The following is a 113,312-nucleotide window of genomic DNA, read 5'->3' as shown; positions in this document are numbered from 1 at the left end:
GTCGACGGCGAAAGGTCTGCCGAGCCGCCGATGAGCCACGGGATCTGCTCGGCAAAGGCATTCAGCACCTTGCCACCGGAAGCGCGCGAGGCGATGCCTTTGGCGTCCGCTTCAAAATTCATCTGCTTGTCTTGCCAGCCTTCGGGCATCTCACCGGCCCGCATGCGCTTGAGCTGATCGGCGAGCTCGGGCTGGTCCTTTTCGAACTGCTTAAGGGTCTCGAGCCAGGCGTCGTAATCGCTGCCGCTACGTTCCAGCAGTGCGTCACGCAGGCAGTGACGGGCATCTTCCGGCACCAGGAAGGAGCTGTTTTCATCCCAGCCGTAGGCTTTTTTGGTCAGCTTGATTTCGTCATCGCCCAGCGGTTCGCCGTGGGCGGCAGACGTATTGTGTTTGTTGGGCGAGCCGAAGCCGATGACGCTGTCGACCACGATCAGGGTCGGCGCATCGCTCGTTTGCTGAAAGGTCTGCAGCGCCTTGGCCAGCGCACTGGCGTCGTTGGCGTCTTTGACGTGCAGGGTTTTCCAGCCGTAGCCTTCGAAACGCTTCTGCACATCATCGCTGTAAGCCAGTTCGGTGTGGCCCTCAATACTGATGGTGTTGTTGTCGTAGATCCAGCACAGGTTCGACAGCTTGAGGTGCCCGGCGATTGAAGCCGCTTCGGCGGTCACGCCCTCCATCATGTCGCCGTCGCCGCACAGCACGTACACGTTGTAATCAAACAGCGTGGCGCCCGGCTTGTTGAAGTGCTCACCCAGCCAGCGCTCACCCATCGCCATGCCTACGCTATTGGCGCAACCCTGACCCAGCGGACCGGTCGTGGTCTCCACGCCGGTGGTCATGCGGTACTCAGGATGGCCCGGGGTTTTGGAGTCCATCTGGCGAAACTGCTTGATGTCCTCGAGGCTCACCGCAGGTTTGCCCGATGGCTTGCCGTGCTCATCGATCTCGATCACACCGGCCAGGTGCAGCAGCGAATACAGCAGCATCGAAGCATGGCCGACCGATAGCACGAAACGGTCGCGGTTTGGCCAGTCAGGGTGTTCCGGGTGATAGCGCAGGAAATCTTTCCACAGTGTGTAGCCGACAGGTGCCAGCGCCATCGGCGTACCGGGGTGCCCGGAATTGGCTTTCTGCACAGCATCCATGGCCAGGGTGCGGATGGTATTGATGGTCAGTTGGTCGCGGTCAGTATGCGGCGTAAACGTGCGCACTGCGCCTGATCGTTCGGTGGAGTGAGAGTTGGCAGACGAGCTCATTAACGTTCTCCTCGTGACGGGTAGCGGAAGCATCCAGATAGTTGTTGAGCGCGGCGAGGGCGTTATCGTTCCATGAACAATCTGTCAGCCAGTCTTTTGGAGAAGCGATTCAGCTTCCATTGAGTATTTGGTTACATATAGCCTGTGAGCGTAACGAACGAAGTTGCCCAGACGTATTCGAAGCCTTGGGTCGAGCCCTTGCCGACTGATTCAACGTATTGCGCCGGAGGTGGCCCTTGCAGGAAATGATCGTCAAGAAGTACCGCGCCATGATCAGGACATTTACCTACATCGGCTGGTCCTTGTTCTGGCTACTGATATGGGACGTCGTCGTTACCGTCGACTTCATGCTGTTTCTGGATCGCAAGATCACTCTGCCATCGATGCCCCTGACCCTGTTGGGTTCTGCGCTGGTTGTGCTGACCAGCTTCCGCAACACCAGCGCGTATAACCGCTGGTGGGAGGCGCGCACGCTGTGGGGTGCGCTGGTCAATAACTCCCGCAGCTTTGCCCGGCAGGTGTTGACGTTTATTGATGACGAGGACGGGCTGAACCCGGTCAAGGCCACGCTGTTGCGCCGTCATGTGGCCTACGTTGAATGCCTGTCTGCCCATTTGAAGGGCAGCGATTGCGGCGAGCAGGTAACGGCGATGATTTCCCGGGAAGAATTCGAGCGCCGCACGCGCACCAACAACTTCCCTAACGCGATCCTCAATGAGTCCGCCGCGATCATCACTCAGGAATACAAAGCCGGTCGGCTGGACAGCATTCGTCTTGAGCGGCTTGAAGCGACGCTGGTGGAAATCTCCAATAACCAGGGCGGCATGGAGCGCATCGCCAACACCCCGTTGCCTTACCCGTACGTGACGTTCCCGCGCCTGTTCATCACGCTGTTCTGCATCATCGTGCCGATCGGTCTGGTCGAAACACTGGGCTGGTTCACGCCACTGGCGTCGACTGTCGTGGGTTTCATGCTGCTGGCAATCGAGAAAATCGGCACCGACCTGCAAAGCCCGTTCAAGGCCTCCGAGCACGAGATTCAGATGAAAGCGCTGTGCGAAAACATCTCCGGCAATCTGAACTCGATGCTGCAGGACGCGATGGACAAGCGGCCGGTTGAGGTTGCTTATTCGTGATGAGGTCATGCCCTTGCTTGATGAGGGCATGATTGACGCCAGACGCATCCGGACGAAGAGGACGGTCCATCCGCGAGATACCCGTCGATGAAGAGGCCGCTTTCGCGAGCAAGCTTGCTCTCATCAAATACGAAACCACGCCGCCGATACACCAATTGTGGGAGCGACCGGGGTGGCGTTCCACCTTGCTCGCGAAGGGGTAGGACGTGCGCTGAATCTTCAGCGGCTGAAATGCCGTCTTCGTGAGCAAGCTCACTCCCACAGGATTGTGTTTGCTGCGCGAGTATAGCGTCTGGACACCGGGCAGTTTGCGGCCAGTTGTGGGTTATCGACCTTGCGAAATGTCTGGGCTCATCGCCGGTAAAGGCGTGCAGACAACTATCTGAGTGACGCTACTCGCTCAGCGCAACTCGCCACACACATCCAGCTCAACCAACCGCCGCACCTCATCCCCATCCAGTCCAGCCCCCAGCAGCGCATGCAGCTTGCCGAACGCGGCTTCGCGGGTCATGCCGCCGCCTGACAGCACGCCGACGCCTCGCAGACGACTGCCGGCCTCGTACACATCCAGCTCGACCCCGCCTTCATGGCATTGGGTAATCGCCACCACAGCCACGCCTTGCTGGTGAGCACGCTGCAGGCTGGTGAGGAAGTCGGCGTTATCGCTGGGCCCTGTGCCGCTGCCGAAGCATTCCAGCACAAGACCTTGAATACCGCTGTCGATCAAACCGTCCAGCTGAGCAGCGCCAATGCCGGGGAACAGGGGCAACACCGCAACATTCGCCAAATGCTTGGGCTGGCGGTAATCCAGCGCCGCCGGCAACGCCGGTGCGGCCTCACCACCCCGAGCGCGATTAAGCGCAGCGAAAGGGTTGCGGCCAAAGCTGCGAATCTTCGCGCAACGCGTCGGTTCCAGCAGCTCGCCGTGAAAGTACAGATGCACTCCCGCGGCAAGCCCTTGATCCAATGCCTGCAAGGCGCCGTTGACGTTTTCCCAGGCGTCGCTGTCGGGAACGCCCGCTGGCAACATCGAGCCGGTGAACAGCACAGGGGCGTTCAGGCCCAACAGTTGAAAGCTCATGGCCGCTGCGCTGTAGGCCAGGGTGTCGGTGCCATGCAGGATGAGTACGGCATCGCAATGCTGAACCTCAATCGCGTCGACAACCGCTTCACGCAGGCGCTGCCAGTAGGCGGGCGTCATGTTGGCGCTGTCGATCAGGGGAGACATTTCGCGGAACGACCACTGCGGCACGACCACTTCGGGCAGTGCAGCCAGCTGCTCAGCCATGCGCGCTTCAAAGCCGGAAGCGGGTGCCAGCCCGTTTTCGCTGGCCTGCATGCCGATGGTTCCACCGGTATACAACACCATCACCTGGCGGGCGGGTGCGTGGTTTATGCGGTTCATGCCTGTCTCCCTGGATTGAGGTTCAAATGATCAACGCGCGTCCGCGACCGGTTTGCCGCTGACCGCTGCCATGTGCGCCGCAGGCTGAGCGGCATCAGGCTTTGGCCAGGCTCTCAGATCCAGGTCCAGATCGGGGAACTGGCTGGAGTCGAAGACTGGCGTCTTGATCCCGGCTTTACGCTGGGCATCGTAGTCTTTCAGCACCCGCAGCGCGATTTTGAACAGCATCGCCAGTGCGATCAGGTTGACGAAGGCCAGCATCGTCATAGTGATGTCGGCGAACGCAAACACCGTGCCCAGATCCTCGACCGCGCCCCACAGAATCAACGCGAGGACCAGCACGCGGTAACCGAAGATCGCCTTGCGGTTCTCACCCAGCAGGAAGCGCAGGCTGTTTTCGCCCAAGTAGTAGTTGTAGAGAATCGAAGTGAACACGAACAGCGCCAGCGCCACACTGATGAACAGCTTGCCCCAGTCACCGACGACGGCGGCGAGGGAGTTCTGCGTCAGGGCAATGCCATCGCCTTCGAAGCCCGGGGTGTAGAAACCGGACAGCAGGATCAGCAACGCGGTGCAGGTGCAGATGACGAACGTATCAAGGAATACGCTGAACGCCTGAACCACACCTTGTGCAACCGGGTGCTCGACCTGAGCCACCGCCGCTACGTTCGGCGCGCTGCCCAGGCCGGCTTCGTTGGCGAAGACGCCCCGTTTGACGCCCATGACAATGGCGCTGCCGATCAGGCCACCAAACACTTCATCCATGCCGAACGCGCTTTTGACGATGGTCATCAGCATGTGCGGAACGTGTTCGAACTGCACGCCGATGACATACAGCGTGACGGCGATGTAGACCAGTGTCTTGATCGGCACCAGCAGGTCGGCGACCTTGGCGATGCGCTTGATCCCGCCGACGAACACCAGGCCCAGCAGAATCGCCAGACCGACGCCGGCGTAGCTTGGCGAGATCTTGAAGGCGTCGTTGAGCGAGTGGGTCACGGCGTGGGATTGCAGGCCATTGAAGGCAAAGCCGAAGGTCACCAGCAGCAACACCGCCATGATCATGCCCAGCCAGCGTTTGCCCAGGCCGTGCTGAATGTAATACGACGGACCGCCGCGGTATTGACCTTCGGCGTCGCAGCGTTTGTACAGCTGACCAAGGGAGCATTCGAAAAAGCTGCTCGCCATGCCGACCAGCGCAGTGACCCACATCCAGAACACCGCGCCCGGTCCGCCGAGGGTGACGGCGATGCCAACGCCGGCGATGTTACCGGCGCCGACGCGGCCGGCGAGGCTCAGCATCAGGGCCTGGAATGAACTCAACTGGCCGGCGCTGCTGCGCAAACTGTCGCGAAACACCGCGAACATGTGAAAGAAATGACGGAACTGAACGAAACGCGAGCGAATCGTGAAATATCCACCGAGCCCAACAATGAGCACGATCAGTACTTTTCCCGAGAGGAAGTCGTTGATGACTTCAAGCATTGGTGTTTCCTCGCTTTCTTAGAGGGTGCGCACTATACCGGTGCGCGTTATTGGAGTCTTTTATTCGGTTTGCTGCAAGCCGGCATAAAGCAGGCAAAAAAAAGGGCCTGGAAGCTTGTGCTTCCGGCCCTCAAAAGGGTGAGGGGTGTCTAAACCCTCAGCCTGGTGATCGTGTTGCAAGTGCTGGAGAGCCGGACGATCAAGCCTTCAAAGGCACGAGCCGCGGCGCAATCATGTTCTCTGGGCGCAGGATGTCTGCCAGCATGACGTCATCGAGCAAGCCCTCTTCACGCACCAGCTCCAGCACGCCACGGCCCGTTTCCAGTGCAACGCGGGCAATGCGGGTGGCGTTTTCGTAACCGATGTAAGGGTTCAGCGCAGTGACCAGGCCGATCGAGTGCTCGACCAGTTCGCGGCAGCGCACTTCGTTGGCGGTGATGCCGACGATGCAGTGCTCGCGCAGCATGTCCATGGCGCGCTGCAGCAGGCGAATCGAGTCGAAGATCTTGTAGGCGATCAAGGGCTCCATCACGTTCAGCTGCAATTGACCGCCTTCGGCCGCGATGGTCAGCGCCAGGTCGTTGCCCATGATTTCAAAGGCGCACATGTTCACCGCCTCTGGAATCACTGGATTCACCTTGCCCGGCATGATCGAGCTGCCTGGCTGACGGGCAGGGAGGTTGATTTCGTTGATGCCGGTGCGCGGGCCGCTGGAGAGCAGGCGCAGGTCGTTGCAGATCTTCGACAACTTGACCGCGGTGCGCTTGAGCATGCCGGAGAACAACACGAAAGCACCCATGTCGGAGGTCGCTTCAATCAGGTCCGCCGCCGGCACCAGCGGCTGGCCGCTGATGGTCGCCAGACGCTGAACGGCCAGGTGCTGATAACCAGGGTCGGCGTTGATGCCGGTGCCGATGGCGGTGCCGCCGAGATTGACTTCGGTCAGCAGCTCAGGCGCCAGGCTGCGCAGGCGGTTGAGGTCTTCAGTCAAGGTGGTGGCGAAGGCGCGGAATTCCTGACCCAGGGTCATCGGCACCGCGTCTTGCAGTTGGGTACGGCCCATTTTCAACACGTGGTTGAACTCGTGACCTTTGGCCGCGAATGCCTGAATCAGGCTGTCGAGACTGGCGAGCAGTGAGTCGTGGCCCAACAGCAAACCCAGACGAATGGCCGTCGGGTACGCATCGTTGGTGGACTGCGCCATGTTCACGTCGTTGTTCGGGTGCAGAAACGTGTATTCGCCCTTGGCATGGCCCATCGCTTCAAGCGCGATGTTGGCGATGACTTCGTTGGCGTTCATGTTGGTGGAGGTGCCGGCGCCGCCCTGGATCATGTCGACGACGAACTGATCGTGGAAATCACCGCGGATCAGTCGTGCGCAAGCTTCGCTGATGCCCGCATGCTTCTCGGTGCTCAGGTGACCCAGCTGGTGGTTCGCATCCGCTGCAGCTTGTTTGACCATCGCCAGCGCTACAACCAGCTTCGGGTAATGCGAAAGCGGAACACCCGAGAGGCGGAAGTTGTGCACAGCGCGCAGGGTCTGAATGCCGTAATACGCTTCAGCGGGTACTTCGAGAACGCCAAGCAAGTCTTTTTCGATGCGAAATGATGCAGCGGAGGACATGATAGAGAAAGTCTCAAGATGGGCACGGACTAAGCCGGAACGCCGCTGATACTAGGCTTGCAGGCGATTCGGGACCAATGCTGTAAAACGCTGCCCTATGCACAATCGGCATAATGGCGCTGTGACGCAGGGATTGTTGCGAACGTGTGAATCAGTGTATGACGCTCCGTCCGCACCTGCGAATGCGCCATTTCTAACGCTGGAGAAACGATGAACCTGGAAAGCAAGTGGTTGGAAGATTTCAGTGCGCTGGCCGCGACCCGCAGTTTTTCCCAGGCAGCGGAGCGTCGATTTGTCACGCAACCGGCTTTCAGTCGGCGCATTCGCAGCCTTGAAGCGGCGCTTGGGCTGACGCTGGTCAATCGCTCGCGCACGCCGATCGAGCTGACGGCGGCAGGGCAATTATTCCTCGTCACCGCGAGGACGGTGGTCGACCAGCTCGGCGAAGTGCTGCGTCATTTGCATCACTTGGAGAGCGGGCAGGGTGAGGTCATGCAGATCGCTGCCGCTCACTCGCTGGCGCTGAGCTTCTTTCCGCGCTGGATCGCGCAGTTACGCAATGAAGGGCTGAACATTGCCACGCGCCTGGTCGCCACCAACGTCGGCGACGCGGTACACGCGCTGCGTGAAGGCGGTTGTGATCTGATGCTGGCGTTCTACGACCCCGATGCCGCGTTGCAGATGGACGCCGAGATCTTCCCGTCGCTGCACCTGGGCATGACCGAAATGCTGCCAGTCTGCTCTACGGACGAAGAGGGGCGGCCGCTGTTCGACCTGGAAGGGGAGCAAAGCGTGCCACTGCTGGCGTACAGCGCCGGTGCATTTCTGGGGCGCTCGGTGAACCTGCTACTTCGCCAACGCAGCGTGCGCTTCACGACGATTTACGAGACGGCGATGGCCGACAGCCTCAAAGGCATGGCGCTACAGGGGCTGGGCATCGCGTGGGTGCCGCGGCTGAGTGTGAAAGCGGAGCTCGAACGAGGCGAACTGGTGATTTGCGGCGGCCCTCAGTGGCACGTCCCGCTGGAGATTCGGTTGTACCGCTGCGCGCTGGTTCGCAAGGCCAATGTGCGACTGTTATGGCGCAAGCTGGAAGCGGGCGGTAGCTCGCCAGCCGCCTGACCTCGGAGTCAATAAATCCGGGCGTCTATGGTCCGATTTTGTTGGCTGACAGGAGATCGCCGGCAGTCTGTCAAACGAGACGCTTTGCGGTATACTCCGCGGCCTTCGGCCGGTTCGACTGGTCATCATTTGTACGACAAGCCACGCCGGTTTTCCCGCGTGGCTTGTTGTTTTTAGCCGCGCCTGCGGGCGCCCGATGAGAGGCACGACGATGAGCGCACTGGTTGGCGTGATCATGGGCTCCAAGTCCGATTGGTCCACCCTTAGCCACACCGCCGACATGCTTGAAAAGCTCGGCATCCCGTACGAAGTCAAAGTGGTTTCGGCGCACCGCACGCCCGATCTGCTGTTCAAGTACGCCGAAGAAGCCGAAGGCCGTGGCATCGAGGTGATCATCGCCGGCGCTGGTGGCGCTGCTCATCTGCCTGGCATGTGCGCTGCCAAGACGCATCTGCCCGTTCTGGGTGTCCCGGTTCAGTCTTCCATGCTGTCGGGCGTTGATTCATTACTCTCCATCGTGCAGATGCCCGCCGGCATTCCGGTCGCGACCCTGGCCATCGGTAAAGCAGGCGCGATCAACGCCGCGCTGTTGTCGGCCAGTATCCTGGGCGCCAAGCATCCACACTTCCACACAGTGCTGAAGACATTCCGCGCTGAGCAGACAGACAGCGTTCTGGACAATCCAGACCCACGCGAGGCCTGAGGTTTTCATGAAGATCGGCGTAATCGGTGGCGGCCAGTTGGGTCGCATGTTGGCACTGGCGGGCACCCCGCTGGGGATGAACTTCGCCTTCCTTGATCCCGCACCTGACGCCTGCGCCGCTGCGCTTGGCGAGCACCTGCTCGCTGATTACGGTGATCAGGAACACCTGCGCCAGTTGGCGAACGATGTTGATCTGGTTACCTTCGAGTTTGAGAGCGTACCGGCTGAAACCGTTGCCTTCCTGTCGCAGTTCGTGCCGGTTTACCCGAGCGCCGAAGCACTGCGCATCGCCCGCGATCGCTGGTTTGAAAAAAGCATGTTCAAGGACCTCGGCATCCCGACGCCGGCGTTCGCCGACATCCAGTCCCAGGCGGATCTGGACGCTGCGGTGGCCAGCATTGGTCTGCCGGCCGTGCTGAAAACCCGCACGCTGGGTTATGACGGCAAGGGCCAGAAAGTCCTGCGCACCCCTGAAGACGTGAGCGACACCTTCGCCGAACTGGGCAGCGTGCCGTGCCTGCTGGAAGGCTTTGTGCCGTTCACCGGCGAGGTTTCGTTGATCGCCGTGCGTGCCCGTGATGGCGAGACCCGCTTCTATCCGTTGGTCCACAACACTCACGACAGCGGCATTCTGCGCCTGTCCATCGCCAGCACCGATCACCCGCTGCAGGCGCTGGCTGAAGATTACGCCGGGCGTGTGCTCAAGCAGCTGGATTACGTAGGCGTGCTGGCCTTTGAATTCTTCGAAGTCGATGGCGGCCTGAAAGCCAACGAGATCGCCCCGCGTGTCCACAACTCGGGCCACTGGACCACCGAAGGTGCCGAGTGCAGTCAGTTCGAGAACCATCTGCGCGCCGTTGCCGGGCTGCCGCTGGGTTCGACGGCCAAGGTTGGTGAGAGCGCGATGCTCAACTTCATCGGTGATGTGCCGGCTGTGAGCGACGTGATCGCCATCGAAGACTGTCATCTGCATCACTACGGCAAGGCCTTCAAGGCCGGGCGCAAGGTCGGCCACGCCACGGTGCGCAGCAAAGACCGCAAGACGCTGGATCGTCAGGTGAAGCAGGTCGAGGCATTGATCAAAAACTGATCACAGCGTGGTCGGTCTTGACGGCCTCTGTGGGAGTGAGCTTGCTCGCGATGGGATTTTGTCCGCGACCTCATTGCTGTCGGACCCAGCGAGATCGCGAGCCAGCTCGCTCCTACAGTGTCCTTCATATCCTGTTGAACCATTTCGCCGGGCCGCCCCTCTCATAGCGTGTTGCCAATAGCTAGCTAGGCTATTGGCATATTCATTCAAACAGAGGGACATGGCATGGGAATCATCGGAACCATCTTCATCGGCTTGATCGTAGGTCTGCTGGCGCGCTTCCTGAAGCCAGGCGACGACAGCATGGGCTGGATCATGACCATCCTGCTCGGCATCTGCGGCTCGCTGGCTGCCACTTATGGTGGTCAGGCGCTGGGTATCTACCGCGCAGGCGAGGGTGCAGGTTTCCTCGGTGCACTTGTCGGCGCGATCATCCTGCTGGTGATCTACGGCATGATTAAAAAGCGTTAAGCACGCCTGGCCCTCTGCGCTATTGCTGCGCAGAGGGCTAGAATGCCCGGCATTCAACTCCTCCCGCCGAGCATCTCCAATGCGTCATCTCCTCTTCGTTTCACTGCTGCTGGTCTGCGGACTGGCACGCGCCGCTGAATTACCTGAAACCGACTGGCTCGAGCTGATGCCGAAGTCGGATCAGAAAGCCCTCGAAGCCATGCCCGAAATCGACCACAACTCGCCGGAAGGCCAGGGAACGTTCGACAGCAAAGGCGGTTTGAAGCAGAGCAAGGGCTTGCCTGCCGTCATGTACTCCACCAAAACCGTCGCGTCGATGAACGACAAAACCATCCGCCTGGGTGGCTATCCGGTACCGCTAGAGACTGACGCGAAAGGCCACAGTACGCTGTTCTTCCTCGTCCCGTACCCGGGCGCCTGCATCCACGTGCCGCCGCCGCCGCCGAATCAGCTGGTGCTGGTGCGTTATCCGAAAGGCCTGAAGATCTCCGACATTTACACACCGTTGTGGGTCATCGGCACGTTGAAGGTCGAGAAGGTGAACAATGATCTCGCCGACGCCGCCTATGCGCTGGATGCGTCGAAAGTGCGTGTGGTTGTTGAGGCGGATTTGTAGTTCGCTGACATAGCGTGCAGATTCGATGGATCCGGCTCGATGCAGTGTAGTACTGGCTTTAACCGGGAAGGCGTCGGGTGTCACACCACAAAATCGAAGGTGCGCACGCAGGCCTCTTCCCGGCTGAAGCCGGTCCTACAAAATAGCGCAGTATCGTCAGGCTTCTGCCAATGGCTCGGCCCAGATGCTGACGCTCAGCGCATGCATATCGCCCGGCTTAAGCGTCACGACATCTGTCATGACGTTTGCCGTTTCAACGCACACCATGCTCTTCCAGCCATCAGCCTTCATGTCGTCGAAGGTTTTGGTCTTGTCGATCCACGGGTTCCAGACGATGGCCGATTGCGAACCCGTCGTCTGAATCTGAATCCGGCGCTTCCACTCCGGGTCGACCACTGAAATCAGGTCGGGCGTGTCCTGGTATATACGGTCGGTCTCGCCGGTGAAGGTGATATCGCCCACCTGCACGTTCTGGGTGTCCCAGCTTTCCAGTGTGTTCAGGTACTCCACGCCGTCCAGCCCTTCGATGCTGATCTGGCCGACGTCACTGACTGCGAAATAACTGTGCAGCGCCTGACTGAGCGTGACGTCTTCAGTGCCAGCGTTGAAGCTCACCAGGCTGACATTCAGCGCGGTATCCAGGCGGATGTGTAGCTTTAAGCCAACAGTGTGCGGCCACCCCGGCAGATGTCCTTCAGCCTGGGGCTGGATGAATTCGACAATCAACGCGTCGCCATCCTCACCGACGCCCATCAATTCCCAGTCGATCGCCCGGACTTCGCCGTGAGCCTTTGCCGGCTCGTTGCTCTCGCGCATGGCCTGCACGCTCGACGGGTTACGCTGAAAATTGCCAAACCACGGCCAGCAGATCGGCATCCCGCCGCGAATAGGCTTGCCCGATTTGAACAGCGCGCCCGGGTTGGACCAGATCAGCGGCTCATCGCCGTCCACCTGGTAACTGATGATGTGCGCGCCTTGCTGGGCAATCACCAGTTCGGCCTGACCGTGGCGAATGCGCCAGCAATTAAGCTCACCGAGCTGGAAAGATTCGACGTTTGACGTAGGCATAGGGGTTCTCACTCGAAGGACAGTGACTGACTCAGACTGCGCCAAGCTTGATGAGTTTGTTGCGCAAAGCCAAGGGCGGGCACATCGGCCCCCCTTGGCTTACTGATCAGCGACGAGCCGGCACCGAGCGGGTACGGCCGCTGCCGTCGATGGCGACGAAAACGAATACGGCTTCGGTCACCTTGCGCCATTCGCTGGACAAGGGATCATCGCTCCACACCTCGACCATCATTTGAATCGAGCTGCGGCCGATTTCCAGGGTTTGGGTATAGAACGACAACTGCGCCCCCACCGCGACCGGCACCAGGAACGCCATGCGGTCGATAGCAACCGTCGCCACACGTCCACCGGCCACCTTGCTCGCCATGGCAGTACCCGCAAGGTCCATCTGGGAAACCAGCCAGCCGCCGAAAATATCGCCGAAGCCGTTGGTTTCGCGGGGTAGGGCGGTAATCTGCAGAGCAAGATCGCCCTGCGGTATCGGATCTTCTTGTTCGAGCTCAATCATTATCGGGTCCCTCTGACCCATGACTCTACTAAGTCTTCATTTTGTTTAAAGGGAAACTCTGCGAAAACGACTTGGGCAAATGGTTTCGCACAACTTCCCTGAAGAGCCCGGTCGAGTCGCGGCCGGCGAGTATATCTGGCGCGCCGTCACGACACGACCGCCGCTTTTTCATGATGCCTTCGCGTCATTGCAATCCATGTGCATTTGTACGCAATTTGCTATCGTGCCGGACCGACCTGGCGCACTACGCCATTTTTGGCACGCAATTTTGATGCCCGATTAACTTTTCGAGTCGAGAAATCGCGTGTGAAGCCGTTACCCACGGTTGAGTCACCGTTGATTTTTCGCCCAAAGAGAGCCTCAAAAGAGAAGCCATTGTCATGTCCTCTGTGCCTTTAAGTGCTACGCAGCCTTCGCGCCCGCTGAACCGCAACGATTACAAAACCCTTTCACTGTCTGCCTTGGGCGGAGCGTTGGAGTTCTACGACTTCATCATCTTCGTGTTCTTCGCAGCAGTAGTAGGCAAGCTGTTTTTCCCCGTAGACATGCCCGAATGGCTGCGTTTGATGCAAACGTTTGGCATTTTTGCCGCCGGTTATCTGGCTCGGCCCCTTGGCGGCATCGTCATGGCGCACTTCGGCGATCTGCTGGGCCGCAAGAAAATGTTCACCCTGAGCATTTTCCTGATGGCCGTTCCGACGCTGATCATGGGCCTGCTGCCCACCTACGCGCAGATCGGCATCTGGGCTCCCATGTTGTTGCTGCTGATGCGCGTCATTCAGGGTGCTGCAATCGGTGGCGAAGTGCCTGGCGCGTGGGTATTCGTTTCCGAACACGTTCCCGCCCGTAACGTCGGTTACGCCTGCGGTACCCTCACGTCCGGTCTGACGGCCGGGATTCTGCTTGGCTCGCTGGTCGCAACCTGGATCAACAGCGTGTACTCGCCCGTTGAGGTATCGGACTACGCTTGGCGGATTCCTTTCCTGCTTGGTGGCGTTTTCGGTCTGATGTCGGTTTACCTGCGCCGCTGGCTGCACGAAACCCCGGTGTTCGCCGAGCTGCAACTGCGCAAGCAACTGGCTGACGAAGTGCCGCTCAAAGCGGTATTGCGTGATCACCGTGGCGCGGTTGTGCTGTCGATGCTTCTGACCTGGTTGCTCTCCGCCGGTGTGGTGGTTGTCATTCTGATGACGCCGACCCTGCTGCAAAAGGCCTACGGTTTCGCACCCGCCGACACCCTGAAAGCCAACAGCCTCGCCATTGTTTTGCTGAGTCTGGGCTGTATCGGGGCGGGCGCGCTGGCGGATCGAGTCGGCGCGGGGCTGGTCTTCCTGTTCGGCTCGCTGGGCCTGCTGGTGAGTTCGTGGACCTTCTACCACATGATCGGCACGCACCCGGATCTGCTGTATCCGCTGTACGCGATTACCGGTTTGTTCGTTGGCACCATCGGCGCAGTGCCCTTTGTGATGGTCAAGGCCTTCCCGCCGGTTGTTCGCTTCTCCGGGCTGTCGTTCTCCTACAACCTGGCGTACGCCATCTTCGGCGGTTTAACGCCAATGGTCGTCAGCCTGATGTTCGCCGCCAACCCGATGGGGCCTTCCTGGTACGTGGCGATTCTTTGCGCCATGGGCATGGGGATCGGTATTTTCCTGATGAGAGGAAAGCCGGTCGAGTCCTGATCCAGCCTGTGACGAATCCTCCCGCTGAAAAATCAAAGCCGCCAGTCATGATGACTGGCGGCTTTCATTTGATTGTCATATTCCGGTCATAGAGTAGTCACATGGCCATCATCGATGGCGGTACTCTTCACCTCGCCAGGAGCAAGGCATGACCTTCAAACGTTTGATGACGGCGCTGACTTTCGTGGCGGCTGGCGTGGCGGTCGACAATGCGAGTGCCGCCGTCGACCCGGCGATCAAGCCCTACGTCAAAACCAGTGGTGTATCCGGAAATCTGTCCAGCGTAGGCTCCGACACGCTCGCCAACCTGATGACGATGTGGGCCGAGGCCTACAAAAAAGAATACCCAAGCGTGAACATCCAGATTCAGGCCGCTGGCTCCTCGACAGCGCCACCTGCACTGACCGAGGGCACTGCGACGCTCGGGCCCATGAGCCGCAAGATGAAAGACGGCGAGTTGTCGGCCTTTGAGCAGAAGCGTGGCTACAAGCCTACGGCGATTCCGGTGGCGGTGGATGCGCTGGCGGTGTTCGTCCACAAGGACAACCCGATCAAGGGCCTCACACTGCAGCAGGTTGACGCAATCTTCTCCGCAACCCGGCTGTGCGGCGCCAAGACCGATGCAAAAACCTGGGGCGATGTGGGCGTGACGGGTGATCTGGCGGGCAAGGCCATCCAGCTGTTCGGGCGTAATTCGGTTTCCGGCACTTACGGTTTCTTCAAGGAAGAGGCGCTGTGCAAGGGCGACTTCAAGCCCAACGTCAATGAACAGCCCGGCTCTGCGTCGGTGGTCAGCTCCATCAGCAACTCGCTGAACGGCATTGGGTACTCGGGCATTGGTTATAAAACGTCCAGTGTTCGCACTGTTCCCCTCGCAAAAAAGGAGGGCGGCGAGTATGTCGAGGACAACGAAGCCAACGCATTGAATGGCACCTACCCGCTGGCACGCTTCCTTTATGTGTACGTCAACAAGGCGCCGAACCAACCGTTGAATCCGCTCGAAGCCGAGTTCGTCAGATTGATCCTGTCAAAACAAGGTCAGGAAGTTGTCATGAAAGACGGGTACATTCCGTTACCAGCCAAGGTCGTCAGCAAAGCCTTGGCTGATCTGGGGCTACAAGAACGGTAGCGAGCACGCTGCCCAGACAACCCTGAAGCGGGGTGACAGGTTCGTCCCGCCACAAACGACAAAGGCCTTATGGAACGAGGCTCGCAGAACACTGGACAGTCCGTTGCCCCGATTCAGGAGCGGCGGGCTTTTTTGCGTCACCTCGCTGTCATGTATTTGTCATACAGAGTGGCTACGGTGTGCGCATGAATGATTTGGCCAATTCATCAATGACCGACAAACCCCGTCCCGAGCGCATCGATTTCAATGCGCCCGAGCTGCAGCGCAAGCGCAGGATCCGTGCGCTCAAAGATCGCCTGACGCGTTGGTACGTGTTAGTGGGCGGTCTTGCCGTGTTGGCCGCCATTACCTTGATCTTCTTCTACCTGGCTTACGTCGTCGCGCCGTTGTTCCAGGGTGCGAAGCTGACGCGCAGCGATGCTCAAACGCCTGCCTGGCTCCAAGATGCCGGCAAGCCCATGGTGCTGGTCATCGAAGAGCAGAATCAGGTCGCCATGCGCGTGTCCGACAAGGGCGAAGCGCTGTTTTTCCGTCTCAAGGACGGCGGCGAAATCTCCCGCGTGGCCTTGCCGATCCCCGCAGGCGCGAAGGTCACGTCGGTGGCACAGGATCAGCCCGGCAAGCCCCTGATCGCGGTTGGCCTGTCCAACGGCAGCGTAATAGTGTTCAAGCACGCGTACCCGATCAGCTATCCCGACAACAAAAAGACCATCACCCCCACGATTACCTATCCCTACGGCGAGACGCCGCTGGTGCTGGACGAAGGAGGGCGGGCCGTCGAGCACGTCAATCTGAACGCCAGTGACACGACCCTGATTCTGTCCGGTGCAACCGGTACCCAATTGCACGTACTGTCGCTGACCCAATCCGAAAACCTGATGACGGGCGACACCGATCGCGAGCAGAACCGCATTGATCTGCCGCAGCTGTCAGCAGCGGTCAAAGCCATTTATGTCGACCCGCGCCAGCAGTGGCTGTACGTGATCAATGGTCGCGCGCTGGTCGACGTGTTCGACCTGCGCGATCGCACACTGAACGGTCGTTACAAACTGCTTGAAGATGCCAATGCCGAAACCACTGCCAGCACGCAACTGGTCGGTGGCGTCTCTCTGGTGATCGGCAGCTCAAGAGGCAACATCGCGCAGTGGTTCATGGCGCGGGACGTCGATGGCGAGATGCGCCTGCAGCACATTCGTGATTTCAAAATGAGTGGCGCGCCGATCTCCCAGATCACCGCCGAGCAACGCCGCAAAGGCTTCATTGCCATGGACACCTCCGGCAAGCTCGGCGTGTTCCACAGCACCGCCCACCGCACGCTGCTGATCGACCCGATAGCCAGCGGCCCGGCCGTCATGGGGCTGTCGCCGCGGGCGGATCGGATCATCGTTGAAGACAGCGGCAAGCTGCTGCCCTTGAGCCTGAACAATCCGCACCCGGAGATCTCATGGAGCGCGTTGTGGGACAAGGTCTGGTACGAAAACTACGACGAACCCAAATACGTTTGGCAATCCACCGCGTCCAGCAGTGATTTCGAGCCCAAGCTCAGCCTCGCGCCACTCACTTACGGCACGCTCAAAGCCGCCTTCTACGCCATGCTGCTGGCGGCGCCGATCGCCGTCGCCGCTGCTATCTACACGGCTTACTTCATGGCGCCGCGCATGCGTCGCAAGGTCAAGCCGATCATCGAACTGATGGAAGCGATGCCGACGGTGATTCTCGGATTCTTCGCCGGGCTGTTCCTGGCGCCGTACCTGGAAGGGCACCTGCCGGGCATCTTCAGCCTGCTGATCTTCACCCCCATCGGCATCTTGCTGGCAGGGTTTGGCTGGACGCGCTTGCCTGACTCGATTCGCCTGCGGGTACCCGACGGCTGGGAAAGCGCGATTCTGATTCCGGTCATTCTGCTGATTGGCTGGGTCTCACTGAGCATGAGCCCGCACCTGGAGAACTGGTTCTTCGGCGGCGACATGCGCGCGTGGATCACCAACGATATGGGCATCACCTACGACCAGCGCAACGCAATGGTGGTCGGAATCGCGATGGGTTTTGCGGTCATCCCCAACATTTATTCGATTGCCGAGGACGCTGTGTTCAGCGTGCCGCGTGGCCTGACGCTTGGCTCACTGGCCCTCGGCGCCACGCCGTGGCAGACACTGGTTCGCGTGGTGATTCTCACGGCCAGCCCGGGGATTTTTTCTGCGTTGATGATCGGCATGGGCCGCGCTGTGGGCGAGACCATGATCGTGCTCATGGCCACCGGTAACACGCCGATCATGGACATGAACCTGTTCGAAGGCATGCGCACCCTGGCCGCCAACGTGGCGGTGGAGATGCCCGAGTCGGAAGTGGGGGGCAGTCATTATCGCGTGCTGTTCCTCGCCGCCCTGGTGCTGCTGATGTTCACATTTGTCATGAATACCTTGGCAGAGCTGATTCGTCAGCGCCTGCGCAAGCAGTATTCGTCTCTCTAGGGCAGGTTGAAACCGATGAAGCAGACCTCCCTCAAGCGATGGTTCAACAGTGGCGGCCCCGGCGTCTGGTTAAGCGCGGGTGCGGTCTCTATCGCCGTGATCATGACCATCGGTTTGCTCGCGGTGATCGCCGTGCGCGGGCTAGGGCATTTCTGGCCGGCCGATGTGATTTCCGCCCAGTACGACGTTCCCGGGCAGGAAAGCCACGTGCTGGTGGGCGAGCTGGTTCAGTCTGAACAAGTGCCGCGCGCCAGGCTCAAGGCCGCCGGGTTGCCAGTCCCTGATCAGGGGCCCGAATTCATGACCCGCGATCTGTTCAAGGTCGGCAACCGGGACATCAGCCCCAGCGATTTCAACTGGGTCATTGGCGAGTGGCTCAAGGATCTGCGCAAGCCAGCGGAGCTGATGACGCTGGAGCGCCGCGAGTGGGGAAACTTCTACGGCTATCTGGTCAACGTCAAGGAAGACGGCAAAATCGTCGCCGAAGGTGAAGCCGCATGGCCGCAACTGCAGGCGCGTATCGAGCGTGTGCAGGGTATTTCCGATCAGCTGGACGACCTGGAGAAGGGCGAGATCGGCGCGATCAACCACGGCATCGAGCGGCTGCGTCTGCAGGCACGCAAGCTTGAGCTCAATGGCGAACTTGATGCAGCGGCACAGGCCGACATGGCCACTGAGCGCGCTGAATATGACGCGCGTTACAAGGAAGTCGAATCGCGGCTGGGCGCGCTACACGCCGAATACAATCGTGACAGCCTGACGGCGCGTGACGCCAACGGCAAAGAAATCGAGATCAGCATCGGCAAGGTGGTTCACGCGTATCAACCCAACGCGATGGGCACGATGACCAAGTTGGGGTTTTACTTCCAGAAGCTCTGGGAGTTCCTCAGCGACGACCCGCGCGAGGCCAACACCGAGGGCGGGATTTTTCCTGCGATCTTCGGCACCGTGATGATGACGCTGATCATGGCCGTGATCGTGACACCCTTTGGCGTGCTCGCGGCTGTGTATCTGCGTGAGTACGCGCGCCAGGGCATGATGACGCGCCTGATCCGCATCGCGGTGAACAACCTTGCGGGCGTCCCTGCCATTGTCTACGGCGTGTTCGGGCTGGGCTTTTTCGTTTATGTACTGGGTGGCTCGCTGGATCAGCTGTTCTTCCCCGAAGCCTTGCCGGCGCCGACGTTCGGCACGCCGGGCTTGCTGTGGGCGTCGTTGACTCTGGCACTACTCGCCGTCCCGGTGGTGATCGTCGCCACCGAAGAAGGCCTGGCGCGCATCCCGTTGACGCTGCGTGAGGGTTCGCTGGCCCTGGGTGCGACCAAGGCCGAAACGCTGTGGAAGATCGTTTTGCCGATGGCGAGCCCGGCCATGATGACCGGGCTGATTCTGGCCGTGGCCCGGGCGGCCGGTGAAGTGGCGCCGCTGATGCTGGTGGGTGTGGTCAAGATGGCGCCGTCGCTGCCGGTGGACGGCAATTACCCGTACCTGCACCTCGACCAGAAGATCATGCACCTGGGTTTTCATATCTACGACGTCGGTTTTCAAAGCCCGAACGTCGAGGCGGCGCGCCCGCTGGTGTACGCCACGGCGCTGCTGCTGGTGCTGGTGATCGCGCTGCTGAACCTGTCGGCGGTGACGATTCGCAACCGCCTGCGCGACAAGTACAAGGCGTTTGAAGACTGAGTCAGCTACAAGCGGCAAGCTGAGAGCCGCATACCGTATCAGCACCACACTTGCAGCTTGCGGCTTAAGGCTTGCAGCTACGATCGGAGTGAGACCATGCAACACGAACCCCACGCCCACGGCATCAACATGTCGGCCCTGGGTCGCAAGCGCCAAGTGCTGGATCTGGCGAACGAAGCCGTTGCGCTGGAAGTGCCGGGGCTGGATCTCTTCTATGGCGAGAAGCAGGCGCTGTTCGACATCCGCATGAACATCCCGAAACAGCGCGTCACCTCGTTCATCGGGCCGTCCGGGTGCGGCAAATCCACCTTGCTGCGCACCTTTAACCGCATGAACGATCTGGTGGACGGCTGTCGCGTACAGGGCCAGATCAAGCTCTATGGTCACGACATCTACACCAAGGGCGAAGACGTTGCCGAATTGCGTCGCCGGGTTGGCATGGTGTTCCAGAAGCCTAATCCGTTCCCCAAAACCGTTTACGAGAACGTGGTCTACGGGCTGCGTATTCAAGGCGTGCACAAGAAGCGCGTGCTGGATGAAGCCGTCGAGTGGGCCTTGCGTGGCGCCGCCCTGTGGGACGAGGTCAAGGACCGCCTGCATGAGTCGGCGCTCGGACTTTCCGGTGGTCAGCAGCAGCGTCTGGTGATCGCCCGCACTATCGCCGTCGAACCCGAGGTGCTGCTGCTCGATGAGCCGTGCTCCGCGCTCGACCCGATTTCGACGCTGAAAGTCGAAGAGTTGATCTACGAACTGAAATCCAAATACACCATTGTGATCGTTACCCACAACATGCAGCAGGCGGCGCGTGTGTCGGATTACACCGCGTTTCTGCACATGGGCAAGGTGGTCGAATACGGGGACACCGATACGTTGTTCACCAATCCGACCAAAAAGCAGACTGAAGACTACATAACCGGTCGTTACGGCTAGCACGTGTTTCGTCAGCCTTGAACCACCGCGCAATCAATCGGACGGACACTCATGATCAAAGACAGCCATACACATCACATCTCCCAGCAGTTCAACGCTGAACTGGAAGAAGTTCGCAGCCACCTGCTGGAAATGGGTGGTCTGGTCGAGAAGCAGGTCAACGACGCGGTCACCGCGTTGATCGAAGCCGACTCGGGCCTGGCCCAGCGAGTGCGCGAGGTGGACGACCGGATCAACCAGATGGAGCGCAATATCGACGAAGAGTGCCTGCGCATTCTGGCCCGTCGTCAGCCTGCCGCCTCCGACCTGCGTCTGATCATCAGCATCTCCAAGTCGGTCATCGACCTTGAGCGTATTGGCGATGAGTCCACCAAGATCGCCCGCCGTGCGATTCAGTTGTGCGAAGAGGGTGAGTCGCCGCGCGGTTACGTCGAAGTGCGCCACATCAGCGATCAGGTCAGCAAGATGGTGCGCGATGCTCTGGACTCGTTCGCCCGCTTCGATGCCGATCTGGCGTTGTCGGTGGCGCAGTACGACAAAAACATCGACCGTGAGTACAAGACCGCATTGCGTGAGCTGGTCACCTACATGATGGAAGATCCGCGCTCGATCTCTCGCGTGCTGAATGTGATCTGGGTCCTGCGTTCGCTGGAGCGCATCGGTGATCATGCGCGCAACATCTCCGAACTGGTGATCTACCTCGTGCGCGGTACCGATGTTCGCCACTTGGGCCTCAAGCGCATGCAGGAAGAAGTCAAAGGCCTGACCGCCGAAAGGATTAATGTTCTGGACAAGCCTGACGATAAATAAGATTGCCTGAGAAAAAACGCCTGGCGACCGCCGGGCGTTTTTGTTTCTCCGGTCTGCCCATATTTTTCAAGTCACCCGCGAATAAAAGTCCCGGTGTCGTCAAACAGTTTGGCAGCTGGCCACCCGCCAGCAAATGCTCGCCATTTACGGTGAACACGCCATCAGGAGCGTCGATGAGTAAAGTCAGTGTATTGGTGGTGGATGACGCACCGTTCATCCGCGATCTGGTCAAGAAAGGCCTGCGCAACGCCTTCCCGGGTATCGCTCTGGAAGACGCGGTCAACGGTCGCAAGGCGCAAGTGCTGCTCAGCCGTGAAGTGTTCGATCTGGTGCTGTGCGATTGGGAAATGCCTGAAATGTCCGGGCTTGAATTGCTGACCTGGTGCCGCCAGCAGGACAACCTGAAGACCATGCCTTTCATCATGGTCACCAGCCGTGGCGATAAGGAAAACGTGATTCAGGCGATCCAGGCTGGCGTATCGGACTTCATCGGCAAGCCGTTTACCAACGAGCAACTGCTGACCAAGGTCAAGAAGGCGCTGCACAAGGTCGGCAAGCTTGACGCGTTGATGTCCAGTGGCCCGGCCCGCGTCAATGCAGCGTTTGCCAATGACTCGCTCAGTGCCTTGACGGGTAACCGTCCCGAGGTCGTCAACACGGCACCTGCGGCTTCAACTGCATCGCAAACTGCTCAGTCTATGGTCCCGCCTGTGGCAAAAGCGGCTCCTTCCGCCGCACCTACCGGTCGTGGTCAGGGTCAGTTGCGTCTTCCAGGCGGAAACCAGCCCTGCGTGATCAAGGCGTTGACGCTCAAGGAAGCGTCGCTGCTGGTCCGCCGTGGCGAAGTCCTGCCGCAGATCCTTGAAAGCGCCGTGCTCGATCTGGAGCAGGGCGAAAACGCTGAAGTGGCGCGTCTCAATGGCTATCTGCACGCGATTGCCGCGTTCGAGCAGAAGCCGGACAGTGAGTGGCTGCAGGTCACTTTCCGCTTCGTCGACAAGGACACCCAGAAGCTTGATTACCTTTCGCGTCTGATTGCCCGTGGTACGGCGCAGAAGCACTTCGTGCCGGGTGCCTGATTCGCTGCGCACTCATGTGTGGGAGCGAGCGGGTGGCGTTCCACCTTGCTCGCGATGAGACCGGTATCTCCGCTAAATGTGCAGCGGCCGGGCGTCCATCTTCGCGAGCAAGCTTGCTCCCGCGTTACCTAGCATAGAAATTGCAATTCCGATCGCGCCCTGTGCTGACGCGATTTCCTTGACGCTTCGTCTATTACCGATTGATTCGGATGAGTCCAATTGCGTCGGCATCGCTGTTAGGCTGGGCGCCAATCGTCCACTCACCAGGTCTTCCCGATGTTAGAGCGCATGCTGGTTGTCTGTGCCCTGCTGCTGGCCACGCAGACCGCCGGGGCAGTCACGATCTATCGGTTCACCGATGCCAATGGCGTGGTGTCGTTTACCGACCAGCCCGTGCGCGGCGCGCAGGTGATGAAGCTTCGCGAGCGCATGGTCGAGCGCATCGACAGCCAGGTGCGCCTGAGCGTCAAGAAAGCCAATGGCAGCGACAGCCTGTATGTTCGCAATGATCTGTACGCGCCCGTGGAAGTCGAACTGCGTCTGGCCGGGGTGAAGAATGTGGTCGGCGTGTCGGATCAGGTCATTCGTCGTACGATTCCAGCGCGCAGCAACGAACGCCTCATCGCCCTCAGCCCGCAAGTCGCCAGCAAGGCCATGACCTATAAGCCCAGTCTGCGATCAATCGTGGGCGACCCGGAGCGCGGTGTCTCAGCGAATGGATTTGCCTATCGCTATCCATTGCCGTGGGTGGGCGGGCCGTTTCGCATCAGTCAGGGTGCCAACGGGTCCTACAGCCACGTTGGCGCCAAGAGCCGCTATGCGATCGACATCGCCATGCCCGAAGGCACGCAGATCATTGCTGCGCGGGGCGGTACCGTGATCAAGACCGAAAATGCCCAGTCGGGCCGTGGCGCCAATCCGTCAGGCAACTTCGTGCGCATCCTGCACGACGACGGCACGATGGGCGTTTATCTGCATCTGCAGCAGGGATCGGTGAGCGTCAAGGAAGGCCAGCATGTGGCAGTGGGCGCGCCGCTCGGGCGGTCCGGCAACACCGGCAACAGCACCGGCCCGCATTTGCACTTCGTGGTGCAGCGCAATGTCGGGCTGGCGCTGGAGTCGATTCCGTACGAATTCTCGCAACCGGTCCAGAGCCTGCCCAACTTCGCGATTGGCGGGAATTGATCATCTGCTCTGACGGGCAGGTCAATCCAGCTTCAGCACCTTCGCCAGCACGATCTTCGGGCCTTTCATCTTCTTGATGATGATGCGCAGGCCTTCGACTTCCATGACTTCCTCTTCCTCAGGCACGCGCTTGAGGCTGTCGTAGATCAGGCCTGCCAGGGTTTCAGCTTCAACGTGGTCCAGATCAATGCCCAGCAGGCGCTCGACCTTGAACAGCGGGGTGTCCCCGCGAACCAGCAGCTTGCCCGGCTGATAGGCCAGAATCCCGCGCTCGGCCTTGCGGTGTTCGTCCTGAATGTCGCCCACCAGCACTTCCAGCACGTCCTCCATCGTCAGGTAGCCGATGATCTTGCCGTCGGCTTCTTCAACCAGCGCAAAGTGCGCGCCGCCTTGACGGAACTGCTCCAGCAGACGCGACAGTGGCATGTGCTTGGACACCCGCTCCAGCGGCCGCGTGAGCTCGGCGAGGTTGAAGGACTCGGGAAGATGGTCCAGCGCCGCCAGCTCCAGCAGCAGGTCCTTGATGTGCAACAGACCCACAAACTCGTTGCGGTCCGAGTCGTACACCGGGTACCGGCTGAACTTGTGCCGACGGAACATCGCGAGGATTTCTTTGAGCGGGGCGTTGAATTCCAGCGAGACCATGTCTTCGCGGGAGTTCGCCCAGTCCACTACTTCCAGCTCGCCCATCTCCACAGCGGAGGCCAGCACGCGCATGCCCTGGTCGCTCGGGTCCTGACCGCGGCTTGAGTGCAGGATCAGCTTGAGCTCTTCACGGCTGTAATGATGCTCGTGATGCGGGCCGGGCTCACCTTGGCCTGCGATGCGCAGAATGCCGTTGGCACTGGCGTTGAGGAGATAAATGGCCGGGTACATCGCCCAGTAGAAGAGGTACAGCGGCACCGCCGTCCACAGCGACAACAGTTCGGGTTTGCGAATGGCCCAGGATTTCGGCGCCAGTTCACCCACCACGATGTGCAGGTACGAAATCATGAAAAAGGCGCTGAAGAACGACACGCCTTTGACGACTTCCGGCGATTCCACGCCTACGGTCTCGAGCAACGGCGCCAGCAGGTGAGCAAATGCCGGCTCGCCAACCCAGCCCAGGCCCAGCGACGCCAGCGTAATACCCAGCTGGCAGGCCGACAGATAAGCATCGAGCTGACTGTGAACGGTGCGCAGGATGCGCCCGCGCCAGCCGTTTTTCTCGGCGATGGACTCGACGCGGGTCGAGCGCAGTTTGACCATGGCGAACTCGGCCGCAACGAAAAATCCGTTGAGCAGAACCAACACCATTGCGAAAAGAATCATGCCGAAATCGGCGAAGAGTGAAGCCAGGCTGATACCAGGGGAAGGGTCCATGATGGGGTTTTGCAGGTTCCGTTTTGAAGTGTGGAATGAAACAAGCCCTCACAATTGGAGGGCACAAGGGACGCAATTTAGCGGCTATCTACAGGCTTGCCTAGGCTTTGGTCATCTGCGCCGGGGCAAAGTTGCAGATAAACACACTGCCCTTGCCCGGGACGCTGTTGATTTCCAATGCCGCTCGGTGGCGCAACAGCACGTGCTTGACGATTGCCAGGCCCAGGCCTGTGCCGCCGGTATTTGATGCGCGGCTGGAATCAACCCGGTAGAAGCGCTCGGTGAGGCGTGGAATGTGCTTGCTGTCGATGCCGATGCCGGAGTCCTGCACGCTTAAGTGTGCGCCACGGCCGTCACTCCACCAGCGGATGCGGATCTTGCCCTCGGCCGGCGTGTATTTGACGGCGTTGAAGATCAGATTGGAGAACGCGCTGCGCAGTTCGGCCTCGCTGCCCTTGAGTCTGTCGTCGCTTTCCAGATCCAGAGTGATCTGTTGATTCTTGCTCCCCGATAGCGCCTGAGCATCATTGGTAATGCTTTGCAGCAGCGACGACACGGCCACGGGCTGGTTGTCCGACGGATAATCGGTGGCTTCCAGCTTGGCCAGCAGCAGCAGGTCGTTGAGCAGCGTCTGCATGCGCCCGCCTTGCTGATGCATTTGCTGCAACGCCCGGACCCAGCGCGGATTCACTTCCTCGACGTTATCCAGCAGCGTCTCGAGATAGCCGCAGATAACCGTCAACGGCGTGCGCAGTTCATGGGACACGTTGGCGACGAAGTCTTTGCGCATTTGCTCAAGCTGGTGCATGCGCGTCACGTCGCGCACCAGCATCAAATGCTCGTTGTTGCCGTATCGGGTGATCAGCATCTGAATGCGCAGGCGGTCATTGACCGGCGAAGGGATCTCCAGCGGCTCGGCGTAATTGGCGTGCTCGAAGTACTCTTTGAAGCGCGGATGGCGCACCAGATTGGTCACCGGCTGACCGCTGTCCTGGGGCGTCTTCAAGCCCAGCAAGGTTTCGGCAGCGCGGTTCCACCATTCCAGGTTGCCGTCGCTGTCGAGCATGATCACGGCATCTTTCAGTGCGGCAGTGGATTCCTGCACACGGTCGATAACCGCTTGCAGGCGGCCACGCACGCGCTGGTCGCGTCGTTGCAGATGATAAATGCTGTCGAAGACTTCACCCCATAAGCCATAGCCATCGGGCGGCGGCTCGTCGGGTTTGTGATGGCGAAGCCAGTCATGCAGGCGCAGCAGCTGTTTGAGGGTCCAGGCCAGATAAAGCCCCAGACCGATTGCCAGACACCCGCCGTAATGCCCGCTGATCAAACCGGCCAGCAGCGAGGCTGTGACCAACATCAGCAAGTGGCGGATCAGGGTGCCATGCCAGTTGTGATTCAATTAACGCGTCCTTGTCTTCAGCGGTCTGAATCGCTGCCAAAGGCTTCTTCAGCTTTTGGTGGAGAAACGGTAGCCAGTACCGCGGACGGTTTGTACCAGATTTTCGTAAGCCTCGCCGAGGGCTTTGCGCAGACGCCGGATGTGGACATCCACGGTGCGCTCTTCCACGTAGACGTTTCCGCCCCAGACCTGATCGAGCAACTGCCCGCGGGTATAGGCGCGTTCCTGATGGGTCATGAAGAATTGCAGCAGGCGGTATTCGGTCGGGCCCATCTCGGCAGGTGTGCCGTCGATGGTCACACGGTGGCTGATCGGGTCGAGCAGCAGACCGCCTACTTCGATCGGTGATTCGCCATCGTTCGGGGCTGCGCGACGCAGCACGGCCTTGAGCCGGGCGACCAGCTCGCGAGGAGAGAATGGTTTGGTGATGTAGTCGTCGGCGCCGACTTCGAGGCCCTGGATCTTGTTGTCCTCTTCGCCTTTGGCCGTGAGCATGATGATCGGGATGTCGCCGGTCAGTTCGTCACGCTTGAGGCGGCGCGCCAGCTCGATGCCGGATGTGCCGGGCAGCATCCAGTCCAGCAGGATGAGGTCCGGCTTGCGGTCGACGATAACGGCGTGGGCCTGTTGCGAATTCTCAGCCTCAATGCAGTCATAGCCAGCCATTTCCAGTGCGACGGCAATCATTTCGCGTATGGGCGCTTCGTCGTCGACGATCAGAATGCTCCTGCCAACCATGCCTCGAACCTCATGTCATTTAACTGTCTTGGGGCGCATTAGATAACGGAATTATTGCAGTCGTGTGACAGGTTAGTTCGAGCTAGGCGTATTCGCCGGTCTAGCGCTAAGCTGGCGACTTGTCCTACAAGAAACGTCCATACATAGACAAACAAGAAGAGGATTCATCCATGGCTAAAATTTCTTCCGCTCTGATGCGCCTTTTGGCGGCAGCCGCACTGGCGTCCTCCGGCATGGCATTCGCTGCCGCGCCTGCAATGACCAGCGACGGCATGCTCACCGACCACAAGGGCATGACGCTTTATACCTTTGACAAAGACACCTCTGCAGGCAAGTCCGTCTGCAACGATCAATGCGCAACCAACTGGCCGCCGCTGACCGCCACCGCCAGTGATAAGCCTGAAGGCGACTGGACCATCATCAAGCGCGATGACGGCGCCTCGCAGTGGGTTTACAAGGGCAAGCCGCTGTACTTTTTCAAAAGCGATAAGGCCGCTGGCGACAAAACCGGCGACGGCAAAGGCGACGTTTGGCACATCGCCAAGCCTTGATCTGAACCTTCGCGCTGCGTCGGCCCGAATCGGTCAGCGCAGCGCGTAGTCCACTACGATACCGACGAAAATCGCCAGCCCCGCCCAGTGGTTATGCAGAAAGGCTCTGAAGCAGGCTTGCGGGTCTTTGTCCCGGGTCGACCAGAACTCCCAGGCGAAGCATCCCGCCGCCACCAGCAGGCCGATAAAGAAGTACAGGCCCAGCTCAAAGCGTGTACCCGCCAGCATCAGGCAGAACAATGCCAGGCATTGCAGCGTCAGGATGATCACCCGATCCGCGTCGCCGAACAGCACGGCCGTGGATTTTACGCCGATCTTCAAGTCGTCCTCGCGATCCGTCATCGCGTAATACGTGTCATATCCCACCGTCCACAGCAGATTGGCGATGTACAGCAGCCACGCGGCAGCCGGCAGCTCGCCGGTCTCGGCGGTGAACGCCATCGGCATGCCCCACGAGAACGCCGCACCCAGCACCACTTGCGGGTAGTAGGTATAGCGCTTCATGAAGGGGTAAGTCGCTGCGAGGGCCAGCCCGCCGAATGACAGCCAGATCGTCGTCGCGTTGGTGAACAACACCAGCACAAAGCTCAGCGTCACCAGCACGGCGAACAGAATCAGCGCTTCTTTTGACGTCACCCTGCCGCTGACCAAGGGCCGCTGCTCGGTGCGTTTGACGTGGCCGTCCACCTTGCGGTCGGCGAAGTCGTTGATCACGCAGCCCGCCGCACGCATCAGGAACACTCCGACGACGAAAATCAGCAGCGTGCCAAGGGAGGGCGAACCTTTGCCGGCAATCCACACGGCCCACAAGGTGGGCCACAGCAACAGATAGATGCCGATGGGTTTGTCGACGCGCGTGAGCTGGACGAAGTCCCAGGCACGCGGGTGCAAACGGTTCAGAGATTTGAGCAGCGACAGGTACATCAGCGGCCCTCTTGGGCGTGCAGTGGAAGGTGGGCTTCGATCGCGCGCCATGCGGTGGGCAAAAACACTTCCGCCACCAGAATGCTTAAAGCCCCACGGCTGAAACAGGAGCGGCGGCCCCACAAGCCTTGCTGTGAATCCGTCGCAGGCAGCCATTTTGCAGGATAGCGGCAGACCTGCAGGGGGCCGCGGACGAAGGCTTTATCGCTGAACAGTAACTCCCCCAGCGATCGGGTACCGAGTTCGTCCATGTGCAGGCCGGCATGCTCCAGCGCTCCTCTCCCGGCAACACTGCGGGCAAACACCCAATTTTCATCATGGCCCAGCAGATAGACTTCCCGTACCCAGCCCTCGCTGCCTTCAGGTAAGTTCAGTGCAGCGCATTCATCATCACGTAGACGCTGCCAGCCTTCGAACTGCGGACTGACAGAGAAGCGATTGTCAGAGAGGCGGGTCAGGCGTCGGGTCAGGGAATCTTCGTGGAACAGCCACTCAAGAACGATCGGCGAAGGCGCTTCGATCAACTGATCGCGCGAAAGCCATTCAGGCGTTGGAAATGCTGGGGTTTGCTGGATCACGGGGGACAAACACAGGCGGCAATCGGGGCGGCGAGCTTAGCATGATTGCGATTTTGACCGACGACCGGAGCGCCCTTCCATGGTCGCAGTGAAGCTACTGACGCCTTCCCGGCTAAAGCCAGTCCTACTGGCGACATGCGGTGTTAGTAGGACCGGCTTCAGCCGGGAAGAGGCCGGTGTGTGCGCAATCAATTTTGCGGTGCGGCCGCTAACGTCTTGCCGGCTAAAGCCAGTCCTGCTGGCGATATGCGGTGTTTTTGTAGGACCGGCTTCTGCCGGGAAGAGGCCGGTGTGTGCGCAATCAATTTTGCGGTGCGGCCGCTAACGCCTTCCCGGCTAAAGCCAGTCCTACTGGCGACATGCGGTGTATTTGTAGGACCGGCTTCAGCCGGGAAGAGGCCGGTTTGGACGCTATCAATCTTGCGACATGAAGACCGACGCCATCGCAGCCAGAGCCAATCCTCCGAAAAGCGCGCGCGTTGTACATCAATGAAACTTGCGTCATGACGCTGTGATCAGTAAAAGGCCTGACCCATTCGATAAACTTCGCGACCACAGCGGAACGTCTGGGACGTCTAGCCTGAAACCAAGAGAACCGAGCGATGAAAAAGTGGCAATGCATAGTCTGTGGCCTTATCTACAACGAAGCCGACGGTTGGCCGGATGACGGCATCGCGCCGGGCACGCTCTGGCAGGATGTGCCGGAAGACTGGCTGTGCCCCGACTGCGGCGTCGGCAAAATGGATTTTGAAATGATCGAAATCGGCTGATCCGCCGACTTCCATGACCCTCTGGAGAAATGAATGAACGCACCTGTCGTGATCATCGGCACCGGGCTGGCCGGCTACAACCTTGCCCGCGAATTTCGCAAGCTGGATGGCGAAACCCCGCTCTTGCTGATCACCGCCGATGACGGCCGTTCATACTCAAAACCCATGCTCTCCACCGGCTTTGGCAAAAACAAGGAAGCCGATGGACTGAGCATGGCCGAGCCGGGCGCCATGGCCGATCAGCTCAAGGCTGAAGTGCGCACGCACACCCGCGTCAGCGGCATCGATCCGGGGCACAAGCGTCTGTGGATCGGCGAAGAAGCGGTCCCCTATCGCGATCTGATTCTGGCGTGGGGCGCGGAAACCGTGCGCGTGCCGGTGGCGGGCGACGCTGCCGACGCCATATTCCCGATCAACGATCTGGAGGACTACGCGCGTTTCCGTGCCGCTGCCGCCAGCAAGAAACGGGTGTTGATCCTTGGGGCAGGCCTGATCGGCTGCGAGTTCGCCAACGATTTGATCCTGGGTGGCTACGAAATCGACCTGGTTGCGCCATGCGAGCAGGTCATGCCGACGTTGCTGCACCCTGCTGCCGCCGCAGCGGTACAGGCCGGGCTGGAGAGCCTGGGCGCGCGCTTTCACCTTGGCCCGTTGCTGACTCGGCTTGAGCGCACCGACGACGGGCTCGAAGCGCATCTGTCGGATGGCGAGGTGCTGCACTGCGATTTGGTGGTGTCGGCCATCGGCCTGCGCCCTCGCACTGATCTCGCCGCAGCGGCGGGCCTGGAAATCGGGCGGGGCGTTGTGGTCGACCGGCATTTGCAGACTTCCCACGCCAACATCTATGCACTGGGCGACTGCGCTGAAGTCGATGGGCTGAACCTGCTCTACGTCATGCCGTTGATGAACTGCGCCCGGGCATTGGCGCAAACTCTGGCTGGCACGCCCACACCCGTCAAATATGGCCCGATGCCGGTCACCGTGAAAACGCCGGTTTGCCCGCTGGTTGTCTCCCCGCCGCCGAAGGGCCTGGAAGGTGTCTGGACCGTTGAAGGCGAGGGCGCCGACATCAAAGCGCTGTGCCGCGACAGCGACGGTAACCTGCTGGGTTACGCCCTAACAGGCGCTGCAGTGATGGAGAAGCTCGCGCTGAACAAGGCCTTGCCCCCGCTGTTGGCCTGATTAACAGTCGTTCTGTCGGATAAGCCATCTTTTAGTTGAAACAAACGTGTCCCATGTACTGGCGTGGGTCACGGTGGCGTGCCATTCTCATTCCGGTCTGCCGCAACGTAGAGCTGTTGCGGCACCTGCTCGCTGTCCGCAAGGGCTGCACGGGACATAAAAACAAAAAACCGTAAAAGAGGCTTCATATGCGTAAACCAGAACTCGCAGCGGCTATTGCCGAGAAAGCAGATCTCACCAAAGAACAAGCCAATCGCGTCCTCAACGCCGTGCTCGACGAAATCACCAACGCGCTGCACAAAAAGGACAGCGTCACGCTGGTCGGCTTCGGCACTTTCCTGCAACGCCATCGTGGCGCCCGTACCGGTAAGAACCCTCAGACCGGTGAGCCCGTCAAGATCAAGGCCAGCAACACGGTTGCATTCAAGCCGGGCAAGTTTCTCAAAGACAGCGTTAATCCGGACTCGGTAAAGCCAGCGAAATCAGCCAAGCCTGCTGCCGCCGCCCAAGATGCCAAGCCAGCCAAGGCAGCAGTCGCCAAGGCACCTGCAGCAAAGAAAAAGTAATTCGCTGAGCGCTCTGCGGAGGGCGAGCAGCATGGAGATGGGCATGCCGATCAGTCGGCATGTCCATTTTTTTTATGCTCGACGAATCCACCTTGCGGACCTGCGCGTTACGTCTACTCCGCCACTTTGCGACTGAGCGGTTCTGCTTGCTCATCGGGCGATCAAGCTCGCTACACTGCGGCTGGTTACCCTGACCGCCGTCTATTCCATGAGGCCCACGCATGAAGTTTCGCTTTCTACTCTGGATGTTGGGCCTGTTGATGGCCCGCGCCAGTCGCAACAATCCCGCTTTTCAGCAGCAACTCGCGGGGAAGGACCTGGCTTTCCAGTTGCAGACGGCTGACGGCAAGATTGCCCGGCATTTCATCGTGCACGAGCAACGCGTCAAGAGCCGCGCGGGCACCTTTGCCGCACCTGCTTTCGTGATCGCTTTCAAGGATGCCGATTACGGCTTTGCCACCCTGCAGGCTCGGAACAAGCAGCTCGCGTTCATGCAGGGCATTCAGGACAAGAACATCGTGGTCACCGGCAATGCCGGCCTGGTGATGTGGTTTCAAGGGCTGACGAAGTATTTGAAGCCGAGGAAGAAGAAATAGTCTTCCCCGGCCAGTCCGAGATCAGCTGAACTGAGAGGCCAGTTCGCGCAACAGCACTTCGGCCTCCAGCACTTTCTTCACCACGTCCTGGGCTTTCTCGCGAGAGAGCTTCAGACGCTCTAGCAGCTCGTCCGGAATGCTTTCCAGAGGGCCTGAGCCGATGCCTTCCTTGCGCAGCAGGCTCACGGCCAGGCACACCAGGTTCGCATATTTGTAATGCTCACCTGCGTAGTGCGGATCGTGCTGAAAGCGCAGTGCGATGACCAGTTCCTCCGGCATGTCCCAGTTGCGCATCAGCCAGGAGCCGATCTGCTCACGGGTGATGCCCAGCAGGTGCTGCTCGACGTAGCTGTGGTGCAAATGCGGATTGACTTCGATCTGGCGGCAGATCAGCGAAAAGTGCGGTGGAAACACATGCGCCAGCAGCAGGTAGCCGAAGTTGTGCAGCAAGCCGGCAAGGTACGTCAGGCCACTTTCCGGGCGCTCGGCACGGGGCATGGCGCGGGTCAGCCCTTCGATGATCGCAGCCGTATAAATCGACTGCTGCCAGTACGGCGTTGCCTGCTGCGGATGATCCTTGGGCAGCGCCAGGGTTTTGCCCAACGCCAGACCGAGTGCAAGATTGATCACCAGATCAAAACCCAGCACGCGAACGATGGCATCTTCCACCGAGCGAATTTTGCCGGCCGAACCGTAATACGGGGAGGCCGCCCAGCTCACGACCTGTGCCGCCAATGCTGGATCGGTTTCGACTACACCGGTGATGTCATCGATGGTCGCGTCCGGGTCGACACGCAGCTTGATGATCTTCTGCGCCGTGTCGGCCAACGGCGGGATTTCCACCGTTGACTCCAGACGCTGCTGAATACGCCGGGCGGTGAAATTCTGTACGGCTTTGGTGATCTCCTCGCGGTCGTCATCGGGACGCGTGAGGTTGGGGGTGACCGACGCCACCGGTTCGCCGAAGCGGGCGGCGCTGGCCTTGGTCAGCAGCGTCTTGAAATCCTCGCTGCTGATTTCCAGCAACAGGCCCGGTTCGCCAGAGTCGATCAGAACAGCAGGGCCGGAGAGAATGCGTTCTTCGTACAGGCAAGGCGAGCTGGTCAGTGCAGGCAGGCCGGGCAACGTGCCGAGTTTATGCTTCTGCAGCATGAGTTCGAGCGACTCTTTCGGCACCGCCTTCAATTTGCGGCCGGTCAATTCGGTAATGCGATTGAGGTCGAGCAGATGGTTTTGTGGAAGCAGGATGAACAGCGCGCCGACGGAGTCATCGACCAGAATGGCCTGAACTTTCTGTTGGAGCGGGAGCGACTCGTCGTCGGTTACTTCACGAAAGTCGATTTTGCCTAGCAGCTGCCGAATGACGGAAGGGCAGTGTGGGGTTGCGTCGATGTGGGCAACTTCTGTCATGGCCTGTATCCAGATTCCTACAATCGCTGAAGTATAACCAGCTTAGTTGTTATAGAGGTGAGACACCCTGTTATTGCGTTGACTGCTTCACACTTGGCCGTATTGCTGGCCATGGCGCAGCCAGCGTTCCAGCAGCGGACTGACGTGTTGCGGCCAGCGTTCGAGCAGCGCCTGGGCGGCGTCCCTGACCGCCGGCAGCAGATCTGCATCGCGCATCAGGTCAGCCACCTTGAACTGCAACAGCCCTGTCTGGCGCGTGCCGAGCATCTCGCCGGGCCCGCGCAGCTCCAGATCCTTTTCGGCAATCACGAAGCCATCGTTGGTCTCACGCATGATGCCCAGCCGCTGACGACCGATCTGAGAAAGCGGCGGGTGATACAGCAGCACGCAATGGCTGGCGGCGCTGCCCCGGCCGACCCGACCGCGCAATTGATGAAGCTGGGCCAGGCCCAGGCGTTCCGGGTTTTCGATAATCATCAGGCTGGCGTTGGGGACGTCCACGCCGACTTCGATCACCGTTGTTGCGATCAGCAGATTCAGGTTGCCCTGCTTGAATTCGCCCATGACGGCGGCTTTTTCGGCGGGCTTCATGCGTCCGTGAATCAAACCGACCTTGAGCTCACCCAGCGCGCTGGTCAGTTCCTCGAACGTGGTTTCAGCGGCCTGACACGTCAGCTCCTCGGACTCCTCGATCAGCGTGCACACCCAATACGCCTGTCGGCCTTCGGCGCACGCGTTGCGCACGCGCTCGACGACTTCGATCCGTCGACTGTCGACAACCAGAACGGTGTTCACCGGCGTACGCCCGGGCGGCAGTTCGTCGAGGATCGACGTGTCGAGGTCGGCGTAGGCGCTCATCGCCAGCGTGCGCGGAATAGGCGTTGCGGTCATGATCAACTGGTGCGGACACATCGAGCCGCCGACGCCTTTCTTGCGCAGGGCCAGCCTTTGCTGAACACCGAAACGGTGCTGTTCGTCGATGATGACCAGCGCGAGGTTCTTGAACTGCACCTCGTCCTGGAACAACGCGTGGGTGCCGACGACCATGGGCGTGCCACCGGCGATCTGCGCCAGTGATGCTGCCCGTGCCTTGCCCTTGAGTTTGCCCGCGAGCCAGGCCGTCTCGATGCCGAGAGGCTCCAGCCAGCGGGTGAAGTTGATGAAATGCTGTTCGGCAAGAATCTCGGTGGGCGCCATCAGTGCGACCTGATAGCCCGCCTCCAGCGCCTGAAGCGCCGCGAGTGCTGCGACGACCGTCTTGCCAGCGCCCACATCGCCCTGAATCAGCCGCAGCATCGGTTCCTGCTGACTGAGGTCGTAGGCGATCTCGTTGCCGACGCGCTGCTGCGCCCCTGTGGGCGGGAATCCGAGGTTGGCGAGGAATTTCTCCGGCAGGCGTTTCGCCGGGGGCAGTGCAGGCGCGCGTTGCGAGCGCAGGCTTTCACGCAGGCGTTGCTGGGAAAGCTGGTGCGTCAGCAGCTCTTCGAATGCCAGTCGGTGCTGAGCCCAGTGATGGCCTAGCGCGAGTTCTTCAACGTCGGCATCAGCGGGCGGGTTGTGCAGGTAATGAATGGCCTCAGCCAGGGGCGCCAGTTGGTGGTCGCGCGCCAGCTCGTCCGGCAGCCAGTCTGGCAGGCTCTTCGGCCCAAGCATCGACAGGCTCTGGTGACACAGTTGCCGCAGCCGCTGCTGGGTGAGGCCTTCGGTCGTGGGGTAGATCGGTGTCAGCGTCTGCTCCACAGCAACCGGCTCATCGCCAGTGATTGCGCGGTATTCCGGGTGGTAGATCTCAAGCCCGGAGGCGCCGGGACGGGCTTCACCGTAGCAGCGCACGTGTGTGCCGCGCTTGAGTCCGTCCTTCTGCGCGTTGCTGAAGTGATAAAAGCGCAGGCTCAACACCCCGGTGCCGTCGCCGATCCTGACCAGCAGACTGCGACGTTTGCCCATGACGACGTCGGCGCCGCTTACGACACCTTCGATCACAGCGTCCTGACCCGGGCGCAACTCACCGATGGGCACGACGCGAGTCCGGTCCTGATAACGCAAGGGCAAGTGAAACAGCACGTCTTGAATGTTCTCAAGACCGACTTTCGCCAGCTTTTCAGCCATGGCCTCACCGACGCCTTTTAGCGCCGTGACCGAGACATGAGACAGCTCCGTCATACCGTCCCTTAACTCGCTTCAGCCTGAGCTTTAGGGCGAGCGACGGAACACAGACGAATCGAGTCTGCGAGGATTTCGATGGCTTTGGGGCGCGGAAAGCTGGCACGCCAGGCGATTGCCACGGTGCGGAAGGGCACCGGCGGCGACAGCGGACGAACTTCGATCACGCCGGGCGCGTAGTGATGGCTGTCGACGGCGGACATCGGCAGGATGGAAATACCCAGGCCCGAAGCGACCATGTGCCGAATGGTTTCCAGCGAACTGGATTCCACCGTGGTGTGCTTGGCCGCATCGCCGCCCTTGACCAATGTCGGACAGGCTTCAAGCACCTGATCACGGAAGCAGTGGCCTTCTCCCAGCAGCAGCAGGCTCTTGTCATTCAGCGCCGAAGCATCGATGGTCTTTTTCTGGGTCCATGGATGATCGGCCGGCATCAGCACGTAAAACGGCTCGTCGTACAACGACAGCGTCAGGACATCGGCCTCGTTGAACGGCAAAGCGATGATGATCGCGTCGAGCTCGCCATTGCGCAGCTTGTCGCGCAGCACGTGAGTGAAGTTTTCCTCAATGTACAACGGCATCTGCGGGGCAACCCGGTGCAGTTGGGGAATCAGGTGAGGAAACAGATAGGGGCCGACGGTGTAGATCGCGCCGACTTTAAGCGGCGCGGTCAGTTGATTCTTGCCGGTCTGGGCCAGTTCACGAATGCCCTGAGCCTGTTCGAGGACTTTTTGCGCCTGAGCCACGATGCCCTCGCCAACCGGGGTCAGACGTACGGCACTCTTGCTGCGCTCGAAAATCAACACGCCGAGTTCATCTTCCAGCTTCTTGACGCCCACCGACAAGGTCGGCTGGCTGACGTGGCAGCGTTCAGCAGCATGGCCGAAGTGCTGCTCTTGAGCGAGGGTAACGATGTAGCGCAATTCTGTAAGGGTCATAACGTGCGTCCATGAAGTTGCGGCCCCAGCATAGCGGGTGCAATCGATAGACGCACGTTATCAACCCGTCGCGGCTGACAAAATTCTGGTTTCAGCGTTTATCCAGCGAATAAACGAAGGGCGCGACCACTTCCAGCGACCCGTTCTTCAGCAATTCCGGCGGCGGCTTGGGCAATGGCTGCGCGCGGCGGATCATTTCCAGAGTTGCCCGATCCAGTGAAGCGCTTCCAGAACCCCCGGCCAATTCATAGGACAACACGCGGCCTTCGCCATCGACCACAAAGCGCAACTTACTGGTGCCCTGCATGCCCCGACGTCGGGCGTCTTCCGGATAACGCTTGAACTTGCTCAGGTGACTCAGCAGTTCGCCTTGCCAAGTGGGTAATGCATTGCTTGGCGGTGTGGGCGCAGCAGGTTGCGGCGACGCTGACTTCTCCGGCTTGGCATTGGACGGCGGTGCGTCCAGCGGCTTGTCGTCGGCGGGTTTTTCTTCCTTCGGCGGCTCGACCTTCTTCACAGGTTTTGGCGGCTGTGGTCTGGGTTTGGGCTTGACCGGCTTGGGTACAGCGATTTCAGCCTTGGGCGCCTCGGCGACTGGCGGAATCGGCAGTTGTTCTTCAGGCGCAGGCGGCTGCGGTGGTTGCACGACTTTCGGCGGTGGCGGCGGAGCGGGCTCGGGAGCGGGCGCGAGCTCGACCATCATCGCGGCCGGCGGCAGCTCGATGGCCTGCGAGGAGGGCCAGCGCAACGCGACGACAATCGCCACGGCATGGACCGCCAGCACCAACAACAGACTACCGCTATAGCGCGTCAGCTTTTGGCGCGTATTGATCATTTCTTGCCGACCGTCTCAAGACCCACCAGGCCCACCTTCAGGTAGCCGGCGCCGCGCAGGGCGTTCATCACGTCCATCAGGTCGCCGTAGTCGACGCCCTTGTCGGCCTGGAAGAAGATCGTGGTGTCTTTCTTGCCTTTGGTCTTGGCATCCAGCACCTGACCGATCTGCTCGCGCGCGACCTTTTCATCGCCCAGGTACAGGCTCTGGTCGGCTTTCACGCTCAGGAAAATCGGCTTCTCGGGCCGAGGCACCGGCTTAGCTGTGGAGGCCGGTAGATCAACCTTGATGTCCACGGTTGCCAGCGGTGCGGCAACCATGAAGATGATCAGCAGGACCAGCATGACGTCGATGAACGGCGTCACGTTGATTTCGTGGTTCTCGGCGAGATCGTCGTCGCCTTCCTTCAAATGCAGGCCCATGGTTTACCCCATCTTTACCATGTGCGGCGATTGACTGCGCTCGACCGCAGGCTGGTGATCCAGATCGCGGCTGACCAGCAACAGAACCTGCGCCGAAGCGTCGGACACTTGCGCCTTGTAGCCGGCGATGGAGCGGGCGAAGACGTTGTAAATGACCACGGCCGGAATCGCTGCAACCAGACCCAGCGCGGTGGCCAGCAAGGCCTCGGCGATGCCCGGCGCCACAACGGCCAGGTTGGTGGTCTGGGTTTTGGCGATGCCGATGAAGCTGTTCATGATCCCCCAGACGGTGCCGAACAGGCCCACAAAGGGCGCAGTCGAACCGATGGTGGCCAGCACGCCGGTGCCCATGCTCATGTTTCGGCCGCAAGCGGCGACGAGGCGCTCAAGGCGGAAAGCGACGCGCTCCTTGATGCCTTCCCGTTCGCGTGTGTTAACCGACAGGCGCATCTCTTCCAGTGCGTCGTGCACCAGCAAATGGGAAAGGGTCCCTTCTTTCTTCGCCCCTGCGCTGGCTTCGTCCAGGTTGCGTGCACGTTTCAGCGCAGCGATTTCGCTCCGCAGACGACGCTTGGCGCCCAGCAGTTCGAAGCCCTTGGCGATCCAGATGGTCCAGGTAATGACCGATGCGATGGCCAGACCGATCATCACGGCTTTGACGATGATGTCCGCGTTCTTGTACATACCCCAGGGCGAGAGGTCGTGGGACATGCCCAGGCTGTTATCTTCCGCAGCGGCATCAAGCGACTCAGCCGGAGCAGATGCCGGGGTCAGTTCTTGAACGCCTGGCGTTGTCGCAGGGTCAACCGGAGTGGCGGTTGGCGCCTCGGCCTGTACGGTGGGCTTTTGTACGGGAGCGTTGGAGTCGGCGAGCGCCATGGGCGTCAACATCAGGCTGAACAGCAGCGCGGCAATGGCGCGTCCTGCGCGTGGTAGACCTCGGTTGGCAATGGACGAAGCGGGGGTTTGAATAGATGTCATGCTGGCCCGACCTGATATGAAAATAGGTGTTCGTTCTGAGAGCGTCACGCTGGCGCGAGGCGAGCGGAGGAGAACAAAGGGGGGTCATTATTGCAAGTAATTCTTGTTAACAAAAGTAAGAGCGTCTCTTTTTTCCTGAGAATGCTTCCCAACGGTCGGTTATACAGCCCGTTTTACAGGCTCAAATTCAACAAGTGATGTGGAGATTGGACATGTCAGCGCCATCCGTTTTGATTGCTGGATGTGGCGATATCGGAAGCCGACTGGCCTCCCAACTTATGCCTGATGACTGGACCGTGTACGGCCTGCGCCGCTCGGTAGAGAAACTGCCCAATGGCGTGCTCGGAGTCAGCGGCGATCTTTTCGACCCCCGGATTCCCGCGCACTGGCCGGAAGGCCGGCTTGATTACCTGGTCTACTGCGCCACACCCACTGACCGTGATGAGGCGGGTTACCGAGCGGCTTATGTAGAAGGCCTTCGGCACGTGCTGGGCTGGAGCGAGCGCAGCGGACAGAGACCGAAGCGGATATTTTTCGTGTCCAGCAGCAGCGTTTACGGTCAGCAGCACGGCGAATGGGTTGATGAAACGTCGCCCGTCGAAGCTACCGGGTATTCGGGGCAGGTCATGCGGGAGGCGGAGCAAGTTGCGCTGAACAGCGGGGTGCCAGCGACCATCGTCAGGTTGACCGGAATCTACGGTCCGGGACGCAGTGACCTGATGAATCGGGTGCGGCAGGGCTACAGCGTTGCAACGGATCCGCCGCTGTACGGCAACCGCATTCATGCCGACGATGCAGCCGGCCTGCTGGCGTTTTTGCTGCGGGCGGCTTCGAACGAGGTGGTGCTGGAAGACTGTTATATCGGCGTCGACGATGCGCCCGCGCCGCTGGCCGAAGTGGTCGACTGGATGCGTCAGCGTCTGGGTGTTACAGAGTGGTCCGATGAAAACAACGTGCGCCGCGCCGGCAGCAAGCGCTGCAGCAATGCCCGCGCCAAAACACTGGGCTGGACGCCGCGTTATGCGACCTATAAAGAAGGGTATGAGGCGATGCTGGCGGACCAGCCGAAGTAGGTCGGATCACTGAAATCCTGTGGGAGCGAGCTTGCTCGCGAGAAGGTGGCACAGCCGCTAAGTATCCAGCGGCTGAAAGGGCCTTTCGTGAGCAAGCTCACTCCCACAACAACGACGTTCGCTGTATCAGTTCTTCTCAAGCACCCAGCGCCGCTCGCCCGGGCGCAGGTCAGGCATTTCAGTTGCCTGGGCGTTGTTGACCGCCTGGAACAACTCCAGCTGTTTGCCGTTACGGACGAAGATCCACGGGTTACCGCGCTCGTTCTTCTCCAACCACATGCTGTCGTATTCACCGCTCATGGCCGCGCAGTCGCCAGCGAGGCACAGTGCGTAGCGATCATTGCCCGGCAGGCCACTGACGCTGCCGTCTGGCAGAAACTCAACCGTGCTGCCCTGACCCTCGCCATTGACGATGGTCCATTTGCCGCCAAGGTAGGCGGTGTAAAGCGCGCGCTCAAAGCTGGTGCCGGGTTGGGCGCCAGCCGGAGGCGCTTCTTTCGGCGAGCGGAAATGCTGCTCGGGTCCGGTATCGCTGGCGCGCTGCACAAGCTCGTCGCCCTTGATGGTCAGTTCATCAGACGCATTGCCGTAGAAGTCGATGCGCAGCTTGCCGTCGGCATCACTGGCTATCTTGCCTTCACTCAGCTCGAAGCCGTTTGAAGCAGTGGCTTGTCCGGCCTTGGTGTTGATGTTCCATTCCAGATTGGGGCCGTGGGCCAGCAGCGCCTGACGCAGATTGCCGCCTTGGCCTGCAGCGTCAATGGCGGCCTGGTTGATCCAGGTGCCGTCCGGGCTTTTGTCGGAGTGGCTGGCGCAGCCGCTGAGCAGTGCGACCAGCAGCGAGAGGGCAAACGCAACGCGCATGGGTGGAGTCCTTCCTTTTCTGAGGAGGCGGAGCGTGCTTGAGCTCCGCACCGGGATTTACTCGACGACCAGAATGGCGTCCATTTCGACCTGCGCGCCGCGCGGCAGCGCAGCAACGCCAATGGCGGCACGCGCCGGGTACGGCTGCTCGAAATACTTGCCCATGATCTCGTTGACCTTGGCGAAGTGGCTCAGGTCGGTGAGGAAGATATTCAGCTTGACGATGTCCTTGAACGAACCGCCTGCGGCTTCGGCCACAGCTTTCAGGTTTTCGAAGACCTGAACGGTCTGAGCCTCAAAGCCTTCGACCAACTCCATGGTCTTCGGGTCCAGCGGAATCTGGCCCGACATGTACACGGTGTTGCCCGCCTTGATTGCCTGAGAATAGGTGCCGATGGCGGCGGGGGCTTTGTCGCTGGAGATGACGGTCTTGCTCATGAAAAACTCCTGTCTGCGGTTTGACTACGCGCGCATACGGGTGATGCGGATCACGCCGGCCAGGGCGCGCAGTTTCTTGATCACACGGGCCAGATGCACGCGGTCGTGCACGCTGACCACCAGTTGGACCACGCTGATGCGACCATCGCGTTCATCCATACTGATTTTTTCGATGTTGCCGTCCGCGGCATTGACGCTGCTGGCGAGCAGAGCGATCAGGCCGCGCTGGTGCTCCAGTTCGACGCGCAGTTCGACATTGAATTCGCCAGTAACGTCTTTGGCCCATGACAGCTGAATGCACTTCTCGGGGTTGTGGCGGATTTCCGCGATGTTCCGACAATTGTCCAGATGCACGACCATGCCTTTGCCCGCCGACAGATGCCCGACGATCGGGTCCCCCGGAATGGGTGTGCAGCACTTGGCATAACTGAGCACAAGGCCTTCGGTACCGCGAATAGCCAGAGGACCTTCTGCGTTCGGCAGTTGATCGCCTTCACTGGCCAGCAAGCGGCGAGCGACCACGTATGCCATGCGGTTACCCAGGCCGATGTCTTCGAGCAGGTCTTCGATGACCTCGACCCGATACTCGGCAAGGATCAGGCGCACGCGTTCGGTCGGAATCTTGTCCAGCGTGCTGTCGAAGCCATTGAGCACTTTGTTCAGCAGGCGCTCGCCGAGATTGATCGACTCCGACCGGCGCTGCAGCTTGAGCGCATGACGGATATGCGTGCGGGCCTTGCCGGTGACGACAAAGTTGAGCCAGGCCGGATTCGGGCGCGCCCCGGGTGCACTGACGATCTCGACGGTTGAGCCGCTTTGCAGGGGTTCGGAAAGCGGGGCCAGCCGGCGATTGATGCGGCAGGCGATGCAGCTGTTGCCGACATCGGTGTGGACGGCATAAGCAAAGTCGACCGCCGTGGAGCCTTTCGGCAGCTCCATGATCCGGCCCTTGGGCGTGAACACGTAGACCTCGTCCGGGAACAGGTCGATCTTCACGCTTTCGATGAATTCCAGCGAATTGCCCGCACGCTGCTGCATTTCCAGCACGCCCTTGACCCACTGACGGGCCCGCGCGTGGGTACTCTTGGGCTGTTCATCGCCAGACGACTTGTACAGCCAGTGCGCGGCGATGCCGTTGTTGGCCATCTCTTCCATTTCGCGGGTACGAATCTGGATCTCGATGGGCACGCCATGCATACCGAACAGAGTAGTGTGCAGCGATTGATAGCCGTTGGCTTTCGGAATCGCGATGTAATCCTTGAAGCGTCCGGGCAGTGGCTTGTACAAATTATGTACAGCGCCGAGGACGCGATAGCAGGTGTCGACCTTGTCGACGATGATCCTGAACGCGTAGACGTCCATGATTTCGTTGAAGGCCCGGCGCTTGCCGCGCATCTTTTTGTAGATGCCATACAAATGCTTTTGGCGGCCGCTGACTTCGCCTTCGATGCCATCGACGGCAAGGCAGTGGCTCAGCGATTCTTCGATCTTGTTGACCAGTTCCTTGCGGTTACCGCGCGCGCGCTTGACCGCCTGGCCGATGCGCGAAGAGCGCATCGGGTACATCGCCTTGAAACCCAGGTCCTCGAATTCGATGCGCACGCTATGCATGCCAAGGCGATTGGCGATAGGGGCGTAGATTTCGAGGGTTTCTTTGGCGATGCGGCGGCGTTTCTCTCCGGAAAGGACTTCAAGCGTGCGCATGTTATGCAGGCGGTCGGCGAGCTTGACCAGAATCACGCGGATGTCCCGCGCCATGGCCATCGCCATCTTCTGGAAGTTTTCGGCCTGAGCTTCGGCTTTGGTCTCGAAGTTCATCTGGGTCAGTTTGCTGACCCCATCGACGAGTTCGGCCACCGTTTCACCAAACTGTGCGCAGAGCGCTTCTTTGGCGATGCCGGTGTCTTCAATCACGTCATGCAGCATGGCGGCCATCAGGCTCTGATGGTCCATATGCATGTCGGCGAGGATATTGGCCACCGCCAGCGGATGCGTGACGTAGGCTTCGCCGCTACGACGGCGTTGGCCGTCGTGGGCTTGTTCGGCGTAGAAGTACGCCCGGCGGACCAGGTTGACCTGGTCTGCGCCGAGGTAGGTCGAGAGGCGATCGGCGAGGGCGTCTATGCTCGGCAAGATAATTCTCCTTGCCGAAGGCTGTGACCCTGCGCCTTGCTACGTCGACCGGGCATAGGCTTAGACGGCCTCGCTGGACTCGTCCTCGAATGCGGCGAACAGTGGTTCATCTTCAACGATTTCGGCTTCTGCGATAACAGCGTAATCCATCAGGCCTGCTGCGATTTCGCGCAGGGCCACTACGGTAGGCTTGTCGTTTTCCCATGCCAGCTTTGGCTCTTTGCCACCGGTCGCCAATTGACGCGAGCGCTTGGTGGCGAGCATGACCAGCTCAAAACGGTTATCTACATGTTCCAGGCAGTCTTCAACGGTCACGCGGGCCATGGGTATTCCTCGTAGCAAATGCGATATGCGCGGTGCCCGAATGGGCGAGCGGACTCGACAGTCTAAAAAATCACCAGCGTTTAGGGAAGCGCTGATTTTGAATGGGTCGGTTTTGCCTGATAAAACGGTCAGGCCAGCAGTTGAGCCAACAACTCGGTGTGGCGCTGCTGCTGATGTTCCTGGCTCAGCAAGTTGGCGCGGAAGATTGCTTTCAGGTCTTCAAGCGCCGTGGCGAAATCGTCGTTGATCACGATGTAATCGTATTCGGCGTAGTGACTCATCTCGCTGACGGCTTCGCGCATGCGGCCTTCGATGATCTCGTCGCTGTCCTGACCCCGATTGGTCAGGCGCTGGCGCAGCGCCTGCTGAGTCGGTGGCAGAATGAAGATCGAGCGTGCGCGGGGCATCAGTTTGCGAACCTGCTCCGCACCTTGCCAGTCGATCTCCAGAATCAGGTCATGACCTTCGTCCAGGGTCTGCTGCAAACGGCTCTGTGACGTCCCGTACATGTTGCCGAAGACTTCTGCCTGTTCGAGAAAGTCGCCGTGCTCGATCATTCGCACGAACTCGGCGCGGTCGACGAAGTGGTAGTTCACGCCGTCTGCTTCGCCCGGACGCATGGCCCGGGTGGTGTGTGACACCGACACGCGGATCTGCGGCTGAGCGTTGATCAGGGCGTTGACCAGGCTGGTCTTGCCCGCGCCCGATGGGGCGGAAATGATGTACAGGGTGCCGGTGCTGTGGGTCATGTCAGAGGTGGCCTTACTCAATGTTCTGCACTTGTTCGCGCATCTGCTCAATCAACACTTTGAGGTTGACGGCGGCTTGCGTGCTTCGAGGATCAAAGGCTTTGGAGCCCAGGGTGTTGGCTTCGCGGTTGAGCTCTTGCATCAGGAAGTCCAGCCGGCGCCCGGCCTGCCCGCCGGCCTTGAGTACGCGGCGCACTTCGGTGACGTGAGTGCTCAGGCGGTCGAGTTCTTCGGCGACGTCGCTTTTTTGCGCCAGCAGGACCATTTCCTGTTCCAGACGCTGCGGATCGAGCTCGGCCTTCATGTCGGCAAAGCGATCGAGCACCTTTTGGCGTTGGGCGGCGAGCATCTGCGGCACGAGCGTTCGCAAGGTGGCGACTTCAGTCTTGATCGCGGTAAGCCGTTCGTCGAGAAGCCTGGCCAGGTCGGCGCCTTCACGGGCACGACCGGCCTTGAGCTCTTCGAGGGCTTCGTTGAACAAGGCCAGTGCGTCGTTGTTCAGCGCTTGCGGGTCGGCAGCGTCGGCCACCAGAACACCGGGCCAGGCCAGCACTTCAAGCGGGTTCAGCGCAGCAGGTTGCTTGATCAGGCTGGCGACCATCTCCGCTGCCGCGACCAGTTGCCCGGCGCGCTCGCGGTCAACCTGCAGCGGCTTGCCTGCGGTTTCTTCAGTGAAGCGCAGGGTGCATTCGATTTTGCCGCGGGACAGGCCTTGGCGCAGGGCCTCACGCACGGCGCCTTCCAGGTCACGGAATGACTCCGGCAGCCGCAGATGGGGTTCGAGGTAACGGTGATTGACCGAGCGCATTTCCCAGCTCAGCGTGCCTTGTGGGCCGGCTCGTTCAGCGCGGGCAAAAGCCGTCATGCTGTGCACCATGGGAAGTACCTCTATAAATTCAGGCGGTTGCGGATAGCCGGACCGGGATGAATCCCCGGCAATGTGTCGTGGGGAAACGACTGGCTATAAAGGCGCAGGATTGTAGCTCAGTGCAGGGTGTGCGCCCAAATGTGGCATTGTCGCAAGCGATGCGCGGCGTAGTGATCCTGCTGGCCGGCAGTACAAATCTGCGGCGCCGGTCGTGAGCAATGCGTCATTAGATGTCCCAACCCGTGTATGCACCTCTATAATGCAGGCCAGTTTTCCGTCTCCCAGTACAGGTATCCCAGATGAAACGTCCAAGTGGTCGCGCTGCCGATCAGCTTCGCCCGATCCGCATCACCCGCAACTACACCAAGCACGCCGAGGGTTCTGTGCTGGTCGAGTTCGGTGATACCAAGGTGATCTGCACCGTCAGCGTTGAAAACGGCGTTCCGCGTTTTCTCAAGGGGCAGGGCCAAGGCTGGTTGACGGCTGAATACGGCATGCTCCCTCGTGCAACCGGCGAGCGTAACCAGCGCGAAGCAAGCCGTGGCAAGCAGGGCGGCCGTACCCTCGAAATCCAGCGCCTGATCGGGCGCTCGCTGCGCGCGGCACTGGACATGTCCAAACTCGGTGAAATCACCCTGTACGTCGACTGCGACGTGATCCAGGCGGACGGCGGGACGCGCACTGCGTCGATCACCGGCTCCATGGTTGCCCTGATCGATGCACTCAAATCCATCAAAAAGCGTGGCGGCCTCAAGGGCGGCGATCCGCTGAAGCAGATGATCGCGGCCGTATCGGTGGGCATGTATCAGGGCGAGCCAGTCCTGGACCTGGATTATCTTGAAGACTCTGCGGCCGAGACCGACCTCAACGTGGTCATGACCAACGCGGGCGGTTTCATCGAGGTGCAGGGCACTGCTGAAGGCGCGCCATTCCAGCCTGAAGACCTGAACGCAATGTTGGCACTGGCTCAAAAAGGCATGAATGAAATCTTCGAACTGCAGCAGGCGGCACTGGCCGACTGATCGATTTTCAATAAGTCAGAACACTACGTCAGAGCGCTACATCAAAACAGGGAAAGCATGATGATCGAGAGTCAGTCGCCGTTGCCTACGCCGAGTAAAGAAGTCCGTCAGTGGGCGATGCTGTGCCACTTCGCGGCGTTCTTCGGCCTGATCTTTCCGTTCGGCAATTTGCTCGGCCCGCTGATCGTCTGGCAGCTCAAGAAAGAAGTCGACCCGTACATCGATGCCCAGGGCAAGGAAGCCCTTAATTTTCAGATCACCGTCGCCATCGCCGCGATGATCTGTTTTTTGCTGATGGTGGTGATCATCGGCTTCCCGCTGCTGATGCTGGTGGGCGTCGGTGCGCTGGTGCTGACGATAATCGCGGGCGTCAAGGTCAATGACGGCGTCGCCTACCGCTATCCGTTTACCTGGCGGTTGATCAAGTAAGACTTCACGGAGATCGGGCATATGCCTGATCAGCGGACAAACAAAAGCCGACTTCAAGTCGGCTTTTTTTGAGCAACTGAACGTCAGATGGTGAGCGTCCAGTCGTAATCCACGATCAGCGGCGCGTGTTGCGAGAAGCGCGGCTGGCGTGGAAGGCGCGCACTGCGTACGAAACGACGCAGGCCCGGGGTCAGCAATTGATAATCGAAGCGCCAGCCCAGATTTAGCATCTCGGCCTGTTCGTTGTCCGGCCACCAGCTGTACTGATCGCCTTCACGGCTGACTTCGCGCAGGGCATCGACATAACCCATGTTGCCAACGATCTCGTCCATCCACGCACGCTCTGGCGCCAGGAAGCCTGGAGATTGCTGGCTGTCGCGCCAGTTTTTGATGTCCAGCTTTTGTTGCGCCACGTACAGCGAGCCACAGTAAATGTACTCGCGACGTTTGCGCCGCTGCTTGTCGAGGTACTTGCCGAAATCGTCCATGAGCTTGAATTTCTGATTCAAGTCTTCATCGCCGTTCATCCCGGAAGGGAGCAGCAAGGTCGCGATACTGACTTTGTCGAAATCTGCCTGCAGGTAACGCCCGTAACGGTCAGCCGTCTCGAAACCAAGACCGTTGATAACCGCCTTCGGTTGCAGCCGCGAGTAAAGCGCCACGCCACCCTGGGCAGGGACTTCGGCTTCGCAGGCGTATAGGAAGTAGCCGTCCAGTTGGAAGGCTGGGTCGTCCAGTTCAAAGGCGGAGGCGCGGGTGTCCTGAAGGCAGATGACGTCGGCATTCTGGGCTTGCAGCCAACTGAGCAAACCACGCTCGACTGCAGCCTGAATACCATTAACGTTCACACTGATGATCCGCATAAATGGCCCCAAAAATCACGTGCGTGTATGATACCCGAGCTCTACCTAATTAGCTAAATCCGTGGTATTCGGGGCTTTTTTCATGCAGGCGTATCAACGCGATTTCATTCGTTTTGCCATCGATCGCGGAGTTTTGCGCTTCGGTGAGTTCACTTTGAAGTCTGGGCGCACCAGTCCTTACTTCTTCAATGCCGGTCTTTTCAACAGTGGTTCGGCCCTTGCCCAACTGGGTAAGTTCTACGCCGCCGCCGTTGTTGAAAGCGGTATCTCCTTCGACGTTCTGTTCGGTCCGGCCTACAAGGGCATCCCCCTGGCGGCGGCGACCGCCGTGGCGCTTGCCGAGCATCACGGTCTCGACCTGCCCTGGTGCTTCAACCGCAAAGAGGCCAAGGCCCATGGCGAAGGCGGCAGCCTGGTGGGCGCAACGTTGACCGGCAACGTGCTGATCATCGACGACGTGATCACCGCAGGTACAGCTATCCGCGAGGTCATGCAGATTATTCAGGCCCAAAGCGCGAACGCTGCCGGCGTGCTGATCGCGTTGAATCGCCAGGAGCGTGGCAACGGCGAGCTGTCTGCCATTCAGGAAGTCGAGCGCGATTTCGGCATTCCGGTGGTGAGCATCGTTTCGTTGAATCAGGTGCTGGAATTCCTGGCAGACGATCCGCAGCTCAAACAACACTTGCCTGCGGTCGAAGCGTACCGGGCTCAATACGGAATCTGAGCCTCCAAAAGGATGCGGTTTATGCTCAAGCTGGGCACGTTGGGTTTTTGTCTGTCGCTGGGTTTGGGTTGCATCGCAAGCGTTCAAGCGGACGACGCTCCGGGCATCGTGCTGTATCGCTACGTCGACAGTCGCGGCGTGACGGTACTTGATCGTCAGGGCGTGCCCCCCGAGTACGTCGGCAAGGGTTATGAAGTGCTTAACCAGCGCGGTCGCGTGGTGCAGACGGTTCCGCCTGCACCCTCCGCCGATGAATTGCGCGACGCCCAGGCCGCCAAGCTGCAATCCGACGCCGACGCGCATTTGCTGCGGCTGTACACCAGCGTCGAAGACGTTGACCGGGCGAAGAATCGTCGACTCGCCGAGCTCGACGGCCTGATCGTCGTCGCGCAAGGCAATATTCAGAACCTCGTCGCGCAGCAAGGCGCGCTTCAGACGCAAGCGGCTGATCAGGAGCGGGCAGGGCGGCCAGTGCCGAAGACGTTGCTTGATCAGATGGACGATCTGCGTGATCAGCAGCAGAACCTGAAAGTCGACATCCTTCGTTACCAGACCGCTCGAACTCAGGCCGAGGCCGAGTTTGCGCAGGATCGCGCGCGGTTGCAGAAGCTTCTCGGTCGGTAAGGCAGCCGTTCAGGCGTTACTCCTGAACGATCAACACCGGGACGGTTTCAAGCTTCATCTCCCGCGCAACCGCCAACCGGTGATTGCCGTTCACTACTGGGTAAAACCCGCCCGCCATGGGGCTGACATGGATAGGCGGCAAATATTGCCCGTCCATAATTCCCGACTTGATCGCATCGAAACGTTCCTTGATCAGCTCCCTTCCATTGGTCGTCAGCAATTGCGGGTTAATCTGCCGGACGTTGGCCTGGAGCGCAGGGTCCACCCGCCACGTTTTCTCGACGGCGTGATCGTAGAATCCGGAGATGCTCACCCGATTGTTGGTAAAGGCGTCCAGATAAATATCGTCATACACATCACGCAACGCCAAACTTGCGGCGCCATCGCGGGTTGTGTAGACGAAAAGTGGTGCACCGTCATCCATCGCTGTTTTTATCAAGCTGAGCTGCTCCGGGGTGGCGCTGAGGTTATTGGCCTGGATGACCTCTTCCAGAGCTGTGGAGGATTTGACCTGAGCCCCCAGCCTTGTGTGGACCGGCTTTGCGAGGGGGCTTCTTATCGCGCCCCGCCCCGACATCGGATACCCCACCCTGCCATTGACCCTTTGCAACGCAGCCGTGGCCGATCGCCGGACGATCAAGGGCGGCCCATACGCCATGCCGGATTCGATCAGATAATGCCGGCCCAAGGTGCCAGACACGGCGTTGGATAGCTGGCGGACTGGCACGTTCTGGATTCCGTTGACTTCGGCCAGCGTGTCAAGGGCACTGGTGCCACGCCATTGAGCGGGGACGGTGATGGTGGGAATACCCGACACATGACGCAAGCGCCCTGTCAGGTCAGAGGCCGGCACTGCATAGCTGCGCAATCTGCTGGCCAGCGCGTGAAAGGCGTTTAGATCAAATGCTTTTGCCCCTGCAAGCCTGTTCACCGCGCCGGGCATAAACGTGCCCGCAGTCTTCATTGCACGTTGGAACTGAGTGGACCGCATGATGACCTCGGTCGACAGCGAGGCGAACCGTGGCAAAACCTTTGCGATGAACGGCTTTCCTGCCCTGAATGCCAGTTGGATCGTACCCTGCAGAAGCTTGAGAGCAGGTATGCCAAATGTCAGTACCTCAAGTGCGCATACGACGGCTGGGGCTTCGCCTGTGATGATCGAATTGATACAACTGAGCCCCGGCACGATCAGCGCGAGCTCGCGCAAAACGGTCGGGTAGTTGTTGGCGACTTCCTCAGAACCCGTTTCATGCCGGAGTCGCTGATAGGCGTCATGGGGGTAGAAAAACAGGTGGTGGCTGGCGACGGCGATCGAAATGGCGTTTAAACGAGGGGAGGTGAGCGGCGTGGGTATGTCGTTATCAGGCTCCTCGATAGGGGCGAGCTCAGTGATGACTTCGCTGATGACCAAAGACACTGCGCCGCTCACCGGAGCGGAAAGCGAGGCGTAGGCGTTCCAATCGACGCCGATCTCGCTGCCAGAGACGACTTCCAGAAATGAAGGCAGGGCAGACGGATGAGCGTGCTTGCGCTTGGTCGGTATCGCCATCCTGGCGTGCCGGATGGCTATGCCTTTCAACGGGAAGAGTTCGTAGAAGAACGAGGTGTTCTGGTAGCTACATTCAAGGATAAAGCCATACCGGCCTCGCGCCCGCTCCCTATCCTGAACGCTCTCCTTGCCCGCGATTTTTCCTGTGAACGTTCGCAGCGTATGAATCTTCACCCTTCCGTAGTGCAGCGCCCGTCGATCCTCTTCCGGTATTTGCGCCCACAGGCTGTCGATAATGAACGTGTAGGCCAGCCTGGACTGAGCCTCATAGAGTCGGTAACTCCCTTCAAACATCAGCGGAATGTCGATGCCTTCGAGCTGATGAGCGATGCTTCCAAACGCCCGATTGACCAGCACTTGGTCATGGGGCGAGACGGGTTGGAATTTATCCATCCCATTTTTCATGTGACCTGCTGCGAAGACGTCCAGCAGGTAAAACTGGGCGCCTGAGTAGATGTCCTCGCTGCGCAGGGAGTAGTCAAACCTGTCCGCAATGTTCACGGGGTGCATGATCCGTTTTTTTATCTGCTCAGCGCTGTCCCCGAAAAGTTGGTGCAGCTTCTGCAGTGCCATCTGCACGCGATCAGGCGCCTCACGCGTCAGCCCCTCCGTCGCGCTTACGCCGTTCGCGATATGAGCATCCAGAGCGGATGCCGCCGTGGCCAGTTCCGATAACGAGTAGTCCGTGCGCGCCTTGCCGGATAACACCCCGTTGGCGATCGCCCACGTCAGACTCGGACCCACCCGGGTGGCGGCGATCAGCATCAGCTCTTCAGGGGCGGCTGCTTCGCTCAGCGTCATAGGCAAATGAATCAACGCCTCGAACGTAAGCGTCGCCGCTGCGGCCGGATCCAGCGCGTTGGCGAGGGATACACCGTGAATGAAATTTGCCCATGGCGCCGTGCCGTGGCGCAGGTCTTCGTCAATGCCCTGAACCATAAAATCGGGGAGGGCAGGCGTCAGGATGTGCAGCGCCAACTCTGGAAGTGAGGTTTTGGCCGAGAGTGCAACGAGCAATTGCTCTCGACGCTGCGGGTAGGTCAAACCCCAGTTTTGCGGCCCCTCCAAGTCATAGCCCGCTATGTAGTCCCGCCGCTGTTGTCGTGGAGGGTTGAGCTCCAGCATCAGCGCTGCCCAGACCAAGTGCTGTCGGATGACTGGAGCCGTGGTTTCGCCCTCGTCACCTCCATACCACTTCAGCGCTGAGAGCAGTTGCCTGGCGAGCGTGTCGGCTTGAGCCGAGCTGATCATTTGTTCGAGGACGATGCTCAGTTGCTGCGCTCGCTTCGCGTTATCGTGGCTTAGCGTCGATGGGGGTAAATGTGGCGCCGCAAGCAATAAAAGCAGTGTGTGCTTCCGTGCCGAGTGGGCGTCCTGTGACACTTGTGACTGCACGAAACCCTTCACTGTCTCGCTGATGGTCAGTAAGTCGTCGAACTTGAGGAGTGCGTCGACCCGCTGAGGCAGCGTCATCACGCGGGCGGGTTGCTCTGCGTCATTCAAGCGCGCACCCGCACTCAGCAACATCCACGTCTGACAGTCTTCACGGTACAGCGGGTGCCATTCGCGCAGTATCTGCTCGCGGTTTGTCGGCTCGCTGGCGCCTTTGTCACTTCCTTGAGCGGGGGCATTGGGCGACACAACGTTGAAGCGGAAGTTGTCCGAATCGAACTCCACTTCGTATGTGTGGCCGTCAAGCTCGATGAACAGCAGGCCGTCGATGTTGTACACGCCGTTGAAGGGCCCGACGTCCTCAAGTGCAACGTGCCCGATCAGCGACTGCGCGCTGACGTAGGGCTCCAATAGATCTGCCGGGGGTGCCAGCGCTGCATCCGGCTGCTCGCCGGGCAAAAGGAGTACCAATGAGGGTTCTGGTTGAACGGTTAGCGAGGTATTGCGATGCAGCGTCGACATAAAAGGTCTCGAAATAATGAGCGAGACCTACGGTGTTCAGATTCTGAGTGCGTTGCTGTCATCTGGCAGCGATAAGGCAGGTCGGATCTGTCTGACGCGTCTGTGGGGGCGGTTTAAGGCCAGCCGTAAAAAAGCCCCGCCGGGCAAGTGAACCGGGCGGGGCTGTTTGCAGTGGCAATCAGTGACGCTTGCGATTGCTGATCAGCGTGCCGACGCCGGTATCGGTGAAAATTTCCAGCAGCACGGCATTCGGCACGCGGCCGTCGATGATGTGGGAAGTGTTCACGCCGCCCTGCACCGCTTCCAGTGCGCAGCGGATCTTCGGCAGCATCCCGCCGTAGATGGTGCCGTCGGCGATCAAGCCATTGACCTGCTCGGTGGTCAGGCCGGTCAGCACTTCGCCTTCCTTGTCCATCAAGCCGGCGATGTTGGTCAGCAGCATCAGCTTTTCAGCCTTCAGGGCTTCAGCGACTTTGCCTGCGACCAGATCGGCGTTGATGTTGTAGGACTCGCCATCAGCGCCTACTCCAATGGGCGCAATAACCGGAATGAAATCGCCCTTCACCAGCATGTTGAGCAGGTCGGTGTTAATGCCGACGACTTCACCCACATGGCCGATGTCGATGATTTCCGGCTTGAGCATGTCCGGGGTCTGGCGCGTGACGTTCATCTTTTTTGCACGAATCAGCTGCGCGTCCTTACCGGTCAGGCCGATGGCGCTGCCGCCGTGGCGGTTGATCAGGTTGACAATGTCCTTGTTGACCTTGCCGCCCAGCACCATCTCCACCACGTCCATGGTTTGCGCATCGGTGACGCGCATACCGTCGATGAAGTGGCTGTCGATGGACAGGCGCTTGAGCAGGTCGCCAATCTGAGGGCCACCGCCGTGAACCACGACCGGGTTGATGCCCACCGCTTTCATCAGCACGATGTCGCGGGCGAAGCCGTTTTTCAGCTCATCGCTCTCCATGGCGTTGCCGCCGTACTTGATAACAAGCGTCTTGCCGACAAAGCGTCGGATGTAGGGCAACGCTTCGGAGAGGACCTTGGCGGCATTGGCTGCGGCATCATGTTCGAGGGTCATTTGGGCTCCACTCAAAATAGGGTCAAAAAGGAAGTTCTAGATCCGGTGCTACGTGTTTCAACTGGGTGTGGAAGACGTCCTTGATCCGCTGCAGCTCTGGCTCGGTTTCGGCCTCGAAGCGTAACACCAGCACTGGCGTGGTATTGGACGCGCGAATCAGGCCCCAGCCTCTCGGATAATCGACCCGCACACCATCAATGCTGGTGAGGTTGGCGTTGCCCCACTGGGCGTCGCGCTCCAACGCTTCCATGATGCTGAACTTGCGGGTCTCGGTGACTTTGACGTTGATCTCCGGGGTCGAAAAATCGTTCGGAAAGGTCAGGAAAAGCTCCTCGGCGCTGAGTTTTTCCTGACTGAGGATTTCCAGCAGGCGCGCTGCGCTGTAGATGCCGTCGTCGAAACCGAACCAGCGCTCCTTGAAGAATATGTGTCCGCTCATCTCGCCGGCCAACAAGGCGCCGCTTTCTTTCATCTTCTTTTTGATCAACGAATGACCTGTCTTCCACATCACCGGGCGGCCGCCGTATTCGTGGATCAACGGTATCAGGCGGCGCGTGCATTTGACGTCGAAAATCACGTCAGCCCCGGGATTGCGCTTGACCACATCGCGGGCAAACAGCATCAGCAGGCGGTCGGGGTAGATGATAGTGCCGGCGTTTGTGACGACACCGACACGATCAGCATCACCGTCAAAGGCCAGGCCGAGATCGGCACCGGTTTCCCGGACCTTGGCGATCAGGTCCTGGAGGTTCTCCGGCTTGCCTGGGTCAGGGTGATGGTTGGGGAAATTGCCGTCGACCTCGCAGTACAGCGGAATGACTTCGCAGTTGAGCGCTTCGATCAATTGCGGGGCGATCACGCCGCCTGCGCCGTTGCCGCAGTCCACCACCACTTTCATGCGCCGCGCGAGCACGACATCGCCAATGATCTCGCTGGCATAACGGTCGAGGATATTGACCTTGATGATGCTGCCCTTGGCAGAAGGCAGGTCATTGGCCTTGATGCGTTCATGCAGCGCTTGAATCTGTTCGTCTGCCAGTGTGTCGCCGGCGATGACGATCTTGAAGCCGTTGTAATCTTTCGGGTTGTGGCTACCTGTCAGCATGACACCCGTTCTGCCCGCCAGCACATGGGTGGCGTAATACAGCGCGGGGGTAGGCACCAACCCGATGTCGCTGACGTGGCAGCCGCTGTCATGCAGACCCTTGATCAAGTCCGCGACCAGCGCAGGGCCTGATAGTCGGCCGTCGCGGCCCACAGAAACATGCGGCTCGCCCTGCGCCAGGCTTTCTGCACCGACGGCTCGGCCGATCCAGTAGGCGGTTTCGGTGCTCAGCGTATCGCCGACGATGCCGCGAATGTCGTAGGCGCGAAAAATCGTCTCCGGAAAAGGCGGGGCGATGGAGGCGGTGTTGCTCATGGCGTGGGATGGCTCCGACTTCGAGAAGTCCTGGGGTTCATCGATCAAGTCAAGGTCCAGAATATCGGTGTCCTGGAACAGCGGGTCGGTCAGGTGGTCGTCCTCCGACGCAACCGGAAGGAGCGGCGCGGCGCTGTGGGGCGGTGTCCCGGTTGGCTGACCCTGCTCTGTCGCTCCGGCTGCTGCTGGATTATTGCGCAGTGAGAACCGCGCCATGCTCTGGGCGAGCCCGTTCAGCGCGGGCAGGCTCAAGCCGAAGGCTTTGACGGCCTTGCCTCCGGAGAGCTCTTGCAGCAGTTGCTCGAGCTGTCGCGCATCAGCCGCCACCCGGCGCTTGAGTGCACTCTCGTTCAGATACAACCCCAACAGCATCGCCCCGGCGGCAACCAGCAAGGCGAGCAGCAGCATCAGCCAAGGCGTCGAGCCTTGCAGTGCGGGGCCGGCGGCAAAGGTCAGTTTCCAGTTAGGGTAGCCGGTGGAGAATTCCTGGGGACGGCTGCCATCGTCCTCGCCACGGGTGAGAAAACTCTGTGCGGTGGCGTTACCGAACTGCTGGACGAGCACCACCTGACCCGCATCGGCAGGCGTTTCGGGGAGTGCGTTGATCAGGCGCTGCGGGTTGAACGCCAGCAACAGGGTCCCGGTGATCGGCGCGTCTGGCGCCGTGCGCAGGGGCGCTGCGCTGTAGATCAGCCATGTGTCGCCGACCTTGCGAGCTTCAGGGGCAGGGGTTTCGCCCTTACCAGCCTTGGCCAGCATGTCCAGCGTGGCGAAGCTGATCGGCAGCGCGCTTTGGGTGTCGACGCCGTTGAACCCTAAGGGGTTAAGCCGTGCGCCCACCACGCCGTCGCGATAACGCAGCTGCGTCTGCGCGCTTTCAATGACCGACGGATTGTTGCTCAACAGGGCCTGGCCCAGCGCGGGGTCCATTGCAGCGGTTTGGGTGTCGGCGTTGATCTGGCGCAGCGCCTTGTTGACGGCCCCGGCCTGTGCGCTTCCCCAGGCCTGAACCAGTTGCTCCTGTTGCTGAGGCTGGCTTTGAATGGCGAGCCACACCAGCACCATTGCAGCCAGGAGGCCAATGAGCGAAGGAGTGACGCCGGGGGTCGATAAACTCAAATTGGCGTCTTTACTGGCCGCGTCTGTCGTTTCCGGCGTGAGGGTCGCTTTGGCCGTGCGTTTGATGCCTTTCAAACTAACTCTCCCTGCTGGGTCGTCCTGACGCGTTCTTGTTGTTACGCACCGCTCAAAGCCCGTCAGACTCAAAGCAGTGCGCTAGCCAAAGTGAGTGTTTGTGGCCGGATCAATGGCTGCCGGAGTGACCGAAGCCGCCAGCGCCACGCTGACTTTCATCGAAATCTTCGACGATTTCAAAGTGCGCCTGCACCACCGGCACCAGTACAAGCTGCGCCAGACGCTCGCCGATGGAAATCTTGAAAGCAGTCTGGCCGCGGTTCCAGCAAGAGACCATCAGCTCGCCTTGATAATCGGAGTCGATCAGGCCCACCAGGTTACCCAGCACGATGCCGTGTTTATGGCCCAGGCCCGAGCGCGGCAAGATCAGCGCAGCCAGGCCAGGGTCTGCGATGTATATCGACAGCCCGGTAGGAATCAAAAGGGTCTGGCCGGGTTCGAGCAGGGTGTCTTCTTTCAGCATGGCGCGCAGGTCCAGGCCGGCCGCGCCTGAAGTGGCGTAAGCGGGAAGCGGGAATTCGCTGCCAATGCGAGGGTCGAGGATCTTGGCTTGTAGAGCGTGCATTCGTGATTAAACCTGGTTCATGCGATCGGCAATAAAAGTCACCAGCTGCCGCGCGATCTTGGCTTTGCTGGTCTGGGCGAAGAGCGTCGCTTGCAACGCTCGGTCGATCACGCTGCAGGCGTTTTCTTCGCTGTTGAAGCCAATAGTGGGATTGGCGACGTCATTGGCGACGATCAGGTCAAGGTTCTTGTCCTTGAGCTTGCGAGCGGCGTAATCAAGCAGGTGTTCGGTTTCGGCCGCGAAGCCGACGCTGAACGGGCGATCCGGGCGCTGGGCAATGGTGGCGAGAATGTCCGGGTTACGGACCATCTGCAGCAGAAGACCATCGCCGGTGGTGGGATCTTTCTTCAATTTCTGTGTGGCGACGACTTCCGGCCGGTAGTCCGCAACGGCTGCGGAGGCGATGAAGAGATCGCAAGGCATGGCGTCTTCGCAGGCGGCGAGCATGTCGCGGGCACTGACAACGTCGATGCGCGACACCCGGTCAGGCGTCTGCAGGTTCACCGGGCCGGTGATCAGAGTGACACGCGCACCCGCTTCGGCAGCGGCTTCGGCCAGGGCGAAACCCATTTTTCCGGAGCTGTGGTTGGTGATGTAGCGAACCGGATCGATGTTTTCCTGGGTCGGGCCGGCGGTGATCAACACGTGCTTGCCGGTCAGCGTCAGGCGCTGGAAGCAATCGGCGGCTGATTGCGCCAGGTCATTGGGTTCGAGCATGCGCCCGTAGCCGACGTCGCCACAGGCCTGGCTGCCGCTGGCCGGGCCAAACATGCGAAAGCCGCGCTGTTCGAGCAATTGCAGATTGGCCTGCACGGAGGGGTCGCGCCACATGGCCTGATTCATCGCGGGCGCGACGGCGACGATAGCGTCGGTCGCCAGCACCACGGTGGTCAACAGATCGTTGGCAATGCCTTGGGCCAGACGGGCCATAAGGTCGGCGGTACCCGGTGCGATGAGGATCATGTCGGCCCACTTGGCCAGCTCGATATGGCCCATGGCAGCTTCGGCTGCGGGGTCGAGCAAATCGAGGTGAACCGGGTGGCCGGACAAGGCCTGCATGGTCAGCGGGGTGATGAATTCAGCGCCGCCTTTGGTCATGACGACGCGGACTTCCGCACCGTGGTCGCGCAAACGGCGGACCAGTTCGGCGCTCTTGTAGGCCGCGATGCCACCGCCGACGCCGAGAACGATGCGTTTTCGATACAGCCGCTGCATAGGCCTGCCTTTAGGTCGGTTAACACGCGGCAATCATTACGCCTCCCCAGGCCTGACTGTCGCGCAAAAAAGAGCGGCTAAGATAGCACAGCGACCGCACGGGAACAGCGGCGCCACAGACAGGGAGCTGCTATGAGTATTCGCGATTGGCCGGCGGCAGAGCGTCCGCGGGAGAAGCTGCTGGAACGGGGGGCGTCGAGTCTGTCGGACGCTGAATTGCTGGCGATTTTCTTGCGCACGGGCGTCTCGGGGAGAAGCGCCGTGGACCTGGCCCGGCACCTTTTGCATCAGTTCGGCAGTCTGCGTGCGTTGCTCGAAGCCAACCTGACGGCATTCAGCAGCGAACTGGGCCTTGGGCCCGCCAAGTTCGCGCAGTTGCAGGCGGTCATGGAAATGGCCCGGCGCAACATGGGCGAGGATTTGAAGCGCGATTCCGTCCTGGAAAATCCGACTCAGGTGCGGCGCTACCTCAAAGCGCTGTTGCGGCACGAGCAGCATGAAGTCTTCGGCTGCTTGTTTCTCGACAGCAAGAATCGGGTTCAGACCTTCGAAGTGCTGTTTCACGGCTCGATCAACACGGCGCATGTCCATGCGCGGCAGGTGGTCAAGCGGGCACTGGCCCACAACTCGGCGGGCTTGATCCTTTGTCATAACCATCCTTCCGGCGTCAAAGATGCCAGCGAAGCCGACATTGACCTGACGCGGCATCTGAAGCAGGCGCTGGCGCTGGTGGACGTGGTGGTGCTGGATCACTTGATCATCGGCGACGGCGATCCGTTGTCGATGGTTGAGTATGGGTTGATGTAGCGGCATTAGGACTGGCTAATCACGGAGATTCTAGGGCTGGCCGCCGAACGAATGTAGGACCGGCTTTAGCCGGGAGACGCTGGCGGTCACACCGCAAAACTATCGGTGTGCAAACCGGCCTCTTCCCGGCTGAAGCCGGTCTACGGGGAACGTGCGCTTACTCCGGAGTCTTGGCGAATTACTTCACGGATACCTTTGAGAAATCCTGACGACCAAACGGGCTGACGCTGTAGCCCTCGACGTTCTTGCGGATCAGGGCATAGGCCGTTGGATGTGCGAGCGGCAGCCACAGTGCCTGCTTCTGGATCTGCTCTTGAGCCTGGTGATACAGCTTGCTGCGCTCGGCCTGATCGGTCACCGCTTTACCTTTGCTGATCAGCTTGTCCAGCCCTTCGTCGCAGTAGCGGGCAAAGTTGGTGCCGGACTTGACCGCGGCGCAGGAGAACTGAGGCGTCAGGAAGTTATCCGGATCGCCGTTATCACCCGACCAACCCATGAACAGCAGGTCATGCTCACCGGTTTTGGCACGGCGAATCAGCTCACCCCATTCAATGACTTTGATCTCTGCCTTGATCCCTACCGCGGCCAGATCGCTCTGCAGCAGTTGAGCACCGGCGTTCGGGTTGGGATTAAGCAAGCTACCCGACGGCCGAGTCCAGATCGTCGTCTTGAAGCCGTCTTTCAGCCCGGCCTTGGCCAGCAGTTCCTTTGCCTTCGCCACATCATGCTTGTAGCCCGGCAGGTCATTGGCGTAGCCCCAGGTGTTAGGCGGATACGGGCCGTTGGCCGGGCGCGCCGAACCCTCGAACACCGCTTTCAGGTATGTGTCTTTGTCGAACGCCAGGTTGATTGCCTGACGCACTTGCGGCTTGTCCAACGGCGGATGCTGACTGTTGATCGCCAGGAAAGCGGTCATGAAGGCGTCGGTTTTTTCGACCCTCAAGTTTGAATCCTTCGCGGCCTCAGCGACGTCCAGCGGCTTGGGAGAAAGGGCAACCTGGCATTCATTGCGGCGAATGCGTTGCAGGCGAACGTTGGCGTCCGGGGTAATCGCGTAGACCAGCGTATCGACGGCGGGCTTGCCGGCGAAGTAATCCGGATTGGCCTCGTAACGCACCACCGAGTCTTTCTGAAAGCGTTTGAAGACGAATGGGCCGGTGCCGATTGGCTGGCTATTAAGCTTCTCCGGAGTGCCGGCCTTCAACAGCTGCGCGGTGTACTCGGCGGAATAAATAGAAGCGAAACCCATGCTGAGCGTCGCCAGAAAAGTCGCGTCCGGGTGATCCAGAGTGATGCGCACTGTGTTGGCGTCGGTCGCTTCGACTTTCTTGATGAGCGATGGCCATTGCATGGATTGCGCGTGGGGGAAGCCCTGCACAGCGACCTTATTCCACGGATTGGCCGGATCGAGCATGCGCTGGAAGCTGAACACCACGTCATCAGCGTTGAGCTCACGCGTGGGGGTGAAATAGTCGGTGTGATGGAATTTCACGCCAGCGCGAAGTTTGAAGTCGTAGGTCAGCCCGTCAGGCGACACATTCCAGCTCTGCGCCAGGCTCGGGACAAGCTTGGCGTCCTTGGCGTCATAGTCCACCAGGCGATTCATCAGCACGTCGGCCGACGCGTTCGTGGTGGTCAGCGAGTTGTACTGCACCACGTCGAAGCCTTCGGGGCTGGCTTCCGTGCAGACGCTCAGCGTCGTTGCCGCCTGGGCCAGTAATGGCGTGGACAGGGACGCGAGCAACAGGGGTAGAACGGCTAGGCGCATGGCGATTTTCCTTTCAGAGAGAGCCCATCTGCCGGCGCAGTCTGGAGAGTCAGTAACCCTAGACCATCGATTGGCGCAGAACAATCGCCGCTGCGCGACGAGTGGTATATTTCCCGCCGCGCCTAACGCCGCTGGCGTTACCGGGTTGAATGACGCGGCTATCTGGCAGGCAATTCGTGGTTTGTGTTGTTGCACCGGGGGCTTTCTGGTATAAAGCAGCGCTCTTTTCTAGGGGCCCGCTGCCTTCACCGCAGGTGTGGCCGGTAAGACCCCTGAAGAAACGCGGCGCCTGGCGCCAAATGACTGAGAGATTAAGCGGCCAACCCATGCCGGGTTGGGCATGTGGTTTTAGAGGGCTGAGGCATGTCGAGAGTATGTCAAGTTACCGGTAAGGGTCCGGTAACCGGGAATAACATTTCCCACGCAAACAACAAAACCCGTCGTCGTTTCCTGCCAAACCTGCAGCATCACCGCTTCTGGGTTGAAGAAGAGAAACGCTTCGTACGTCTGCGCGTATCTGCTAAAGGCATGCGTATCATCGACAAGCGTGGTATCACGGTTGTTCTGGCCGAAATCCGCCGTGCTGGCGCGAAGGTCTAAGGGAGAAAATCATGCGTGAATTGATCCGTTTGGTGTCGACCGCTAACACCGGCCACTTCTACACCACCGACAAGAACAAGCGCACGACTCCGGACAAAATCGAAATTAAAAAATTCGATCCGGTTGTTCGTAAGCACGTGATCTACAAAGAAGCCAAAATCAAGTAATTGATTTTTGCGTCTTACAAAAAAGCCCGCAGCGATGCGGGCTTTTTTGTGGGCGATCATTCAGGCCTTCTGTTCGAACACCACATAGATCTTGCGGCATGCCTCCAGCACTTCCCACGTGCCTTTGAATCCTGCGGGAATCACAAATCGATCGCCCGCGCGCAGGGTTTTCGATTTGCCTTCTTCGTCGCGAAGGACCGAGACGCCCTGCACGATTTCACAGTATTCATGCTCGGTGTAGTTCACTTTCCACTGACCGACTTCCCCTTCCCAGACACCTGCATTCAGCTGCCCGCATGGGCTGTTGTAGTGGTTGTAAACCGTCTGGTTAGGCTCGCCTTTGAGAATCTTTTCAGCGGCAGGGGTGAAACGCTCCGCTGCGGTAGTGGCTTCGCTGAAGTCGACGATGCTTTCGATGCTCATATCTGATTCCTGAAGTGGGCGCTGCGTGATTGTTGCTCGCCGAGGGCCGGATGGAAAGCGCAGGCAAGCCCGGGCGGCTGTTGAATAAAATGCACGATCCGGTCAGGTTTCGCCCACTTATGTCCAATATATTGGAAATTCGCCCAATGCTGGTTTAGGGTGGCGAATGCCTTCGGCCGATCCGATGACGCGTCAGGCCCTGTCCTGAAGCCCGATTGGAGTGCGAAGACGCGCCTATTTCATTAGAGGAGGACGTTTCATGACCACCCTGACTCATGCTGACTGGGAACAACGCGCCCAGGATCTGAAAATCGAAGGCCGTGCTTTCATCAACGGTGAATACACAGACGCCGCATCCGGCTCGACGTTCGACTGCATCAGTCCGGTCGATGGCCGCTTCCTCGCCCATGTCGCCAGTTGTGACGCCGCCGATGCGCAACGCGCCGTCGAAAACGCCCGGGCTACGTTCAATTCCGGCGTCTGGTCGCGTTTGGCGCCGGCCAAGCGCAAGGCAGCCATGCTTCGTCTGGCCGCGCTGATCAACGAGAACGTCGAAGAGCTCGCGCTGCTCGAAACCCTCGACATGGGCAAGCCCATCAGCGACTCCTACGGCATCGACATTCCCGGTTCCGCTCAGGCGTTGAGCTGGAGCGGCGAGGCCATCGACAAGCTGTATGACGAAGTGGCGCCCACGCCGCACGATCAATTGGGCCTGGTGACTCGCGAGCCGATCGGTGTTGTAGCGGCCATCGTGCCGTGGAATTTCCCGCTGTTGATGGCTTCCTGGAAGCTGGGTCCTGCGCTGTCGAGCGGCAACTCGGTGATCCTCAAGCCGTCGGAAAAATCCCCGCTGACAGCGATCCGCGTCGCTCAGCTCGCCATTGAGGCCGGTATTCCGGCCGGCGTGCTGAATGTGCTGCCCGGTTACGGCCACACCGTGGGTAAAGCGCTGGCGCTGCACATGGATGTCGACACCGCTGTGTTTACCGGTTCGACGAAGATCGCCAAGCAGTTGCTGATCTACTCGGGCGAATCGAACATGAAGCGCGTCTGGCTGGAAGCCGGCGGCAAAAGCCCGAATATCGTTTTCGCCGATGCGCCAGATCTGCAAGCGGCGGCGGAATCCGCGGCCAGCGCCATTGCTTTCAACCAGGGCGAGGTCTGCACGGCCGGCTCCCGCCTGTTGGTCGAGCGCTCGATCAAAGAGAAATTCCTGCCGATGGTGATCGATGCGCTGAAAGCCTGGAAGCCGGGCAATCCGCTTGATCCGTCGACAACCGTTGGCGCGCTGGTCGATACCCAGCAAATGAACACCGTCCTGTCTTACATCGAAGCCGGCCACACCGACGGCGCCAAGCTGGTCGTGGGTGGGAAGCGCATTCTTCAGGAGACCGGCGGCACCTACGTCGAGCCGACGATTTTCGACGGCGTGACCAACGCCATGAAGATCGCGCAGGAAGAGATCTTCGGGCCGGTGCTGTCTGTACTGACCTTTGATACCGCTGAAGAAGCCATTCAGATTGCCAACGACACGCCTTATGGCCTGGCTGCGGCGGTGTGGACGGCTGACTTGTCCAAGGCGCATCTGACCGCGAAGGCGTTGCGCGCGGGCAGCGTGTGGGTCAACCAGTACGATGGCGGCGACATGACAGCGCCGTTTGGTGGCTTCAAGCAGTCCGGCAACGGGCGCGACAAGTCGTTGCATGCGTTCGATAAATACACCGAGCTGAAGGCGACGTGGATCAAGCTGTAAGCGGCCGCGCGCGCTTCAACACTCAGTCGCTGTAAAAAACCAATGCAGCCGGGCTTACCTCAAAGCCCGGCTGTTTTGTTTCGTTCTTTTGAGCCACAGGAGCGTGGTGATGCGTTGGGGTACTTATTTCGCTGTGCTGGCCTCGGTGTTGAGCGTCGGCCTGGCGTTGGGCGTGAGCATGCCGCTGGTGTCGCTGCGGTTGGAAGCCTGGGGTTACGGCGCGTTTGCCATTGGCGTCATGGCCGCGATGCCCGCGATCGGCGTGTTGGTGGGCGCCAGTCTTGCCAGCAGGCTCGCTTCAAACCTCGGCACCGCCAACCTGATGCGGCTGTGCCTGTGGGCCGGGTCGGTTTCCGTAGGTTTACTGGCGTTATTGCCCAATTACTGGATCTGGCTGGTTCTGCGACTGATGCTCGGCATGATCCTGACCATTGTGTTCGTGCTCGGCGAAAGCTGGATCAACCAGTTGGTCATCGAACGGCTGCGCGGCAAGCTGGTGGCGCTATATGGCAGTTCTTACGCGCTGAGTCAGTTGGGCGGGCCGGTGCTGCTGGGCTTCATTGGCACGGAAGCCGATTACGGGTTCTGGGTCGGCACCCTGTTGCTGGCGGTATCGCCGCTTTTATTACTGGGCAGAACAGGCGCGCCGAGCGCGGAATCCAGCCATGTAACGCTGCGCGATCTCGGCGGCTTCTGTCGGAGTTTGCCGGCCATTGCGTGGGCCATCGCGTTGTTCGCAGGATTTGAAGCGATGATTCTGACCTTGCTGCCGGTGTATTGCCTGCAGCAGGGGTATACGCCCGACGTGGCCCTGGCGATGGTCAGCACCGTGGTGGTGGGTGACGCGCTTCTGCAACTGCCGATTGGTGCGCTGGCCGACAGGGTGTCGCGTCGGCGACTGTTTTCGGGTTGTGCGCTGGTGCTGATGGTGTCGAGCCTGGCGATTCCGATGCTGGTCGACACCCTCGCCATCTGGCCGCTGTGGGTGCTGTTCGGCGCCAGCGCGGGCGGGCTGTTCACCCTCTCGCTGATTCTGATTGGCGAGCGTTACCGCGATGACGCCCTGGTGCGCGCCAATGCCCACGTCGCTCAGCTCTGGGGGATCGGTTACCTGCTCGGCCCTTTGGCGGCTGGCGCTGGTAGTCAGTGGGTCAGCGGTCAGGCGCTGCCCTTGCTGATGGCGGCTGGGGCGCTGGGGCTGGTGATCCTGTCCCAGCGCCCCAAGGCTTTTGGGGCACAAGCGGTGTCGGCTTAAAGCATCTTTTCCAGGCCGATGGCCGTGCTGAACCAGGCGTTCATCCGGCGCCACCAGTCGCCGGGTTCACTGGACAGCGTGTGGATTTTGCCGTTGTCCTCTGTCACCCACACCAACCGGTCATTCTCGAGCTTGACCTGATAGCTGATGGCCGGCGCCATACCCTGAAGCGCCAATTCGCGCAGGTATTCGGTCAGCTCGGGGCTGTCGACCAGCACACCGACTTCGGTGTTCCACAGTACTGACCGTGGGTCGAAATTGAACGAACCCACGAACATCTTCTGTCGATCAAAGATCATCGCCTTGCTGTGCAGGCTCGACTCCGAGCCGCCCTTGATCAGGTTTGTGCGCAGAAATCTCGGGCCGCTGCCTTGAGCGTTGCTCGGGTCGCCTGGCTGCCGGCGCAGCTCGAACAGCTTCACGCCGTGTTCCAGCAGCGCGCGGCGGTAAGGCGTATAGCCGCCGTGCACTGCGGGCACATCGGTAGCCTCCAGCGAATTCGTCAGCAGGTTCACCGACACGCCTTTATCGGAGAGCCCGGTCAGGTACACCAAGCCTTCCTGCCCGGGCACGAAGTAGGCCGAGATCAGCATCAGCTCCTTATGCACGTTGCCCAGATCAGGGCTCAGTTGGGTCGCCAGCAGCAGGTGCGGGTCAGGCTCGCCCCGTGACAGCACCTTCGTGGGGGCGTCCCACAAGGCCTGGTTGTGCGCCCAGATCAGCTCATTGAGCCAGGTCTTCATGCGCGGGTGAGTCCGATAGTCCATCAGCCGTTCATACAGGGCCTTCTTCTCAACGTGGGCCTGATCCAGCGACTCGGCCAGCAGTGCGCGCGCTTTGGTCAGGTCCTTACGATCGGGCGGCCAGTAGAGAAAGTCGTTGATCGGCTTGCTGAGCGTGCTGTTCCAGTACTGATCGAAGCTGTGACCCAGCTGTTCGGCCACAGGCCCCACACTGAGCATGTCGATGTCGGTGAAATTCAGATTGGGTTCGGCGTCGAAATACTCGTCACCCAGATTGCGTCCGCCGACGATGGCCACGGCGCCATCGGCTAGCCACAACTTGTTGTGCATGCGTCGATGCTGCTGGGACAGATTGAACAGCCGGCCCAGATTACGGGTGGCGCCCATGCTGCGGCCCAGATTGAGCGGATTGAACAGGCGAATCTGAATGTTCGGGTGCGCAGCGAGTGTGGCGATGACTTCATCCAGCCCGTCGCTGGTGGTGTCGTCCAGCAGGATGCGCACGCGAACGCCGCGATCGGCAGCTTTGAGCAATTCGTCAACCAGTGCCCGCGTGCTCAGGCCGTCGTGAACGATGTAGTACTGCAGGTCCAGGCTGGTTTTGGCGTTGCGAATCAGCTCGGCGCGGGCCATGAAGGCTTCGGTGCTGTTGGGCAGCAGGCGGAAGCCCGAACGGCCCTCGTGAGGCGCCGCCTGGGCCATGATCGAGCGGCCGAACGAAGACTGCGCCGCTGGCAGCGCCTGACTCGGGCCGTCGGGGGCGGGCGTGTGCGCACAACCGCTGAGGCCGAGGGCGAGAGCCAGAAGGAGGGGCACCGCCCGTAAGTTCGTCAACGCGATCATCCGAAAATCAGTCATGGCGATATGACCGCGCTTTCTCCTAAAGGTTAAAAGCCCCAAAAGGTTAAAAGCTTCAGAAGGTTTAGCTGCAAAGGTCATGCAGGGTCGGTCCGCTGCATGAGCAACGCCGTGGCAGCCCCGACCTTGCGCACAGCATCTTCGACTTGCGCGGTTGGTTTGGCGGCGAAGTTCATGCGCAGGCAATTTCTGTATTTGCCTGACGCTGAAAAGATGCTGCCCACGGCAATCTGTACGCCTTGCCCCTGCAACGCGCGGTTCAGGCGCAACGAGTCGAAGTCCTCCGGCAATTCGATCCACAGCATGAAGCCGCCTTGGGGACGGCTCACACGGGTGCCCTCTGGAAAATAACGCGTGACCCAGCCGGTCATCAGGTCGCGACTGCGCTGGTACTGGCCACGCATCCGGCGCATATGCGGCTCGTAGTGCCCGGCCTTGAGAAAATCGGAAATCGCCAGTTGCGGCTGGGTCGCGGTGGAGCCGGTGCTGATGTATTTCATGTGCAGGGCGCGATCAAGGTATCGCCCGGGGGCGACCCAGCCGACGCGCAATCCCGGCGCCAACGTCTTGGAAAACGAGCTGCAGAGCAGGACGCGGCCGTCTTCATCGAAGGATTTGATCGTGCGCGGGCGAGGGTAGGTGTAGGCCAGGTCGCCATACACATCGTCTTCGATGATCGCCACATCGAAGCGTTGTGCGAGGGTCAGCAGTGCGCGTTTGCGGTCCTCCGGCATGATGTAGCCCAGCGGGTTGTTGCAGCTCGGGGTCAGTTGAATGGCTTTGATCGGCCACTGTTCCAGCGCCAGCTCCAGTGCGTCGAGGCTGATGCCGGTAAGCGGGTCTGTCGGGATTTCCAGGGCTTTCATGCCCAGCCCTTTGAGCGCCTGCATGGCACCGTGAAAGCTCGGTGAGTCGACTGCAACGATGTCGCCCGGTTGGCACACCGACCGGATGCAGATCGCCAACGCTTCCTGAGCGCCAGTGGTGATCACCAGGTCGTCCGGGTCGATGTTGGTGCCGGAGTCCAGCAGGAGGCGCGCGACTTGTTCCCTCAGGCAGCGCCGGCCGTGGATGTTGTCGTAATACAGCCCGGGCATGTCCGAGCGGCGGCTGATCCTGCCCAGCGCCTGGGTCAGTGGGCGCAAGGTCGGGCTGGTGACGTCGGGCATCCCGCGACCCAGTTGAACCACGTCCGGGCTGGGAGCAGCCCTAGCCAGTTCCAGCACTTGATCCCACTGGGAGATTTCCACCGGGCGTTGCGCGGGCCGGCCGATCGCAGGCAGGGCAGGCGTCTTGCGGTCAGCCGGTACGAAATACCCGGACTTGGGGCGTGGCAGTGCAAGGCCGTTGTCTTCCAGCAATCGATACGCCTGCTGCACCGTGCTCAGGCTGACGCCGTGCTCAAGACTCAACGCACGCACCGAGGGCAGTCGGTCCCCGGGCCGATAAAAGCCGTTTTCGATGCGCGTGCCGAGTAATTCGGCGAGGTTGACGTAGAGGGTCATGGCGTAATCCCACAAGGCGGAACGATCGGTAACCGATACAGATGTGGGGAAAATACAGCATTCAGCCCGGTTAGAAACCAATCTGTATGCAAAGAATAATAATTCTTTGGATCTGTAATGGTTTTCCATACAGACACATCATGAATTCACTCGAAACCCACCATGAGGTGTCTGGAAATGAGCGGAATAAGTGATGTTCGATTAACGCTGTATGCCGGTGAGCTGGTCCGGGAGCAGGACGGGAGCTCGCGCATTGGTGCGCCGGAAGGATTAGGGATGTGGGGGCTGTTTCAGCATCGCCTGGCCAGTCGGCGCGCGTTACTGAAGCTGACTGACGAGCAGCTGAAGGATATTGGCTTGAGCAGTGAGCAGGCGCGCCATGAAGGGCTCAAGCCGTTCTGGCGCGAATGAAGCCCTTAACGCAGTCGGCCTCACAGGGGCGGGTTTCTTTACACGAGTTCTTTGAAACGGTGCCACAACATACCCAGCGCCAGCAGCGGCGAGCGCAAATGTTTGCCGCCGGGGAAGGTCATGTGAGGGACTTTGGCAAAGAGCTCGAACCCGCCGCTGTGTTGGCCGCTGATCGCCTCAGCCAGTAACTTGCCCGCCAGATGCGTCGCGTTCAAGCCATGCCCCGCATACGCCTGGGCGTAGAACACGTTCGGATGCGTGTGCAGTCGCCCGATCTGCGGCAAGCGGTTGGCGCCGATGCCGATCATTCCACCCCACTGAAAATCGATTTTCACGTCTTTGAGCTGAGGGAACACCTTTAGCATCTTCGGCTGCATGTATGCGGCTATGTCGCTCGGGTCCCGGCCTGAGTAGTGACAAGCGCCGCCGAACAGCAGGCGTCGATCAGCCGACAGCCGAAAATAGTCGACCGCCACGCGCTGATCGCACATCGCGGTATTGCGTGGAATCAGCTGGCTGGCGAGCTCTTCGCTCAGTGGCTCGGTGGCGATGACGTAACTGCCGGCGGGCAGGACCTTGCCGCTCAACTCCCCATCTAGCGCATTGAGATAAGCGTTACAGCCCAGCACCAGCGTGCTGGCGCGCACCCGCCCTTGAGCTGTATGAATATTGACCTCTGCCCCGTATTCCAGCCGCGTCGCCGCCGAGTGTTCAAACACCTGCACGCCCAGTGACTGGGCGATGGCGGCTTCTCCCAGCGCCAGGTTCAGCGGATGCAGATGGCCCGAGCCCATGTCCAGCATGGCACCGGCATAGTTGGGCGAGCCGATGACGCTGCGGAGGTTGCCCGCTTCAATCAATTCAAGCGGGTGTCGGTAACCCAGGCTGCGCAATTCTTCTGCGTCTTTGGCAAAACCCTCGAATTCCTTGGGCTTGTTCGCCAGATCGCAGTAGCCCCAGGTCAGGTCGCAGTCGATCTGGTATTTGTTGACGCGCTCGCGGACGATTTCCACCGCTTCGAGGCCCATCAGCTTGAGCTGACGAACGCCGTCCTCGCCGATGATATTGCTGAACTGGTCTACATCGTGGCCGACGCCACGGATCAGCTGCCCGCCGTTGCGACCGCTAGCGCCCCAGCCGACCTTGTGTGCTTCCAGCAGCACCACCTTCAAGCCGCGTTCAGCCAGCTCGATCGCTGTGTTCAGCCCGGAAAACCCGCCGCCGATGATGCAGACGTCGGTTTTGATCTCGCCGTGCAGAGCAGGGTAGTCAGCCTGAGGATGGCGGGTGGCGGCGTAGTAAGAGGCCGCGTGATCAGACAATCCGGGCTGGGGAGACCGAGCATTCATGTTGAATATCCCGAGAGCACTGTTTGGAAAATTTTACGGAGGGTAGCGGGGTCAGGGTGCCCGGGCAAGAAAATGCCGGTGGATCATCAGCCGGGTGTCAGTCGCAGCGGCGCTGGGGCACAATCACCACCTTTAACAGGGAAAACTGCCGCTATGAGCTGCAACAGCGAGACAATCCGCGATCTGCGGCGGCAGATTCCGTCGTTCGAATGCGTGCCGGGTTGCCACGATTGCTGTGGGCCGGTGACCACGTCGTCCGAAGAAATGTCGCGTTTGCCTCGCAAGACGCCGGCCGAGCAGGAAGCGGCGCTCAACGAGCTGAACTGCGTACACCTGGGGCCCAACGGCTGCACCGTCTACGACGAGCGGCCGCTGATTTGTCGTCTGTTCGGTACCACCAAGACCCTGCCATGCCCCAACGGTCGCCGCCCGGAGGTCCTGATTCATCCCCGCGCCGAGAAACAGGTGCATGAGTTCATCGCCTCGACGCGGCAAGTATTGGTCTAGCCGATGCCATTTACGGTGAGCTCGTTGCGGATGATTACTCCGGAATCGGCAGGCACAAACTCTCCTTCACCTCTTCCATCACGATGTAGCTCTTGGACTCCCGCACGTGGGGCAGCTTGAGCAGGATGTCGCCCAGCAGCTTGCGGTACGACGCCATCTCGGAAATCCGCGCTTTCACCAGATAGTCGAAATCCCCTGACACCAGATGGCATTCCAGCACGTGGGGCAGTTTGAGCACCGCGCGGCGGAATTCCTCAAAGGTGTCGCCGGACTTGTAGTCCAGGCTGATCTCGACAAACACCAATAAGCTGGCTTTGAGGTTCTGCGGATTGAGGCGGGCGTTGTAGCCCATGATGATGCCTTCACGCTCAAGGCGCCGGACCCTTTCTGTACACGGCGTGGTAGACAGCCCGACCCGTTCGCCCAGTTCGGTGAAGGAGATCCGGCCGTCGTTTTGCAGGATGCGCAGGATGTTGCGGTCGATCTTGTCCAGCTCGCGTTTGGACTGGTGCTGGGTACGCATCGAAGAGCCCTCTGCCAAAGCGTCGGTTGCCGAGAAGAAATGCCGAATATAGGCGTTTATATAGTCAAAAGCACTGCTCACGCCTTTTTATACTGCGCACATCCTTGCTTAAAACTTGAAAACGTCAGCGGATATCCGCGATGAGGGAATCAACATGCGCGTTCTGGTCCTTGGAAGTGGCGTAATCGGTACCACCAGTGCGTATTACCTGGCGCGTGCGGGCTTCGAGGTGACTGTCGTTGACCGTCAACCGGCCGCTGCCATGGAAACCAGTTTCGCCAACGCCGGGCAGGTGTCGCCGGGCTACGCTTCGCCATGGGCCGCGCCGGGTGTGCCGCTCAAGGCGCTTAAATGGTTGCTGCAGCGCCATGCGCCGCTGGCCATCAAAGCCACGGCGGACATCGATCAATACCTGTGGATGGCGCAGATGCTGCGCAACTGCACCCAGAACCGCTACGCCGTGAACAAAGAGCGCATGGTCCGCCTCTCCGAATACAGCCGCGACTGCCTCGATGAGCTGCGTGCCGAGACCGGCATTGCCTACGAGGGCCGCAGCCTGGGCACGACTCAGTTGTTCCGCACTCAGGAACAGCTGGATAACGCCGCCAAGGACATCGCCGTTCTCGAACAGGCCGGCGTGCCCTATGAAGTGCTCGACCGCGAAGGCATTGCCCGGGTTGAACCGGCGTTGGCCAGCGTCAGCAACATCCTCAGTGGCGCACTGCGCCTTCCGAACGATCAGACCGGCGACTGCCAGCTGTTCACCACGCGTCTGGCCGAGATGTGCGTGAAGCTGGGCGTTGAGTTCCGCTTCGGCCAGTCCATCGAATCCCTTGAGTTTGCGGGCGACACCATCAACGGCGTACGCATCAACGGCAAGCTCGAAACCGCCGACCGCTACGTGCTGGCCCTCGGCAGCTACTCGCCGCAACTGCTCAAGCCGCTTGGCATCAAGGCGCCGGTGTATCCGCTCAAGGGCTACTCGCTGACGGTGCCGATCACCAACCCGGCGATGGCGCCGACGTCGACCATTCTCGACGAGACCTACAAGGTCGCGATTACCCGCTTCGACAACCGCATTCGTGTGGGCGGAATGGCCGAGATCGCGGGCTTCGACCTGTCGCTCAATCCCCGTCGCCGCGAAACTTTGGAGATGATCGTCAACGACCTTTATCCTCACGGCGGCGACCTGCAGCAGGCCGGCTTCTGGACCGGTCTGCGCCCGACCACGCCGGACGGAACGCCCATCGTGGGCGCCACGCCCTATCGCAATCTGTTCCTCAACACCGGCCATGGCACGTTGGGTTGGACGATGGCCTGCGGATCAGGCAGATTGCTGGCTGACCTGATCGCGCGTAAAACACCGCAGATCAGTGCTGAAGGCCTCGATATTTCTCGTTATGGCAGTTCCAGGGAGATCGCAAAACATGTCCATTCAGCGCCAGCTCACCAATGAGCGCATGAGCCAGCTGGTCGTCCATAACGGCACCGTTTACCTTGCCGGGCAAGTGGCCGACGACATGGCAGGGGGTATCGAGCAACAGACCCGCGAGACGCTCCACAACATCGAGCGATTGCTGGACCTGGCCGGTACCGACAAGACCCGCATACTGTCGGTGACGATTTACCTGAAAGACATCGACGCGCATTTTGCCGGCATGAACAGTGTCTGGGACACATGGCTGCCAAGAGGCCTTGCGCCTGCACGTGCGACGGTTGAAGCGAAGCTGTGCGAGCCGGAGATTCTGGTTGAACTGTCGGTGGTTGCGGCGCTGCCATAGCTCACTCACCTATATCCCTTTATTGACCAACAAGAAGCCCCACCATGCGTCCAGCCCGCGCCCTTATCGACCTTCAGGCCTTGCGCCACAACTACCAATTGGCGCGTGACACCGCTGGCGCCAGGGCGCTTGCCGTTATCAAAGCGGATGCCTACGGCCATGGTGCGGTACGGGTTGCGCAGGCGCTGGAATCCGAGGCGGACGGCTTTGCCGTGGCTTGCATCGAAGAAGCGCTGGAGCTGCGTCAGGCCGGCATCAAAGCGCCCATTTTGCTGTTGGAAGGCTTCTTTGAAGCCGACGAACTGGCGCTGATGGTCGAGCATGATTTCTGGTGCGTGGTGCATTCCCTCTGGCAACTCGACGTGATCGAGCAAACCGACCTCGGCAAGCCGCTGAATGTGTGGCTGAAGATGGATTCGGGCATGCATCGCGTCGGCATTCACCCGGCGGATTTTCAGGCGGCCCATCGGCGGCTGCTGAACAGCGGCAAGGCCGCGAAGATTGTCTTGATGACCCACTTCGCCCGCGCCGACGAACTCGATAGCGCGCGCACCGACGAGCAAGTGGCGATTTTTCAATCGGCGCGCGCCGGCCTGACCGCCGAAGTCAGCCTGCGCAATTCCCCCAGTGTTATGGGCTGGCCCAGCGTGCCGAGTGATTGGGTGCGTCCGGGGATCATGATCTACGGCGCGACGCCTTTCGATCAGCCGCAGACGATCGCCGATCGTTTGCAGCCGGTAATGACCCTCGAGTCTCGCGTCATCTGCGTGCGCGATCTGCCCGTCGGTGAGCCGGTGGGCTACGGCGGTACATTCGTCGCTGAACGAAATATGCGCATCGGTGTGGTCGCGATGGGCTATGCCGACGGCTATCCGCGCCAGGCGCCCACCGGCACTCCCGTGATGGTTGACGGCCATCGCAGCCAACTGCTCGGGCGTGTGTCGATGGACATGCTCTGCGTGGACCTCACCGACGTGCCAGGTGCAGGGCTGGGCAGCCGCGTCGAACTGTGGGGGAATAACATTCTCATCAGCGACCTTGCATCCAGCGCAGACATGATCCCCTATCAGATTCTTTGCAATCTCAAGCGCGTGCCCAGGTTCTATACCGGGGCCTGATCGCCATTCGCCAACTGTGTAAACCACCCATAGGCGGCCAGTCTCGGCCGCCAGTCCCTTTGCCGATCCGGCCATGGGCTCAAGTGTTGTAAATACTGAACGCTGTTGCCATGATGACGGCCATTTGACCCAACTTGATCCTCAGGAGGACTGCCGCATTGGACGTCGGTGAACGACTGCAATCCATTCGTAAACTCAAAGGTCTGTCCCAGCGTGAACTCGCCAAACGAGCGGGCGTGACCAACAGCACCATCTCCATGATCGAGAAGAACAGCGTCAGCCCCTCGATCAGCTCCCTGCGCAAGGTGCTGGGCGGCATACCGATGTCCATGGTGGAGTTCTTTTCCGAAGAGCTCGAACCCGAAAACCCGACCCAAGTGGTCTACAAAGCCAGTGAACTGATCGATATCTCGGACGGTGCCGTGACCATGAAACTGGTCGGCAAATCCCATCCGGGCCGGGCCATTGCGTTCCTTTCCGAGGTCTATCCGCCGGGCGCGGACACCGGCGTTGAGATGCTCGTTCACGAGGGCGAGGAGACCGGGATTCTGGTCGAGGGCCGCCTTGAGCTAGTGGTCGGTCTGGACACCTACGTGCTCGAAGAGGGCGACAGTTATTACTTCGAGAGCTCCCGGCCGCATCGCTTTCGCAACCCGTACGACGTCCCTGCGCGACTCATCAGCGCGGCCACGCCGGCGAATTTCTAGTCAGCACTATGATTAACCGAAAACTGATCGTCCTCGGCCTGGCCGTCTTGCTCTTCGCTGCTACTGCCGACGCGACGATGCGCTGCGGCACGGCGCTTATCAGTCTGGGCGACACCGCCGATGTGGTTCGCCAGAAGTGCGGGGCGCCTGACAGCAGTGTTGATCAAATGCCTGCGCTGCGAAGCAACGGCGTACCCAGGCTCGGCTTTGCGAAGGTCAGTTTGTGGGTGTATGGCCCTCGTAACGGTGCAAAACAACACCTGCGGTTTATCGAGGACAAGCTGGTAGAGATCGAGACAAAGCGGGATTGAGTCGCCGACTGGCAGTCGTGTTCAAGGGCGCAAGCGGCGCAATGCAGCAAATCCCCTGAAGGCCCGGTCCAACCGCTATCAAATAACAAAACCAGGAGAGGCCGGATGCCGCATTCCTGCTCGATCGAGCAAGCTGTCGATCACGTGCTGGCCGAGTTGCCGGCACACATCCATATGGGTATGCCGCTGGGTTTGGGCAAGCCCAATCGGTTCGCCAACGCGTTGTACACCCGAATCAAATCGCTGCCCGATCGGCATCTCACTATCTACACCGCGCTGTGCCTTGGGCGACCCGATGGCGGCGACGGCTTGCAGGGACGGTTCCTGGAGCCCTTTCTGGAGCGCGTCTTCGACGACTACCCGGAGCTGGATTTCCTCACCGATCTGCGACGTGACGACCTCCCACCCAACATTCACGTTCAGCAGTTCTTCATGCAACCCGGCAGCCTGCTGGGCAGCGTCGAAGCGCAGCAGGATTACGTCAGCAGCAACTACAGCCACGCTGCGCGGGATATCAATGCCAATGGTTTGAATCTGATCGCACAATTGATCGCCCGTGACCCGCAACGGCCCGATCACCTCAGCCTAAGCTGCAATCCCGACATCACTCTTGACCTGTTGCCCATGGTGGAAAAACGCCGTGGGTTGGGGGAGCGCATTCTAGTGCTGGGCCACGTCCATTCGGATCTGCCGTATATGCAGGGCGATGCCGAGGTCGGCCTCGACACCTTCGACCTGCTGATCGAGCACGAAGAACGCAGCACGCTTTTTTCAACGCCAAACATGCCGGTCGGTATTCAGGATCACTTCATTGGCTTGTACGCGAGCACGCTGGTGCGCGACGGCGGCACGCTGCAGATCGGCATCGGCTCGATGGGCGACGCCCTGACCGCCGCCTTGCTTGCGCGCCAGGCCGATAACGAAACCTATCGCGCATGCCTGGCCGAGCTGGACGGGATCTCCACCTGGAAGCCGTTGATCGAGGCGCAAGGCGGGGTGATGCCCTTCGCCACCGGGCTTTATGGCTGCAGCGAAATGCTGGTCAACGGTCTGCTGGTGCTGCTGGATGCGGGAATCATCCGGCGCAAGGTGTACGCCGACGTCGAGCTGCAGCAAATGGCCAACGACGGGGTTCTGGACGAATCGGTTTACAGCGACGGCGTGTTGATTCACGGCGGCTTCTTTCTCGGGCCGCGCAGCTTCTATGAGCGGCTGCGGGAATTCACGCAGCCGCAGATCGCGCAGATCAACATGACTGCGATCAGCTACATCAACGAGCTATACGGCAGTGAGACGCTCAAGCGCCTGCAACGGCGGGATGCTCGATTCATCAACAGTTGTTTCACGGTCACGTTGCTGGGCGCAGCGGTTTCAGATCAGTTGGCTGATGGCCGGGTGGTCAGCGGTGTCGGCGGGCAGTACAACTTCGTCGCTCAGGGCCATGCGCTGGAAGGCGCGCGCTCCGTGCTGATCCTGCGCAGCTGGCGTGAATCGGGCGGGGAGGTCAGTTCCAACATCGTCTGGGACTATGCGCACACGACGATTCCCAGGCATCTGCGCGACATCGTCGTTACCGAATACGGAATTGCCGATCTGCGCGGCAGGACGGATGCCGCAGTGATCGAAGCGCTGCTCAATATCAGCGATTCACGCTTCCAGCCGGGCCTGATCGATCAGGCGCAAAAGGCCGGCAAGCTGCCGAAGGATTTCCGCCTCGATCCGCTGTTCAGCCAGAACACGCCCGAGCGGCTGAAGGACATCCGCGACCAGTTCCCGTCGCTGTTCATCGAGTACCCGTTGGGCAGCGATTTTACGGCTGAAGAGCGCGATCTGCTGCGCGCGCTGAACTGGCTGAAGAGCAAGTTCAAGCTCACAGAAATCATCGAGCTGGGCAAGGCCACGCTTGAGGCTCCTGACGCGAGCGCTTATCCCGAGCATCTGCAGCGCATGGGCCTTGATCATCCACAGGGACTGCGAGAAGAGCTGTATCAGCGGCTGGTGCTGGCGGGGTTGCAGGCTACGGCTTAGGCCTGATGTTGCCCACGTTTACTGTGGCATCCGTTCAGCCGAGGGTTTTGATCACCAGCAACACAGCGGCGAAAAAGCCGCTGACCGCAAACAACTGCTGCAACCTCGGGCCGGCGAGGTAGCGGCTGACCTGCCTGCCGGCCATCAGTCCGACGACCGCCCCGGCGGCAAACGGCAGCCCTACTGACCAATGCATCGCGCCGCTGACGCTGGCCGTGATCACGCTGCCGGTGGAGACCAGTGCGATCACCGCCAGCGACGTGGCGACGATGCTCTTCATCTCAAGGTCCGTGTAGCGGGTCAGCGCCGGCACGATGACAAAGCCGCCACCCACACCGAGCAATCCGGACAACAGCCCGGCCAATGCGCCGGTCGCCGCCAGGGAACGTGCGCAAGGCAGGGTCCAGCGCAGCCGACCCACCAGCGGATTGACCACGCAGGGCCTGAACGCGCCTCGCTCTGGCGGCTCACCATGGCGCAGTTCATGAGCGGCTTTGCGGTAGATCCGCGCGCACACATAAAACAGAACCAGGGCAAACCCCAACGCCAGCGGCGCATTGGGCAGTTGATGCGCCAGCCAAAGGCCTACCGGCGACAGCGCAATACCAATGATCGCAATGAAGATGGCCGCGCGGTAGCGGACGATGCCTTGACGCAACCCAAGCGCTGCACCGACGGCCGAAGCCAGCCCGACTGCCAGAAGGCCTACCGGCGCGGCTTCGATCATTGTCAGGCCAAGCCCGAAAACCAGCAGCGGCACGGCGAGAATGCCGCCACCCGCGCCCGTCAATCCCAATACAGCGCCAATGATCGTACCGAGGCCGGCTCCGATCAGTTCGTGTTCATTCATCGTAAGGGAGCAAGTTCCGTGGGGGCTGTCAGGAGGTGGCTGTTCAGTGTGTGAGCGCGCCTGAGCGGCGCGCTGTGCAGACATTACAGCGCGTTGATCGGAACTTTCAGGTAGCGCACGCCATTATCTTCCGCCTCTGGCAGGTTGCCGCCGCGCATGTTGATCTGCACCGAAGGCAGGATCAGCACGGGCATGTCGAGGGTGGCATCGCGCTTCTCGCGCATCTCGACAAAGGCGTCCTCGCCAATGCCTTCGCGCACGTGGATGTTGCTGGCGCGTTGCTCGGCGACGGTGGTCATGAACATCAATTCACGGCCGTTGGGCAGATAGTCGTGGCACATGAACAGACGCGTCTGCGGCGGCAGGCCGAGAATCCGGCCGACCGAGCGATACAGCGTGCGCGCATCGGCACCGGGGAAGTCGCAACGGGCGGTGCCGTAGTCGGGCATGAACAGCGTATCGCCGACAAACGCGACGGCTTCGTCACCCGCTTCAATCACGTACGTCATGCACGCCGGTGTATGGCCGGGGGTGTGCATGGCTCGGGCCTGCAGCGTCCCGATCTGAAAGTGCGCGTCATCTTCCAGCAGCCGGTCGAACTGGCTGCCGTCCCGGGCAAAGTCACCTTTGGCGTTGAACAGCGTGCCGAAGACTTTTTGCACGCGGGTGATGTGGCTGCCAATCGCAACGGTGCCGCCGAGCTGTTCTTTCAGGTAGGCCGCCGCCGAGACGTGATCGGCGTGGACGTGGGTTTCCAGAATCCACTGCACCGACACGCCCAGCTCGCGAACCCTCTCGATCAGCTTGTCTGCGGACTGTGTGCTGGTGCGCCCGGATTTCGGGTTGTAATCCAGCACGCTGTCAATCAACGCGGCTTGAAGCGTGGAGCGGTCAATGACCAGGTAACTGATGGTCGAGGTCTGCGGATCGAAAAACGCCTCTACGCTCAGTTTTTCGCCAATTTCCATAACGTGTCTCCTGTTCTACTGACCGCACGAAATCTGTGGGAGTCGAGCTTGCTCGCGAAGGGGCCGGTACATTCACCGTAACCTCTGCGCCTGATAGCCCGCATTCATGAGCAAGCTCACTTCCACGGGGTTGCGTATTTGCAGGCCTGAAGCGCGGTATCAGCTGCGCAACCCCCAAGGTGAATCTGGATCAAACGAACGTCACAACCCCATCTTTCAGCGACTGCACGCGCGCCAGTGACTCTACACGATAGCCCTGACCGTCCAGTTCGGCGCGGCCGCCCTGGAACGACTTCTCGATCACGATACCCAGACCGGCGACCGTTGCGCCCGCTTGCTTGATGATCGAGATCAGCGCCTGGGACGCCTTACCGTTGGCCAGGAAGTCGTCGATGATCAGCACCCGATCGCTGCTGTTCAGGTGACGGGTAGAAATGGCGATGGTGCTTTCGGTCTGCTTGGTGAACGAATACACCGACGCGGAAAACATGTTTTCAGTGAGGGTCAGCGACTGATGCTTGCGCGCGAAGATCACCGGGATGCCCATCTTCAGACCGGTCATGACTGCAGGGGCGATGCCCGACGCCTCGATAGTGACGATCTTGGTGATGCCGGAGCCTGCGAACAGCGCGGCGAATTCGTCGCCGATCTGCTGCATCAGCACCGGGTCGATCTGATGGTTGAGAAACGCGTCGACCTTCAATACCTGATCGGAAAGCACGATGCCTTCTTCGCGAATTTTCTTGTGCAGTGCTTCCACGTGGGTGGTCCTCAGAGCGCGATGTGCGCGAAATAAACGTTATCTTTTCAGCATGGCGCGTATGTCCGCCAAGGCTGTGTTGCCGCGTACGGCTTTGACTTCGACGGGCGTGTCATCGTTGCCTTCCCAAGCGAGATCGTCCGGCGGCAGTTCGTCGAGGAACCGGCTCGGCAGGCAGTCGATGATTTCGCCGTACTGCTTGCGCTTGGCCGCAAAGGTGAACGCCAGCGTCTGCCGCGCGCGGGTGATGCCCACGTAGGCCAGGCGGCGTTCTTCTTCGATGGTGTCGGCCTCGATACTGGAGCGGTGCGGAAGGATTTCCTCTTCCATGCCCATGATGAACACGTAAGGAAACTCCAGGCCTTTGGAGGCGTGCAGGGTCATCATCTGCACGCCTTCGGCGCCGTCTTCCTCTTCCTGCTGACGTTCGAGCATGTCGCGCAGGACCAGCTTGCCGATGGCCTCCTCGATGGTCATGCCGCCTTCTTCGTCTTTCTCCAGGGTGTTCTTCAGGGCCTCGATCAGGAACCACACGTTGCCCATGCGGTAGTCGGCGGCTTTGTCGCTGGAGCTGTTCTGACGAATCCAGTTTTCGTAATCGATGTCCATGACCATGCTGCGCAAAGCAGCAATCGGGTCCTGCGTCGCGCATTGCTGGCGCACGCCGTCCATCCAGTGCTTGAAGCGTCTGAGGCGGTCGGTGAAGCGGGCGTCCAGATGCTCGCCCAGGCCGATCTCGTCGGTGGCGGCGTACATCGACACCTTGCGCTCGGTCGAGTAGTTGCCCAGCTTTTCAAGGGTGGTCGAGCCGATTTCGCGACGCGGCACGTTGATCACGCGCAGGAAGGCGTTGTCGTCATCCGGGTTCACCAACAGGCGGAAATAGGCCATCAGGTCTTTCACTTCCTGACGTCCGAAGAAACTGTTGCCCCCGGACAGCCGGTACGGAATCTGATGGTGCTGCAGCTTCAGCTCGATCAGCTTGGCCTGATAGTTACCGCGATAGAGAATCGCGAAATCGCTGTAAGGCCGGTCGGTGCGCAGGTGCAGGCTGAGAATTTCGATGGCCACGCGCTCGGCTTCGGCGTCTTCGTTCTTGCAGCGAATCACGCGGATTTCGTCGCCGTGACCCATCTCGCTCCAGAGTTGCTTCTCGAACGCGTGGGGGTTGTTGGCGATGAGCACGTTGGCGCAGCGCAAGATGCGGCTGGTGGAGCGGTAGTTCTGCTCCAGCATCACCACTTTCAACGACGGATAATCGTCCTTGAGCAGCATCAGGTTTTCCGGCCGCGCGCCGCGCCAGGCGTAGATCGACTGGTCGTCGTCACCCACAACGGTGAACTGGCAGCGCGTGCCGATGAGCATTTTGACCAGCAGGTACTGGCTGGCGTTGGTGTCCTGGTATTCGTCGACGAGCAGGTAGCGCACTTTGTGCTGCCACTTTTCCAGAATGTCGGCGTGCTCCTCGAACAGCTTCACCGGCAGCAGAATCAGGTCGTCGAAATCCACCGCGTTGTACGCCTTGAGCGTGCGCTGGTAGTGGCTGTAGACGATGGCGGCGGTCTGCTCCTTGGGGTTGCGGGAATTGGCGAGGGCCTCGGGCGGCAGGATCAGTTCGTTTTTCCAGGCGCCGATCATGTTCTTGATCTCGTCGACGCCGTCGTCGCCCGAGTATTCCTTCTGCATGATGTCGGTCATCAGCGCCTTGACGTCGGTCTCGTCGAAGATCGAGAACCCGGGCTTGTAGCCCAGACGGGCGTGTTCCTTGCGGATGATGTTCAGGCCCAGGTTGTGAAACGTCGAAACGGTCAGGCCGCGTCCTTCGCCAGCGCGCAAAAGGGTTCCGACACGCTCTTTCATCTCCCGCGCTGCCTTGTTGGTAAAGGTCATGGCGACGATGTACTGGGCTCGGATGCCGCAGTTCTGGATGAGGTGGGCAATCTTGCGTGTGATCACGCTGGTCTTGCCGGAGCCAGCGCCGGCGAGCACCAAAAGAGGGCCGCCGACGTAGTTCACGGCTTCCTGTTGCCGGGGATTGAGTCGGGACATGGGGAAAAATGGGGCTGCCTGGAAAAGGGCGGGCATTTTAACAGGGTCAGCGGATTGTGCAGCCACCGTCCGACCCTGTGATGCGCCGCGCTATCTATATTTCGCCGTTTTGTTACATTTGCGTATTGCGGATGATTCTCGCGTTTGACGACCCTCATTCGAGGGTGCGCCAAGGTCTTTACGTTTGTGTGGGGAGTTAGCTTGTCTACGCCTGTCGAACCCTTGCGTTTGCTGCTTTTGGCGGACTCGCCCGAATGGCCGGCATCGTTGCGCGAGTGCCTGGCGCCGCTCGGAGACGCCGCTGTCCTTGAATGCGCGTCGAGCTGGGGCGCTGTTGGCCATCAAGCAGACCTCGCAGTCCCCGGAATCCTTTTCACCACTGAAGCCCTTCAGCCCGCCGCCGGCCAATGCAACTGGCCCACCGTATTGCTTTTTGACACAGAGCCGGAGGAAGAGCCCGTCGGTGTCAGCGACTGGCTGGTGCGCGACGCGCTCACTCCGCAGGCCTTGCGCCGCTGTCTGCGTCATGTGCGCGAACGGGGCGTGCTGGAAACCACACTCAATCGCCTCGCCGAGCAAGATCCCCTCACCGGCATCGCCAACCGACAGGGCTTCCAGACGCTGTTGGCCGCCCGGCTCGCCGAGTTCGACGGCCGAGGTCTGGCGCTGGGGCATCTGGACCTGGACAACTTCCGCCGCGCCAATGACGCGCTGGGCCATCAGGCGGGGGATCGGCTGATCCTGCAAGTGGTCGCCCGGCTGAAAGGCCAGCTGGAGGCGTGCGATCAACTGGCGCGACTGGGCAGCGATGAATTCGCTCTGCTGATCGACACACGCCGCGCTCCAGAACGGGCGGAGTCCATCGCCGAGCGCATTACCGAAGCCTTGTCCGAACCGTATTGGGTCGACGGCGAAAGCCTGTTGATCGGTTGCAGCCTTGGCATCGCTTATGCGCGCCTTAACGGCGGAGCCGATCCGTTGATGTGGCACGCACACATCGCCATGCAGCAGGCCAAGGGCACTCAAGGCTGCACCTTTCATGTCTTCAACGAACGCATCAACCGCAATGCCCGCAGCCTCGCCGATCTGGAAAGCGAGCTGCGACGGGCCTTGCGTCGCGATGAGCTAGAGCTGCATTACCAGCCACGCCTGTGCCTGAATACCGGGCACATCCTGGGGCTGGAGGCACTGGTGCGATGGCGCCACGCCGAACGCGGTTTGCTACCGCCGAGCGAGTTCGTGCCGCTGGCTGAGCAAAGCGGGCTGATCGTGCCGCTGGGCTATTGGGTCATCGCCCGTGCCCTGCGCGACATGCAGGCCCTGCGCGAAAAAGGCGTGCCGCCGCTGCACATGGCTATCAACCTGTCGTTCCGCCAGTTCCAGGACAACCAGCTGCTTGCGACGCTCAGCCGCTTGATCGCCGACCGCGGCATTGACGCGCAATGGCTGGAATTCGAACTGACTGAAACAGCCGTCATGCGCCGCAGTGACTTGGTCAAACAGACCATGGACGCGCTAGGACGCCTGGGTGTGCGCTTCTCGCTGGACGATTTCGGCACCGGGTTTTCATCTTTCGTGCACCTCAACAGCCTGCCGATCACGCTGCTGAAGATCGACAAGAGCTTTGTTGGTGAAATGGAGCAGCGTGAGGAAAACCGCAAGCTGGTCCACGCGATGATCAACCTGGCCCACAACCTCAGCCTCGAAGTGGTGGCCGAAGGTGTCGAAACTCCTGAGCAGTTGGCATTGCTGCGCAGCTTCAATTGCGATCAGGCTCAGGGCTTTTTGATCAGCCACCCGCTGGCATTGCCGGAGCTGATGGAGTATCTGGCGATAGATCAGAACAAAGGGATTGCGCTGCAGAGCCAGTGAGCGGCGGCGCAGTATTCCCACATGCTTTGGGCAGATTCTGTAGGAGCGCGCTTGCCGCAAACGCAGTGGGTCAGCAGTAAAATCCATCTATGTGGGAGTGAGCTTGCTCACGAAGAGGCCGGTACATCCGCTTCATCTTCAGCGGCTGAAATGCCGCCTTCGCGAGCAAGCTCACTCCCATAGGGACTATGTGTGCCGTCCATCCCTCAGCCCATCACCACAACGCCCGTCGCCTCTTTGCGCAGCAGTCGCGCCGTCTTGCGCTCGAATGCCCAGGTCAGTGCCACCGCTGAGCAAAGCAAGCCAATCGCCAATCCCCACCACACACCCACCGCGCCCTGATTCGCGAGAAACCCGAGGCCCCACGCCAACGGCGCGCCGACCACCCAGTAGCTCGCGAGTCCGATCAGGAATGTGGTCTTGGCGTCCTTGAATCCTCGAATGGCGCCCATGGCGATGGTCTGCGTGCCGTCGAGGATTTCGAACCATGCTGCGATCGCCAACAGCTTCACCGCCAGCTCGACCACGCCTTGGTATTTCGGGTCGTTGACGTCGACAAACAGGCCGATGACCGCGTGGGGTGCGACCCAGAACAGAATGCCGAACGACAGCATCAGCAGCCCGCCGAAGCCAATCCCCATGCGTCCGGCGGTGCGCGCCAGCAGCAGATTCCCTGCGCCGTAGTGCAAACCGATGCGCATGGTCACCGCGTAGGAAATCCCGACCGGGACCATGAACGCCATCGATACCGATTGCAGGGCAATCTGGTGCGCGGCCATCTGGGTGCTGCCCATGGCGCCCATGCAGAACGCCGCAAAGGTAAACAGGCCGACTTCCACCGCATACGTACCGCCGATGGGCAGGCCCAGACGCCATAGCTCTTTCAGGCAGCTGCGCGAGAGTTTCATCAGTTCGTTGTGAAGGGGATACGCCGCGTAGGCGCTGTGATAACGAATGTGCAGCGCAAGCGCCAGCGCCATGGCGTTGGTGACAATGGCCGTGACGAGGCCAATGCCCATCAGGCCCCAGTGCGGCAGGCCGAACAGCCCGTGGATGAACGCATAATTGAGCCCGAAGTTCAGGGCTACGCCCACCAGACTGATCACCATTACCGGGGTGGCACGCCCCAGTGCGCTGGTGAAACCGCGCAGGGCCATGAAGCTCAGCAGGCCAGGCAGCGCCAATGGCAGCGTGATCAGGAACTCACTGGCCATGTGCACGTTAGCCTCGTCCTGACCGAAGTGCAGCAGAATCGGCTCAAGGTTCCACAGGATCAGCGCAGCAACCAACGCCATGCCCCATGCCAGCCACAAGCCGGCCTGGGTCAGACGGGTGACCCCCGCGTGATCATTCGCGCCCTTGCGAATCGCAACCAGCGTGCCGACCGCCGCCATGACACCGACGCAGAAGAACGACACGAAGTTGTAGCTCGCCGCGCCCAGCCCGCCACCGGCCAGGGATTCCGGGCCCAGCTTGCCCATCATCACGGTGTCGGTGAACACCATCAGCATGTGCGCCATTTGCGAAGCAATCAGCGGCCCGGCCAGACGCAGGATGATCCACAGTTCTTTGAAAGCGTGCTGGTGCATGGTCTTTGCGCTCGGGCTACGGGTGTTGGCAGGCTGGTCATTGTGGGGATCGCGGCGCAGATGCACAAAGGGATAAATCCGATCACTTGCATGAGTAAAACTCATCCTGGCATTTCTACAGTAGAGTGACTGCCGTTGCCCGACTCCCCGAGGAGCTACGCCGATGTCTCGCACTCTTCCGCCGCTGTATGCCCTCCGCGCGTTTGAAGCCGCAGCGCGACACAGCTCGTTCACGCGCGCCGCTGAAGAACTGTCGATCACCCAGAGTGCCGTCAGTCGGCATATCCGCACCCTGGAAGAGCACTTCGCCTGCCGTCTGTTCCGGCGCAACGGTCGCAATCTTCAGCTCACCGAGGCCGCACGGGAATTGCTCCCGGGCGTACGTGAAGGATTTTCCGCCCTGGAGCGAGCGTGCAGCGCGTTGATGGCGGAGGAGGGCATTTTGCGCATGAAGGCTCCTTCAACCCTGACCATGCGCTGGCTGCTGGCGCGGCTGAGTCGTTTTCGTCATCTGCAAGTGGGTAATGAAGTCCAGCTGACTAGCGCGTGGATGGACATCGACAGCGTCGACTTCACCCAAGAGCCGTTCGATTGCGCGGTGTTGCTCAGCCACGGGCATTTCCCGCCAGACTGGGAGGCGACCTACCTGTTCCCGGAATGGCTGATTCCCGTGGGCGCCCCGACGCTGCTGGATGACGCGCCGTGGGACGCGGAACGGCTGGCCGGCGCCGAACTGCTGCACCCCACACCCGATCGCCGCGACTGGCGCCGATGGCTGGAGCGCATGGACTTGTCTGACCGGGTCTCGCTCAAGGGCGGGCAGGTATTCGACACGCTTGAGTTGGGCATGATCGCGGCGGCCCGGGGTTACGGCGTTTCGATGGGTGATCTGCTGATGGTGGCGGAGGACGTCGCTCAAGGCCGACTCAGCCTGCCGTGGCGCACCGCAGTCGTCAGCGGCGAGAACTATTATCTGGTATGGCCCAAGACCCGACCGGGCGGAGAGCGTATGCGCCGGCTCAGTGACTTTTTGCAGGGTGAAGTGCAGGCGATGGAGCTGCCGGACGTGACGATTCTGGAGTAAGCCGTGGAGCGCAGCCTTATTAAAAAGGGCTGCCGAGACTGTCAGAAAAGGAAATAATTCCGTCCTTAAAAGGTGTAGGACTCAAGTATTTCGTTTGTCGGCCGAAGGTTTAAAGCAGAGCCGGTTCACCTCAATCGGTTCATCGATCCCCTCTATTAGATTCGTCCGAATGGTGTTCCTGAGCTCAGGACGGTCCAGTCGTTCGGCAAGGAGCTCCAATGTCTCAGCCTCGCGCCCGAATTGCCTCGCAACTCGGCATCGCCCTGGCCGTTATTCTGGCCGTCGTCATCAGCGGCAGCACGCTGTTCGCCTTGCGCTCACTGGACTCGGCTAACCTGGTCATTCGCGAAGAGCACATGAGCAGCGAAGCCCGGTTGCTGGCCGACCAGTTGAACACGTTCCACAGCACCCTGCGTGACAGCACCCAGCGTTTAAGCGGTCTGTTTGAAAAGCGCTTTTCGGGCGGTTTGAGCGTCCAGGCCGATCAACAGATCGCGGTTGCAGGCGTGCAGACCCCTGCGTTACTGCTCAACGGTACGGCATTGAACAACGACTTCACGGAAGTCGATGATTTCAAGAAAATGACGGCCGGCGTGGCGACGGTCTTTGTGCGCAGCGGCGACGACTTCGTGCGCGTCAGCACATCCCTGAGCAAGCAGGACGGCTCACGCGCCCTCGGTACCTCGCTGGATCACAAGCATCCCGCCTACGACAAGCTGCTCGCCGGTCAGGGATACGTCGGTCGCGCGCTGTTGTTCGATCGTCTGTACATGACGCAGTACAGCCCGGTGCGTGACGCCAGCGGCAAGGTCATCGCCGTGCTGTTCGTCGGCTTCGACTACACCGACGCGCAGAAGGCGCAGTTCGACAACCTGAAGAACTTCCGCATCGGTTCCACCGGCTCGCTGGCTCTACTCGACGAGCAGGGCAAATGGCTGGTGGCACCAGCGGGCGTGAAAGACCTGGATCAGGCAGGCACCACTCTTGCCGAGTTCGCCAAGACGCCAGGCGTTGGGCGGTTCTGGCAGGACGCGGGTGAAGACTTCTACACCGTCGGCGAGAAGTTTGCCGGCGGCCCGTGGACGGTTCTGGCGACGATGCCCAAGGATGAAATCAGCGCAGTGACCTGGAGCGTCGGCACGCAACTGGCCATCGGCAGCCTGCTGGCGATGCTGATCGCTGTCGCTGCCGCGATCTGGCTGCTGCGCAGCAAGCTGCGGCCGCTGTCGGCGTTGGTCAGTCAGGCGGAAGCGTTGGGTGCCGGTGATTTGAGCGCGCGCCTGAACGTTTCCAGCCATGACGAAATTGGTCAGCTGGCGGGTAGCTTCAACAAGATGGGCCAGGCGCTGGAAACCATGGTGTCCCACATCCGCACGGCGGCGCTGGAAGTCAGCAGCCGAGCCAACGCGTTGTCCGGCCTGTCAGGCGGCGCTTATGAGGGGATGGAGCAGCAGTCCGGCGAAATCACCAGCATGGCCGGTGCAGTGGAAGAGTTCAGCGCCACGGCCCTGACCATCGCCGACAACATGGGCACCACCGAACGCATGGCCCAGGGCAATGCCCAGCAGACCCGCATCGGCCGTACGTCGATGGAGGAGGCGTCGGCCTCGCTGGAGCAAATCGCAGGCTCGCTGAGCAGCACTGCGACGGTGATCGATACCTTGGGCCAGCGCTCGCAGGAGATTGGCGGGATTGTCAGCGTCATCACCTCGATCGCCGAGCAGACCAACCTTCTGGCCCTCAATGCCGCCATTGAGGCAGCACGCGCTGGTGAGCAAGGCCGTGGTTTTGCGGTGGTAGCCGATGAAGTCCGCAGCCTGGCATCTCGTACGCGCCAGGCCACCGACGAAATCTCCGGCATGATCAGCAGCATTCAGCAAGAGACCAGCAATGCCATCAACACCATGCAGCAAGGCAACGCACTGATGCAGGAAGGCCTGTCGCGCAACGCCAAAGTCGCTGCAGCGCTGGCCCAGATCGACGAACAAAGCCGCTCGGCCGGTGAGCAATTTACGTCCATCACCACGGCTACCCAAGAGCAGAGCAACACCGCAACGCTGCTCAGCGCCAACCTGCAAAGCATCGCCCTGGCGAACAGCGAGCAACGCGAAGTCGTGTCCAACCTGGCGATCACGGCTCAAGAGCTGAATGCCGTTGCGTCTGACTTGCAGAAGGAAGTGGATCGGTTTCGGTGAGGCTGGAGCGCTGCTGAGCCGCCAGAGCCAACCAGTGTAGGTGTGAGCAAGCCCAATCTCATCAAGCAACACCGCAGATGTATCTGGCAATACACGAGTTGTGGGAGCGAGCTTGCTCGCGAAGAGGCAAGAACATCCGCCAAATATTCAGCGGTTGAGATGCCGCCTTCGTGAGCAAGCTCACTCCCACAGATGTTGCACATTCTGCGCGACAGTGCGGTGCTGAACGAAGGGTTATCTCCCGCCGTGGCATGTTGTATGCGGTTTCAATTCGACGAAGGCCGATACTGCAAAGCTTCTGCAATGTGGCAACGCGCGATGGCGTCCACCTTCTCCAGATCAGCCAGCGTGCGCGCGACTTTCAGCAGGCGGTGGGCGGCGCGCAGGGACAGGTTCAGGCGTTCACACGCGTTCTCGAGCCAGGCTTCATCTTCCGGCAACAGCGCGCAGTGTTGACGCAGCGCGGGCAGATCAAGGAATGCGTTGGCACAGCCCTGGCGCCGTTGTTGGCGTTGTCGGGCTTCGGAGACCACTTCCGCTGCGCTGGCGCTTTCACCCTTGCTGTCTGCAGTGGCGGCCAAGGAGGTCGTTTCCCGAGCGACCGTCAGATGCAGGTCAATCCGGTCGAGCAGCGGTCCGGACAGCTTGTTGCGGTAGCGCTGAATCTGATCGGTTGAGCAGCGGCAACGCCCGGTCGGCTCGCCGTGATAACCGCACGGGCAGGGGTTCATTGCCGCGACCAGTTGAAAGCGCGCCGGAAAGCGCACCCGATCCCGCGCCCGGGAAATCACGATGTGGCCTGACTCAAGGGGCTCACGCAGCACCTCCAGCACCCGCCGATCAAATTCCGGAAGCTCGTCCAGAAACAGCACACCGTGGTGCGCGAGGGTGATTTCGCCAGGTTGCGGGCGACTGCCGCTGTAGGATTTCTAATTTGCTGCGACACCGCCATACTAGGGCCCTTGCACCATCAGCACAGCGTTCAGCAATAGCTGCGACGCATTAACTAAATAGCTGCGACGGTCCTATCAATGGTCGGAAATAGCCGCGACAAAACTAAATCGGGGTCGGTTCGCCCCATCAAGCCCACAAAAAGAAGCGTCTCCGGCGTGTTTCCATTCCGCGGCGAAGGTGGCATCCCCTACGAGTCCACGCTGGAGCGGGATTTCATTGTCCGTACGGAATTCTCCAAGGATGTCCGTAATATCACCTCTCAGCCGGTTAGCATCCCTTTCATCAGCAACGGGCGTCCTTACAAATACACCCCAGATTTTCTCGTTCACTTCAATCTCGGAAATCGAGACCTCGACAACTGGTCCAAGCCGTTGCTGGTTGAGGTAAAGCCCGAGGCCGAGTGGCGCAAGAATTGGCGAGCATGGCTTCCCAAGTGGAAAGCTGCTTGGCGGTACGCAAGCGAGCAGGGCTGGGTCTTCCACATCCATGACGAAACGAGAATTCGGGATACCGCGCTGCACAACATCAAGTTTCTGGAACGTTATGCACGAATGACTTTTGAGCCAGAAGACAGTGAGTGGATTATCGGCACAGTACGGGAGATGGGCGTTGCGCCCGTCCACTACCTGCTGGCATTGCACTCCTGCGACCGGTATCGAGGCGAGGGGATCAGTCATCTCTGGCATCTCATTGCTACAAGACGGCTTCTCTGTGACATACGCCTTCCTTTGAACAATTTCCTAGAAGTTTGGGTGGCGTGATGGTCGACAACGATTCACTTGATGCCCAGCTCACTCCCTACAAGCCTGACCGGCTCCAGGTAATAATTGAGGTCGGGGCGGTGGTCGCTCACGGCGATTCTGCTTACCGTATTTCACAGATCCTCGACTTTCGAACTGTGGTGGGGATCGAACTGGAGTCAGGTAAAGCTGCTGCGTTGCCCATCGACGGCTTACGAGCGATCAAGCGCGAGAAAGTCGAGGGGCTCTACGCCAATTACGACATGGCGCTGATTGGCAGCGAAGACTGGGCTGAGGCGCAGAGGCGCTACGCTGCCATTGAGCCGCTTCTGGGGAGCGTGGTTATCGGTCGGCGAGACGTCGAAGCCAGAAGCGCCGCGGTTGGCGTTGATGTCGCGACCTTGTATCGCTGGATAAAGCGTTACAAGGAGTGGGGTGAGAAGCTCGCTCTTATTCCGCGGAGGAGGGGGTGGAAGGAGGGCAACTCACGCCTTTCGGATGAAGCCAATAGAATCATCGAAGATGTCATTACTAATTATTTCCTTAAACCTCACCGCCCAACGGTGTTATCGACAATCGACAAGATCGTCGAAACCTGTGAAGCCGCGCAGATCACTCCGCCTGGAGCAACTGCGATCCGGGCACGAATTAAAGGTGTCCCAGATAAGGCTTACCTACGCGGCCGAGGTTATACGGAATTGGCTCGGAACAAGTACACGCCGACGCCTGGCTCATTTCCGGGGGCGGACTATCCCCTTGCCGTTGTGCAAATCGACCACACGCCCATGGATATCATCTTGGTTGATGATCTTCACAGGCGTCCTATTGGTCGGGTGTGGATCACCTTCGCGATTGATGTGTATTCTCGGATGATCACGGGCTATTACCTTTCCTTGGATGCACCCGCGGGGATATCGGTGGCAATGTGCGTTGCTCATTCCGTTCTCCCCAAAGAAAACTGGCTGATTGCCCATGGGGTCACCGGAGAATGGCCAGTTTGGGGGATCCCCAAGATTTTGCATGCCGATAACGGTCCCGATTTTCAGAGCGAAGATGTCAAGCGATCGTGCTCCAACATCGGTATCGAAAACCAGTTTCGCCCCGTGAGGCGCCCCCGTTACGGAGCCCATATTGAGCGCCTGATGGGAACGTTCGCGCAAACTTTGAAAGACATGCCCGGTAGAACCTATAGCAATCAAGCCGATCGCGCAGGCTACGACTCCGAGAAGCATTCGGCGCTGACCTTTGACGAGTTCGAAACGTGGCTGGTTAGAGAGATTCTGATCTACAACGAAGCATATCACTCGAAAATCTACATGAGCCCTAGCCGGAAGTGGCACATTGGGATATTTGGCAACACAGATCAGGATCCTCTGGTTGGTATACCTCCAAGACCAACTGATCCGTTTACGCTGCAGAGGGATTTTTTGCCTTCGTTTGAGCGCACCGTCCAGCATTACGGTGTCCAGATCGACCTAATGTACTACTCCGAAGCCTTGAGGCCGTGGATCAATGCGAAGGATAAGCACACGGGTAAAGCGCGGACATTCATCTTCCGTCGTGACCCTCGAGACATCAGCTACATCTGGTTTTTTGATCCGCTGCTCAAGCAGTACTTTAAGATACCGTCGTCGAACCAGGCATTTCCTGCCGCAAGTATCTTCGAGTTCAAAGCCGCGAAGAAGCGTGCGGTCGACGAGGGGCATGCCGCTATAAACGAGCCGCTGATCAAGCGCTACATCTTGGAGAACCGAGAGCTCGTCGCGAATGCTGAGGCCCATACGACTAAGACTAGACGTCAGGCCCAGCGCAACCGAAACCATGCCAAGGGCAAGACGCCGGCTCAGCCAAGCCCGCAGATTATCAAGATCGCGCCTGCTCCAACGAGCGGCTTCCAGAACTTGGTGATCGACGGTGATCTTGAAGGGTTTGGGGACATTTCATGACTAAGTCCGATCATATTCATCCGGAATTCCGGGCCGTCATGCTTAAGACCTCTCAGGGTCGTATCGATTTCCTCCACGAGCCGCGCTGGATTGGCTATCCCTCCGCTCAGAAGTTGATCGACCTCATGCACCATCTGATGACCGTGCCCAAGCGTCCCAGGATGCCGAACCTGTTAGTTGTCGGCAGCTCAAACAACGGCAAGACGACCATTGTCGAGCGATTTGAAAAATTGCATGGGACAGGTTACGTGGACGCTGACGGAGAATCAGTCAAACCTATTATCTCAATCGAGGCTCCTCCTTCCGCAGATGAGCGCTCACTTTACTGCGCAATCCTTGAGCAGTTCTGGACGCCCTACAGACCGACCGATGTGGTTCCCAAACTTCGTTTCCAAGTCATTCACCAAATGCGCGCAAACCAAGTGAGGCTGCTGATCATTGACGAGTTTCACTCAATGCTGGAAGGAACGGCTATGAAGCAACGGGAGATCATGAACGTCATAAAGTTGCTTTGTAATGAACTCATGATTCCTGTGATCGGTGTGGGGACCGAGGACGCTGTCAGGGTGCTACACACTGATGCTCAGCATGCGAGTCGGTTCGACGTTTTCAATTTGCGCAACTGGACATTGAATGTTGATTTTCAACGTTTCTTGAAAGGGTTTGAATCCGTGCTGCCGCTGCAACAGGCTTCAGGGCTGGCTCATCCCGATTTGGCCAATCGGCTGCACGCGATCTCGGAGGGAAATACCGGTAACCTGCACAGGCTACTGATTGAATGCGCTATGGAAGCAATTCACTCGGGTAAGGAAAAAATCGACGCCGATATCATCCAGAGCAAGTCATGGGTACAGCCTACTCGTGGCATCCGGGAATTGCTGTAGTCAATCCACGGTGGCCCAAAGCGCAGAGTCTGCTGGCGGATGAGCTGATATCTTCCTGGCTCATCCGTAACGCGTTTGCGCATGGCTGCTCACCCATGTCGCTCACCGGGACTATCTGGCCTGGCTGGAGATGTTGGACTATCGATCTGGACCGAGGGATCCCTGACAGTAGACTCTTGCCTCTGTCGAAAATGACAGGGATAGCTGTTTCAGACATCTATTCGTCAACACTCCGTACCATCGCTCAAGCACTAAACCCCGCGCTTGATCACCACAAAGGCGTATGGCCTTGGATTCTTGGGCTCGGAATCCGCAACCGTCGCCACTCCGGCGGATTGCAGTGCTGTCCTCTTTGCTTAGCTGAACGGGTTCCCTATTACCGACTATCCTCGCGACTGGCTTGGCACACGTGCTGTGAAAAGCATCAGGTGAGACTCATAGACAGGTGCCCTGAGTGCGAGGCACCATTACAGCCTCACCTGTTGGAGCAGGTGGATTTGGATTGCGGGCATTGCCATCGCTGCCACCTCCCCTTCAAGACTCATTCTGACAGTTTGGGATTTGCCGCCGGAGCACTCGCCTTTCAGCGTGCAGCAGATGACGCAATGCATGGTCTGGCATCTGAAGACGATCCCAACTGTGATCCTGGCGAGTGGTTTTATCGCGCGCGTTTTATCATTGGCATACTGAGGGTTTCCGCGGTGAATGGCTCAAAGCCGTTCGCAGCTTTTCGGGAGGCGTTCCATCTCGGTGCTGTTGCTCGACCAGATTCTGGTCTCCCCATTGAACTGCTCTCCATTGCGGAAAGAATGGAGTTGCTGTCTGCGGCCTGGAAGGTCATGGATATGGGGGCACATCAACTGTACGAGGCTATTACGGCTTGCTCACCACCTCACTATTCCTTACGGATACCGGCCGGCGAGATTCCACTACCCTTGCAAGCGGCGCTCGAGGGGCTTCCTGCAGGTAAGCCCAGGAAACGCGCAGCAACTGGTATTCGTTCGCCAGCTTCACAACACACCGTTGCCAAGCTTTGGGCAAGGTTAAAAAGAAAGGTCCAACGGGATGGTTGAAAGTCAGAAGCAGGAGGACAGCTGTTGCTCGGCCTGCCACAAGCCGATGCGAAGAACTCATCGGGTGTACTTGTTCCAACGCTACTGCAACAACTGCTATGCCAGGCTATTCAAGCCTAGGCTATGCCCAGGCTGTGGAAATAGAGTTCGCTTGCCGACTTTTCATCCCGATGCAGTCTGTCACTCCTGTGTCACCTCTGTCCCCTGCATACGGTGCGAACGCATAGGTCGACCGGTGGGCAGGATTACACCTGAGGGATTGGCTTGTAACTCCTGCGCTCATTACTTTACTGAGCCTCACCAGTGTGAGATGTGCAACGCTTTCTCAACTCGACTCAGCAAAAAGATCATTGACGATCAGGAGATGCGTTGCTGTCCAAAATGTGCGAGCAACGCTGAAACGTGCCCCAGCTGTAGACGATATAGGGTTCTGATTGATGGGCGTGATGGCGTCAGGGAGTGTCGCCGTTGTGCGCATCTGGGTGAGATCGAGTGTCGAAGCTGTGGCGAAATGTCGCCTGCAGGTTACGGGTCTGAATGTGAAAAATGCCGAGACCGCAGAACCTTCTACAAGCGCTTGCAGATGAATGTCCAGGCACTGAGTCGTGATGTCTTTCGAGAGGCTTATTTGGCGTATGGGGAGTGGCTGATTAACAAGATCGGGCCCAAGAGGGCTGCTCTGCTGATCAATCGCCATTTGCAGAGTTTCACTGAGATGAACGCGCAGTGGATTCGCTTGCCGACCTATCAGCAGCTTCTTGAAGCGAAGGGTGCGCGGTGGATTCGAAGTGCTCAGCTCCCCATGCAGTGGATGGCTGAAGAGCGGGGGATGCGCGTTGATGAGACCCTAAAGGAGGAGGTCACGGAAGTGGGCCGGATTGAAGCCATTATGGCCTCTACTTCGTCAGAGGCTGGGCAAAAAATGCTTCAAGCGTATCGTGTGCACCTCGAATCGAAGCCTAACAAACGAGCCAACTCATTGAGATCTGTCCGCATGGCGATGCGCAGCGCCGCAAACCTCGTGCTGGTGAGCGAGGCTGCCGGCCGCCCATCGCCCTCTTCTGAGTCCTTGCGTTCACTGCTGGCTGAAACGCCTGGAGTGGCAGCCTCGTTGGCTAGCTTCATCAGCTTTCTGAACGCGTCGTATGAGTCGTCGATCGTGTTTCCCAAAGACAATCGGGATGCCATCAAACTCAGACGCAAGCGCGCTGAGCAGGTGCTCAAATCGTTGATGAGCGAGGCAGCCAGTGGCGCCGATGTGCTTGATCGCTGGCCGACAGCTGCATTGGGTTACTTCCATGGCGTGGCCAAGGTCAACAAGAAAAGTATGGTTCTGACCAGTGATCCCGAAAAAAATGGGTTAATTGTCACGCTGAAAGGCAAGGAATACTGGATTCCGCTGCCATCGACCGCTCAGGTCGAGTGAGGTCATAAACCCTCACAGAGGGCCAACCAAGCCGCGCAAATTGTTCAATATCACCTTTTTGAAGGGCTCCGGTCCGTCATCGCGAGGGCGGTGGACGAAGGTCGTATGTGGATAATTGGACATCGTCGTATCTTTGATTCGACCGTCATGCCTGAGAATGTTTTGGAATATCACACCTAACTCAAGATCGACATCGGTCTTCCGAGTGGGGAGCATAACCATCAGACCTCGGTAGCCATCTTCATAGTGTTTAATAGCTCCATTAACGGTGGTGGAGCTCCGCGGTTTGCGGAAGATCTCCAGGATATAGACGTGCCTCCCGGCAACAGTCATCCGGATAACGAAAATGCGTTTTGGCGCCCGTTTGAAGATCCCATCTTTTCCAGGTGGCACAGCCGAGATGCATTCATAGTCTGCCACGCCCTCTGTCTGAAACCCCTCATGCCTTGTATACCAGCCTACCTCACTGATATATCCATGAAGGGTTGCTGACAGGCTGATGCAGGTTTGCCACATCTGGGCGAGACTGCCATCAGGTACTGCTTCTGGGGAAACAAATTCGGATTTGCCGCCGCCTCGGCCGTTCCCATGAGCATCCCCTGGGGCGAGTGTATGACGATCACTGCCGGGTATAGCGTCGCCTGGTCTCCCGGGTATCACCTCTTTCCTGCGGATAATTTTTCGTCTCGTGCCGAGCGACCTGAACGAAGGGTTATGCACTATCCGCGGGGTATCGCTATCAGGCGCGTCATCGTCAATAAGCGACACGATGCCATTTGATGACCCTGGTGGAGGATTTTGTGTATAGGGGCGCCTACCGTCTTCTCCTTCAGCCACGCCCTGTGCAGCATAATCTTGACGCTCGACTATGATGGGGCAGCCGTCTGGTTGACTCATCCCGTCAACATTGAGCAGAAGAAAGGTATTGGCGTTCAACCAGTAACCGCGGCCTTCAATGAGTGGAAAGCCCGTAAACCAAGGCTCGACTTTAATGAATGTTTTTTTACCCGGCTTGAAATCTGCTTGCAGACTATGATGCAGGCGTTTGCACAGGTCATTGGAGTATTCATCGAATATGGCGTGCGCCAGAAACGGAGCTTCGCGGGACGAAACTCTGCGCTTGAGTTTGAGTACCCACGCCTCGGGGTCTGGGTCGACTCCATACAGATATCGTTTTTGAATCTCTTCAAGCCCATACGTCGCGAGCAGCCAGTTCGTTTCTGAACTGTGTCCGTAGCAGCGAGTGAGAAACTCCACGCAGGGTACCAAAATGGTTTTTCCGCCCTCGGCTCTCATTTGGATGAGCCAACTCCCGCCCTGTCTTATTGAAAGGGAACTCAGATAAGACTCAAGCAATCCCGCCGACTCAGCAGTCACCCATTCCCACGTCCCAGGATTGAGGTTCACTACTGTCGGGTTCAGCGTTTCCATTTTTATCTCACCGATCAGCCTGCCGTTCTTCCACACGCTTCCCGGCCTCAGACTTCCCAAGTGAGAAATTGCGGCATCCATTTTCCTTATTGATCCTAATACGCCATCGGGGTGAACTGTCTTCAGAATCACCTCTGCCAGAGGAACGGTGTTAGGGGTCTGATTTTTTGCCAAGCCTCCGTGCCAACACACCACAAGTACGCCGCCTGCTGTTCCAAGCGGCTTACCAAAATGAAGGTTGCTTGACCCGATATCGGGCTTGCTTATAGTGCGAGGATCTAGCATGGATACGCTCGGGCCAGAGACAGACAAGGATGCTTTGTGACGCTCGGGAGATGGTCGGCTTGCACGAAGCATCGTTCGTTGTATCGGCGAATGTCGAGCTTCTTGAGCGGCGAGAGCAGAGGTATCTGCACTACGCGGACGTAAAGTTTTTCAAACCGCTGCTGGCCTCAATGTAATGGCGTTGGTGAGGGAAGCTTTCACACGTTCCCACTGATTATCCTGAAATATCCTGTCGACTATAATCAGGCGGTATGCCCCTGCTTAGACGGCTTTCATAAGCTTTTTACAGTTTGTATACCTTGCAAAAAGGCCCAGCCGGTACCCAAATGCCCGCACGGTTCGTTGTAGTCAAGGCATGCGAGACGAGTGGGATGCGTGGGTGCATGATCGAAACTGCAGATCGTCTGCCGTCGTCGCACACGACTACTGACAGTCACGTGTGGCGATGGTGCCTGAGCTCGAGTTGAGCGATCGATTTCTTCAGCCGCTGAGCATTGGCAGTCGAGCCAAGCAGATAGACTGTTTTTTGAAGTCCGTTGTAATCGCTCAAAGGGAGTACCACGACGGGACTTCCTCGTCGGAGCACAATGAGCGTCGGTTCATGATCCCGGCAGACGTCCTCCGCCACTTGCTTCAGCGTTTTCCACGCCTGCTTCATCGTTAGAACATGCATTATGAGCCCTGCAAGGCAATCCCATGGGGGGATGCGCAGCGCTACGGTTTCGCACCCCGGCCAAGTTCGTCATGTACGCTGTGTTGGTCGTACTTAATGCGATGACGACAGTATTGGCCGTCCGGGTTCCCGCGATTGGTTTTCCGATCAGCAGCCAAAGCGCCGTGTCTGCTCGGCTCGCGCAACCGCATGGCTGGCAGGCTGGGGAGTGCAGTGCTGCCAGATTTTTATGGTGAGGGTTATCGATCACGTTGCAAAAGTCAGAGGATGTTGGTTCCTGGCTGTATCCCCGGGCTTCACGAAATAACATTGTGGGTGGGCGTAAAGGGCTCGATCTCCATACGCCGTGACGATCTTGAACCAGAATTCCGCAGAGTTGCCAAGGATGCTGACGCTAACGTCTTCCAAGTCATAAGTAGCGAACAGGTAGTCGATTGAGGCTGTGGCTGCCGCGCGCCCAACCCCGAAACCACGTGCATTCGGGTGTACGTAAAGTTTATGGAGCTCGGCGCCATCCCCCATGAAGAGTAAGGTCGCAGTGGCCACCAACTGGCTATCAAGATAGAAATGCAGAGGCTCATTAGTGATGCCTGAGTAATACCCACTCTCCCTAAATGGTGCCTTTCCGCCGTCCTCAACAAGGGCCTCTGCTTGAGCGTATGCTTCGGCGTAGTGTGTTGCGTCGAAAGATCTGAGCTCTAAATTATTGGTCATTGGTGGCATCTAGATAATCGTAGAGTCATTTTGGGTACGGCTGGCCTCATATTGAAAGCCAGCCTCGTGTGGCGTTGCTGGTCAGGATTTTGAGTTTTGGCTGACGGTACAAAGCGCCAGAATTGTTTCAATCGAAAGCTTGTGGTGGAGAAGCTGCTTTGCGACCACGCTGGCGTCGGTGTAGCCCCCGGTGGTTGCCATAGACACCGCGTAAGCCCGAACTGCGTCTCGAAGATTCTTCAAGCCTGTCTTGTTGATGATTCTGATGTCCTTATGAGGGGACGCGGCGTGCTCAAACACAGTCTTGGGGTGAACCACGATGGGCGTCATGGTGCAGGTCTTGTCGTATTTCTCGTTGAACCAGACGATTGACCCGTTAAGTTGGTTGGTGTCGCCTTTTGAGATCTTTGGCGCTGAGACAGCACCGCTCTTACACTCGATAACGAAGTAATTGAGACCGCCGAGCGCCCAGAGGTTGTCAGGGCCGCGGCCAATCTCATCCTCAGGTCGCTGTGAGCCAAAGCCCAAAAAGCTTCCCAGCGCAGCCATTGCGGCTTCAAATCGCTTGGAACCTTCTTCACCCCATTCCAAGTCGTCAAGCAGCCCATTGACCCAGATCACGAGGTCATTACCCTCCAGGAACTGGTTCATGAACTCTATCGCCGCCTTAGCTTGACCGATGACCGGTGCGCTGAGCTTGGTATAGGTTGCACCAGCAATAGGCTTCAGCAGGCGCGAATTATGACCCAGAGCTGCTAGCTGGATCTCTTGGGCTCCAGCAGGGTTTGTGAGGTTTGTGTATTCGGCAAGTTGCTGCATTAGGTAACCCTTGAATTTGGGTTCTGCAGTACCGTTGACAGCCTTCTGGGCGTTCGCGGTAGCGACGTCATACCGATCGATTCTGACTGCGTCGAAAGCGGCCCGAAGCATGACCTGGTTGTCGTCAAGATGCCCTCCGATCACTGGGGCTGCATTCACGACCGCATTGCGTCCTGCCCGGACCCATTCGTCATCTTGCTTAAGGCACAAGTCCAATATGGGCTTCAGTTCGTCGATGGGTTTTCCTCGAATCTGGGCAGCGACCTCTTTACCCAGGGCGATCTGCGCACGCGTCGCTGAGGAAAACATTTCCTCAGCGTCAGGCTCATGAAGCCGTTGAGTCAGCCTTCCGCCGAGCAGGAGCACGACGCAATGGTCATCGCTTGATCTGACACCCCGCCCCATCCCTTGCTCGATGCGTTGGACCTGACGTACCAATTGTCGCTTCGTCCCGTCGAGCAACAGCATCTCAAGCCGCTCGCCCAAACCATAGACCTCGGGCAGGCCGTCAATCACGAGCAGCTCGCACGCTTCGCCTGGAAGGTCGATGCCGTCGTACTTGTTGATAAGCACTGTCAGACCGACATGGCCATCCTTCAGCTTCTCCACGCCATTTTGAATGCTGTCTTTGTCCAGAGTCTGGTCGGCCACATTGCCCCAAAACTCAGCTCGCGGCTTAGAAGGGACAATGACCACCACGTTCAAGTCCTCGGCAATTTCCGAGACCAGTTCTTTGATCTGCTCAGCGGTGTAATCAGGGTTGATTTCTTGTGGTGCGAGGATCATTCGATCCCCGATGTCACCGCCGCCTTTGGGTCTGATCGGCTGTGCGACCTCGGTTGCGTCTGCCTTGAAGTGATTGACCAGAATCGTGTCGTCGGCGAGTGTTGCCGTCATGTAAATGCGTCGCTTGGCCGAATCGAATGCTGGAATTCGGTCTATTGGTACGAAGCGCGGTGCAATTTCCAGTCGACCACCGCCGAAGACACATGTGCACAACGGGATGGAGTCACTCAGTAATGGCCAGTTCCACTCCAGCTCTTTGCTGCTGCGGTGAGCATGCAACAACGCGAGGACTTCATCCTCGTGGTCCTGCCATGCCCAGTACGGGACGGTCATCACAACAGACGTATCTTGCGCCTTCACGTCGAGCAGGCCCGACGGTGATTGCGTCTTCAAATCTTCCTCAAACAGCTCTAGCAGGCCGTCATACACCGGGCTGTCGACCTTCGACTTTATGCTGAACTGGTCGTGCACAACGCCCAGGCATGCATGGGCATCGTCAATCACAATGCATCCGATAGGGATCTTGCGTTCGCCAACGCCGAATACCGAACGGCCATTGAACAGCTTATGAACGTTGGCCACCAGAATGGCGCGACCGGCGATGAAGTCTGGATCTTTCTCATCATCAGTTGCTGCAATCCCCAGAGACCCTGCTTCTGCGAGAACCTGCGCCACTAGAAAACTGTCGGGGGTTATGTAGACCGCAGGCTTGATGTTTTCATTGAGCGAGCTTTGAAGACACAGAAGACCGACTACGGTCTTTCCACCACCGGTGTTCATCTTCAGCGTCAGGTCGCGAGCTGCTCTTCGCGCGAACCAAGCGTCTAGGATGTCAGATTGTTCATCCAGAGGGCGTCGGAACCGAGGATCTCGCTTCAACGTGGTGAATATTTTGCGCGGATCAATCTGCTTTGACGCCGTGCCGGCATTGAGTTTGTCGAAATTTAAAACCATGGCCCCTCCTTGGAATACTCATTTTGCCCAGTGAGTATCTATTCAGATGATCGCTGGATCTTGCTGGTTCGCCCTGAGCGTTATCCAGACTTAACCAAGGTTAGCAGCCTGTCAAAAAAGGGTGCGGCGACGAAGCGTCATCTCTGCTTCGGTCCGGCTGCTCTCGCGCTGAGGTTAAAGATATAGGCCTTGCTTATCAAAGTGGCCGCATCCCTTCGTAATTTCTCGACGAAAATGAGGCTTTGTGCGCCTGACATTTGAGTCGTATGATGCTGGCACATTGGATCCATTATTCTAAAGGAGGAGTGATGCAGTCTCAGCATTTAGGCTATCCCCCCTACATTCCCATCATCAAATGGCAGCCTGCCGAGCGACGAGCGCTTGATGAAATCGATGAAGAGATCATTGATGGGTTTTGTCCTTGCATCGAGGTTCGAAACGTTACACAGCATGCGTTGTTTCTCGCGGAGCTTCATCATGCTTGGGAAGGTGCTGCGCTGGTGGATTACGCGAATCCAAACGGGCGACTTACCAAGAACCGGTACAAGGAGTTCGATGCTTTCGTTTCTCTCATCGCAGAGAAGGGGTATCCAATCATCCCGGTAATCGACTCTCGAGACATGCTCGTGCTTCCTGATGCCGTGCTCACCCGGTTGTCCCAATTGAGTTCCTTTGTGGTCCGTCTTCGACTCCAGGATTTGGTATTGAACTCAGACAGCGTGGAGCAGGCCCAGAATGCGTTGAAGGTCTTCGGGCAGAAGAAAGTGAGGGGGCGTTTGTTAGTAGACCTGGGCACCAGTCCTTCTGAATGGCAAGCGCATGAAGTCGAGGCATTCATAGCCGGCCTTCGTGACATGAAGGGCTTTGGATACGAAACGATTCACCTTGCCTCTGGAGCCTATCCACCGGATCTGACGAATGTGCCGGCGAAGGCTGAGTTCGTGCGCCGTGATTGGGGGCTCTGGAACGCAATCAAAGACGCAGGGCCTGACTTGCTCCTGGGCTACTCAGATTACGGCATCCTCTCTCCAGCCTGGACCGAAGAGAAGATGAAGAAAATTGGGAAGAAAGCGACGTTGCGTTACACGCGTGACACGGACTGGTTAATTCTGCGCGCGGATGGGAAAACGCTCCAGGATTCGATTGACCTGTCTGTCATCATGGTGACCACCTATGCGGACAATTTTGAAGGGAAGAAATTTTCCCTAGGTGACAGGATCATTGCTGACCGAGCAGATTCCAGTGTTCCCAGTCACAAAAAACGGTCCCACTGGTATCACATTATGGAGGGGCTGATTCATCACATCGCGATGGTGGTCAAGAAGCAATACTGAACAAGTCTCGAGGTGCGTCTGGCAATGAGCCGCCGCGGCGGTAGAGGCATTTCCGAACGGCCTCTTTGAGCTCATCCAGTCCCATCAGCTCGGACAGCCGGACTTGAAGGTCATGCAGGTTCCTGCTCTTCAATCCTTTCACAAAGCCTATGGTTTCTAGGACGTGCAGGCACTCATCTCTCTTGAGGAGCGTCACAAGCACTTCAACCTCTTGGCGTTTGTTCGGTTTCGCTACTCGGAACTGCTTGAATGCACTGTCTTCGCTTTCCGGAACGAGCAGAATGCCCCACCAATCCGGCAGGATCGGCAAGGCTTTTTTCAGGTGGCGTTCTGTTGTCACAAGCGTCACGCGATCGAAGACGCGTGCGTATCTTGAGCCTTGACCCAAGAGCCGCTTGAGTGAGTCTCCTTCGCTCTTGATTTCATAGCAATGCAGGTCAGACACATCAACGACATCCGCCCTGATCTCGCCGTTACTCAATTTGAGCTCTTCAAGCAGCATGGTCGATGTGCTGCCGTGTGCACCATCCAGGTGCTGGGCCAATGCCCTTTTTATCTCCGCTTCGCGCATTGTCATGTCCTGATGCCGTTGTCCTATCGGACCGCTTCCGAGTGTAAACGAACCTGTTGGCATTGCCCGCATGATACGTACGTTTGAGAATCTATGCAATTATGCTAATTTATACGGATGAAATGCATAAAGCCTATTTCACAAATTCAATCCGAGCTCCGTCAGTTCTTTAGCCAGAATGGCTTCATGACAACGGTAAGCATCGCAAAAGCTAGCGGAATGAACCAATCCCAAGTTCATCGTAATCTCTATGGCAAACGGTGTCGTGTTACGCAAAGCCTGAAGATTCTATGCGATTATGCAAATCTGTCTGTTTATACCGCATCCAATGACCCCCGAGAGTCGGTCGTATTGATGGAAGCGCTGGGGGCAATTTGGGACGGCTCCGATAAGCATGCGAAGCGGCTGGCAAAGCTGTTGTTTGCTCATAGGGACGCTAATTTGTGAAGATGCAGCTTGTTCCAAAGACCGCCAGGAGGAGCCATGGATGAATCGTCGACCCCGGTGACGGTGAAGTCGGCATTCGATCGCCTCAAGGCTGTCGGGTACCCGCGCTCCTTCATCGAAAAACTGCTGCCCGATTGGTGGGACAACAGCCTCTTCAAAACCAGTGCTGGTGCACTTCAGTTTGCGCTGATTCTGAAGCAGCGATTGGGTCTGGATGCCAGTTTTGGTCCTGACGGGGATCTTCAGATCCAGGCCGAGCAGCGCAATGCAAGATTCAAGCGCCGCAGTGACACCAAAGAGATCGAGCTCACGATTGCCACTGGGTTGGGTGTGGCCATCGCAAAACTTGCTCTGTTCTGTGCATCAACGCCTTATCTACCAATCTCCTGCGATCCCCAAGCACTGCATGCCGAAGCTCTGGGTCTAAGCGGCAAGAGCTATCTCGATTTTGAAGGGTTGCTACAGCTCTGCTGGATGCGTGGCATTCCTGTGCTTTTCCTCAAAGAGCTTCCCCGTGCCACTAAACGCATGACGGGCATGGCATTGAGTATTGAGGGTCGGCCTGTCGTGGTGTTGGGCTTCAACCATTCGCAACATGCCCGCCAACTGTTTGTATTGGCACATGAGCTGGGTCATATCGCCCGTGAGCACCTGGGGCGCGATGGCGTTATCGTTGATGAGGAAATAGAAGACGTAAGAGACACGCTGGCCGAGACGGGTAGTCGGCGCAAGGATGCGGAGGAGCGTGAAGCTGATGCTTTTGCGTTGTCGCTGATCCGCAACGGACACCGTGATCCGATTGGAGCTATGGGTAGGTTGGCGTCCGCAGCATCAATCGCGGCAAAGGCGTCAGTGCTGGGGCGGGAGCTCAAAATCGATCCGGATCACTTGATCTTGTCGTATGCCAAGGAGCATAACGACTGGGCTAGGGCGAATCAGGCATTGATTTACAGCCCCTCGAAGATAGGTGCCATCGATCTGCTGTCTCGCTATTTCCATAGCGAGGTGGAATTGGACCGGCTGAGCCCCGAGAATCAGGAATATCTGCTGGCCGTACAGGGTTTCGGCGAATGACCGGACTTGTGTTGTTGGACAGCGACGCCGCCAGGAAGCTATGCCAGTACCAGCTGCTGCCGGAGCTCACCTTAGCTTTGGGCTGTGTGTTGAATGATTTCGCGATCCTTCCTCAACTGAAATTCCAGCTACGGTTGGCCACCCCGGACGCTGCGATCAAGAAGCTGGGGTCGGAGGCCGCATTTGCTCAAGCCAAAAATCTGATTGAGAACGCCCAAGTCGTCGAGATCCGGTTGGAATACCTGAACCGGCTGCTGGTTCTGAATCGCCCGGACATTGAATCCGGAGAGGCTGTGCTTTTTGCGGCTCTTGTGCAGCATCAAGACGCCCGCATGCTTAGCGGTGATAAGCGTGCATTCGTTGCGCTTTCGAAGATTGGAGGCGAGCCGCTGCTGGCGCCGATTTGGATTCGGTGCATTTGCCTGGAGGAGGCGATCTGGTTGATTCTTCACTCGGGACGCTTCGAAGAGATTTCGACCAAGGTGCGTGCTCGCCCTGATGTAGACAGTGCAATTTGTTCGTCTTTTGGTCGGTCAGCAGCTGCGTCCAAGACCTCAGTGATCAATGCGTTATCAAGCTATATGCACGACTTGGTAAAGGAGACCGGGGAAAGGTATGTGCCCTCGGTCGAGAAAGCTTCGGTGGCCCCTGCTGCTAAATTGCACTCCAATTGACCAACCTTTCGCATTCGACTTGAGGTGTCATGTGAAAGGGATTTGAACGATATGCCTACTGACTGCCCTAGTTCACCCTATTTACACTGGCAGAGACTCGTCAGAAGCGGACGGTAATCTCAAGAAATAAATGTGCTCCCTTTTCTCTGCAAGCTTCATTGATCTTGGGCTCGTGGGGGGATGAGCAACTGCTGGAATTGCTAAGCGCAGCGATCTGACGAAGATCAAGTCAGGCAACGACACCACTGTCTTACCGCGAGTGGACGAAGTGCGAACCCTCTCAGACAATTCCCTGGTACTACTCTGTCAGCCAAGGCAGTAATCCCGGGTGATAATCGTCGCATCGCTTGCGAGCCACTGAATAGGCGTAATCGACTTTTTCGTACGTGACCTCAGGTCCCACGGCTTCGAGGTCCTTCACTGTCTTCTCAATCGCAACACGAATTGAGTTGCTGACAGCGCGGTTGGCCAAGCAGCATAGACCTCGAAGCATAGTCTCAATGGCCTTTGGCGCTGTTGCCCATACAAGGTCTTCGGTCGGTTGAAGAAGCCAGCTGAAGTCCAGCTCTTCCCTAGGTCTTTCCAAAGGCTGTTTCCCCTCCATCAGGTACGCCACGTCCCTATCCCATTTTATGGAGTTCATACGACTTGCTAGTGCGTAACGCAGGGCATTTAGTGAGGGCATCGGAGCATCCCGATCGAGGACGATTACCAAGGAGTTCTCGACTGGCGAAGCATTTATCATCACCGCGTTTTCGTGGGTGTCAACAATGACGAACGGAGGTGCGCCACACAATCTGATAGGGACCCTTGCCGGGCATGGCGATACTGTATTGATGACCTGCGTGTTCGGACGATCGATATCCCGAAAAGGCCCACTGATTGTCCCTATGCTGCCTTCCAGCTTCAGCTCCTTACGCACGCGAACATCAGTGATCCAGTACCACCAGCCAGCGAGTTCAATCATCGAGTTTACGTGTGAGAAGTCTGCCAATCGGAATCCACGTGAGAGCCTGAGCGCCTGGCCGGTGTCGAATATCCTATTTCCGAAAATCTCCAGAGCACAATTGACGGATTCGCAATGAAATCCTATGTGATCAACACCACTCAGCTTGACCTGACTCTCGATATCAACGTCCCTTTCAACGACGTCGAAAACGATATCGGGCCCGTTCTCCAGCACCTCCATGTCTGAATCAGGTTTTTCGTCGAAGAAACGCTGTAGTTCCTTACGGAGGGAGCAGAGTTCGGCAAATGCTTTTGAATCCTTTTGTCTGGCCTGCTGTTGAGCAATCTCAAGGAAAAAGACCCTCTCCAACTCGTCCATGACGAAGAGTTCGGACGTTTTATGGTTCGCACTAGGCATATTCTTTTCGCCCTGAAAATCGGAATTCCCATTTTGGGGTGGTTACAGAATGTGCCCGACTTGTAAGGTCTTCTCAACCGGGGCAATTGCGCGACCGGTACCGGACCACGACTAGGAGGTGATCCATGGCAATCCATTCCCCGTTCTACCGCGAGCTGAATCTGGCTCGTGTACAAACCTTGCTCGAACGCGATTACAGCTATGACACGATTGTCCGGGTAATCCGCGACGAGACTGGGGTAACCATGACCCCAACCAAGCTGCGCCACTACATTGAGGTCAATGAGCTTGCTGCAAAACAGATGCTCGTGAGCAGCAAGGCGATGCGATCTCTGGATCTGCAAGGTGAGCCTCAGGAATCGTGAGGGGTGTTCCGTAAGCTCGGTGTTCACTAGTGAATACCTTGGGGGTGCCGCTCCGGCCGCGCGCTTTGGCTGCGTGCAGGTGTCCCCAGTTCTTTCAACCGTCACCGCCCCGGCAAGCAACACATGTGTTTGAAATCGTAAGAACCCAGTAGGCATCGGAAAGGAGGCTTACTGCTCGGGGCGAAAGCGGCCTTAGGTTTTCGTATCCGCATCACGGAGTGCGCTAAGCACCAACATGCCGGCAACCAGTTCGATACTCAATAAATCGCCCGGTACCACCTTCATGTACTCGATAACGTCCTGAGGCAGGTCTATGATGAGATCCCCGCTGCCATCACCTGGATCTTGGCATATTACAGTCCTTTTCAAGGACTCACTCATGAGCGCCATCTCCACTCTAGACTGAATTGCCTAGGAGATATCCTACGCCGACGGATGCGCGACCGTCAGCTTTCGTCGTCAGCCGCCAGTCTGAGACTCTCCTCAAATGAGGTGATCCAATTGGGCGTTTACACGCCGCTTGGGAAGGGTATGTTGAAGCGATTTAATGGAGCGATAGGACTGACGTCATGGATACCCAGCAGAGGCTGCTTCAGTGGAGTGCTTTGTTTCAGATTTCGGACGGCAAATTGGTCTGCCGCGGTTGTTTGGTAGGACAGAGCTTGATGGATGTGGAACAGGCGTTTCCACACGCCGAGCAGTGCCAAAGTCATCATCCGGAAATCCGGTTCCCATGGATAGCGCTCCACGAAATGCTTGATAGCGTTAGAGGCTAGATGATTTCCTGACTCTCGAAGTTTTCAGTTGCAGTGGCGGTTGCTCTCAAAGAATCATGGGAATGGGAGACCGCTTCGGGTTTCAGCCACTCGGAGCATGAAATCTGTCCGTCAAATCCGATACAAATGGCTGGTCCAGTGAATGCGATAAAGCCCTAGCAACAAACTAGAAACGCTCTAAACGATTTGGCCGGGGGAGGGTGCGCATCGCCGCATAGCTCGATCTGCTGATCTGAAAGGCTTTGGTAACCTGTACCCCGATCGGCGATAGAGAAAGCGAGGCTTGCTCCCCCGCGCTCGACCTTGGGGGGCGGAAGAGATTAGATCTGCTGAGATGCTGGAGTATCTGGCACTCAAACCCGGCATCGGAGGTGCTTTGAGTAGCCCAATGGAGAATGCCATCGCCGCATTACGCCACGCCCGGCAGGCCGTATTTTCCACCGGCGCTGGCATCTCTGCCTCCAGCGGTATCCCCACGTTCCTGGAAAAGTTGACCGGTCTTTGGGAGAGCTATGATCCTTAAGCGTTGGAAACGGCCAAAGCCTTCCGACAGAACCCTCCCTTAGTTTGGGGGGTGGTACCTCTGGCGACGGCATCAAGTCAGCAGGGCGTTACCGAACGCGACGCATGATGCGATTGTTCAATTGGCGGGGTCACATCGAACGGTGACTGTAGTTACCCAAAACATTGATGATCTTCATGACCGAGCAGGTTCCGCTGAGGTGATTCATCTGCATAGGGGGCTGCACAAGCGAAAGTGCTTTGCCTGCCATCGCCTTGGTTCACTTGATCCGGCGCAACTGGTGGCTTCCAGTGAGGGACAGTTGATCAAGCCTCCCCGATACAAACGTTGCAACGGCGAACTCCGGCCGGCGCGGTCTGGTTTGGTGAAATGCTGCCGGCGGATGCATGGCGAAGGGCAATGGCAGCTATCAGATCGTGCGATCTTTTGATTTCGGTCGGAGCCTCGGGAGTGGTTCAGCCTGCGGCGAGCATCCCAGCAACCGCACGTCGTGCAGGAGCTGCAATTGTTCACGTCAACAAGGATCCGGTGAACCTGGCAGAGCAGAGCGATATCTCACCTGATTGGTGATGCGACGGCGCTGATTCCGACGCTGGTAGCGTTAGCAGCAGCATAGTAAAAATGACGTCTTCGCGCGGACTGCTCTACGATTTGCCGTTGAAGGGAGGAAACTCCAAGTGCTCATCTAGATGCATTTGCAGCAGCGCTGCTTCGATTTGCCTCGATGTGTCCTTGTCCTCCACGACGGCCCAGCGAAAGGTAATGTTGTGCCCAAGATCCAATAACCTATCGGCTTTTGATCTGATCAGCCGACCATGCGGACCTGATGGGTAGCGATAACTGTAAAGACGCGATCCATCCGAGTCGCCTCCCAGCTGACCTGTTTGGCCAATGTAAAGCACCTGGCTGCTGCCCAACAGGCGTGGAAATCTCTCTCCAAGTATTAGTGCGTACACGGCAGGCGCAGATGAAAAGTGTCGGCGATCGCGCAGGGCGTCCCCCCACGGTGACGTATATGGAAGAGTGGAGATGATGTGCCGAGTGGTTGCCATGGAAGACGTGATACGGGGGTTGGACGGAGTAGGAATATCGCAGTTTGGCACCAGCCTTTCAATGCTGCGCCCGGTGAGGCAAGTGTGAGCCTCTGAGTTGCTGCTTCTCCGTTAGATCCAGGCAGGATCATCAGCGAAAGGGGGGCGGGGCGTAAGCGCCGCGTCCTCCTCGAGAAAATTCAATACTGCCCATCAACTGACAGCCGCTGCTCCTTGGAACGCATCCACATTTGGAGCTTCTTCGTCGCTTGCCAACAGGTTCCAAGTAAACGAGTTGTAGACGTGGAACGAAGGCAACGAGCTCTTGATCTGCCCATCGTCAAACCAATGATGTGCGATCCCTGGAAACATATTGGGGTCAACAGGGTGCTTGGCGTTGGGATTATGAAACATGGAGAGCCCTTCGGCCCAAGTCTCGGTCACGGAACCTTGCTCTATCGTGACGAGAAACGGATCGGGTATCGCCGCGTTGGGGGCGTGACAATGTTTCGTTCCCCACCTGACGATGAGCTGATCGGTACGGCCGAACCCTGCGAGCCGCCCCATGCGGTTGAACTTTGAGATCGTTCCGGACGCCGAGAACAGCACCGCGCTCACATTTTCGGCCCCAGGCTGAAAGAAATAGCCTGATGGGATCGTTTTGCCCTGGTACTCATGAGTCTCGATTTTTTGAGGCTCGATTACCAACTGGTTCTTGTCGTCGAAGCTGGCGTCATGGCTAATGGCGTAGAGATATTCCACCAGCGCGGGGGAAGACCAGGTCATCGATTGGTCTTCGTGAAAGTCAGCGATCGCAAAAACAAGCGAGTGCCCCTGGACATGCTCAAGGTCCCAGTATTTGGTTTTACGATTAAGTTTCGAGTATAGGGCGCTGCCGAAGCGAATCGGAGCGCGTGTCTTCAGCAGCTCCCTCACCTCTTCCACCGATCGCATCGAGGGCAAATCCTCCGTTGGTTTAGGAGGCGGCTCATCACGCGGGGAGGGGCCTACGGTGACTGCTTCAATGAAAACCTTGATCCTGCCATCGGTTACTTCAAAGTCTGGTGCTTCGTGTTCTTTGTTTACAAACAGGCCGAGCTCGAGAAGCGCAGCGTACAGGTACAGCTCCCAAATTCGTGAATCAAACGCAGTAGTTTGGAATTGCTCAACGAAATTGCCGTCAACGTCGACGAAGTGGCGCATCATTTCTTCCATGATGCCACGTGCTGGCAGCCAATGAGGCTGGTGCTTGAGCACTTGGAATGCACGGTGCAGCTTTTCTTCTGGCAGGTTGGTTTCAAACAGGTCGACGCCTGCCTTGTTTGCATGCTCGTCGCCTTGCGGAAATACAGTTTTTCCGCTCGCGATAAGCTTCCTGAATGAGGCAAACAACGCATGCCGTGCGCTTGTTTTGTTCATGCCGAACTCCACCTCGATCCCGCGGAAACGACCCTTAACGTCTCTACCGAGAATCACGAACCCGTGGTCGCGATCTGACCGATCCTGGATCAGTACACCGATCAAGTTTTCTGCCAGGTCAGAAAAGAATTCGAGCTCCAGACCTATGTACTTGGCGTTCGGCGAGCGTGTCCATGCGATGAAGGCGTTGTACCGCTCCGATGTCAGCTTGACGACCCCGCTTTCATCAAACAAAGCTGCTATTCGCTGAGCTCTAGTGCCGCGTCTCTTTGCTTCACCCATATGTTGCCCTCCCTATCCCTGTAAGCCGTATGTCGTTGTGTACTTAGCAAAACGACGGAAGCGGCGTTGGCCGTGAAAAAAAGATTCTTGCGACGGTGCAGGCTTGAACTCGTGCATCTGGGCGTCCGGCCAACCGATGCCGAGCCATCAAGAAACGCGGCCTCACATTTTCTAGACTCGACGAATGGGGAGCCCAACGATTTTTAGAGCCTGAATTTTTTCCGACCATTTCAGAGAATGAGATTGCCAAGCGAGATAGCTCCTGACTTGTGGTGTTGGTTCGCTGATGAATTATCCTGCTCTTGACAGGCGCGAAATCGGTGACTAAACCTCTTCATGGTCACCCATTCTGCTGTAGGAGGATCTTTTACCATGAGCTAAATCACAAGGAATAGTCCGATGAAAGGCGATGCTACGGCAGCTCAAAGAGACAATAACACCCCCTCTGAAGTTATCGTGAATACGCAGGCACGTGTTCCAAACTTCGATCCCACGCTGGGTATTTCCGTTACTCTTGATCCGCTAATAGGAACTTGTACTAATAAGCTAGTTACGATTGGGGATTCCATATCGTCGGGCTTTCAAAGCGGTGCCATACACAATACCCGAATCAGTTGGCCGAAAATTGTCGCAGCCGAGGTCGGTTGTGATATAGGATTTCGATTTCCACTGTTCGACGGATATGGTGGGATCCCGTTGAATATCGAATATCTTCTGCGCGCTTTAGAGCATAAGTTTGGCGCTGAAATCAGCTGGTGGGAATTGCCCGCTGCAGCGTTCGAACTGCGGCATCAGATGGCGTTGATCGAAGATTACTGGGAGCGTGGTGCCGGTGCCAAGCCGAAAGTCACCAGTGCGATCATGCATAACCTTTCGGTTTATGGATGGGATATACGAGATGCCTTGTCTCGGACCGCAACAAATTTGAACGCAGCAATGACCGCGCCGAAGGACGATATTTTCTCCCAAGTTGTCGAGAATGCCAACATCAGGGCAGCTCTCGGAGTTTATTCATCAATGGGTGTCGACGATACGTTGCTAGATGCTGCAAGAAAACTGGGTGAGCAGGGAGCGTTAGACGGCGGCGACGGGAACACAGATGCCCCTGGCATCGAGACATTGGTCATTTTCCTCGGGGCAAATAATGTACTTGGGTCTGTCACACGCCTTAAAGTTAGTTGGAGCGACACGAACTACAATAAGATTGGCAAGGATAAAGACAGTTATACGGTCTGGCGTCCAAGCCACTTTGAATCAGAATACTTGCTCCTGGTAGAAGAGCTGAAAGAAATCAAAGCCAGGCATGTCATCTTGGTAAATGTCCCCCACGTGACCATCGCACCTGTTGCACGTGGTGTTGCGCAGAAAGTTGATCCTAAGTCACGTTACTTTCCATTTTATACCCGTCCCTGGGTTAGCGATTCGCAGTTCAGTGCGAGCGAAGATCCCCATATCACCGAGAATCAGGCGCGAGCCATCGACAGTGCGATTGATCAATACAATGAGGTGATCGCAGGCATCGTGAAAGAGCGTCGGGAAGCCGGCGAAGATTGGTATGTTTTGGATATTGCAGGGATGATGGATCGAGTAGCCGCTCGACGTTATATAAATGATATCTCTGCCCGTCCGGCGTGGTGGACAGAATACGAGCTCCCAGCTGCGCTAAAAAATCTGAATCCCAAGCCTGACTCTCGTTTCTTTTCATCAAACCCGAACGGGCGCATCCAGGGTGGATTGTTCAGCCTGGACGGTATTCATCCGACGACAATCGCGTATGGACTCATTGCCCAGGAAGTCATCAACATCATGCAGTTGGCCAAAGTCCAGTTTTATCACAGCGATGGAGTGACCCCTCGACAAGGCCCTGTACAGGTAGATTTCGATCGCCTGATCAGGCAGGACTCGCTGATCTCTCAACCCCCAGCCACTCTATCCAGCGATCTGAAAACCATCGGATGGCTGGACGAAACCGGTGATTTCTTTGGCAAGTTGAATCCATTCAGTTAGTGGACAGTAATATGGATGAGCCCGTTCTTTCCCCGCCATTCGGGGCTTCGCATTTATTGTCACGGTGCAGCATTTCATCCCGTGATAAGTGGGGGAGGACGGGCGTGATGCTGACAGAGGGGGGACGGTACTACTTCCGAGCTGTCGGTATGTGGCGGGATGCCTGGATACCCTGCGATGCCACTGGATATGACAAATGCTATCTCACTCCGGTCAGGCGATATTTGCGTTGCACGGACCCGGATGCACGTTGGTTCACACTCATTGGCGCTGTTGAAGCGTCATCGGCCTCTCTATTCGTAATAGGCGATGGGGCTCGTTGGCCTGAAGGTTGGGTCGCACCGACGGACGGGCAACTGACTGCATTCGCCAACGATATCGCCGGTTTTTACTGGAATAACTTCCATTCGATCGCGCTCGAAGTCTGGCAATAGGTTTCAGGGAAGGGCAGACGGCGACCGTGAGTATCCGCGAGAGAGGCTCAGGATGAGTTGCGCCGATTGGCTACTAATCCTTTTGATTATCAGCGTTCCTGCTTACTGCTCGGGCGAGCAAGATCGGTCCCCGCAAGATGTTGCGGAGCCGAGAATTCAATTTTTAGGCGTTGGCGGTTGGCTACTTTATTGGCAAGGCGAAGGCTTATTGATAGCGCCCTCTTTCAGCAATCCTGCACTCCTGGGCGTTGAGGGGTATCCCCCTCTTTGGGTGGAACCCAACAAGAGTCGGATCGATCAGTACATGCCATACGCGCAAGATGTCACGCTGCTTTTAGTCGGGCACGGACATTACGACCATTTATTGGATGTCCCTTGGGTCATGAGCAAGCATACGCCGCGTGCAAAACTTTATGG

102 protein-coding genes and 3 pseudogenes (2 of these 105 only partly in view) are annotated in these 113,312 nt (G+C 58.8%); 55 read left to right on the top strand and 50 right to left on the bottom strand.

All coding sequences use genetic code 11. The annotated features are described in order from the left end of the window. Positions 1-1,259 carry the 5' portion of a transketolase gene (tkt, locus tag AC3ISG_RS24640; protein ID WP_489298188.1) on the bottom strand. 853 nt of this gene lie to the left of the window's left edge, so the window shows 1,259 of its 2,112 coding nt (coding positions 1-1,259); its start codon is at positions 1,257-1,259; its stop codon lies off the left edge, out of view. A 245-nt stretch (positions 1,260-1,504) separates the two neighbouring features. On the opposite strand from tkt, the gene AC3ISG_RS24635 reads away from it, so the two are divergent. Continuing rightward, complete coding sequence (locus AC3ISG_RS24635; protein ID WP_420793010.1) at positions 1,505-2,395, top strand: bestrophin family protein; 891 nt, start codon at positions 1,505-1,507, stop codon at positions 2,393-2,395. A 400-nt stretch (positions 2,396-2,795) separates the two neighbouring features. On the opposite strand, the gene AC3ISG_RS24630 is transcribed toward AC3ISG_RS24635, so the two are convergent. The 3 genes from AC3ISG_RS24630 to AC3ISG_RS24620 form a co-directional block, all read right to left on the bottom strand. Further along, the gene (locus AC3ISG_RS24630) at positions 2,796-3,800 is read right to left on the bottom strand and encodes an asparaginase (RefSeq protein WP_489298187.1); all 1,005 of its coding nucleotides are present in this window, start codon (positions 3,798-3,800) and stop codon (positions 2,796-2,798) included. A 30-nt stretch (positions 3,801-3,830) separates the two neighbouring features. Further along, entirely contained in the window at positions 3,831-5,285 is a 1,455-nt protein-coding gene (locus AC3ISG_RS24625) for an alanine/glycine:cation symporter family protein (RefSeq protein WP_489298186.1), read from the bottom strand. A 199-nt stretch (positions 5,286-5,484) separates the two neighbouring features. Then, on the bottom strand, positions 5,485-6,909 hold the full coding sequence (locus AC3ISG_RS24620; protein ID WP_122534201.1) for an aspartate ammonia-lyase: 1,425 nt from the start codon (positions 6,907-6,909) through the stop codon (positions 5,485-5,487). A 210-nt stretch (positions 6,910-7,119) separates the two neighbouring features. Here AC3ISG_RS24620 and AC3ISG_RS24615 point away from each other — a divergent pair, with 210 nt between their 5' ends. From AC3ISG_RS24615 to AC3ISG_RS24595, 5 genes are all read left to right on the top strand, one after another. Beyond that, entirely contained in the window at positions 7,120-8,031 is a 912-nt protein-coding gene (locus AC3ISG_RS24615) for a LysR substrate-binding domain-containing protein (protein ID WP_122534200.1), read from the top strand. Between the two features lie 211 nt (positions 8,032-8,242). Continuing rightward, on the top strand, positions 8,243-8,734 hold the full coding sequence (gene purE / locus AC3ISG_RS24610; protein ID WP_489298185.1) for a 5-(carboxyamino)imidazole ribonucleotide mutase: 492 nt from the start codon (positions 8,243-8,245) through the stop codon (positions 8,732-8,734). A gap of 7 nt (positions 8,735-8,741) precedes the next feature. Further along, a complete protein-coding gene (locus tag AC3ISG_RS24605; protein ID WP_489298184.1) occupies positions 8,742-9,824 on the top strand; it encodes a 5-(carboxyamino)imidazole ribonucleotide synthase in 1,083 nt (360 codons plus the stop codon). Between the two features lie 225 nt (positions 9,825-10,049). Continuing rightward, positions 10,050-10,295: a GlsB/YeaQ/YmgE family stress response membrane protein gene (locus tag AC3ISG_RS24600; protein WP_037016790.1), complete on the top strand. Its 246-nt coding sequence runs from the start codon at positions 10,050-10,052 to the stop codon at positions 10,293-10,295. A 79-nt stretch (positions 10,296-10,374) separates the two neighbouring features. Beyond that, complete coding sequence (locus AC3ISG_RS24595; protein ID WP_122623580.1) at positions 10,375-10,911, top strand: DUF3299 domain-containing protein; 537 nt, start codon at positions 10,375-10,377, stop codon at positions 10,909-10,911. 156 nt (positions 10,912-11,067) lie between these two features. Here AC3ISG_RS24595 and AC3ISG_RS24590 read toward each other — a convergent pair whose 3' ends face one another. Together AC3ISG_RS24590 and AC3ISG_RS24585 are read right to left on the bottom strand one after the other, a co-directional pair. Beyond that, positions 11,068-11,979 carry a D-hexose-6-phosphate mutarotase gene (locus tag AC3ISG_RS24590; RefSeq protein ID WP_489298183.1) on the bottom strand — a complete coding sequence of 304 codons (912 nt, stop codon included), beginning with the start codon at positions 11,977-11,979 and terminating at the stop codon, positions 11,068-11,070. Between the two features lie 106 nt (positions 11,980-12,085). Then, positions 12,086-12,487 (bottom strand): acyl-CoA thioesterase, encoded by a 402-nt coding sequence (locus AC3ISG_RS24585; protein WP_037016781.1) that lies wholly within the window; start codon positions 12,485-12,487, stop codon positions 12,086-12,088. A 380-nt stretch (positions 12,488-12,867) separates the two neighbouring features. On the opposite strand from AC3ISG_RS24585, the gene AC3ISG_RS24580 reads away from it, so the two are divergent. From AC3ISG_RS24580 to AC3ISG_RS24545, 8 genes are all read left to right on the top strand, one after another. Further along, a complete protein-coding gene (locus AC3ISG_RS24580; protein WP_122534196.1) occupies positions 12,868-14,166 on the top strand; it encodes an MFS transporter in 1,299 nt (432 codons plus the stop codon). A 148-nt stretch (positions 14,167-14,314) separates the two neighbouring features. Then, a complete protein-coding gene (locus AC3ISG_RS24575) occupies positions 14,315-15,295 on the top strand; it encodes a phosphate ABC transporter substrate-binding protein PstS family protein (protein ID WP_485619769.1) in 981 nt (326 codons plus the stop codon). A gap of 185 nt (positions 15,296-15,480) precedes the next feature. Next, positions 15,481-17,766 (top strand): ABC transporter permease subunit, encoded by a 2,286-nt coding sequence (locus tag AC3ISG_RS24570; protein WP_489298182.1) that lies wholly within the window; start codon positions 15,481-15,483, stop codon positions 17,764-17,766. 15 nt (positions 17,767-17,781) lie between these two features. Then, positions 17,782-19,452, top strand: a complete 1,671-nt coding sequence (gene pstA / locus AC3ISG_RS24565; protein WP_489298181.1) for a phosphate ABC transporter permease PstA — start codon at positions 17,782-17,784, stop codon at positions 19,450-19,452. Between the two features lie 96 nt (positions 19,453-19,548). Further along, on the top strand, positions 19,549-20,382 hold the full coding sequence (pstB, locus tag AC3ISG_RS24560; RefSeq protein WP_122623575.1) for a phosphate ABC transporter ATP-binding protein PstB: 834 nt from the start codon (positions 19,549-19,551) through the stop codon (positions 20,380-20,382). A 51-nt stretch (positions 20,383-20,433) separates the two neighbouring features. After that, entirely contained in the window at positions 20,434-21,192 is a 759-nt protein-coding gene (gene phoU / locus AC3ISG_RS24555) for a phosphate signaling complex protein PhoU (protein WP_122534192.1), read from the top strand. A 173-nt stretch (positions 21,193-21,365) separates the two neighbouring features. Further along, positions 21,366-22,271, top strand: a complete 906-nt coding sequence (locus AC3ISG_RS24550) for a response regulator (RefSeq protein WP_122534191.1) — start codon at positions 21,366-21,368, stop codon at positions 22,269-22,271. Between the two features lie 276 nt (positions 22,272-22,547). Further along, complete coding sequence (locus AC3ISG_RS24545; protein WP_489298180.1) at positions 22,548-23,456, top strand: peptidoglycan DD-metalloendopeptidase family protein; 909 nt, start codon at positions 22,548-22,550, stop codon at positions 23,454-23,456. Positions 23,457-23,477: 21 nt separating this feature from the next. Here the strand turns inward: AC3ISG_RS24545 and AC3ISG_RS24540 are convergent, their stop codons facing one another. From AC3ISG_RS24540 to phoB, 3 genes are all read right to left on the bottom strand, one after another. Continuing rightward, the gene (locus AC3ISG_RS24540) at positions 23,478-24,818 is read right to left on the bottom strand and encodes a hemolysin family protein (protein ID WP_122623573.1); all 1,341 of its coding nucleotides are present in this window, start codon (positions 24,816-24,818) and stop codon (positions 23,478-23,480) included. Positions 24,819-24,918: 100 nt separating this feature from the next. After that, positions 24,919-26,178, bottom strand: coding sequence for a phosphate regulon sensor histidine kinase PhoR (gene phoR / locus AC3ISG_RS24535; RefSeq protein ID WP_241043500.1), 1,260 nt, complete (start codon positions 26,176-26,178; stop codon positions 24,919-24,921). Positions 26,179-26,268: 90 nt separating this feature from the next. Continuing rightward, positions 26,269-26,958, bottom strand: coding sequence for a phosphate regulon transcriptional regulator PhoB (phoB, locus tag AC3ISG_RS24530; RefSeq protein ID WP_037016751.1), 690 nt, complete (start codon positions 26,956-26,958; stop codon positions 26,269-26,271). Positions 26,959-27,128: 170 nt separating this feature from the next. On the opposite strand from phoB, the gene AC3ISG_RS24525 reads away from it, so the two are divergent. After that, the gene (locus AC3ISG_RS24525; RefSeq protein WP_122534187.1) at positions 27,129-27,509 is read left to right on the top strand and encodes a COG4315 family predicted lipoprotein; all 381 of its coding nucleotides are present in this window, start codon (positions 27,129-27,131) and stop codon (positions 27,507-27,509) included. 33 nt (positions 27,510-27,542) lie between these two features. Here the strand turns inward: AC3ISG_RS24525 and ubiA are convergent, their stop codons facing one another. Together ubiA and AC3ISG_RS24515 are read right to left on the bottom strand one after the other, a co-directional pair. Continuing rightward, positions 27,543-28,433 (bottom strand): 4-hydroxybenzoate octaprenyltransferase, encoded by an 891-nt coding sequence (gene ubiA / locus AC3ISG_RS24520; RefSeq protein WP_489298179.1) that lies wholly within the window; start codon positions 28,431-28,433, stop codon positions 27,543-27,545. After that, on the bottom strand, positions 28,433-29,011 hold the full coding sequence (locus AC3ISG_RS24515; RefSeq protein ID WP_489298178.1) for a chorismate--pyruvate lyase family protein: 579 nt from the start codon (positions 29,009-29,011) through the stop codon (positions 28,433-28,435). Before AC3ISG_RS24515 ends, ubiA begins: the two co-directional genes overlap by 1 nt. 602 nt (positions 29,012-29,613) lie before the next feature. Here AC3ISG_RS24515 and AC3ISG_RS24510 point away from each other — a divergent pair. The 4 genes and pseudogenes from AC3ISG_RS24510 to AC3ISG_RS24495 all read left to right on the top strand — a co-directional run bounded on the left by AC3ISG_RS24510 (position 29,614) and on the right by AC3ISG_RS24495 (position 32,125). Next, complete coding sequence (locus tag AC3ISG_RS24510; RefSeq protein ID WP_002555879.1) at positions 29,614-29,781, top strand: rubredoxin; 168 nt, start codon at positions 29,614-29,616, stop codon at positions 29,779-29,781. Between the two features lie 33 nt (positions 29,782-29,814). Continuing rightward, positions 29,815-30,963 carry an NAD(P)/FAD-dependent oxidoreductase gene (locus AC3ISG_RS24505; protein WP_205485465.1) on the top strand — a complete coding sequence of 383 codons (1,149 nt, stop codon included), beginning with the start codon at positions 29,815-29,817 and terminating at the stop codon, positions 30,961-30,963. A 188-nt stretch (positions 30,964-31,151) separates the two neighbouring features. Further along, positions 31,152-31,421, top strand: a pseudogene (locus AC3ISG_RS24500) (HU family DNA-binding protein); the annotation flags it as partial. Between the two features lie 329 nt (positions 31,422-31,750). Then, positions 31,751-32,125, top strand: a complete 375-nt coding sequence (locus AC3ISG_RS24495; protein ID WP_122534183.1) for a helicase — start codon at positions 31,751-31,753, stop codon at positions 32,123-32,125. A 21-nt stretch (positions 32,126-32,146) separates the two neighbouring features. On the opposite strand, the gene AC3ISG_RS24490 is transcribed toward AC3ISG_RS24495, so the two are convergent. The 6 genes from AC3ISG_RS24490 to exbB all read right to left on the bottom strand — a co-directional run bounded on the left by AC3ISG_RS24490 (position 32,147) and on the right by exbB (position 38,874). Further along, on the bottom strand, positions 32,147-33,535 hold the full coding sequence (locus AC3ISG_RS24490) for an aminoacyl-tRNA deacylase and HDOD domain-containing protein (RefSeq protein ID WP_122534182.1): 1,389 nt from the start codon (positions 33,533-33,535) through the stop codon (positions 32,147-32,149). A gap of 87 nt (positions 33,536-33,622) precedes the next feature. Then, a complete protein-coding gene (gene recG, locus AC3ISG_RS24485) occupies positions 33,623-35,698 on the bottom strand; it encodes an ATP-dependent DNA helicase RecG (RefSeq protein ID WP_489298177.1) in 2,076 nt (691 codons plus the stop codon). An 8-nt stretch (positions 35,699-35,706) separates the two neighbouring features. Then, the gene (locus AC3ISG_RS24480; protein WP_065988216.1) at positions 35,707-36,636 is read right to left on the bottom strand and encodes a hydrogen peroxide-inducible genes activator; all 930 of its coding nucleotides are present in this window, start codon (positions 36,634-36,636) and stop codon (positions 35,707-35,709) included. Between the two features lie 91 nt (positions 36,637-36,727). Beyond that, positions 36,728-37,471: an energy transducer TonB gene (locus tag AC3ISG_RS24475; protein WP_122534180.1), complete on the bottom strand. Its 744-nt coding sequence runs from the start codon at positions 37,469-37,471 to the stop codon at positions 36,728-36,730. Continuing rightward, on the bottom strand, positions 37,468-37,893 hold the full coding sequence (gene exbD, locus AC3ISG_RS24470; protein WP_122534179.1) for a TonB system transport protein ExbD: 426 nt from the start codon (positions 37,891-37,893) through the stop codon (positions 37,468-37,470). The genes AC3ISG_RS24475 and exbD overlap by 4 nt, the downstream gene beginning before the upstream one ends. 3 nt (positions 37,894-37,896) lie before the next feature. Beyond that, positions 37,897-38,874 (bottom strand): tonB-system energizer ExbB, encoded by a 978-nt coding sequence (gene exbB, locus AC3ISG_RS24465; protein WP_489298176.1) that lies wholly within the window; start codon positions 38,872-38,874, stop codon positions 37,897-37,899. Positions 38,875-39,086: 212 nt separating this feature from the next. On the opposite strand from exbB, the gene AC3ISG_RS24460 reads away from it, so the two are divergent. Further along, complete coding sequence (locus AC3ISG_RS24460; protein WP_489298175.1) at positions 39,087-39,947, top strand: SDR family oxidoreductase; 861 nt, start codon at positions 39,087-39,089, stop codon at positions 39,945-39,947. Positions 39,948-40,073: 126 nt separating this feature from the next. Here AC3ISG_RS24460 and AC3ISG_RS24455 read toward each other — a convergent pair whose 3' ends face one another. The 6 genes from AC3ISG_RS24455 to AC3ISG_RS24430 all read right to left on the bottom strand — a co-directional run bounded on the left by AC3ISG_RS24455 (position 40,074) and on the right by AC3ISG_RS24430 (position 45,332). Further along, the gene (locus AC3ISG_RS24455) at positions 40,074-40,811 is read right to left on the bottom strand and encodes a hypothetical protein (RefSeq protein ID WP_122623564.1); all 738 of its coding nucleotides are present in this window, start codon (positions 40,809-40,811) and stop codon (positions 40,074-40,076) included. A 57-nt stretch (positions 40,812-40,868) separates the two neighbouring features. Further along, a complete protein-coding gene (locus AC3ISG_RS24450) occupies positions 40,869-41,249 on the bottom strand; it encodes a RidA family protein (protein ID WP_074885853.1) in 381 nt (126 codons plus the stop codon). Positions 41,250-41,273: 24 nt separating this feature from the next. Then, entirely contained in the window at positions 41,274-43,382 is a 2,109-nt protein-coding gene (gene spoT / locus AC3ISG_RS24445) for a bifunctional GTP diphosphokinase/guanosine-3',5'-bis pyrophosphate 3'-pyrophosphohydrolase (RefSeq protein ID WP_074885850.1), read from the bottom strand. Between the two features lie 60 nt (positions 43,383-43,442). Next, positions 43,443-43,706, bottom strand: a complete 264-nt coding sequence (gene rpoZ, locus AC3ISG_RS24440; RefSeq protein WP_025257879.1) for a DNA-directed RNA polymerase subunit omega — start codon at positions 43,704-43,706, stop codon at positions 43,443-43,445. A gap of 128 nt (positions 43,707-43,834) precedes the next feature. Then, positions 43,835-44,455, bottom strand: coding sequence for a guanylate kinase (gmk, locus tag AC3ISG_RS24435; protein ID WP_122534174.1), 621 nt, complete (start codon positions 44,453-44,455; stop codon positions 43,835-43,837). 13 nt (positions 44,456-44,468) lie between these two features. Beyond that, positions 44,469-45,332 (bottom strand): YicC/YloC family endoribonuclease, encoded by an 864-nt coding sequence (locus AC3ISG_RS24430; RefSeq protein WP_122534173.1) that lies wholly within the window; start codon positions 45,330-45,332, stop codon positions 44,469-44,471. A 290-nt stretch (positions 45,333-45,622) separates the two neighbouring features. Between AC3ISG_RS24430 and rph the strand changes: the two genes are divergently transcribed. Then, on the top strand, positions 45,623-46,345 hold the full coding sequence (gene rph / locus AC3ISG_RS24425) for a ribonuclease PH (RefSeq protein WP_122534172.1): 723 nt from the start codon (positions 45,623-45,625) through the stop codon (positions 46,343-46,345). A gap of 60 nt (positions 46,346-46,405) precedes the next feature. After that, positions 46,406-46,774, top strand: a complete 369-nt coding sequence (locus AC3ISG_RS24420) for a DUF4870 domain-containing protein (protein ID WP_065988228.1) — start codon at positions 46,406-46,408, stop codon at positions 46,772-46,774. Positions 46,775-46,857: 83 nt separating this feature from the next. On the opposite strand, the gene crc is transcribed toward AC3ISG_RS24420, so the two are convergent. Beyond that, positions 46,858-47,637 carry a catabolite repression control protein Crc gene (gene crc / locus AC3ISG_RS24415; RefSeq protein ID WP_065988229.1) on the bottom strand — a complete coding sequence of 260 codons (780 nt, stop codon included), beginning with the start codon at positions 47,635-47,637 and terminating at the stop codon, positions 46,858-46,860. An 82-nt stretch (positions 47,638-47,719) separates the two neighbouring features. Here crc and pyrE point away from each other — a divergent pair, with 82 nt between their 5' ends. Next, positions 47,720-48,361 (top strand): orotate phosphoribosyltransferase, encoded by a 642-nt coding sequence (gene pyrE / locus AC3ISG_RS24410; protein ID WP_489298174.1) that lies wholly within the window; start codon positions 47,720-47,722, stop codon positions 48,359-48,361. Between the two features lie 12 nt (positions 48,362-48,373). Continuing rightward, entirely contained in the window at positions 48,374-48,985 is a 612-nt protein-coding gene (locus AC3ISG_RS24405) for a DUF4124 domain-containing protein (RefSeq protein ID WP_489298173.1), read from the top strand. A 16-nt stretch (positions 48,986-49,001) separates the two neighbouring features. Here AC3ISG_RS24405 and AC3ISG_RS24400 read toward each other — a convergent pair whose 3' ends face one another. The 5 genes from AC3ISG_RS24400 to coaBC form a co-directional block, all read right to left on the bottom strand. Further along, a complete protein-coding gene (locus AC3ISG_RS24400) occupies positions 49,002-52,448 on the bottom strand; it encodes a ParB N-terminal domain-containing protein (RefSeq protein WP_489298172.1) in 3,447 nt (1,148 codons plus the stop codon). Between the two features lie 178 nt (positions 52,449-52,626). Then, positions 52,627-53,532 (bottom strand): acetylglutamate kinase, encoded by a 906-nt coding sequence (argB, locus tag AC3ISG_RS24395; RefSeq protein ID WP_122534167.1) that lies wholly within the window; start codon positions 53,530-53,532, stop codon positions 52,627-52,629. A 22-nt stretch (positions 53,533-53,554) separates the two neighbouring features. After that, complete coding sequence (locus AC3ISG_RS24390) at positions 53,555-54,952, bottom strand: phosphomannomutase/phosphoglucomutase (RefSeq protein ID WP_489299583.1); 1,398 nt, start codon at positions 54,950-54,952, stop codon at positions 53,555-53,557. A gap of 1,303 nt (positions 54,953-56,255) precedes the next feature. Then, positions 56,256-56,711: a dUTP diphosphatase gene (dut, locus tag AC3ISG_RS24385; protein ID WP_489298171.1), complete on the bottom strand. Its 456-nt coding sequence runs from the start codon at positions 56,709-56,711 to the stop codon at positions 56,256-56,258. A gap of 6 nt (positions 56,712-56,717) precedes the next feature. Further along, positions 56,718-57,926 carry a bifunctional phosphopantothenoylcysteine decarboxylase/phosphopantothenate--cysteine ligase CoaBC gene (coaBC, locus tag AC3ISG_RS24380; protein WP_122534165.1) on the bottom strand — a complete coding sequence of 403 codons (1,209 nt, stop codon included), beginning with the start codon at positions 57,924-57,926 and terminating at the stop codon, positions 56,718-56,720. 132 nt (positions 57,927-58,058) lie between these two features. Between coaBC and radC the strand changes: the two genes are divergently transcribed. Continuing rightward, positions 58,059-58,733 carry a RadC family protein gene (gene radC / locus AC3ISG_RS24375; protein ID WP_122534164.1) on the top strand — a complete coding sequence of 225 codons (675 nt, stop codon included), beginning with the start codon at positions 58,059-58,061 and terminating at the stop codon, positions 58,731-58,733. A 178-nt stretch (positions 58,734-58,911) separates the two neighbouring features. Here the strand turns inward: radC and AC3ISG_RS24370 are convergent, their stop codons facing one another. Then, a complete protein-coding gene (locus AC3ISG_RS24370; protein ID WP_489298170.1) occupies positions 58,912-60,501 on the bottom strand; it encodes an ABC transporter substrate-binding protein in 1,590 nt (529 codons plus the stop codon). Between the two features lie 363 nt (positions 60,502-60,864). Between AC3ISG_RS24370 and rpmB the strand changes: the two genes are divergently transcribed. Further along, complete coding sequence (rpmB, locus tag AC3ISG_RS24365; RefSeq protein ID WP_037016669.1) at positions 60,865-61,101, top strand: 50S ribosomal protein L28; 237 nt, start codon at positions 60,865-60,867, stop codon at positions 61,099-61,101. A gap of 11 nt (positions 61,102-61,112) precedes the next feature. Beyond that, complete coding sequence (rpmG, locus tag AC3ISG_RS24360; protein ID WP_010225867.1) at positions 61,113-61,268, top strand: 50S ribosomal protein L33; 156 nt, start codon at positions 61,113-61,115, stop codon at positions 61,266-61,268. 60 nt (positions 61,269-61,328) lie between these two features. On the opposite strand, the gene AC3ISG_RS24355 is transcribed toward rpmG, so the two are convergent. Next, entirely contained in the window at positions 61,329-61,691 is a 363-nt protein-coding gene (locus AC3ISG_RS24355) for a cupin domain-containing protein (RefSeq protein WP_074893116.1), read from the bottom strand. Between the two features lie 259 nt (positions 61,692-61,950). Between AC3ISG_RS24355 and AC3ISG_RS24350 the strand changes: the two genes are divergently transcribed. Next, complete coding sequence (locus AC3ISG_RS24350) at positions 61,951-63,444, top strand: aldehyde dehydrogenase (RefSeq protein WP_489298169.1); 1,494 nt, start codon at positions 61,951-61,953, stop codon at positions 63,442-63,444. 109 nt (positions 63,445-63,553) lie between these two features. Next, positions 63,554-64,699: an MFS transporter gene (locus AC3ISG_RS24345; protein WP_489298168.1), complete on the top strand. Its 1,146-nt coding sequence runs from the start codon at positions 63,554-63,556 to the stop codon at positions 64,697-64,699. Here AC3ISG_RS24345 and AC3ISG_RS24340 read toward each other — a convergent pair. Together AC3ISG_RS24340 and AC3ISG_RS24335 are read right to left on the bottom strand one after the other, a co-directional pair. Then, complete coding sequence (locus AC3ISG_RS24340; RefSeq protein ID WP_489298167.1) at positions 64,696-66,285, bottom strand: phospholipase D family protein; 1,590 nt, start codon at positions 66,283-66,285, stop codon at positions 64,696-64,698. The two genes, AC3ISG_RS24345 and AC3ISG_RS24340, sit on opposite strands and share 4 nt — an antisense overlap. A 92-nt stretch (positions 66,286-66,377) precedes the next feature. Then, positions 66,378-67,805, bottom strand: coding sequence for an aminotransferase-like domain-containing protein (locus AC3ISG_RS24335; protein WP_489298166.1), 1,428 nt, complete (start codon positions 67,803-67,805; stop codon positions 66,378-66,380). Positions 67,806-67,982: 177 nt separating this feature from the next. Between AC3ISG_RS24335 and AC3ISG_RS24330 the strand changes: the two genes are divergently transcribed. Beyond that, a complete protein-coding gene (locus tag AC3ISG_RS24330) occupies positions 67,983-68,216 on the top strand; it encodes a DUF1127 domain-containing protein (protein ID WP_489298165.1) in 234 nt (77 codons plus the stop codon). A gap of 38 nt (positions 68,217-68,254) precedes the next feature. Here the strand turns inward: AC3ISG_RS24330 and AC3ISG_RS24325 are convergent, their stop codons facing one another. Further along, positions 68,255-69,565 (bottom strand): NAD(P)/FAD-dependent oxidoreductase, encoded by a 1,311-nt coding sequence (locus AC3ISG_RS24325; protein WP_122534157.1) that lies wholly within the window; start codon positions 69,563-69,565, stop codon positions 68,255-68,257. Between the two features lie 153 nt (positions 69,566-69,718). Here AC3ISG_RS24325 and AC3ISG_RS24320 point away from each other — a divergent pair, with 153 nt between their 5' ends. Continuing rightward, positions 69,719-70,072, top strand: coding sequence for a YkgJ family cysteine cluster protein (locus AC3ISG_RS24320; protein ID WP_205485443.1), 354 nt, complete (start codon positions 69,719-69,721; stop codon positions 70,070-70,072). A gap of 34 nt (positions 70,073-70,106) precedes the next feature. On the opposite strand, the gene dadR is transcribed toward AC3ISG_RS24320, so the two are convergent. Next, the gene (gene dadR, locus AC3ISG_RS24315; protein WP_065988245.1) at positions 70,107-70,595 is read right to left on the bottom strand and encodes a transcriptional regulator DadR; all 489 of its coding nucleotides are present in this window, start codon (positions 70,593-70,595) and stop codon (positions 70,107-70,109) included. A gap of 154 nt (positions 70,596-70,749) precedes the next feature. On the opposite strand from dadR, the gene dadA reads away from it, so the two are divergent. The 6 genes from dadA to AC3ISG_RS24285 all read left to right on the top strand — a co-directional run bounded on the left by dadA (position 70,750) and on the right by AC3ISG_RS24285 (position 76,540). Further along, complete coding sequence (gene dadA / locus AC3ISG_RS24310) at positions 70,750-72,051, top strand: D-amino acid dehydrogenase (RefSeq protein WP_489298164.1); 1,302 nt, start codon at positions 70,750-70,752, stop codon at positions 72,049-72,051. Further along, a complete protein-coding gene (locus AC3ISG_RS24305; protein ID WP_122534154.1) occupies positions 72,023-72,376 on the top strand; it encodes a RidA family protein in 354 nt (117 codons plus the stop codon). The genes dadA and AC3ISG_RS24305 overlap by 29 nt, the downstream gene beginning before the upstream one ends. Before the next feature lie 44 nt (positions 72,377-72,420). After that, positions 72,421-73,494 carry an alanine racemase gene (gene alr, locus AC3ISG_RS24300; RefSeq protein ID WP_489298163.1) on the top strand — a complete coding sequence of 358 codons (1,074 nt, stop codon included), beginning with the start codon at positions 72,421-72,423 and terminating at the stop codon, positions 73,492-73,494. Between the two features lie 158 nt (positions 73,495-73,652). Then, positions 73,653-74,201 (top strand): cupin domain-containing protein, encoded by a 549-nt coding sequence (locus AC3ISG_RS24295; RefSeq protein WP_122534152.1) that lies wholly within the window; start codon positions 73,653-73,655, stop codon positions 74,199-74,201. Positions 74,202-74,209: 8 nt separating this feature from the next. Further along, a complete protein-coding gene (locus AC3ISG_RS24290) occupies positions 74,210-74,512 on the top strand; it encodes a DUF2845 domain-containing protein (RefSeq protein WP_172610276.1) in 303 nt (100 codons plus the stop codon). A gap of 105 nt (positions 74,513-74,617) precedes the next feature. Next, the gene (locus tag AC3ISG_RS24285) at positions 74,618-76,540 is read left to right on the top strand and encodes an acetyl-CoA hydrolase/transferase C-terminal domain-containing protein (protein ID WP_489298162.1); all 1,923 of its coding nucleotides are present in this window, start codon (positions 74,618-74,620) and stop codon (positions 76,538-76,540) included. Positions 76,541-76,574: 34 nt separating this feature from the next. Here the strand turns inward: AC3ISG_RS24285 and AC3ISG_RS24280 are convergent, their stop codons facing one another. The 4 genes from AC3ISG_RS24280 to rep form a co-directional block, all read right to left on the bottom strand. After that, the gene (locus AC3ISG_RS24280; protein ID WP_122534149.1) at positions 76,575-77,390 is read right to left on the bottom strand and encodes a sulfite exporter TauE/SafE family protein; all 816 of its coding nucleotides are present in this window, start codon (positions 77,388-77,390) and stop codon (positions 76,575-76,577) included. Positions 77,391-77,473: 83 nt separating this feature from the next. Continuing rightward, the gene (locus tag AC3ISG_RS24275) at positions 77,474-78,358 is read right to left on the bottom strand and encodes an MBL fold metallo-hydrolase (RefSeq protein WP_489298161.1); all 885 of its coding nucleotides are present in this window, start codon (positions 78,356-78,358) and stop codon (positions 77,474-77,476) included. Between the two features lie 190 nt (positions 78,359-78,548). Beyond that, positions 78,549-79,118 carry a xanthine phosphoribosyltransferase gene (locus tag AC3ISG_RS24270; protein ID WP_122534147.1) on the bottom strand — a complete coding sequence of 190 codons (570 nt, stop codon included), beginning with the start codon at positions 79,116-79,118 and terminating at the stop codon, positions 78,549-78,551. Between the two features lie 39 nt (positions 79,119-79,157). Next, positions 79,158-81,167 carry a DNA helicase Rep gene (gene rep, locus AC3ISG_RS24265; protein WP_122534146.1) on the bottom strand — a complete coding sequence of 670 codons (2,010 nt, stop codon included), beginning with the start codon at positions 81,165-81,167 and terminating at the stop codon, positions 79,158-79,160. 201 nt (positions 81,168-81,368) lie between these two features. Here rep and AC3ISG_RS24260 point away from each other — a divergent pair, with 201 nt between their 5' ends. Then, complete coding sequence (locus AC3ISG_RS24260; protein ID WP_489298160.1) at positions 81,369-83,039, top strand: putative bifunctional diguanylate cyclase/phosphodiesterase; 1,671 nt, start codon at positions 81,369-81,371, stop codon at positions 83,037-83,039. Positions 83,040-83,245: 206 nt separating this feature from the next. Here the strand turns inward: AC3ISG_RS24260 and AC3ISG_RS24255 are convergent, their stop codons facing one another. Next, the gene (locus tag AC3ISG_RS24255) at positions 83,246-84,628 is read right to left on the bottom strand and encodes a NorM family multidrug efflux MATE transporter (RefSeq protein ID WP_272629635.1); all 1,383 of its coding nucleotides are present in this window, start codon (positions 84,626-84,628) and stop codon (positions 83,246-83,248) included. A 163-nt stretch (positions 84,629-84,791) separates the two neighbouring features. On the opposite strand from AC3ISG_RS24255, the gene AC3ISG_RS24250 reads away from it, so the two are divergent. Both AC3ISG_RS24250 and AC3ISG_RS24245 read left to right on the top strand, forming a co-directional pair. Beyond that, on the top strand, positions 84,792-85,712 hold the full coding sequence (locus AC3ISG_RS24250) for a LysR substrate-binding domain-containing protein (RefSeq protein WP_108121193.1): 921 nt from the start codon (positions 84,792-84,794) through the stop codon (positions 85,710-85,712). 218 nt (positions 85,713-85,930) lie between these two features. After that, complete coding sequence (locus AC3ISG_RS24245) at positions 85,931-87,907, top strand: methyl-accepting chemotaxis protein (protein ID WP_122534144.1); 1,977 nt, start codon at positions 85,931-85,933, stop codon at positions 87,905-87,907. A gap of 266 nt (positions 87,908-88,173) precedes the next feature. Here AC3ISG_RS24245 and AC3ISG_RS24240 read toward each other — a convergent pair. After that, positions 88,174-88,824 (bottom strand): annotated as a pseudogene (locus tag AC3ISG_RS24240) (ATP-binding protein); the annotation flags it as partial. 114 nt (positions 88,825-88,938) lie between these two features. On the opposite strand from AC3ISG_RS24240, the gene AC3ISG_RS24235 reads away from it, so the two are divergent. From AC3ISG_RS24235 to AC3ISG_RS24210, 6 genes and pseudogenes are all read left to right on the top strand, one after another. Next, the gene (locus tag AC3ISG_RS24235; protein WP_489298159.1) at positions 88,939-89,622 is read left to right on the top strand and encodes a heteromeric transposase endonuclease subunit TnsA; all 684 of its coding nucleotides are present in this window, start codon (positions 88,939-88,941) and stop codon (positions 89,620-89,622) included. Continuing rightward, positions 89,622-91,547, top strand: coding sequence for a Mu transposase C-terminal domain-containing protein (locus tag AC3ISG_RS24230; RefSeq protein WP_489298158.1), 1,926 nt, complete (start codon positions 89,622-89,624; stop codon positions 91,545-91,547). Before AC3ISG_RS24235 ends, AC3ISG_RS24230 begins: the two co-directional genes overlap by 1 nt. After that, the gene (locus AC3ISG_RS24225) at positions 91,544-92,431 is read left to right on the top strand and encodes a TniB family NTP-binding protein (RefSeq protein WP_489298157.1); all 888 of its coding nucleotides are present in this window, start codon (positions 91,544-91,546) and stop codon (positions 92,429-92,431) included. The genes AC3ISG_RS24230 and AC3ISG_RS24225 overlap by 4 nt, the downstream gene beginning before the upstream one ends. After that, positions 92,392-92,856 (top strand): annotated as a pseudogene (locus AC3ISG_RS24220) (TniQ family protein); the annotation flags it as partial. The gene AC3ISG_RS24225 and the pseudogene AC3ISG_RS24220, both read left to right, overlap by 40 nt. 180 nt (positions 92,857-93,036) lie before the next feature. Beyond that, on the top strand, positions 93,037-93,504 hold the full coding sequence (locus AC3ISG_RS24215) for a hypothetical protein (protein WP_489299586.1): 468 nt from the start codon (positions 93,037-93,039) through the stop codon (positions 93,502-93,504). A 583-nt stretch (positions 93,505-94,087) separates the two neighbouring features. Then, positions 94,088-94,930 carry a hypothetical protein gene (locus tag AC3ISG_RS24210; RefSeq protein ID WP_489298156.1) on the top strand — a complete coding sequence of 281 codons (843 nt, stop codon included), beginning with the start codon at positions 94,088-94,090 and terminating at the stop codon, positions 94,928-94,930. Between the two features lie 12 nt (positions 94,931-94,942). Here AC3ISG_RS24210 and AC3ISG_RS24205 read toward each other — a convergent pair whose 3' ends face one another. The 4 genes from AC3ISG_RS24205 to AC3ISG_RS24190 all read right to left on the bottom strand — a co-directional run bounded on the left by AC3ISG_RS24205 (position 94,943) and on the right by AC3ISG_RS24190 (position 100,592). Then, a complete protein-coding gene (locus AC3ISG_RS24205) occupies positions 94,943-96,646 on the bottom strand; it encodes a hypothetical protein (protein ID WP_489298155.1) in 1,704 nt (567 codons plus the stop codon). 433 nt (positions 96,647-97,079) lie between these two features. Continuing rightward, entirely contained in the window at positions 97,080-97,319 is a 240-nt protein-coding gene (locus AC3ISG_RS24200; protein ID WP_489298154.1) for a type II toxin-antitoxin system Phd/YefM family antitoxin, read from the bottom strand. Positions 97,320-97,565: 246 nt separating this feature from the next. Continuing rightward, positions 97,566-98,033, bottom strand: a complete 468-nt coding sequence (locus AC3ISG_RS24195) for a GNAT family N-acetyltransferase (RefSeq protein WP_489298153.1) — start codon at positions 98,031-98,033, stop codon at positions 97,566-97,568. An 81-nt stretch (positions 98,034-98,114) separates the two neighbouring features. Next, positions 98,115-100,592 carry a helicase C-terminal domain-containing protein gene (locus tag AC3ISG_RS24190; protein ID WP_489298152.1) on the bottom strand — a complete coding sequence of 826 codons (2,478 nt, stop codon included), beginning with the start codon at positions 100,590-100,592 and terminating at the stop codon, positions 98,115-98,117. 308 nt (positions 100,593-100,900) lie between these two features. On the opposite strand from AC3ISG_RS24190, the gene AC3ISG_RS24185 reads away from it, so the two are divergent. Next, on the top strand, positions 100,901-101,926 hold the full coding sequence (locus AC3ISG_RS24185; RefSeq protein WP_489298151.1) for a beta family protein: 1,026 nt from the start codon (positions 100,901-100,903) through the stop codon (positions 101,924-101,926). Here the strand turns inward: AC3ISG_RS24185 and AC3ISG_RS24180 are convergent. Beyond that, a complete protein-coding gene (locus AC3ISG_RS24180; protein WP_489298150.1) occupies positions 101,910-102,497 on the bottom strand; it encodes a sce7726 family protein in 588 nt (195 codons plus the stop codon). The two genes, AC3ISG_RS24185 and AC3ISG_RS24180, sit on opposite strands and share 17 nt — an antisense overlap. 483 nt (positions 102,498-102,980) lie before the next feature. On the opposite strand from AC3ISG_RS24180, the gene AC3ISG_RS24175 reads away from it, so the two are divergent. Then, complete coding sequence (locus AC3ISG_RS24175) at positions 102,981-104,018, top strand: ImmA/IrrE family metallo-endopeptidase (RefSeq protein ID WP_489298149.1); 1,038 nt, start codon at positions 102,981-102,983, stop codon at positions 104,016-104,018. Further along, positions 104,015-104,692: a hypothetical protein gene (locus AC3ISG_RS24170; RefSeq protein ID WP_489298148.1), complete on the top strand. Its 678-nt coding sequence runs from the start codon at positions 104,015-104,017 to the stop codon at positions 104,690-104,692. The genes AC3ISG_RS24175 and AC3ISG_RS24170 overlap by 4 nt, the downstream gene beginning before the upstream one ends. Before the next feature lie 298 nt (positions 104,693-104,990). Here AC3ISG_RS24170 and AC3ISG_RS24165 read toward each other — a convergent pair whose 3' ends face one another. Beyond that, positions 104,991-106,019 carry a hypothetical protein gene (locus AC3ISG_RS24165; RefSeq protein ID WP_489298147.1) on the bottom strand — a complete coding sequence of 343 codons (1,029 nt, stop codon included), beginning with the start codon at positions 106,017-106,019 and terminating at the stop codon, positions 104,991-104,993. Between the two features lie 164 nt (positions 106,020-106,183). Between AC3ISG_RS24165 and AC3ISG_RS24160 the strand changes: the two genes are divergently transcribed. Then, positions 106,184-106,423 carry a hypothetical protein gene (locus tag AC3ISG_RS24160; protein WP_489298146.1) on the top strand — a complete coding sequence of 80 codons (240 nt, stop codon included), beginning with the start codon at positions 106,184-106,186 and terminating at the stop codon, positions 106,421-106,423. Between the two features lie 192 nt (positions 106,424-106,615). On the opposite strand, the gene AC3ISG_RS24155 is transcribed toward AC3ISG_RS24160, so the two are convergent. Next, entirely contained in the window at positions 106,616-106,804 is a 189-nt protein-coding gene (locus tag AC3ISG_RS24155) for an AbrB/MazE/SpoVT family DNA-binding domain-containing protein (RefSeq protein ID WP_489298145.1), read from the bottom strand. 128 nt (positions 106,805-106,932) lie between these two features. Next, positions 106,933-107,139 carry a hypothetical protein gene (locus tag AC3ISG_RS24150; RefSeq protein ID WP_489298144.1) on the bottom strand — a complete coding sequence of 69 codons (207 nt, stop codon included), beginning with the start codon at positions 107,137-107,139 and terminating at the stop codon, positions 106,933-106,935. A 394-nt stretch (positions 107,140-107,533) separates the two neighbouring features. Between AC3ISG_RS24150 and AC3ISG_RS24145 the strand changes: the two genes are divergently transcribed. From AC3ISG_RS24145 to AC3ISG_RS24135, 3 genes are all read left to right on the top strand, one after another. Then, positions 107,534-107,722, top strand: a complete 189-nt coding sequence (locus AC3ISG_RS24145; RefSeq protein WP_489298143.1) for a Sir2 family NAD-dependent protein deacetylase — start codon at positions 107,534-107,536, stop codon at positions 107,720-107,722. 112 nt (positions 107,723-107,834) lie between these two features. Further along, complete coding sequence (locus AC3ISG_RS24140) at positions 107,835-108,152, top strand: Sir2 family NAD-dependent protein deacetylase (protein WP_489299582.1); 318 nt, start codon at positions 107,835-107,837, stop codon at positions 108,150-108,152. Continuing rightward, complete coding sequence (locus AC3ISG_RS24135; RefSeq protein ID WP_489298142.1) at positions 108,092-108,292, top strand: NAD-dependent deacetylase; 201 nt, start codon at positions 108,092-108,094, stop codon at positions 108,290-108,292. Before AC3ISG_RS24140 ends, AC3ISG_RS24135 begins: the two co-directional genes overlap by 61 nt. 674 nt (positions 108,293-108,966) lie before the next feature. Here AC3ISG_RS24135 and AC3ISG_RS24130 read toward each other — a convergent pair. Continuing rightward, positions 108,967-110,454: a hypothetical protein gene (locus AC3ISG_RS24130; RefSeq protein WP_489298141.1), complete on the bottom strand. Its 1,488-nt coding sequence runs from the start codon at positions 110,452-110,454 to the stop codon at positions 108,967-108,969. Positions 110,455-110,853: 399 nt separating this feature from the next. Between AC3ISG_RS24130 and AC3ISG_RS24125 the strand changes: the two genes are divergently transcribed. Together AC3ISG_RS24125 and AC3ISG_RS24120 are read left to right on the top strand one after the other, a co-directional pair. Then, positions 110,854-112,461 carry a hypothetical protein gene (locus AC3ISG_RS24125; RefSeq protein ID WP_489298140.1) on the top strand — a complete coding sequence of 536 codons (1,608 nt, stop codon included), beginning with the start codon at positions 110,854-110,856 and terminating at the stop codon, positions 112,459-112,461. Between the two features lie 486 nt (positions 112,462-112,947). Then, positions 112,948-113,312: the 5' end (the start) of a hypothetical protein gene (locus AC3ISG_RS24120; RefSeq protein ID WP_489298139.1), read on the top strand. The gene runs 763 nt beyond the window's last position; 365 of the gene's 1,128 nt are visible here — the first part of the coding sequence; the start codon lies at positions 112,948-112,950; its stop codon lies beyond the right edge, outside the window.

The organism is Pseudomonas sp. GL_135 (assembly GCF_057834665.1).
Note: the sequence above shows the minus strand (reverse complement) of the source record. Positions and strands in the feature narration are given on the sequence as shown.

Excerpts from the sequence above, each read along its gene's own strand:
- AC3ISG_RS24635 (WP_420793010.1), top strand. The coding sequence starts at position 1,505 with ATGATCGTCAAGAAGTACCGCGCCATGATCAGGACATTTACCTACATC.
- AC3ISG_RS24630 (WP_489298187.1), bottom strand. The coding sequence starts at position 3,800 with ATGAACCGCATAAACCACGCACCCGCCCGCCAGGTGATGGTGTTGTAT.
- AC3ISG_RS24625 (WP_489298186.1), bottom strand. The coding sequence starts at position 5,285 with ATGCTTGAAGTCATCAACGACTTCCTCTCGGGAAAAGTACTGATCGTG.
- AC3ISG_RS24620 (WP_122534201.1), bottom strand. The coding sequence starts at position 6,909 with ATGTCCTCCGCTGCATCATTTCGCATCGAAAAAGACTTGCTTGGCGTT.
- AC3ISG_RS24615 (WP_122534200.1), top strand. The coding sequence starts at position 7,120 with ATGAACCTGGAAAGCAAGTGGTTGGAAGATTTCAGTGCGCTGGCCGCG.
- purE (WP_489298185.1), top strand. The coding sequence starts at position 8,243 with ATGAGCGCACTGGTTGGCGTGATCATGGGCTCCAAGTCCGATTGGTCC.
- AC3ISG_RS24605 (WP_489298184.1), top strand. The coding sequence starts at position 8,742 with ATGAAGATCGGCGTAATCGGTGGCGGCCAGTTGGGTCGCATGTTGGCA.
- AC3ISG_RS24600 (WP_037016790.1), top strand. The coding sequence starts at position 10,050 with ATGGGAATCATCGGAACCATCTTCATCGGCTTGATCGTAGGTCTGCTG.
- AC3ISG_RS24595 (WP_122623580.1), top strand. The coding sequence starts at position 10,375 with ATGCGTCATCTCCTCTTCGTTTCACTGCTGCTGGTCTGCGGACTGGCA.
- AC3ISG_RS24590 (WP_489298183.1), bottom strand. The coding sequence starts at position 11,979 with ATGCCTACGTCAAACGTCGAATCTTTCCAGCTCGGTGAGCTTAATTGC.
- AC3ISG_RS24585 (WP_037016781.1), bottom strand. The coding sequence starts at position 12,487 with ATGATTGAGCTCGAACAAGAAGATCCGATACCGCAGGGCGATCTTGCT.
- AC3ISG_RS24580 (WP_122534196.1), top strand. The coding sequence starts at position 12,868 with ATGTCCTCTGTGCCTTTAAGTGCTACGCAGCCTTCGCGCCCGCTGAAC.
- AC3ISG_RS24575 (WP_485619769.1), top strand. The coding sequence starts at position 14,315 with ATGACCTTCAAACGTTTGATGACGGCGCTGACTTTCGTGGCGGCTGGC.
- AC3ISG_RS24570 (WP_489298182.1), top strand. The coding sequence starts at position 15,481 with ATGAATGATTTGGCCAATTCATCAATGACCGACAAACCCCGTCCCGAG.
- pstA (WP_489298181.1), top strand. The coding sequence starts at position 17,782 with ATGAAGCAGACCTCCCTCAAGCGATGGTTCAACAGTGGCGGCCCCGGC.
- pstB (WP_122623575.1), top strand. The coding sequence starts at position 19,549 with ATGCAACACGAACCCCACGCCCACGGCATCAACATGTCGGCCCTGGGT.
- phoU (WP_122534192.1), top strand. The coding sequence starts at position 20,434 with ATGATCAAAGACAGCCATACACATCACATCTCCCAGCAGTTCAACGCT.
- AC3ISG_RS24550 (WP_122534191.1), top strand. The coding sequence starts at position 21,366 with ATGAGTAAAGTCAGTGTATTGGTGGTGGATGACGCACCGTTCATCCGC.
- AC3ISG_RS24545 (WP_489298180.1), top strand. The coding sequence starts at position 22,548 with ATGTTAGAGCGCATGCTGGTTGTCTGTGCCCTGCTGCTGGCCACGCAG.
- AC3ISG_RS24540 (WP_122623573.1), bottom strand. The coding sequence starts at position 24,818 with ATGGACCCTTCCCCTGGTATCAGCCTGGCTTCACTCTTCGCCGATTTC.
- phoR (WP_241043500.1), bottom strand. The coding sequence starts at position 26,178 with ATGTTGGTCACAGCCTCGCTGCTGGCCGGTTTGATCAGCGGGCATTAC.
- phoB (WP_037016751.1), bottom strand. The coding sequence starts at position 26,958 with ATGGTTGGCAGGAGCATTCTGATCGTCGACGACGAAGCGCCCATACGC.
- AC3ISG_RS24525 (WP_122534187.1), top strand. The coding sequence starts at position 27,129 with ATGGCTAAAATTTCTTCCGCTCTGATGCGCCTTTTGGCGGCAGCCGCA.
- ubiA (WP_489298179.1), bottom strand. The coding sequence starts at position 28,433 with ATGTACCTGTCGCTGCTCAAATCTCTGAACCGTTTGCACCCGCGTGCC.
- AC3ISG_RS24510 (WP_002555879.1), top strand. The coding sequence starts at position 29,614 with ATGAAAAAGTGGCAATGCATAGTCTGTGGCCTTATCTACAACGAAGCC.
- AC3ISG_RS24505 (WP_205485465.1), top strand. The coding sequence starts at position 29,815 with ATGAACGCACCTGTCGTGATCATCGGCACCGGGCTGGCCGGCTACAAC.
- AC3ISG_RS24495 (WP_122534183.1), top strand. The coding sequence starts at position 31,751 with ATGAAGTTTCGCTTTCTACTCTGGATGTTGGGCCTGTTGATGGCCCGC.
- AC3ISG_RS24490 (WP_122534182.1), bottom strand. The coding sequence starts at position 33,535 with ATGACAGAAGTTGCCCACATCGACGCAACCCCACACTGCCCTTCCGTC.
- recG (WP_489298177.1), bottom strand. The coding sequence starts at position 35,698 with ATGACGGAGCTGTCTCATGTCTCGGTCACGGCGCTAAAAGGCGTCGGT.
- AC3ISG_RS24480 (WP_065988216.1), bottom strand. The coding sequence starts at position 36,636 with ATGACCCTTACAGAATTGCGCTACATCGTTACCCTCGCTCAAGAGCAG.
- AC3ISG_RS24475 (WP_122534180.1), bottom strand. The coding sequence starts at position 37,471 with ATGATCAATACGCGCCAAAAGCTGACGCGCTATAGCGGTAGTCTGTTG.
- exbD (WP_122534179.1), bottom strand. The coding sequence starts at position 37,893 with ATGGGCCTGCATTTGAAGGAAGGCGACGACGATCTCGCCGAGAACCAC.
- exbB (WP_489298176.1), bottom strand. The coding sequence starts at position 38,874 with ATGACATCTATTCAAACCCCCGCTTCGTCCATTGCCAACCGAGGTCTA.
- AC3ISG_RS24460 (WP_489298175.1), top strand. The coding sequence starts at position 39,087 with ATGTCAGCGCCATCCGTTTTGATTGCTGGATGTGGCGATATCGGAAGC.
- AC3ISG_RS24455 (WP_122623564.1), bottom strand. The coding sequence starts at position 40,811 with ATGCGCGTTGCGTTTGCCCTCTCGCTGCTGGTCGCACTGCTCAGCGGC.
- AC3ISG_RS24450 (WP_074885853.1), bottom strand. The coding sequence starts at position 41,249 with ATGAGCAAGACCGTCATCTCCAGCGACAAAGCCCCCGCCGCCATCGGC.
- rpoZ (WP_025257879.1), bottom strand. The coding sequence starts at position 43,706 with ATGGCCCGCGTGACCGTTGAAGACTGCCTGGAACATGTAGATAACCGT.
- gmk (WP_122534174.1), bottom strand. The coding sequence starts at position 44,455 with ATGACCCACAGCACCGGCACCCTGTACATCATTTCCGCCCCATCGGGC.
- AC3ISG_RS24430 (WP_122534173.1), bottom strand. The coding sequence starts at position 45,332 with ATGGTGCACAGCATGACGGCTTTTGCCCGCGCTGAACGAGCCGGCCCA.
- rph (WP_122534172.1), top strand. The coding sequence starts at position 45,623 with ATGAAACGTCCAAGTGGTCGCGCTGCCGATCAGCTTCGCCCGATCCGC.
- AC3ISG_RS24420 (WP_065988228.1), top strand. The coding sequence starts at position 46,406 with ATGATCGAGAGTCAGTCGCCGTTGCCTACGCCGAGTAAAGAAGTCCGT.
- crc (WP_065988229.1), bottom strand. The coding sequence starts at position 47,637 with ATGCGGATCATCAGTGTGAACGTTAATGGTATTCAGGCTGCAGTCGAG.
- pyrE (WP_489298174.1), top strand. The coding sequence starts at position 47,720 with ATGCAGGCGTATCAACGCGATTTCATTCGTTTTGCCATCGATCGCGGA.
- AC3ISG_RS24405 (WP_489298173.1), top strand. The coding sequence starts at position 48,374 with ATGCGGTTTATGCTCAAGCTGGGCACGTTGGGTTTTTGTCTGTCGCTG.
- AC3ISG_RS24400 (WP_489298172.1), bottom strand. The coding sequence starts at position 52,448 with ATGTCGACGCTGCATCGCAATACCTCGCTAACCGTTCAACCAGAACCC.
- argB (WP_122534167.1), bottom strand. The coding sequence starts at position 53,532 with ATGACCCTCGAACATGATGCCGCAGCCAATGCCGCCAAGGTCCTCTCC.
- AC3ISG_RS24390 (WP_489299583.1), bottom strand. The coding sequence starts at position 54,952 with ATGAGCAACACCGCCTCCATCGCCCCGCCTTTTCCGGAGACGATTTTT.
- dut (WP_489298171.1), bottom strand. The coding sequence starts at position 56,711 with ATGCACGCTCTACAAGCCAAGATCCTCGACCCTCGCATTGGCAGCGAA.
- coaBC (WP_122534165.1), bottom strand. The coding sequence starts at position 57,926 with ATGCAGCGGCTGTATCGAAAACGCATCGTTCTCGGCGTCGGCGGTGGC.
- radC (WP_122534164.1), top strand. The coding sequence starts at position 58,059 with ATGAGTATTCGCGATTGGCCGGCGGCAGAGCGTCCGCGGGAGAAGCTG.
- AC3ISG_RS24370 (WP_489298170.1), bottom strand. The coding sequence starts at position 60,501 with ATGCGCCTAGCCGTTCTACCCCTGTTGCTCGCGTCCCTGTCCACGCCA.
- rpmB (WP_037016669.1), top strand. The coding sequence starts at position 60,865 with ATGTCGAGAGTATGTCAAGTTACCGGTAAGGGTCCGGTAACCGGGAAT.
- rpmG (WP_010225867.1), top strand. The coding sequence starts at position 61,113 with ATGCGTGAATTGATCCGTTTGGTGTCGACCGCTAACACCGGCCACTTC.
- AC3ISG_RS24355 (WP_074893116.1), bottom strand. The coding sequence starts at position 61,691 with ATGAGCATCGAAAGCATCGTCGACTTCAGCGAAGCCACTACCGCAGCG.
- AC3ISG_RS24350 (WP_489298169.1), top strand. The coding sequence starts at position 61,951 with ATGACCACCCTGACTCATGCTGACTGGGAACAACGCGCCCAGGATCTG.
- AC3ISG_RS24345 (WP_489298168.1), top strand. The coding sequence starts at position 63,554 with ATGCGTTGGGGTACTTATTTCGCTGTGCTGGCCTCGGTGTTGAGCGTC.
- AC3ISG_RS24340 (WP_489298167.1), bottom strand. The coding sequence starts at position 66,285 with ATGATCGCGTTGACGAACTTACGGGCGGTGCCCCTCCTTCTGGCTCTC.
- AC3ISG_RS24335 (WP_489298166.1), bottom strand. The coding sequence starts at position 67,805 with ATGACCCTCTACGTCAACCTCGCCGAATTACTCGGCACGCGCATCGAA.
- AC3ISG_RS24330 (WP_489298165.1), top strand. The coding sequence starts at position 67,983 with ATGAGCGGAATAAGTGATGTTCGATTAACGCTGTATGCCGGTGAGCTG.
- AC3ISG_RS24325 (WP_122534157.1), bottom strand. The coding sequence starts at position 69,565 with ATGAATGCTCGGTCTCCCCAGCCCGGATTGTCTGATCACGCGGCCTCT.
- AC3ISG_RS24320 (WP_205485443.1), top strand. The coding sequence starts at position 69,719 with ATGAGCTGCAACAGCGAGACAATCCGCGATCTGCGGCGGCAGATTCCG.
- dadR (WP_065988245.1), bottom strand. The coding sequence starts at position 70,595 with ATGCGTACCCAGCACCAGTCCAAACGCGAGCTGGACAAGATCGACCGC.
- dadA (WP_489298164.1), top strand. The coding sequence starts at position 70,750 with ATGCGCGTTCTGGTCCTTGGAAGTGGCGTAATCGGTACCACCAGTGCG.
- AC3ISG_RS24305 (WP_122534154.1), top strand. The coding sequence starts at position 72,023 with ATGTCCATTCAGCGCCAGCTCACCAATGAGCGCATGAGCCAGCTGGTC.
- alr (WP_489298163.1), top strand. The coding sequence starts at position 72,421 with ATGCGTCCAGCCCGCGCCCTTATCGACCTTCAGGCCTTGCGCCACAAC.
- AC3ISG_RS24290 (WP_172610276.1), top strand. The coding sequence starts at position 74,210 with ATGATTAACCGAAAACTGATCGTCCTCGGCCTGGCCGTCTTGCTCTTC.
- AC3ISG_RS24285 (WP_489298162.1), top strand. The coding sequence starts at position 74,618 with ATGCCGCATTCCTGCTCGATCGAGCAAGCTGTCGATCACGTGCTGGCC.
- AC3ISG_RS24280 (WP_122534149.1), bottom strand. The coding sequence starts at position 77,390 with ATGAATGAACACGAACTGATCGGAGCCGGCCTCGGTACGATCATTGGC.
- AC3ISG_RS24275 (WP_489298161.1), bottom strand. The coding sequence starts at position 78,358 with ATGGAAATTGGCGAAAAACTGAGCGTAGAGGCGTTTTTCGATCCGCAG.
- rep (WP_122534146.1), bottom strand. The coding sequence starts at position 81,167 with ATGTCCCGACTCAATCCCCGGCAACAGGAAGCCGTGAACTACGTCGGC.
- AC3ISG_RS24255 (WP_272629635.1), bottom strand. The coding sequence starts at position 84,628 with ATGCACCAGCACGCTTTCAAAGAACTGTGGATCATCCTGCGTCTGGCC.
- AC3ISG_RS24250 (WP_108121193.1), top strand. The coding sequence starts at position 84,792 with ATGTCTCGCACTCTTCCGCCGCTGTATGCCCTCCGCGCGTTTGAAGCC.
- AC3ISG_RS24245 (WP_122534144.1), top strand. The coding sequence starts at position 85,931 with ATGTCTCAGCCTCGCGCCCGAATTGCCTCGCAACTCGGCATCGCCCTG.
- AC3ISG_RS24235 (WP_489298159.1), top strand. The coding sequence starts at position 88,939 with ATGGTCGGAAATAGCCGCGACAAAACTAAATCGGGGTCGGTTCGCCCC.
- AC3ISG_RS24230 (WP_489298158.1), top strand. The coding sequence starts at position 89,622 with ATGGTCGACAACGATTCACTTGATGCCCAGCTCACTCCCTACAAGCCT.
- AC3ISG_RS24225 (WP_489298157.1), top strand. The coding sequence starts at position 91,544 with ATGACTAAGTCCGATCATATTCATCCGGAATTCCGGGCCGTCATGCTT.
- AC3ISG_RS24215 (WP_489299586.1), top strand. The coding sequence starts at position 93,037 with ATGCATGGTCTGGCATCTGAAGACGATCCCAACTGTGATCCTGGCGAG.
- AC3ISG_RS24210 (WP_489298156.1), top strand. The coding sequence starts at position 94,088 with ATGAATGTCCAGGCACTGAGTCGTGATGTCTTTCGAGAGGCTTATTTG.
- AC3ISG_RS24205 (WP_489298155.1), bottom strand. The coding sequence starts at position 96,646 with ATGCTAGATCCTCGCACTATAAGCAAGCCCGATATCGGGTCAAGCAAC.
- AC3ISG_RS24200 (WP_489298154.1), bottom strand. The coding sequence starts at position 97,319 with ATGCATGTTCTAACGATGAAGCAGGCGTGGAAAACGCTGAAGCAAGTG.
- AC3ISG_RS24195 (WP_489298153.1), bottom strand. The coding sequence starts at position 98,033 with ATGACCAATAATTTAGAGCTCAGATCTTTCGACGCAACACACTACGCC.
- AC3ISG_RS24190 (WP_489298152.1), bottom strand. The coding sequence starts at position 100,592 with ATGGTTTTAAATTTCGACAAACTCAATGCCGGCACGGCGTCAAAGCAG.
- AC3ISG_RS24185 (WP_489298151.1), top strand. The coding sequence starts at position 100,901 with ATGCAGTCTCAGCATTTAGGCTATCCCCCCTACATTCCCATCATCAAA.
- AC3ISG_RS24180 (WP_489298150.1), bottom strand. The coding sequence starts at position 102,497 with ATGCGCGAAGCGGAGATAAAAAGGGCATTGGCCCAGCACCTGGATGGT.
- AC3ISG_RS24175 (WP_489298149.1), top strand. The coding sequence starts at position 102,981 with ATGGATGAATCGTCGACCCCGGTGACGGTGAAGTCGGCATTCGATCGC.
- AC3ISG_RS24170 (WP_489298148.1), top strand. The coding sequence starts at position 104,015 with ATGACCGGACTTGTGTTGTTGGACAGCGACGCCGCCAGGAAGCTATGC.
- AC3ISG_RS24165 (WP_489298147.1), bottom strand. The coding sequence starts at position 106,019 with ATGGACGAGTTGGAGAGGGTCTTTTTCCTTGAGATTGCTCAACAGCAG.
- AC3ISG_RS24160 (WP_489298146.1), top strand. The coding sequence starts at position 106,184 with ATGGCAATCCATTCCCCGTTCTACCGCGAGCTGAATCTGGCTCGTGTA.
- AC3ISG_RS24155 (WP_489298145.1), bottom strand. The coding sequence starts at position 106,804 with ATGAGTGAGTCCTTGAAAAGGACTGTAATATGCCAAGATCCAGGTGAT.
- AC3ISG_RS24150 (WP_489298144.1), bottom strand. The coding sequence starts at position 107,139 with ATGATGACTTTGGCACTGCTCGGCGTGTGGAAACGCCTGTTCCACATC.
- AC3ISG_RS24145 (WP_489298143.1), top strand. The coding sequence starts at position 107,534 with ATGCTGGAGTATCTGGCACTCAAACCCGGCATCGGAGGTGCTTTGAGT.
- AC3ISG_RS24135 (WP_489298142.1), top strand. The coding sequence starts at position 108,092 with ATGCTGCCGGCGGATGCATGGCGAAGGGCAATGGCAGCTATCAGATCG.
- AC3ISG_RS24130 (WP_489298141.1), bottom strand. The coding sequence starts at position 110,454 with ATGGGTGAAGCAAAGAGACGCGGCACTAGAGCTCAGCGAATAGCAGCT.
- AC3ISG_RS24125 (WP_489298140.1), top strand. The coding sequence starts at position 110,854 with ATGAAAGGCGATGCTACGGCAGCTCAAAGAGACAATAACACCCCCTCT.